The sequence below is a fragment of the Pseudomonas sp. 6D_7.1_Bac1 genome (genome assembly GCF_025465945.1).
Classification (GTDB): domain Bacteria; phylum Pseudomonadota; class Gammaproteobacteria; order Pseudomonadales; family Pseudomonadaceae; genus Aquipseudomonas.
On the sequence record NZ_JANLNW010000035.1, the window covers coordinates 1 to 113,129 of the forward strand.

107 protein-coding genes, 1 other RNA gene and 2 pseudogenes (1 of these 110 running past the window's edge) are annotated in these 113,129 nt (G+C 60.1%); 37 read left to right on the forward strand and 73 right to left on the reverse strand.

All coding sequences use genetic code 11. From position 1 onward, the window contains the following. The 5 genes from NTD87_RS09295 to NTD87_RS09315 all read right to left on the reverse strand — a co-directional run. Positions 1-1,015, reverse strand: a 1,015-nt coding sequence (locus NTD87_RS09295) for a putative 2-aminoethylphosphonate ABC transporter substrate-binding protein (RefSeq protein ID WP_262113435.1), incomplete at its 3' end; no start/stop codon positions are given. A gap of 62 nt (positions 1,016-1,077) precedes the next feature. Next, on the reverse strand, positions 1,078-2,802 hold the full coding sequence (locus NTD87_RS09300) for a putative 2-aminoethylphosphonate ABC transporter permease subunit (protein ID WP_262113436.1): 1,725 nt from the start codon (positions 2,800-2,802) through the stop codon (positions 1,078-1,080). Further along, positions 2,802-3,878 (reverse strand): putative 2-aminoethylphosphonate ABC transporter ATP-binding protein, encoded by a 1,077-nt coding sequence (locus tag NTD87_RS09305; RefSeq protein ID WP_262113437.1) that lies wholly within the window; start codon positions 3,876-3,878, stop codon positions 2,802-2,804. The genes NTD87_RS09300 and NTD87_RS09305 overlap by 1 nt, the downstream gene beginning before the upstream one ends. A gap of 222 nt (positions 3,879-4,100) precedes the next feature. Continuing rightward, a complete protein-coding gene (locus tag NTD87_RS09310; RefSeq protein ID WP_262113439.1) occupies positions 4,101-4,964 on the reverse strand; it encodes a LysR family transcriptional regulator in 864 nt (287 codons plus the stop codon). Between the two features lie 284 nt (positions 4,965-5,248). After that, positions 5,249-7,534 carry a heavy metal translocating P-type ATPase gene (locus tag NTD87_RS09315; protein WP_262113441.1) on the reverse strand — a complete coding sequence of 762 codons (2,286 nt, stop codon included), beginning with the start codon at positions 7,532-7,534 and terminating at the stop codon, positions 5,249-5,251. A gap of 85 nt (positions 7,535-7,619) precedes the next feature. On the opposite strand from NTD87_RS09315, the gene cadR reads away from it, so the two are divergent. Next, positions 7,620-8,069: a Cd(II)/Pb(II)-responsive transcriptional regulator gene (gene cadR, locus NTD87_RS09320; protein ID WP_262113443.1), complete on the forward strand. Its 450-nt coding sequence runs from the start codon at positions 7,620-7,622 to the stop codon at positions 8,067-8,069. Here cadR and NTD87_RS09325 read toward each other — a convergent pair. The 6 genes from NTD87_RS09325 to NTD87_RS09350 form a co-directional block, all read right to left on the reverse strand. Beyond that, positions 8,066-9,247 carry an MFS transporter gene (locus NTD87_RS09325; RefSeq protein ID WP_262113445.1) on the reverse strand — a complete coding sequence of 394 codons (1,182 nt, stop codon included), beginning with the start codon at positions 9,245-9,247 and terminating at the stop codon, positions 8,066-8,068. The genes cadR and NTD87_RS09325 overlap by 4 nt on opposite strands. Before the next feature lie 50 nt (positions 9,248-9,297). Further along, positions 9,298-9,894 (reverse strand): undecaprenyl-diphosphatase, encoded by a 597-nt coding sequence (locus NTD87_RS09330; RefSeq protein ID WP_262113447.1) that lies wholly within the window; start codon positions 9,892-9,894, stop codon positions 9,298-9,300. Between the two features lie 188 nt (positions 9,895-10,082). Then, the gene (locus NTD87_RS09335) at positions 10,083-10,286 is read right to left on the reverse strand and encodes a co-regulatory protein PtrA N-terminal domain-containing protein (RefSeq protein WP_019694124.1); all 204 of its coding nucleotides are present in this window, start codon (positions 10,284-10,286) and stop codon (positions 10,083-10,085) included. 189 nt (positions 10,287-10,475) lie between these two features. Further along, positions 10,476-11,447, reverse strand: coding sequence for a thymidylate synthase (locus NTD87_RS09340; protein ID WP_262113448.1), 972 nt, complete (start codon positions 11,445-11,447; stop codon positions 10,476-10,478). A gap of 63 nt (positions 11,448-11,510) precedes the next feature. Continuing rightward, entirely contained in the window at positions 11,511-12,326 is an 816-nt protein-coding gene (gene lgt / locus NTD87_RS09345) for a prolipoprotein diacylglyceryl transferase (RefSeq protein WP_262113449.1), read from the reverse strand. A 96-nt stretch (positions 12,327-12,422) separates the two neighbouring features. After that, the gene (locus NTD87_RS09350) at positions 12,423-13,205 is read right to left on the reverse strand and encodes a sulfite exporter TauE/SafE family protein (RefSeq protein WP_262113452.1); all 783 of its coding nucleotides are present in this window, start codon (positions 13,203-13,205) and stop codon (positions 12,423-12,425) included. A 123-nt stretch (positions 13,206-13,328) separates the two neighbouring features. Here NTD87_RS09350 and NTD87_RS09355 point away from each other — a divergent pair, with 123 nt between their 5' ends. Further along, positions 13,329-14,075, forward strand: coding sequence for an NRDE family protein (locus tag NTD87_RS09355; protein WP_262113454.1), 747 nt, complete (start codon positions 13,329-13,331; stop codon positions 14,073-14,075). A 128-nt stretch (positions 14,076-14,203) separates the two neighbouring features. Here NTD87_RS09355 and ptsP read toward each other — a convergent pair whose 3' ends face one another. Next, complete coding sequence (gene ptsP, locus NTD87_RS09360) at positions 14,204-16,483, reverse strand: phosphoenolpyruvate--protein phosphotransferase (protein WP_262113457.1); 2,280 nt, start codon at positions 16,481-16,483, stop codon at positions 14,204-14,206. 22 nt (positions 16,484-16,505) lie between these two features. Continuing rightward, entirely contained in the window at positions 16,506-16,985 is a 480-nt protein-coding gene (locus tag NTD87_RS09365) for an RNA pyrophosphohydrolase (RefSeq protein WP_008064982.1), read from the reverse strand. 143 nt (positions 16,986-17,128) lie between these two features. Here NTD87_RS09365 and NTD87_RS09370 point away from each other — a divergent pair, with 143 nt between their 5' ends. Next, a complete protein-coding gene (locus NTD87_RS09370; RefSeq protein ID WP_262113458.1) occupies positions 17,129-17,785 on the forward strand; it encodes an HAD family hydrolase in 657 nt (218 codons plus the stop codon). Between the two features lie 122 nt (positions 17,786-17,907). Here the strand turns inward: NTD87_RS09370 and NTD87_RS09375 are convergent, their stop codons facing one another. Next, the gene (locus NTD87_RS09375) at positions 17,908-18,333 is read right to left on the reverse strand and encodes a DUF2269 domain-containing protein (protein ID WP_262113459.1); all 426 of its coding nucleotides are present in this window, start codon (positions 18,331-18,333) and stop codon (positions 17,908-17,910) included. 39 nt (positions 18,334-18,372) lie between these two features. Beyond that, on the reverse strand, positions 18,373-19,887 hold the full coding sequence (gene ilvA, locus NTD87_RS09380; RefSeq protein WP_262113460.1) for a threonine ammonia-lyase, biosynthetic: 1,515 nt from the start codon (positions 19,885-19,887) through the stop codon (positions 18,373-18,375). A 339-nt stretch (positions 19,888-20,226) separates the two neighbouring features. Between ilvA and rpiA the strand changes: the two genes are divergently transcribed. After that, positions 20,227-20,901, forward strand: coding sequence for a ribose-5-phosphate isomerase RpiA (rpiA, locus tag NTD87_RS09385; protein WP_216743980.1), 675 nt, complete (start codon positions 20,227-20,229; stop codon positions 20,899-20,901). 103 nt (positions 20,902-21,004) lie between these two features. On the opposite strand, the gene NTD87_RS09390 is transcribed toward rpiA, so the two are convergent. Together NTD87_RS09390 and NTD87_RS09395 are read right to left on the reverse strand one after the other, a co-directional pair. Next, a complete protein-coding gene (locus NTD87_RS09390) occupies positions 21,005-21,670 on the reverse strand; it encodes a fumarylacetoacetate hydrolase family protein (protein WP_262113463.1) in 666 nt (221 codons plus the stop codon). A 31-nt stretch (positions 21,671-21,701) separates the two neighbouring features. Beyond that, positions 21,702-23,096: an FAD-binding oxidoreductase gene (locus NTD87_RS09395; protein ID WP_262113464.1), complete on the reverse strand. Its 1,395-nt coding sequence runs from the start codon at positions 23,094-23,096 to the stop codon at positions 21,702-21,704. A 204-nt stretch (positions 23,097-23,300) separates the two neighbouring features. On the opposite strand from NTD87_RS09395, the gene serA reads away from it, so the two are divergent. Then, entirely contained in the window at positions 23,301-24,530 is a 1,230-nt protein-coding gene (gene serA / locus NTD87_RS09400) for a phosphoglycerate dehydrogenase (protein ID WP_262113465.1), read from the forward strand. Between the two features lie 61 nt (positions 24,531-24,591). Here serA and NTD87_RS09405 read toward each other — a convergent pair whose 3' ends face one another. After that, entirely contained in the window at positions 24,592-25,029 is a 438-nt protein-coding gene (locus NTD87_RS09405) for a DUF4399 domain-containing protein (RefSeq protein WP_262113466.1), read from the reverse strand. Positions 25,030-25,161: 132 nt separating this feature from the next. On the opposite strand from NTD87_RS09405, the gene NTD87_RS09410 reads away from it, so the two are divergent. After that, positions 25,162-25,830 (forward strand): transporter substrate-binding domain-containing protein, encoded by a 669-nt coding sequence (locus NTD87_RS09410; RefSeq protein WP_262113467.1) that lies wholly within the window; start codon positions 25,162-25,164, stop codon positions 25,828-25,830. Positions 25,831-25,935: 105 nt separating this feature from the next. Here the strand turns inward: NTD87_RS09410 and NTD87_RS09415 are convergent, their stop codons facing one another. Both NTD87_RS09415 and NTD87_RS09420 read right to left on the reverse strand, forming a co-directional pair. Next, positions 25,936-26,439, reverse strand: a complete 504-nt coding sequence (locus NTD87_RS09415; RefSeq protein ID WP_262113468.1) for a DUF523 domain-containing protein — start codon at positions 26,437-26,439, stop codon at positions 25,936-25,938. A 2-nt stretch (positions 26,440-26,441) separates the two neighbouring features. Next, the gene (locus tag NTD87_RS09420; protein ID WP_262113469.1) at positions 26,442-27,074 is read right to left on the reverse strand and encodes a 2OG-Fe(II) oxygenase; all 633 of its coding nucleotides are present in this window, start codon (positions 27,072-27,074) and stop codon (positions 26,442-26,444) included. A gap of 108 nt (positions 27,075-27,182) precedes the next feature. On the opposite strand from NTD87_RS09420, the gene NTD87_RS09425 reads away from it, so the two are divergent. Next, positions 27,183-27,935 carry a DUF2059 domain-containing protein gene (locus NTD87_RS09425; protein ID WP_262113470.1) on the forward strand — a complete coding sequence of 251 codons (753 nt, stop codon included), beginning with the start codon at positions 27,183-27,185 and terminating at the stop codon, positions 27,933-27,935. 132 nt (positions 27,936-28,067) lie between these two features. On the opposite strand, the gene NTD87_RS09430 is transcribed toward NTD87_RS09425, so the two are convergent. Further along, positions 28,068-29,021: an alpha/beta hydrolase gene (locus NTD87_RS09430; protein ID WP_262113471.1), complete on the reverse strand. Its 954-nt coding sequence runs from the start codon at positions 29,019-29,021 to the stop codon at positions 28,068-28,070. Between the two features lie 109 nt (positions 29,022-29,130). Here NTD87_RS09430 and NTD87_RS09435 point away from each other — a divergent pair, with 109 nt between their 5' ends. Further along, positions 29,131-29,715, forward strand: coding sequence for a DUF6436 domain-containing protein (locus NTD87_RS09435; RefSeq protein WP_262113472.1), 585 nt, complete (start codon positions 29,131-29,133; stop codon positions 29,713-29,715). A gap of 102 nt (positions 29,716-29,817) precedes the next feature. After that, the gene (locus NTD87_RS09440) at positions 29,818-32,229 is read left to right on the forward strand and encodes a penicillin acylase family protein (protein WP_262113473.1); all 2,412 of its coding nucleotides are present in this window, start codon (positions 29,818-29,820) and stop codon (positions 32,227-32,229) included. 118 nt (positions 32,230-32,347) lie between these two features. Here NTD87_RS09440 and NTD87_RS09445 read toward each other — a convergent pair whose 3' ends face one another. After that, positions 32,348-33,313, reverse strand: coding sequence for a GlxA family transcriptional regulator (locus NTD87_RS09445; RefSeq protein WP_262113474.1), 966 nt, complete (start codon positions 33,311-33,313; stop codon positions 32,348-32,350). Positions 33,314-33,592: 279 nt separating this feature from the next. Here NTD87_RS09445 and NTD87_RS09450 point away from each other — a divergent pair, with 279 nt between their 5' ends. Then, positions 33,593-34,234, forward strand: a complete 642-nt coding sequence (locus tag NTD87_RS09450; protein ID WP_262113476.1) for an HD domain-containing protein — start codon at positions 33,593-33,595, stop codon at positions 34,232-34,234. Between the two features lie 123 nt (positions 34,235-34,357). Here the strand turns inward: NTD87_RS09450 and NTD87_RS09455 are convergent, their stop codons facing one another. The 8 genes and pseudogenes from NTD87_RS09455 to NTD87_RS09490 all read right to left on the reverse strand — a co-directional run. Further along, the gene (locus NTD87_RS09455; RefSeq protein ID WP_262113477.1) at positions 34,358-35,248 is read right to left on the reverse strand and encodes an ABC transporter permease subunit; all 891 of its coding nucleotides are present in this window, start codon (positions 35,246-35,248) and stop codon (positions 34,358-34,360) included. Then, positions 35,245-36,126, reverse strand: a complete 882-nt coding sequence (locus NTD87_RS09460) for an ABC transporter permease subunit (protein ID WP_262113622.1) — start codon at positions 36,124-36,126, stop codon at positions 35,245-35,247. The genes NTD87_RS09455 and NTD87_RS09460 overlap by 4 nt, the downstream gene beginning before the upstream one ends. A 35-nt stretch (positions 36,127-36,161) precedes the next feature. After that, complete coding sequence (locus tag NTD87_RS09465; protein WP_262113478.1) at positions 36,162-37,304, reverse strand: ABC transporter ATP-binding protein; 1,143 nt, start codon at positions 37,302-37,304, stop codon at positions 36,162-36,164. A 71-nt stretch (positions 37,305-37,375) separates the two neighbouring features. After that, a complete protein-coding gene (locus tag NTD87_RS09470) occupies positions 37,376-38,470 on the reverse strand; it encodes a polyamine ABC transporter substrate-binding protein (protein ID WP_315975296.1) in 1,095 nt (364 codons plus the stop codon). A 187-nt stretch (positions 38,471-38,657) separates the two neighbouring features. Further along, complete coding sequence (locus NTD87_RS09475) at positions 38,658-39,767, reverse strand: polyamine ABC transporter substrate-binding protein (RefSeq protein WP_262113479.1); 1,110 nt, start codon at positions 39,765-39,767, stop codon at positions 38,658-38,660. Positions 39,768-39,951: 184 nt separating this feature from the next. Then, on the reverse strand, positions 39,952-41,316 hold the full coding sequence (locus NTD87_RS09480; protein WP_262113480.1) for an aspartate aminotransferase family protein: 1,365 nt from the start codon (positions 41,314-41,316) through the stop codon (positions 39,952-39,954). A gap of 53 nt (positions 41,317-41,369) precedes the next feature. Further along, positions 41,370-42,728: a glutamine synthetase family protein gene (locus tag NTD87_RS09485; RefSeq protein ID WP_262113481.1), complete on the reverse strand. Its 1,359-nt coding sequence runs from the start codon at positions 42,726-42,728 to the stop codon at positions 41,370-41,372. A 74-nt stretch (positions 42,729-42,802) separates the two neighbouring features. Next, positions 42,803-43,117 (reverse strand): annotated as a pseudogene (locus tag NTD87_RS09490) (gamma-glutamyl-gamma-aminobutyrate hydrolase family protein); the annotation flags it as partial. Positions 43,118-43,395: 278 nt separating this feature from the next. Here NTD87_RS09490 and NTD87_RS09495 point away from each other — a divergent pair. Beyond that, entirely contained in the window at positions 43,396-44,772 is a 1,377-nt protein-coding gene (locus NTD87_RS09495; protein ID WP_071552890.1) for a glutamine synthetase family protein, read from the forward strand. Between the two features lie 230 nt (positions 44,773-45,002). Continuing rightward, positions 45,003-45,641, forward strand: coding sequence for a TetR/AcrR family transcriptional regulator (locus tag NTD87_RS09500; RefSeq protein ID WP_262113482.1), 639 nt, complete (start codon positions 45,003-45,005; stop codon positions 45,639-45,641). A 202-nt stretch (positions 45,642-45,843) separates the two neighbouring features. On the opposite strand, the gene NTD87_RS09505 is transcribed toward NTD87_RS09500, so the two are convergent. From NTD87_RS09505 to argE, 10 genes are all read right to left on the reverse strand, one after another. After that, on the reverse strand, positions 45,844-46,059 hold the full coding sequence (locus tag NTD87_RS09505) for a molybdopterin-binding protein (RefSeq protein WP_003213899.1): 216 nt from the start codon (positions 46,057-46,059) through the stop codon (positions 45,844-45,846). 33 nt (positions 46,060-46,092) lie between these two features. Next, entirely contained in the window at positions 46,093-46,899 is an 807-nt protein-coding gene (ssuB, locus tag NTD87_RS09510) for an aliphatic sulfonates ABC transporter ATP-binding protein (RefSeq protein ID WP_262113484.1), read from the reverse strand. Beyond that, positions 46,896-47,684: an aliphatic sulfonate ABC transporter permease SsuC gene (gene ssuC / locus NTD87_RS09515; RefSeq protein WP_262113487.1), complete on the reverse strand. Its 789-nt coding sequence runs from the start codon at positions 47,682-47,684 to the stop codon at positions 46,896-46,898. Before ssuC ends, ssuB begins: the two co-directional genes overlap by 4 nt. An 8-nt stretch (positions 47,685-47,692) precedes the next feature. Further along, on the reverse strand, positions 47,693-48,841 hold the full coding sequence (gene ssuD / locus NTD87_RS09520; protein ID WP_262113488.1) for an FMNH2-dependent alkanesulfonate monooxygenase: 1,149 nt from the start codon (positions 48,839-48,841) through the stop codon (positions 47,693-47,695). Positions 48,842-48,866: 25 nt separating this feature from the next. Continuing rightward, complete coding sequence (locus NTD87_RS09525; RefSeq protein ID WP_262113489.1) at positions 48,867-49,835, reverse strand: sulfonate ABC transporter substrate-binding protein; 969 nt, start codon at positions 49,833-49,835, stop codon at positions 48,867-48,869. A gap of 76 nt (positions 49,836-49,911) precedes the next feature. Continuing rightward, entirely contained in the window at positions 49,912-50,505 is a 594-nt protein-coding gene (gene ssuE, locus NTD87_RS09530; RefSeq protein WP_262113491.1) for an NADPH-dependent FMN reductase, read from the reverse strand. 351 nt (positions 50,506-50,856) lie between these two features. After that, positions 50,857-51,495, reverse strand: coding sequence for a peroxiredoxin (locus tag NTD87_RS09535; protein ID WP_262113493.1), 639 nt, complete (start codon positions 51,493-51,495; stop codon positions 50,857-50,859). 290 nt (positions 51,496-51,785) lie between these two features. Beyond that, the gene (locus tag NTD87_RS09540; RefSeq protein WP_262113495.1) at positions 51,786-53,174 is read right to left on the reverse strand and encodes an OprD family porin; all 1,389 of its coding nucleotides are present in this window, start codon (positions 53,172-53,174) and stop codon (positions 51,786-51,788) included. A 546-nt stretch (positions 53,175-53,720) separates the two neighbouring features. Next, positions 53,721-55,019 carry an amino-acid N-acetyltransferase gene (argA, locus tag NTD87_RS09545; RefSeq protein WP_262113497.1) on the reverse strand — a complete coding sequence of 433 codons (1,299 nt, stop codon included), beginning with the start codon at positions 55,017-55,019 and terminating at the stop codon, positions 53,721-53,723. A 133-nt stretch (positions 55,020-55,152) separates the two neighbouring features. Then, the gene (gene argE, locus NTD87_RS09550; protein WP_262113500.1) at positions 55,153-56,301 is read right to left on the reverse strand and encodes an acetylornithine deacetylase; all 1,149 of its coding nucleotides are present in this window, start codon (positions 56,299-56,301) and stop codon (positions 55,153-55,155) included. A gap of 157 nt (positions 56,302-56,458) precedes the next feature. Here argE and NTD87_RS09555 point away from each other — a divergent pair, with 157 nt between their 5' ends. Continuing rightward, positions 56,459-57,826 carry an inorganic triphosphatase gene (locus NTD87_RS09555; protein WP_262113502.1) on the forward strand — a complete coding sequence of 456 codons (1,368 nt, stop codon included), beginning with the start codon at positions 56,459-56,461 and terminating at the stop codon, positions 57,824-57,826. Positions 57,827-57,952: 126 nt separating this feature from the next. Here the strand turns inward: NTD87_RS09555 and NTD87_RS09560 are convergent, their stop codons facing one another. Beyond that, positions 57,953-58,426 carry an Lrp/AsnC family transcriptional regulator gene (locus NTD87_RS09560; RefSeq protein WP_123426265.1) on the reverse strand — a complete coding sequence of 158 codons (474 nt, stop codon included), beginning with the start codon at positions 58,424-58,426 and terminating at the stop codon, positions 57,953-57,955. Between the two features lie 125 nt (positions 58,427-58,551). On the opposite strand from NTD87_RS09560, the gene NTD87_RS09565 reads away from it, so the two are divergent. The 5 genes from NTD87_RS09565 to NTD87_RS09585 all read left to right on the forward strand — a co-directional run bounded on the left by NTD87_RS09565 (position 58,552) and on the right by NTD87_RS09585 (position 62,657). Next, positions 58,552-58,890 carry a hypothetical protein gene (locus NTD87_RS09565; protein ID WP_262113505.1) on the forward strand — a complete coding sequence of 113 codons (339 nt, stop codon included), beginning with the start codon at positions 58,552-58,554 and terminating at the stop codon, positions 58,888-58,890. A gap of 140 nt (positions 58,891-59,030) precedes the next feature. Beyond that, a complete protein-coding gene (locus NTD87_RS09570) occupies positions 59,031-60,812 on the forward strand; it encodes a GspE/PulE family protein (RefSeq protein ID WP_262113506.1) in 1,782 nt (593 codons plus the stop codon). A gap of 70 nt (positions 60,813-60,882) precedes the next feature. After that, the gene (locus NTD87_RS09575; RefSeq protein WP_262113507.1) at positions 60,883-61,803 is read left to right on the forward strand and encodes an SPFH domain-containing protein; all 921 of its coding nucleotides are present in this window, start codon (positions 60,883-60,885) and stop codon (positions 61,801-61,803) included. A gap of 10 nt (positions 61,804-61,813) precedes the next feature. Beyond that, positions 61,814-62,263: an NfeD family protein gene (locus tag NTD87_RS09580; protein ID WP_262113508.1), complete on the forward strand. Its 450-nt coding sequence runs from the start codon at positions 61,814-61,816 to the stop codon at positions 62,261-62,263. 67 nt (positions 62,264-62,330) lie between these two features. Next, on the forward strand, positions 62,331-62,657 hold the full coding sequence (locus tag NTD87_RS09585) for a DUF2388 domain-containing protein (RefSeq protein WP_262113509.1): 327 nt from the start codon (positions 62,331-62,333) through the stop codon (positions 62,655-62,657). Between the two features lie 162 nt (positions 62,658-62,819). Here NTD87_RS09585 and gcvP read toward each other — a convergent pair whose 3' ends face one another. Next, positions 62,820-65,693, reverse strand: a complete 2,874-nt coding sequence (gene gcvP, locus NTD87_RS09590; RefSeq protein WP_262113511.1) for an aminomethyl-transferring glycine dehydrogenase — start codon at positions 65,691-65,693, stop codon at positions 62,820-62,822. A gap of 154 nt (positions 65,694-65,847) precedes the next feature. On the opposite strand from gcvP, the gene NTD87_RS09595 reads away from it, so the two are divergent. Then, positions 65,848-66,990, forward strand: a complete 1,143-nt coding sequence (locus NTD87_RS09595) for a DegT/DnrJ/EryC1/StrS family aminotransferase (protein WP_262113513.1) — start codon at positions 65,848-65,850, stop codon at positions 66,988-66,990. A 55-nt stretch (positions 66,991-67,045) separates the two neighbouring features. Here NTD87_RS09595 and gcvH read toward each other — a convergent pair whose 3' ends face one another. The 9 genes and pseudogenes from gcvH to NTD87_RS09635 all read right to left on the reverse strand — a co-directional run bounded on the left by gcvH (position 67,046) and on the right by NTD87_RS09635 (position 76,119). Beyond that, a complete protein-coding gene (gcvH, locus tag NTD87_RS09600; protein ID WP_262113514.1) occupies positions 67,046-67,429 on the reverse strand; it encodes a glycine cleavage system protein GcvH in 384 nt (127 codons plus the stop codon). A 52-nt stretch (positions 67,430-67,481) separates the two neighbouring features. Beyond that, complete coding sequence (gcvT, locus tag NTD87_RS09605) at positions 67,482-68,564, reverse strand: glycine cleavage system aminomethyltransferase GcvT (RefSeq protein ID WP_262113516.1); 1,083 nt, start codon at positions 68,562-68,564, stop codon at positions 67,482-67,484. Between the two features lie 155 nt (positions 68,565-68,719). Beyond that, positions 68,720-70,336 (reverse strand): ABC transporter permease, encoded by a 1,617-nt coding sequence (locus NTD87_RS09610; RefSeq protein ID WP_262113518.1) that lies wholly within the window; start codon positions 70,334-70,336, stop codon positions 68,720-68,722. A gap of 146 nt (positions 70,337-70,482) precedes the next feature. Then, positions 70,483-71,484 carry an extracellular solute-binding protein gene (locus NTD87_RS09615; RefSeq protein ID WP_262113519.1) on the reverse strand — a complete coding sequence of 334 codons (1,002 nt, stop codon included), beginning with the start codon at positions 71,482-71,484 and terminating at the stop codon, positions 70,483-70,485. 221 nt (positions 71,485-71,705) lie between these two features. Continuing rightward, entirely contained in the window at positions 71,706-72,923 is a 1,218-nt protein-coding gene (locus NTD87_RS09620) for a 2-octaprenyl-3-methyl-6-methoxy-1,4-benzoquinol hydroxylase (RefSeq protein ID WP_262113624.1), read from the reverse strand. A gap of 9 nt (positions 72,924-72,932) precedes the next feature. Beyond that, positions 72,933-73,010, reverse strand: a pseudogene (locus NTD87_RS28045) (tetrameric acyl-CoA thioesterase); the annotation flags it as partial. 4 nt (positions 73,011-73,014) lie between these two features. Next, positions 73,015-74,202, reverse strand: coding sequence for a 2-octaprenyl-6-methoxyphenyl hydroxylase (ubiH, locus tag NTD87_RS09625; protein WP_262113520.1), 1,188 nt, complete (start codon positions 74,200-74,202; stop codon positions 73,015-73,017). After that, positions 74,199-75,533, reverse strand: coding sequence for a Xaa-Pro aminopeptidase (pepP, locus tag NTD87_RS09630; RefSeq protein WP_262113521.1), 1,335 nt, complete (start codon positions 75,531-75,533; stop codon positions 74,199-74,201). The genes ubiH and pepP overlap by 4 nt, the downstream gene beginning before the upstream one ends. Before the next feature lie 28 nt (positions 75,534-75,561). After that, entirely contained in the window at positions 75,562-76,119 is a 558-nt protein-coding gene (locus NTD87_RS09635) for a YecA family protein (protein ID WP_123426251.1), read from the reverse strand. Positions 76,120-76,247: 128 nt separating this feature from the next. Between NTD87_RS09635 and NTD87_RS09640 the strand changes: the two genes are divergently transcribed. The 4 genes from NTD87_RS09640 (at position 76,248) to NTD87_RS09655 (ending at position 77,674) form a co-directional block, all read left to right on the forward strand. Next, positions 76,248-76,457: a TIGR02449 family protein gene (locus tag NTD87_RS09640; protein WP_169991256.1), complete on the forward strand. Its 210-nt coding sequence runs from the start codon at positions 76,248-76,250 to the stop codon at positions 76,455-76,457. Further along, a complete protein-coding gene (locus NTD87_RS09645; RefSeq protein ID WP_019694181.1) occupies positions 76,454-76,771 on the forward strand; it encodes a cell division protein ZapA in 318 nt (105 codons plus the stop codon). Before NTD87_RS09640 ends, NTD87_RS09645 begins: the two co-directional genes overlap by 4 nt. A gap of 30 nt (positions 76,772-76,801) precedes the next feature. After that, positions 76,802-76,980, forward strand: a non-coding RNA gene (ssrS, locus tag NTD87_RS09650) — 6S RNA. Positions 76,981-77,068: 88 nt separating this feature from the next. Next, the gene (locus NTD87_RS09655) at positions 77,069-77,674 is read left to right on the forward strand and encodes a 5-formyltetrahydrofolate cyclo-ligase (protein WP_262113626.1); all 606 of its coding nucleotides are present in this window, start codon (positions 77,069-77,071) and stop codon (positions 77,672-77,674) included. Between the two features lie 42 nt (positions 77,675-77,716). Here NTD87_RS09655 and NTD87_RS09660 read toward each other — a convergent pair whose 3' ends face one another. Further along, positions 77,717-77,878 (reverse strand): hypothetical protein, encoded by a 162-nt coding sequence (locus NTD87_RS09660; RefSeq protein ID WP_262113525.1) that lies wholly within the window; start codon positions 77,876-77,878, stop codon positions 77,717-77,719. Between the two features lie 198 nt (positions 77,879-78,076). Between NTD87_RS09660 and NTD87_RS09665 the strand changes: the two genes are divergently transcribed. Next, entirely contained in the window at positions 78,077-78,529 is a 453-nt protein-coding gene (locus tag NTD87_RS09665; protein WP_262113527.1) for an EVE domain-containing protein, read from the forward strand. 141 nt (positions 78,530-78,670) lie between these two features. On the opposite strand, the gene NTD87_RS09670 is transcribed toward NTD87_RS09665, so the two are convergent. Then, positions 78,671-79,078 carry a flagellar basal body-associated protein FliL gene (locus tag NTD87_RS09670; protein WP_262113528.1) on the reverse strand — a complete coding sequence of 136 codons (408 nt, stop codon included), beginning with the start codon at positions 79,076-79,078 and terminating at the stop codon, positions 78,671-78,673. A gap of 151 nt (positions 79,079-79,229) precedes the next feature. On the opposite strand from NTD87_RS09670, the gene NTD87_RS09675 reads away from it, so the two are divergent. From NTD87_RS09675 to glpT, 3 genes are all read left to right on the forward strand, one after another. Further along, positions 79,230-80,207, forward strand: a complete 978-nt coding sequence (locus NTD87_RS09675) for an NADPH:quinone oxidoreductase family protein (protein WP_262113531.1) — start codon at positions 79,230-79,232, stop codon at positions 80,205-80,207. A gap of 51 nt (positions 80,208-80,258) precedes the next feature. Beyond that, positions 80,259-80,873 carry a flagellar basal body-associated protein FliL gene (locus NTD87_RS09680; RefSeq protein WP_262113534.1) on the forward strand — a complete coding sequence of 205 codons (615 nt, stop codon included), beginning with the start codon at positions 80,259-80,261 and terminating at the stop codon, positions 80,871-80,873. Between the two features lie 225 nt (positions 80,874-81,098). Then, the gene (gene glpT, locus NTD87_RS09685; RefSeq protein WP_054594577.1) at positions 81,099-82,448 is read left to right on the forward strand and encodes a glycerol-3-phosphate transporter; all 1,350 of its coding nucleotides are present in this window, start codon (positions 81,099-81,101) and stop codon (positions 82,446-82,448) included. On the opposite strand, the gene NTD87_RS09690 is transcribed toward glpT, so the two are convergent. Continuing rightward, entirely contained in the window at positions 82,445-83,083 is a 639-nt protein-coding gene (locus tag NTD87_RS09690) for a gamma-glutamylcyclotransferase (protein WP_262113535.1), read from the reverse strand. The two genes, glpT and NTD87_RS09690, sit on opposite strands and share 4 nt — an antisense overlap. A 342-nt stretch (positions 83,084-83,425) precedes the next feature. On the opposite strand from NTD87_RS09690, the gene NTD87_RS09695 reads away from it, so the two are divergent. Continuing rightward, positions 83,426-83,905 carry a sn-glycerol-3-phosphate transporter gene (locus NTD87_RS09695; RefSeq protein WP_262113536.1) on the forward strand — a complete coding sequence of 160 codons (480 nt, stop codon included), beginning with the start codon at positions 83,426-83,428 and terminating at the stop codon, positions 83,903-83,905. Here the strand turns inward: NTD87_RS09695 and NTD87_RS09700 are convergent. The 4 genes from NTD87_RS09700 to trxA all read right to left on the reverse strand — a co-directional run bounded on the left by NTD87_RS09700 (position 83,902) and on the right by trxA (position 88,325). Then, on the reverse strand, positions 83,902-84,879 hold the full coding sequence (locus tag NTD87_RS09700) for a CDP-6-deoxy-delta-3,4-glucoseen reductase (protein WP_262113537.1): 978 nt from the start codon (positions 84,877-84,879) through the stop codon (positions 83,902-83,904). The genes NTD87_RS09695 and NTD87_RS09700 overlap by 4 nt on opposite strands. Then, positions 84,879-86,345 carry a 4-hydroxy-3-polyprenylbenzoate decarboxylase gene (gene ubiD, locus NTD87_RS09705; RefSeq protein WP_123426241.1) on the reverse strand — a complete coding sequence of 489 codons (1,467 nt, stop codon included), beginning with the start codon at positions 86,343-86,345 and terminating at the stop codon, positions 84,879-84,881. Before ubiD ends, NTD87_RS09700 begins: the two co-directional genes overlap by 1 nt. 141 nt (positions 86,346-86,486) lie before the next feature. Further along, a complete protein-coding gene (gene rho / locus NTD87_RS09710) occupies positions 86,487-87,746 on the reverse strand; it encodes a transcription termination factor Rho (RefSeq protein ID WP_019694195.1) in 1,260 nt (419 codons plus the stop codon). Between the two features lie 249 nt (positions 87,747-87,995). Beyond that, on the reverse strand, positions 87,996-88,325 hold the full coding sequence (gene trxA / locus NTD87_RS09715; protein ID WP_262113538.1) for a thioredoxin TrxA: 330 nt from the start codon (positions 88,323-88,325) through the stop codon (positions 87,996-87,998). A 188-nt stretch (positions 88,326-88,513) separates the two neighbouring features. On the opposite strand from trxA, the gene ppx reads away from it, so the two are divergent. Next, positions 88,514-90,016, forward strand: a complete 1,503-nt coding sequence (gene ppx / locus NTD87_RS09720) for an exopolyphosphatase (protein ID WP_262113540.1) — start codon at positions 88,514-88,516, stop codon at positions 90,014-90,016. A 61-nt stretch (positions 90,017-90,077) separates the two neighbouring features. On the opposite strand, the gene ppk1 is transcribed toward ppx, so the two are convergent. Continuing rightward, positions 90,078-92,300 (reverse strand): polyphosphate kinase 1, encoded by a 2,223-nt coding sequence (gene ppk1, locus NTD87_RS09725; RefSeq protein ID WP_262113541.1) that lies wholly within the window; start codon positions 92,298-92,300, stop codon positions 90,078-90,080. 18 nt (positions 92,301-92,318) lie between these two features. Then, positions 92,319-93,332 carry a porphobilinogen synthase gene (gene hemB, locus NTD87_RS09730; RefSeq protein ID WP_262113543.1) on the reverse strand — a complete coding sequence of 338 codons (1,014 nt, stop codon included), beginning with the start codon at positions 93,330-93,332 and terminating at the stop codon, positions 92,319-92,321. A 207-nt stretch (positions 93,333-93,539) separates the two neighbouring features. Between hemB and NTD87_RS09735 the strand changes: the two genes are divergently transcribed. Then, the gene (locus NTD87_RS09735) at positions 93,540-94,172 is read left to right on the forward strand and encodes a DedA family protein (protein WP_262113544.1); all 633 of its coding nucleotides are present in this window, start codon (positions 93,540-93,542) and stop codon (positions 94,170-94,172) included. On the opposite strand, the gene NTD87_RS09740 is transcribed toward NTD87_RS09735, so the two are convergent. Beyond that, positions 94,153-95,388 carry a sterol desaturase family protein gene (locus NTD87_RS09740; RefSeq protein ID WP_262113546.1) on the reverse strand — a complete coding sequence of 412 codons (1,236 nt, stop codon included), beginning with the start codon at positions 95,386-95,388 and terminating at the stop codon, positions 94,153-94,155. The two genes, NTD87_RS09735 and NTD87_RS09740, sit on opposite strands and share 20 nt — an antisense overlap. A 114-nt stretch (positions 95,389-95,502) precedes the next feature. Here NTD87_RS09740 and elbB point away from each other — a divergent pair, with 114 nt between their 5' ends. After that, positions 95,503-96,171: an isoprenoid biosynthesis glyoxalase ElbB gene (gene elbB, locus NTD87_RS09745; protein ID WP_262113548.1), complete on the forward strand. Its 669-nt coding sequence runs from the start codon at positions 95,503-95,505 to the stop codon at positions 96,169-96,171. A 117-nt stretch (positions 96,172-96,288) separates the two neighbouring features. Here elbB and NTD87_RS09750 read toward each other — a convergent pair whose 3' ends face one another. Together NTD87_RS09750 and NTD87_RS09755 are read right to left on the reverse strand one after the other, a co-directional pair. Continuing rightward, positions 96,289-96,747: a YaiI/YqxD family protein gene (locus NTD87_RS09750; protein ID WP_262113549.1), complete on the reverse strand. Its 459-nt coding sequence runs from the start codon at positions 96,745-96,747 to the stop codon at positions 96,289-96,291. A 107-nt stretch (positions 96,748-96,854) separates the two neighbouring features. Then, entirely contained in the window at positions 96,855-98,753 is a 1,899-nt protein-coding gene (locus NTD87_RS09755) for a cytochrome c/FTR1 family iron permease (RefSeq protein WP_262113550.1), read from the reverse strand. A gap of 309 nt (positions 98,754-99,062) precedes the next feature. Between NTD87_RS09755 and NTD87_RS09760 the strand changes: the two genes are divergently transcribed. The 4 genes from NTD87_RS09760 to NTD87_RS09775 are packed head-to-tail and all read left to right on the forward strand — an operon-like array spanning position 99,063 to position 102,213. Then, positions 99,063-100,460, forward strand: coding sequence for a COG3014 family protein (locus tag NTD87_RS09760; RefSeq protein WP_262113552.1), 1,398 nt, complete (start codon positions 99,063-99,065; stop codon positions 100,458-100,460). 13 nt (positions 100,461-100,473) lie between these two features. Further along, positions 100,474-100,845 carry a YcfL family protein gene (locus NTD87_RS09765; RefSeq protein WP_054594595.1) on the forward strand — a complete coding sequence of 124 codons (372 nt, stop codon included), beginning with the start codon at positions 100,474-100,476 and terminating at the stop codon, positions 100,843-100,845. 33 nt (positions 100,846-100,878) lie between these two features. Then, entirely contained in the window at positions 100,879-101,466 is a 588-nt protein-coding gene (gene lpoB, locus NTD87_RS09770; protein ID WP_071552841.1) for a penicillin-binding protein activator LpoB, read from the forward strand. 3 nt (positions 101,467-101,469) lie between these two features. Beyond that, complete coding sequence (locus NTD87_RS09775) at positions 101,470-102,213, forward strand: penicillin-binding protein activator LpoB (RefSeq protein ID WP_262113553.1); 744 nt, start codon at positions 101,470-101,472, stop codon at positions 102,211-102,213. A gap of 64 nt (positions 102,214-102,277) precedes the next feature. Here the strand turns inward: NTD87_RS09775 and NTD87_RS09780 are convergent, their stop codons facing one another. Beyond that, positions 102,278-102,910 (reverse strand): LysE family transporter, encoded by a 633-nt coding sequence (locus tag NTD87_RS09780; RefSeq protein WP_262113554.1) that lies wholly within the window; start codon positions 102,908-102,910, stop codon positions 102,278-102,280. Between the two features lie 190 nt (positions 102,911-103,100). After that, positions 103,101-105,011, reverse strand: a complete 1,911-nt coding sequence (locus tag NTD87_RS09785) for an ATP-binding cassette domain-containing protein (protein WP_262113555.1) — start codon at positions 105,009-105,011, stop codon at positions 103,101-103,103. 50 nt (positions 105,012-105,061) lie between these two features. Between NTD87_RS09785 and NTD87_RS09790 the strand changes: the two genes are divergently transcribed. Further along, positions 105,062-105,526: a TIGR02444 family protein gene (locus tag NTD87_RS09790; RefSeq protein WP_262113556.1), complete on the forward strand. Its 465-nt coding sequence runs from the start codon at positions 105,062-105,064 to the stop codon at positions 105,524-105,526. Here the strand turns inward: NTD87_RS09790 and NTD87_RS09795 are convergent. Next, positions 105,523-106,521, reverse strand: a complete 999-nt coding sequence (locus tag NTD87_RS09795; RefSeq protein WP_262113557.1) for an AlgP family protein — start codon at positions 106,519-106,521, stop codon at positions 105,523-105,525. The genes NTD87_RS09790 and NTD87_RS09795 overlap by 4 nt on opposite strands. Positions 106,522-106,713: 192 nt before the next feature. Between NTD87_RS09795 and NTD87_RS09800 the strand changes: the two genes are divergently transcribed. Further along, entirely contained in the window at positions 106,714-107,379 is a 666-nt protein-coding gene (locus NTD87_RS09800) for an FKBP-type peptidyl-prolyl cis-trans isomerase (RefSeq protein ID WP_262113558.1), read from the forward strand. A 69-nt stretch (positions 107,380-107,448) separates the two neighbouring features. Here NTD87_RS09800 and rsd read toward each other — a convergent pair whose 3' ends face one another. From rsd to NTD87_RS09835, 7 genes are all read right to left on the reverse strand, one after another. After that, positions 107,449-107,907 (reverse strand): sigma D regulator, encoded by a 459-nt coding sequence (gene rsd, locus NTD87_RS09805; protein WP_262113559.1) that lies wholly within the window; start codon positions 107,905-107,907, stop codon positions 107,449-107,451. A gap of 175 nt (positions 107,908-108,082) precedes the next feature. Beyond that, positions 108,083-108,634 carry a disulfide bond formation protein B gene (locus NTD87_RS09810; RefSeq protein WP_262113561.1) on the reverse strand — a complete coding sequence of 184 codons (552 nt, stop codon included), beginning with the start codon at positions 108,632-108,634 and terminating at the stop codon, positions 108,083-108,085. A 231-nt stretch (positions 108,635-108,865) separates the two neighbouring features. Beyond that, positions 108,866-110,104, reverse strand: a complete 1,239-nt coding sequence (locus NTD87_RS09815; RefSeq protein ID WP_262113563.1) for a heme biosynthesis protein HemY — start codon at positions 110,102-110,104, stop codon at positions 108,866-108,868. After that, complete coding sequence (locus tag NTD87_RS09820) at positions 110,101-111,237, reverse strand: uroporphyrinogen-III C-methyltransferase (protein ID WP_262113565.1); 1,137 nt, start codon at positions 111,235-111,237, stop codon at positions 110,101-110,103. Before NTD87_RS09820 ends, NTD87_RS09815 begins: the two co-directional genes overlap by 4 nt. Positions 111,238-111,253: 16 nt before the next feature. Beyond that, complete coding sequence (locus NTD87_RS09825) at positions 111,254-112,018, reverse strand: uroporphyrinogen-III synthase (protein WP_262113567.1); 765 nt, start codon at positions 112,016-112,018, stop codon at positions 111,254-111,256. Continuing rightward, positions 112,015-112,956: a hydroxymethylbilane synthase gene (hemC, locus tag NTD87_RS09830; RefSeq protein WP_262113569.1), complete on the reverse strand. Its 942-nt coding sequence runs from the start codon at positions 112,954-112,956 to the stop codon at positions 112,015-112,017. The genes NTD87_RS09825 and hemC overlap by 4 nt, the downstream gene beginning before the upstream one ends. 138 nt (positions 112,957-113,094) lie before the next feature. Then, positions 113,095-113,129: the final stretch of a LytR/AlgR family response regulator transcription factor gene (locus NTD87_RS09835; protein ID WP_262113571.1), read on the reverse strand. 712 nt of this gene lie beyond the right edge of the window; only the last 35 of its 747 coding nucleotides appear in the window; its start codon lies off the right edge, out of view; the stop codon is at positions 113,095-113,097.

Consider the following 113,129-nt stretch of genomic DNA (forward strand, 5'->3'; position numbering starts at 1 on the left):
CTACCTTCTCGGACTTGCCGTCATAACGCTTGCGCCATTCGGTGAGGATCTCGTCGCGGTTTTTCGAGGCCCAGGCGAAGTCGTTCTTGATCAGGCGTTGCTCGTAGTCGGCCGGCAGCTCGGTTTGCGGCTTGGCGATGCCAGGCTGGGCGAGTACCGCGAAGTTTTCCTTGTACAGCTCCATGGCCGCCGGGCTTGCGGAGAAGTCGGCGAGTTTCTTCGCAGCGTCTTCATGTGGCGTGCCCTTGATCACGGCGGTGGCTTCGATTTCCCAGCCCAGGCCTTCTTTCGGCAGGATGATGTCCAGCGGCGCGCCCTGGCGCTTCAACTGCACGGCCGGGTATTCGAAGGAGATGCCGATCGGGAATTCGCCGGAAGCGGCCAGCTTGCACGGCTTGGAACCGGAGTGAACGTACTGGCCGATGTTCTGGTGCAGCGCGTCCATGTACTGCCAGCCCTGCTTCTCGCCGAAGGTTTGCAACCAGGCGCTGACATCAAGGAAGCCTGTGCCGGACGAGGCCGGGTTCGGCATGACGATTTTGCCTTTGTATTCAGGCTTGGTCAGGTCCTGCCAGCTCACCGGTTTGGTCAGGCCTTGTTTCTCGGCTTCGACAGTGTTGAAGCAAATAGTCGCGGCCCAAACGTCCATGCCAACCCAGGCTGGCGGGTTGGCGGCATCGCGGTAGTTGCTGCCGATCTTGCCGAGGTCTTTCGGCGCATAGCTTTGCAGCATGCCTTGCTGGTCGAGGATCGCCAGGCTGGATGCGGCCAGGCCCCAGACTGCATCAGCCTGAGGGCGGGCTTTTTCGGCCAGCAGTTTGGCGGTGATGATCCCGGTGGAATCACGCACCCACTTGATCTCGACGTCCGGGTTGGCCTTTTCGAACGCCACTTTGTAGGACGTCAGTTGCTCGGCTTCGAGGGCGGTGTACACGGTCAGTTCGGTTTTCGCAGCAAAGGCGTTCATGCTGAAAGCAGTGAGGACAGCAGCGGCAAGAGCCAAGGGCTTGAACATGGTGCGGTTCCTTTTAAGTGCGGATCAGAGTGCTGTTTGTGGGGGTGAGTGTGTGAGCGGGATCAGTTGCCAGGCGCGGTTTGCCGCCAGGCCTGGGAGCGGCGCAGCAACCCGCGCGAAGCCCAGGCCAGCAGCAGGGAAACGCCCGCCGAGGTGAACAGAATCAGGGTCGACATGGCGGCCGCGCCGCCGACGTTGCCGGCGTCGTCCATGTTCAGTACCGCCACCGCCGCGAGGATGGTGTCGGGGCTGTAGAGGAAGATCGCCGCCGACACCGTGGTCATCGCCGAGACGAACAGGTAGCGCACGATATCCAGCAGCGCCGGCAGGCAAATCGGTACCGTGACGCGCAGGTAGTGGCGGTACAGCGGCGCCTTGAGCGACAGCGCGGCGGCTTCGAACTCGGCGTCGAGTTGACGCAGCGCGGTAGTGGCGGTCATTTGCGCGGTGGTCAAATAGTGAGCAATGGTGCAGACCACCAGCAAGGTCATGGTTCCGTAGAACACGTGCAACGGGTTGCCGGTCAGGTTGAAGAAGAACACGTAGCCCAGGCCCAGCACCAACCCCGGGACCGCCATCGGCACGAAGCTGAGCATGCGTAGTGCCAGGTTCAAGCCGCGCTGGCCACGGGTTTTCTCCATCAGATAGGCGCCGGTGAAAATCAAACCGCTACCGATCAACACCGTGCACAAGGCCATCTTCACGCTGTTGCCGTAGGCCAGCCAGCCACCACCGGCGGTGTCGCCGAACTGATAGTGATTCAGCGACAGCGACAGGTTGTACGGCCAGAACTTCACCAGCGACGAGTACACCGCCATGCCGAACACCAGCAGCAGCGCGGCACAGATCAGCAATACGATGCTCAGGTAGCAACCGTCCCGCAGCCGCGACGGTGCCGGTTGGAAGACTTGTGCCCGACCGCTCATGGAGTCGCCATGACGACGGCGCAACCAGGCGTCGACACCGAAGCTGAACAGTGCCGGCAGCAGCAGAACCATGCCGATCAGTGCGCCGCGACCGAATTGCTGCTGGCCGACCACGGCCTTGTAGGCTTCTAGCGCCAGCACTTGATAGTCGCCACCGACCACCACCGGCACACCGAAATCGGTGATGGTCAGGGTGAACACCAGGCAGAACGCGGCGAACACTGCTTGCCGGGTCGCCGGCCAGGTGATGCTGCGAAAGGCCTTGGCCGGACTGGCGCCCATGCTCGACGCCGCATCGAACAAACGCGCATCCGCCAGGGACAACGCCGAGAGCAGGATCATCAAGGCGTGGGGAAAGGTGTAAATCACTTCACCGAGGACAATGCCCCAGAAGCCGTAAATGTTGTCCGACAGCATCCCGCGCAACATGCCCTGGTTACCGAACAGGTAGACCAACGCAATGCCCGGCAGCATCGACGGCGCCATCAACGGCAGCAGCGACATGCCACGCCAGATGGCCTTGCCGGGAATCAGTGTGCGTTGCAGCGCGTAGGCAAACAGATAAGCCAGCGGTACGACGATGGCCGCGACGCTGAGGGAAACTTTCAGGCTATTGCCCAGCAACCAGTGGAAGTTGTCGCTGGTCAGCAGTTCCCGGGCGGCAACTAATCCACCGCCCTGCCCGGCGTCGCTGCTGAAGCCGCGCCAGAAGATCGCCAGCAGCGGCATCAATACCGCGACGCTGAGCAGGCACAACAGCAACACCTTGCCGCCGACCACAAACACCCGGTCGCCAATCTCGGCACGGGATGTCCGCCGAACCTGCTTGTGCGGTATCGGCAGCGCGATCTGCGTGCTCATCAGGCAAACACCTGCAAGCTGCGCGGTGGCAAGGCGACCATGATGTCCTGCGCGCCAAGGCGCGGCATGGCTTCAGGCGCCAGCTCAGCGAGCAGCGCATGACCCGGCAGTTGGTTGAGCTCGAAGCTCATCCGGCAGCGATTGCCCAAGAAGGTGATTTCACGAACCTTGGCCGGGAACAGATTTTCCTCATGCACCGGTGGGTTGACGTTGATCGCCTCCGGGCGGCAGAAGAGTCGGCCCGAAGCGGCTTTGCCGGAGTTGTCGGCCAGCCGCACATTCATCCCGCCGACCTGCGCATGGCTGTCGCTGTTGCGCTGGAACGGCAGCCAGTTGCCCTGCCCGACGAACTCGGCGACGAACGGCGTGGCCGGTCGGTTGTAGATTTCCTGGGGCGTGGCGTACTGCTCGACCTTGCCGTTGTTCATCACGGCGATACGGTCGGCCATCAGCATGGCCTCGTCCTGGTTGTGAGTAACCATCAAGGTGGTGATGCCGAGGTTGCGCTGCAATTGGCGCAACTCGGTACACAGATGCTCGCGAACCCGGGCGTCGAGGGCCGACATCGGCTCATCCAGCAGCAGCAACGACGGTGCCGGCGCCAAAGCCCGGGCCAGCGCCACGCGCTGTTGCTGACCGCCGGACAATTGACCGGGGTATTTCTTTTCGCTGCCGATCAGGCCCACCAGTTCGAGCATTTGCGCCACGCGCTTGCGCACTTCATCGCGGCCACTGCCGGCCAGGCCGTAGGCAATGTTGGCTTCGACGGTGAGGTTGGGGAACAGCGCGTAGGACTGGAACAGAATGCCGTAGTCCCGAGCCTGTGGTGCCAGCAAGGAAACATCCCGATCACCGAGGTACAACTCGCCACGGTCCTGGCGCTCGAGGCCGGCGATGCAACGCAGCAAGGTGGTTTTGCCGCAGCCGGAAGGCCCGAGCAGGCACACCAGTTCGCCAGCAGCGACATCCAGCGAAACGTTATCCAGCGCAGTGAAGGCGCCGAAGCGTTTCTCGATACCGCGCACCTTCATCGGCGCACCTGGAAAGACCTGGGCAGTTGCGTTCGGGTTGTTCATGGACGGACCTCATCAAGCAGATGAAGGTCATCCTAGGTTTGTAATGCGTCCGTCATGTGGCAGTGAGGCAAAAACGGCCGATAGTGGTATTCGGGGATTTGGGTTCAAGTCATGCGTAGCGTGAACTGGCGCCATCGCGAGCAGGCTCGCTCCCACAGTTGACCGCATTCCCCTGTGGGAGCGAGCCTGCTCGCGATGAGGCCCATGCAGGCAATGGAGATCTCAGGCTGGAGCCATTTCCTGCGCCAACCCAAGAAACGCTGCCGGCAGGCGTGCACCTTTGCGCTCTTTGAGGCAGTAGAGGTATTCGGGGATCTGCGGGGCGTTTTCCAGGGTCAGTACCCGCAATTGCGGGTCATGGGGCACTTCCTGGCGGGCGATGATGCTGATGCCGATGTTGCGCAGCACCGCTTCACGGATCGACTCACGGCTGCCGATCTCCAGCAGCGGGCCGAAATCCACTCCGGCACTCGCCAACAACTCTTCAGTCAGGCGACGAGTGGTCGAACCGGGTTCACGCATCAGCAAGGTATGCCCGACCAGCGCACTCAGCGGCACATGATCATGCACCGCCAGCGGATGGTTGCGGTGCACCGCAAGCACCAGCGGGTCGCTGCCCAGCACGCGGCGAATCAACCGCGAGTCTTCAAGCAACTGCGATGACGCGGCGATGTCGACCCGGTATTCCTCAAGGGATTCGAGCACCTGCTGGGAGTTGCCGATTTCTACCGACACCTCCACGTGCGGCAAGCGCTCGCGAAAAGTCTTCACCAGGTCGAGGATGTAATACGGCGCGGTGGCGGCGATGCGCAATGCGCCCTGGACCTGACCGCTGTTGCGCAGGAAGAACTCGATATCGGCCTCCTGCTGCAACAACGTTTTGACCATCGGCAGCAACCGTGCGCCGTCCTCGCTGACCGTCAGCCGACGCCCGCCGCGATAGAACAGTTCAACCGAGTACTGGCTTTCCAGATGACGAATCTGAGTCGTCACTGTGGGTTGGCTCAGGCCGAGCTTTTTCGCCGCCAGGGTGATGCTCCCCAAACGCGCGACCATGTAAAAAGCCTTCAGCTCGGCACTCAGCACTTAGGGGGCGCTCTCAATTAGTTTCCTCATCGCGTTGTCGCCTTAAAGCGGGCCAGGCAAGGCGCAGGCCGCTGGTAATGGTTGTTCCCTTTCCAAGGCCTGCAACGCAGCCTGGCCCGCTTTAAGGCACAACCCGAAGGGCCGGGCCTGCTGTTGTGCAGGGCTGCGTTGCTCGAAGCTTATTTGGAATGACCAAACCACGCTACTCGCGCCTTGCCCTGCACAACAGCAGACCCGGCGCGGTGTGGAAACTAATTGAGAACACCCCCTAACCCTCGCATCGATTATTTGCGCAACAGGCGCAGACCGTTGAACACCACCAGCAGGGCCACGCCCATGTCGGCAAATACCGCCATCCACATGGTGGCGAGACCCACGAAGGTTACCCCAAGAAAGATCGCCTTGATGATCAATGCCAACGCGATATTTTGCGTGAGGATATTCGAGGTCTGCCGCGACAAGCGGATAAACGCTGGTATTTTGCGAAGATCGTCGTCCATCAGGGCGACATCGGCGGTTTCAATCGCGGTATCGGTGCCGGCGGCGGCCATGGCGAAACCGATCTGCGCACGGGCCAGCGCCGGCGCATCGTTGATGCCATCGCCCACCATGCCGACCCGATGACCTTGGGCGTACAAGGTTTCGATGGCTTTGAGCTTGTCGGTCGGCAGCAGGTCGCCTTGCGCCTGATCGATGCCCACCTGGGCGGCAATCGCCCGAGCGGTATGCGGGTTGTCGCCGGTCAGCATCAAGGTCTTGATGCCCAGCTCATGCAGCTGCTGGATGGCCTCACGGCTGGACGCCTTGACCGTATCGGCCACCGCGAACAGCGCCAGGGGGCCAGAACTATCAAGCAACAGCACCACGGTCTTGCCCTGCTCTTCGAGGGCAAACAGTTTTTCTTCCAGGGCTGGCGAGCACAGGCCCAGCTCTTCCACCAAGCGATGGTTACCCAGGTGGTAAACCTGACCATTGATCTCACCGCGCACACCACGGCCGGCCAGCGCTTCGAAGTTATCCACAGCGAGCAGCGTCAGCTGTTTATCCACAGCCGCGTTGGCGATGGCCAGTGAGACCGGGTGATCCGAACGCCCGGCGAGGCTCGCAGCCAGAACTTGTGCGGTGCTTTCAACCGTTGGCTCCAAAGACAGGTAGTCGGTCTGCACCGGTTTGCCATGGGTGATGGTGCCGGTCTTGTCCAGCGCCAGGTAATCCAGCTTGTGCCCGCCCTCCAGGTACACACCGCCCTTGATCAGAATACCTTTGCGCGCCGCAGCCGCCAGGCCGCTGACGATGGTCACCGGGGTGGAAATCACCAGTGCGCAGGGGCACGCCACCACCAGCAGCACCAGTGCGCGGTAGATCCAGTCGAACCAGGCCGCGCCCATGAACAGTGGCGGGATGAGTGCCACGGCCAAGGCGAAGATAAACACCACCGGCGTGTAGATTTTCGAGAAGCGGTCGACGAAGCGTTGGGTCGGCGCCCGCGCGCCCTGGGCGGCTTCCACGGCATGAATGATCCGCGCCAGGGTCGAGTTGTTGGCGGCGGCGGTCACTTTGAATTCCAGGGAACCGGCCTGGTTGATGGTCCCGGCGAAGACTTTGTCGCCGACGGTTTTCTCGACGGGCAGGCTTTCACCGGTGATCGGCGCCTGGTCGATGGTCGAGCTGCCGGACAGCACTTCGCCATCCAGGCCTACACGCTCACCGGGACGAACCCGCACTCGCGCACCCAACTCGATGCTTTTAACGTCCTGCTCGAGCCAGCTGCCGTCGGCCTGCTGCACGGTAGCTTGCTCGGGAGTCATCTGCATCAGACCGCTGATGGCATGGCGCGCGCGGTCCAGGGATTTGGCTTCGATCAACTCGGCCACGGTAAACAGGAACATCACCATCGCCGCTTCCGGCCATTGGCCGATCAGCACAGCACCGGTCACCGCGATGCTCATCAGCGCGTTGATGTTCAGGTTGAGGTTCTTCAGGGCGATCCAGCCCTTTTTGTAGGTGCCCAAACCACCGCTGAGGATCGAAATCAACGCAACGATGGCCACCACCCAGGTCGGCGCGGCGTTGGTGAAGTGAATCACTTCGGCCGCCAAGGCACCGATACCCGACAGCGCCAATGGCCACCAGGGTTTTTTCACCGGTGCCGGACTGGCTTGCGCATCCGCGCCCTGCTCAATGGGTTCGGCCAACATGCCGATGGACTTGATGGCGTCGATGATCGGCGCGGTGCTCGGCAGGTCGTGGGTCACGCCCAGTACGCGGTTGATCAGGTTGAATTCCAGTTGCTGCACACCCGTAAGCTTGCCCAGTTTGTTCTGGATCAGCGTCTGCTCGGTCGGGCAGTCCATGGCGTCGATGCGGAAACGGCTCAGGCGCGCGCCGTCGGTCGGCGTTTCACTGAGCTTGATCACTGAAGGTGCTGCGGCGCTGGAACAGCAAGCGCCGCCGTGACTGGCGTGATCATGCTTGTGAACCGGCTTAAGCTTTGGCTCGTGGCTGTGATCGTGATCGTGATCGTGATCGTGATCAGCGTGGGGTTTGTGGGTGTGCAGGGAATCGCTCATAAGGTCGCGTCCGAAAAGGTGCCTGTTGCCAAGTGAACACCCTGTAGCCACTATAGGGTCAAGCAGCCAAACGGAGATGATTGAAATGAAGATCGGTGAATTGGCGAAACTGACCGACTGCCAGGTCGAAACCATCCGTTATTACGAGCGCGAAGGTCTGTTGCCGGAACCTGCCCGCAGTGAAGGCAATTACCGCTTGTACACCCAGGCCCACACCGAACGCCTGACCTTTATCCGCAACTGCCGTACGCTGGACATGACCCTCGAAGAAATCCGCAGCCTGCTCGGCCTGCGCGACAGCCCGCAGGATCAATGCGAAAGCGTCAACGCGCTGATCGACGAGCACATCCGCCACGTCAAAGCGCGAATCGACGGTTTGCTGGCCTTGCAGACACAGTTGCTGGAGTTGCGCCAGAGCTGCAGCGAGCGGCCGGATATCGAACAGTGCGGGATTTTGCAGCAGCTGGAAGTCAGCGGTGGCGTGGTGGCGAGCGAAGCCGAGCATTCCCATGTCGGCAGAAGCCACGGGCATTAAGCGGTCCGGCGCAGCACAAGCAAGAGCATGGCGAAACCGGCCAGCACCGCTCCCGTCAAAAACGTACTTTGCGCCCCAACGGTTTGCCACAGCCAACCGGCGAGAACACTGGCGAGCAGCAGGCAAACGCCGCTGATCAGATTGAAGATGCCGAACGCCGTGCCTTTCAGTTCGTTGGGGGCGGTGTCGGCGATCAGTGTGGCGAGGATGCCTTGGCTAAACCCCATGTGCAGACCCCACAAGGCCACCCCCAAGAGCATCGTCAGGGTCGAACGGGATTGAGCGAGCACCAGATCTGCGAGCACCAGCAGCCCCATGCCAAGACAAAGCAGTTTGGGCCGGCTGATGCGATCGGAGAGCCGGCCGGCCGGGTAAGCAGACACTGCATAAAACACCGACATGACCACCATCACCAGCGGCACCCAAGTGGTCGACAAACCCATCTGCTGCGCCCGCAACACCAGAAACGCCTCGCTGAAACGTGCCAGCGTAAACACGCCTCCGATGACGACCACCCACCAATACCCGGACGAGAAGTCGTGAAGGACTCGCCAATGAATGGGTGATCGAAACGTGTGTTTGCCGGTGGCGCGTTCAGGCTCTTCGACCCCCATGACAATCAGCGCGACCGCGATGGCCGCCGGGATCACGGCGAACCACAACACCTGCTGGATATCGGCGAGCCAGAGCATCAGCACAATGGCCAGCGCAGGACCGACAAAGGCGCCGACGGTGTCCATCGACTGGCGCAAACCGAAACAGGCACCGCGAATCTCCAGCGGCGCGATATCCGCCACCAGGGCATCGCGCGGCGCGCCACGAATGCCCTTGCCGATTCGGTCCAGAAAGCGCGCGGTGAACACTACCTCCACCGAATGAGCCAGCGGGAACAGCGGCTTGGACAACGCGGCCATACCGTATCCAAGTAGCAGCAAGCCTTTGCGCCGACCGATAAAGTCGCTGATGGCACCGGAGAAGACTTTGACCAGCATCGCCGTCGCCTCGGCGATGCCCTCGATGACGCCGACGGTCAGCGCGCTCGCGCCCAGCGTCGTGACCAGAAACACCGGCAGCAGGCTGTGCACCAGCTCAGACGAAACATCCATGAACAGGCTGACAAAGCCCAAGGCCCAAATGGTCCGCGGAATACCAAGCGCTTCCGTTTTGGCCTTTTTCACGTGTTTATCCTGTAGTGCTCCAGGGCCCCATCAAGGGCTGCGACCAGCCCCTATGGCTGAATATTGCGCCGAGCGAGTGCTGGCAATACTCGCAGGTACACACGCTCAAGAACGTCGAGCAACTGCTCACCCAGTTGCCTGCAGCCCAACACTTCCCGCACCAGCCAGGCGCTGGCCAGCGAAACCAGCAACGACCCGGCAATATCGAATGGAAAGTGCACGCCCACGTAGACACGCGCCCAGCCAACCAATGCCCCCAGCAGCAGAACCAGCCAACCCAGCTTGCGCAGCGATGCCAGTATCAAGCCAAAGGCCAGCGAGAACATCACCGTGGCGTGGTCACTGGGGAACGATGACTCGGCGGCATGCTCCAGGAAGTTTTGCCCCAAGCCCAACATGAACGGACGAGGGTGGAACCAAAGGCTGCTGATCAGCAGGTTGCAGCCCAGCGCAAAAACGATACTCAGCGTCGCGGTGACCGCCACCGCCCGCTGCTGGCGTGTCCCTCGCAGCCACAAGCCCGCCAGCAAAAGCGGTACGCCGTAGATCAGCCACTGCGCGAGAAACATCGCCAAAAACCGCATTGGCGCCGAGGCATCCGCGCTGGCGTTGATCGCCAGGAACAGGCTGCGATTGAGTTCTTCCACAAAGAGACGCCATTCAGATCATCAGAAAACACCACGCCGCGATAACGCGGTGAGCGGTACACATCATAGTAGTTGCAATCGCCCGGACAGTCGGAGCACTCCGCAATCCGGGCTTCAGGCGTTTGACACCTGTTTACTACAAGTCCTGCGGCCACACGGCACGTCAGCGACCCGGTTGAAGCACGCCGTCAATTCGAGCGTTCGACAGTGTCAGACTGCGCTTTCTGACTGCTCGCTACGGCCTGTGCATGTTCAGACTGCTGATAGTGAACCATCGCCACATCGCGGGCGGCGTCCATTCGGGCCTGGACCTTATCGCCACCACCTTCGGCCATCGCAGCCACAGAAGCGCACATCAGGGAAACGACCAAAAAAGCTTTCAGGGATTTCATCAGGGACTCTCCAGTTAGTTGGGTTCTGCCAGCACATTTGCTTGCTGACTGGAGCTCATCCTATAGGGCGCTATTTATCGGCCCTTTCCCCGGGAGATGAATTTTCTGACATGTAGACTTTTAGATTCGCTCTGCTGCGTAAGAGCTGGCGATTGATCGTTCCCACGCGCGTGGGAACGATCTTCAGGGCTAGACCGCCATTGGTGCGGTCATGGGGGCGTGGTGTTCGTAACCTTCCAGCGAGAAGTCGCTCGGTTCGATCTGTTCCAGCCACTCCGGCTGATAGACACCGGTCTTGGCAAACTCCGGCACACGCTCGGAAATCACCAGTTTGGGCATCGGGAACGGCTCGCGCTTGAGCTGTTCGTTGAGCATGTCCAAGTGGTTTTCGTAAACGTGGGCGTCACCGATGAAATAGGTGAACCAGCGCGGCGTGTAACCGGTCAGGCGACCGATCAGGCTCAACAGCGCGGCACCTTCGGTGAGGTTGAACGGCGTGCCCAGCCCCAGGTCGTTGGAGCGGATGTAGAGCGTCAGGGAAATCTCTTTGGTCTCGACATTCGGGTGGAACTGATACAGCAGGTGGCACGGCGGCAAGGCCATTTCATCGAGCTGGGCGACGTTCCAGCCGTGGAACAGGATGCGGCGGCTACCCGGGTCCTTGATGATGGTGTCGACGCACTGGCGAATCTGGTCGATCGCCTTGTACAGCACCACATAGGCCTGGCCGTCTTCTTCACCTTCGGCGATCTGACGATAACCCTGGCTCAGCGTCTGCTCGATGGCGGCCTGGTTGCTGACCGGGATCTGCTTGTACGCCGGCCATTTGCGCCATTGCACGCCGTAGATCTCGCCCAGGTCGTCGTCGCCCTGACGAAACGGGTTGGCCAGCCACTGGGCGTTTTCGTTGGCATTCTGGTCCCAGACCTTGCAGCCCAACGCACGGAACTCAGCCGCGTTGTTCACGCCCCGCAGGAAGCCGACCATTTCGCCGATGGCCGATTTGAAGGCCATCTTGCGGGTGGTGATCGCCGGAAAACCTTCTTTCAGGTCATAGCGCAGCATCGCGCCGGGAAAGCTGATGGTGTTCACGCCGGTGCGGTTGGCCTGCTTGGTCCCATTCTTGATGACGTGGGCGACCAGATCGAGATATTGCTTCATGAGTTACCTGTGTCCTTGAACGCAGGGTCGTGACCCTGTGTTCCGAATGTAGAGCGCGGCGCCTTAAGACGCCGGAGTAGCGGGCGCTGCCGGGGCGCGGTTGTACGCCAGCCAGAGCAGGAACAGCCCACCGATGATCATCGGGATGCACAGAATCTGCCCCATGGTCACCCAGCCGAACGCCAGGTAGCCCAGCTGCGCATCCGGCACGCGCACCAGTTCGACGACAAAACGGAAGATCCCGTAGAACAGCGCGAACATCCCGGAAACCGCCATGGTTGGCCGCGGCTTGCGCGAGAACAGCCAAAGAATGACGAACAAGGCCACGCCTTCGAGGGCGAACTGGTACAGCTGCGACGGGTGGCGCGGCAACTGCGCCGGGTCACTGAACGGCGGGAAGATCATCGCCCATGGCAGGTCGGTCGGTTTGCCCCACAACTCGGCGTTGATGAAGTTACCGATACGCCCGGCACCCAGGCCGATCGGTACCATCGGTGCGACGAAGTCCATCAGTTGGAAGAACGACTTGCCGTTCTTTTTGCCGAACCACAGGGCCGCCAGCATCACGCCGATAAACCCGCCGTGGAACGACATGCCACCCTTCCACACTTCAAAAATCAGCGTCGGGTTGGCGATGTAGGCGCTCAGATCGTAAAACAGCACATAACCCAATCGGCCGCCGACTATCACACCCATCGACATCCAGAAGATCATGTCGGAGAGCTTCTCCTTGGTCCAGGTCGGGTCGAAGCGGTTCAACCGACGCGACGCCAGCATCCAGGCGCCGCCGATGCCGATCAGGTACATCAGGCCGTACCAGTGGATTTTCAGCGGGCCGATGGCCAGGGCCACCGGGTCAATCTGCGGGTAAGGCAGCATTGCGACTCCTCGTTAGAGTTGAAACCTAAAATTCCTGGCGCGACCGTGCCACGCCGGGATTAAGCCAGGATTGCGTCATGGCTCGCAGCAAATGGCTCAGAGCAGAAAGCTCAAACCCACGCAAAACAGCAACGCGGCAAACAGTCTTTTCAGCAAACGCGGCGATAGCTTGTGGGCCAGTCGCGCACCGATGCGGGCAAAGACCATGCTGGTCAGGGCGATGCCCAGCAGCGCCGGTAAATAAATGAACCCGAGACTATGAGCCGGAAGACGTGGATCGTGCCAGCCCAGAATCATGAAACTTAATGCACTGACGAGCGCAATCGGCAGACCGCAGGCCGAAGACGTGGCCACTGCTTGCTGCATCGGCACACTGCGCCAGGTCAGAAACGGCACCGTCAACGAGCCTCCGCCGACCCCGAAAATCGCCGACGCCCAACCGATCACACTGCCGGCCAGGGTCAGACCGAATTTGCCGGGCACCGTTCGGCTGGCCTTGGGTTTGACCTCCAGCGCCAGCTGCACGGCAACGATCAACGCGAACACGCCAATGATCTTCTGCAAGTTCGGCCCCGATATGGCTTCGGCAGTCAGTGCGCCAAAACCCGCGCCGATCAGAATGCCAAGGGTCATCCAGACAAAGATCGGCCAGCGCACCGCGCCCTTGCGCTGATGTTCGCGCACCGCATTGACCGAGGTGAAGATGATCGTCGCCAACGACGTACCGACGGCCAAGTGAGTCAGCACCGAGGCATCAAAGCCCTGCAAGGTGAAACTGAACACCAGCACCGGAACAATGATGATCCCGCCACCCACCCCAAACAACCCGGCCAGCACACCTGCGCAGGCGCCCAGCGCCAGATAGAGCGGAAATTCCATGGCTGCATCCCAAAATAAGTGCGGCATGGTAACGGATGCACGGCCTCAAGCTCCACTGGATGGCGATGGATACCCGCCGGTTCTGTGCGTAGAGTGAGCAAAAAAGCAACGAGTGATCACCCCATGTGCTTGATCGTCTTCGCCTGGCGGCCGGGTCACGCCCAACCGCTGATCGTCGCGGCTAACCGTGACGAGTTCTACGCACGCCCCAGCCTGCCGCTGGCGCAATGGCCCGAAGCGCCGCAGGTATACGCCGGGCGCGACCTGGAGGCCGGGGGCACCTGGCTGGGTATCGGCGCCGACGGGCGCTTCGCTGCACTGACCAACATCCGCAACCCGCACCAGCTGCCGGCACGCAAATCGCGAGGCGAGCTGGTGGCGCGCTTTCTCACTGGCGACTTGCCGATTGCTGAGTATTTGGCCGACGTCGTCGACCGATCAGCGGAATATGCCGGGTTTAACCTGCTGGTCGGCAATCATCATGAACTGTGGCACTACAACGCGCGGGAGCCTGGGCCAGTCAAACTGCAACCAGGGATCCATGGGCTGTCGAATGCCGGGCTTGATACGCCGTGGCCGAAGGTGCTCAAGGCCAAGGCGGCGTTGAGTGAAGTACTGGCTGATCCGCAGCCACAGGCTTTGCTGGCCCTTTTAGGCGACCCGCAAACGGCACCGTTCGCCGATTTGCCGGATACCGGCGTTGGGCTGGCGACCGAGAGTTTGCTGTCGAGCGTGTTTATTGCCAGCCCCACGTATGGCACGCGAGCGAGTACGGCGCTGATTGTTCAGGCGGACGGGACGCGGCTGATGGTCGAAAGAAGTTTCGGGCCGTATGGCGGGCATCTTGGGGAAGTGGAAATCAGGGATTAGGCGGCGTCGGCACTGACGCCATCGCGAGCAGGCTCGCTCCCACATTTGGACTTCGGTGTTCACAAATTGTGTGTTCACAGTAGATCCAGTGTGGGAGCGAGCCTGCTCGCGATGAGGCCGTCAGCGTTTTAGAGGGGCTTGATCGCCGCCGGATTGATCATCCGCGCCAACCCAAGGTTCTTCAGCGCCAGTTGCAGCGAGCTGTGGATCACTTGCGGGTTGTCGATGGTCATCAGCTCGGCGAGCAGATCCCTGGCCCAGCTGAGGTTGACCTGGCGCAGCATCCACTTCACTTTCGGCAAGTTGGTGGCGTTCATCGACAGGCTGTCGAAACCCATCGCCATCAACAGCACCGCTGCCGCCGGGTCACCGGCCATCTCGCCACAGATACTCACCGGCTTGCCTTCGGCATGCGCGTCGCGCACCACGTTCTGCAAGGCTTGCAGGACTGCCGGGTGCAGGTAGTCGTAGAGATCGGCAACCCGTGGGTTGTTACGGTCCACGGCCAGCAGGTACTGGGTCAGGTCGTTGGAGCCGACCGACAGGAAGTCCACCTGCCGTGCCAGTTCCTTGGTCTGGTACACCGCTGCCGGAATCTCGATCATCACGCCAACCGGGGGCATCGGCACGTCGGTGCCTTCGTCGCGCACTTCACCCCAGGCGCGGTGAATCAGGTGCAGGGCTTCTTCCAGCTCATGGATGCCGGAGATCATCGGCAGCAGAATGCGCAGGTTGTTCAGGCCTTCGCTGGCCTTGAGCATCGCACGGGTCTGCACCAGGAAGATTTCCGGGTGGTCGAGGGTCACGCGGATCCCGCGCCAGCCGAGGAACGGGTTGTCTTCCTTAATCGGGAAGTACGACAGTGACTTGTCGCCGCCGATGTCCAGGCTGCGCATGGTCACCGGTTGCGGATGGAAGGCCGCCAGTTGCTCGCGATAAATCGCCAGCTGCTCCTTTTCGCTCGGGAAGCGCTGATTGATCATGAACGGCACTTCGGTGCGGTACAGACCCACGCCTTCGGCACCGCGCTTCTGCGCCCGCGCCACGTCCGCCAGCAGGCCGGTGTTGACCCACAGCGGCATGCGGTGACCGTCCAGGGTCACGCACGGCAAATCGCGCAGTGCATCCAGCCCCAGCGCCAGTTGCTTCTCTTCCTCGACCACGTCGGCGAACTGCTTGCACAGCACGTCGCTCGGGTTGGTGTAGACCTCGCCGTGGTAGCCGTCGACGATCATCTGGATGCCGTCGACCTTGGAATACGGCAGGTCGACCAGGCCCATCACCGTCGGGATGCCCATGGCTCGCGCCAGGATCGCCACGTGGGAGTTGCCGGAACCGAGTACCGACACCAGACCCACCAGCTTGCCTTCCGGCACCTCGCCGAGCATCGCCGGCGTCAGTTCTTCGCTGATCAGAATGGTGTTGTCGGGGTAGACCAGCGTCTGCTGACGTTCTTCCTGCAAGTAAGCCAGCAGGCGTCGGCCGAGGTCTTTGACGTCCGAGGCGCGCTCACGCAGGTAGGCGTCGTCCATCAATTCGAAACGGTTGACGTGATCGGTGACCACCTGACGCAATGCGCCCTGGGCCCACTGGCCGGTCTTGATCACGGTGGTCACTTCGCTGCCCAGCGAAGCGTCGTCGAGCATCATCAGGTAGACGTCGAACAGCGCCCGTTCTTCTGGCCGCAGTTGCGTAGCGAGCTTGGCGGACAGCGCGCGCATGTCGGCGCGTACACCTTCGATGGCCGTCTTGAACAGCCCCAGCTCAGCGTCGATGTCGGTGATGGTCTTGTCAGGCACCACGTCCAGATCGGCTGGCGGCAGCATGACCACCGCCGTACCGACCGCCGCACCAGGCGAACCGGGTACGCCGACGAACTTGGCTTCCTGAATGCCTTTGCCCTGGCGCCCCAGACCACGGATCGAGCCGGTGGCCTCGGCGTGGGCGATAACGCCCGCGAGCTGGGCACTCATGGTCACCAGGAAGGCTTCTTCACCTTCGTCGAACTGGCGGCGTTCTTTTTGCTGAATGACCAATACGCCGACGACGCGGCGGTGGTGAATGATCGGGGCACCGAGGAACGAGGCATACCGCTCTTCACCGGTTTCGGCGAAGTAGCGATAGCGCGGGTGATCCGCGGCGTTTTCGAGGTTAAGGGGTTCTTCACGCGTGCCGACCAGGCCGACCAGACCTTCGTTGGGCGCCATGCTGACCTTGCCGATCGAGCGCTTGTTCAAGCCCTCGGTGGCCATCAGCACGAAGCGGTTGGTCTCGGGGTCCAGCAGGTAGACCGAGCAGACCTGGCTGCCCATGGCCTCTTTGACGCGCAATACAATAATCCCCAACGCCGCCTTGAGATCCTTGGCGGAGTTAACTTCCTGGACGATCTTGCGCAGCGTATTGAGCATGGCTCGGGGTCGAACTCCGTCGTCAGTCGCGCGCTAAAAGGCGCGGGGCAAGCTCTTTGAGAGCGCGGCGATAAACCTCGCGCTTGAATGTCACCACCTGGCCCAACGGATACCAATAACTGACCCAGCGCCAGCCATCGAACTCCGGTTTACCGGTCAAATCCATCCGCACCCGCTGCTCGTTAGAGACCAGGCGCAGGAGAAACCACTTCTGTTTCTGGCCGATGCACAGCGGTTGGCTGTGCGTTCTGACCAGGCGTTGCGGCAAACGATAGCGCAACCAGCCCCGGGTACAGGCGAGAATTTCAACATCTTCGCGCTCCAGCCCCACTTCTTCGTTCAACTCGCGGTACAAGGCGTCTTCCGGCGTCTCTTGCGGGTTGATACCCCCTTGAGGAAACTGCCAGGCATCTTGATTGATACGGCGAGCCCATAGCACCTGGCCGGCATCATTCGTGAGAATGATCCCGACATTGGGGCGGAAACCATCGGGGTCGATCACGGCAACAACCTCGCAAACGCATGTCGCCGCATTGTTCCACAAAGGTTGTGAAGGCGGCAACGAAGCTTCCTACGTTATGTGCACTCTTGTGAAAAGACCGTATTCTGGACGCCTTTTTACAGACTTTTCAGCGAGTAACTGCAATGCGTCTGGCTTTATTCGACTTGGACAACACACTTTTGGGCGGCGACAGTGATCACGCGTGGGGCGATTACCTGTGCGAACGCGGTTTCCTCGACGCCGTCGCCTACAAAACGCGCAACGATGAGTTCTATCAGGACTACCTGGCCGGCAAGCTGGACAACGCCGCGTACCTGAACTTTTGCCTGGAAGTTCTCGGTCGTACCGAGATGGCCGTGCTGGACGAATGGCATCGCGACTACATGCGCGACTGTATCGAACCGATCGTGCTGCCCAAGGGTCTCGAGTTGCTGGCCAAGCACCGGGCGGCCGGCGACAAACTGGTGATCATCACCGCCACCAACCGCTTCGTCACCGGGCCGATTGCCAAGCGTCTGGGCGTTGAAACCCTGATTGCCACTGAATGCGAAATGATTGACGGCCGCTACACCGGACGCAGCACCGACGTGCCGTGCTTCCGTGAAGGCAAGGTGACGCGCTTGAATCGTTGGCTGGAAGAGACCGGGATGTCGCTTGAAGACAGCTATTTCTATAGCGATTCGATGAACGATCTGGCGCTGCTGGAGGAAGTCGCAAACCCGGTGGCCGTGGACCCGGACCCGAATTTGCGGGCCGAGGCACAGAAGCGTGGCTGGCCGGTAATCACTCTGCGCGACTGAAATCGCTTTCGCGAGCAGGCTCGCTCCCACAGTGGATCTGCTGTGAACACACAATTTGTGAACACCAAAGATCAAATGTGGGAGCGAGCCTGCTCGCGATGGGATCGACTCGGTCCAACGCCTTAAACAGGCTTCGCGCCCATCAACCCGGCAATCGCGATAAAGCAGACAAAACTGAACAGCGCCAAGGCGAACGTGAACTTGCCGTTGCCTCCCGGTGCAGTACGCAGCCTGTTAAGCCGCACCAGCAACCAGAACATAGCCAGAGCGCCAACGGTGTAGATCACGCTGGATGCCAGCAGCCAGGTCTGCCCCAGCGGCCAGCCCACCAGGTGCACCATCCACCATCCCGTGAACGGCATGCTCAGCAACGCCAGGCCCATCACCAGCCAGACAAACGCCCAGGGCCGTTGCAGGGTGCGGGTGTGTGCCGTCGCGTCACCGTTGCGGCGCGTGCGCCAGACCCAGATCGCCAGACCCAGCGCACCGACCAGCAACAGTACCGTCGCCAGGACATGAGCCACTTTCAGGGTGGTTAACGTTTCCATGGTTCGAATCCCTTATGACCTGCCCATCAGCGTAGACGCTCAGCCGAGGAACAGCTGATACGCCGGGTTGTCGCTCTCATCCCAATACGGGTAACCGATTTCTGCCAGCGCCGCCGGCACCAGATGGCGCTCTTCGTGCGGCACTTGCAGACCGGCAACCACCCGACCATCGGCCGCGCCGTGGTTGCGGTAGTGGAACATCGAGATATTCCAGCGCCCGCCGAGCTTGTTGAGGAAGTTGAACAGTGCGCCCGGACGTTCCGGGAACTCGAAGCGCAACACCACTTCATCGACGACATGTGCCGCGCGGCCGCCGACCATGTGGCGAATGTGCAACTTGGCCAGTTCGTTGTCGGTCAGGTCGAGCACCGGGAAACCTTGCTCGGTCAGACTGGCGACCAGTGCGCTGCGTGGATCGTTTTCCGGGTGCGTCTGTACGCCAACGAAGATGTGCGCTTCGCTGCCGGTGTTGTAGCGGTAGTTGAATTCGGTGATCTGGCGCTTGCCAACGGCTTCGCAGAACGCCTTGAAGCTGCCAGGCTTCTCGGGGATGGTCACGGCGATGATCGCTTCACGGCCTTCACCCAACTCGGCACGCTCGGCGACGTGGCGCAGGCGGTCGAAGTTGACGTTGGCGCCGGAGTCGATAGCCACCAGGGTCTGTCCGGTCACGCCGTACAGCTCGACGTACTTCTTGATCCCGGCCACGCCCAGGGCGCCGGCAGGTTCAGTGATCGAGCGAGTATCGTCGTAGATATCCTTGATCGCCGCACAGATCTCGTCGGTACTGACGGTGATCACTTCATCAACGTAGTCTTTGCAGATGTCGAAGGTGTGCTTGCCGATCTGCGCCACCGCCACGCCATCGGCAAAGATGCCCACGGTCGGTAGCACCACGCGTTCGCCGGCCGCCATGGCCGCTTGCAGGCAGTTGGAGTCGTCCGGCTCGACGCCGATGATCTTGATCTCGGGCCGCAGGTACTTCACGTACGCCGCAATCCCGGCGATCAGGCCGCCACCGCCCACCGGGACGAAAATCGCATCAAGCGGGCCTGGGTGCTGGCGCAGAATCTCCATCGCCACGGTGCCCTGCCCGGCAATGGTGTGCGGATCATCGTAAGGGTGGATGTAGACGTAATCCTTTTCGTCGACCAGTTTCAGCGAGTAGGCCAGGGCTTCCGGGAAAGAATCCCCGTGCAGCACCACTTTGCCGCCGCGCGAACGCACGCCTTCGACCTTGATCTCAGGGGTGGTCTTGGGCATGACGATGGTCGCTTTCACGCCCAACACCTTGGCCGCGAGCGCCAGCCCCTGTGCGTGGTTACCCGCCGAGGCGGTGACCACGCCACGGGCGCGCTCTTCATCGCTCAATTGGGTCAGCTTGTTGTAAGCGCCGCGAATCTTGAACGAGAACACCGGCTGCAAGTCTTCGCGCTTGAGCCAAATCGTGTTGCCCAGCCGCTCGGAGAGCTGGCGAGCAGTCTGCAACGGGGTTTCTACGGCAACGTCATAAACGCGCGAGGTGAGGATCTTTTTGACGTACTGTTCGAGCATCGGAAAGCATCACTGAGCGGGTTGGGCAGGGCCAAGGAGTCTAACCCGGCTTTTGGCCGGGCGACCACACGAATCCAGAGGTATTACAGCGATTTTGTGGCGAGGGAGCTTGCTCCCGCTCGGCTGCGCAGCAGTCGTAGAATCTGAGTCCCAGGTTCTTCAGGTTCAACTATTCAGCCTTGTTGCGACCGCTTCGCGCTCGAGCGGGAGCAAGCTCCCTCGCCACAGAAGCCTCCTCGCATGCCATACATACTCATTGGCCAAACGGGCAATGACCTTCCCCGCCCCGGCGCCTATAATGCGGGCCTTTCGTTCCCCTCGCCCGCTTCCGGAGCCCGCATGACCCAGGATCAACTCAAACAGGCAGTGGCCCAGGCCGCCGTCGACTTCATCCTTCCAAAACTCGACGACAAGAGCATCGTCGGGGTCGGCACCGGTTCCACCGCCAACTGCTTCATCGACGCACTGGCCCTGCACAAGGGGGCCTTCGACGGCGCGGTTGCCAGCTCCGAAGCCACCGCCGCGCGCCTCAAGGGCCACGGGATTCCGGTGTATGAGCTCAACACCGTCAGCGACCTGGAGTTCTACGTCGACGGCGCCGATGAAAGCGACGAGCACCTGAACCTGATCAAGGGCGGTGGCGCCGCCCTGACCCGCGAGAAAATCGTTGCGGCCGTAGCCAAGACCTTCATCTGCATCGCCGACGCCAGCAAACTGGTGCCGGTTCTGGGTGCTTTCCCGCTGCCGGTCGAAGTGATCCCGATGGCCCGCAGCCACGTGGCCCGCGAGCTGGTGAAACTGGGCGGCGACCCGGTGTACCGTGAAGGCGTGTTGACCGACAACGGCAACATCATCCTCGACGTGTTCAACATGCAGATCACCAACCCGGTTGAACTCGAGACCCAAATCAACGCCATCGTCGGTGTGGTCACCAACGGCCTGTTCGCCGCCCGTCCGGCAGATGTACTGCTGTTGGGCACGAGCGAAGGCGTAAAAACCCTGCGCGCCAAGTAAGCAACGCTAGGCCCTGTGGCGAGGGAGCTTGCTCCCGGCGGCTGGATTGGGAGTGCTCCGCACTCCAGCGGGAGCAAGCTCCCTCGCCACAGGCGGTTTCAGATCAGCGAACGCTACTGTTGAAGCTGCCGGCGCCCGGCAGTTCCAGCACCAGTTCATCACCCACGTTCAGCGGACCGACGCCGACCGGGGTGCCGGTCATGATCACGTCGCCGGCTTGCAGCGAGAAGCAGCCCGCCATGTGCTGGATCATCGGCACGATCGGGTTGAGCATCGCGCTGCTGTTACCGTCCTGGCGAACTTCACCGTTGATGGTCAGGCGGATACCGATATCGGTCAGGTCCGGGAAGGTGCTGCCGACCACGAACGGTGCCAGCACGCAGGCGCCGTCGAACGACTTGGCGATTTCCCATGGCAGACCTTTGGACTTGAGCTCGGCCTGCTTGTCGCGCAAGGTCAGGTCCAGCCCCGGTGCAAATCCGGAGATCGCATCCAGCACTTCTTCGCGGCTCGGTTTGGTCGACAACGGCTTGCCGATCAACACGGCGATTTCCGCTTCATAGTGCACCGAACCACGCTCGGTCGGAATCGCAAAACCACCTTCCAGCGCTACCACGCAACTGCCCGGCTTGATGAACAACAGCGGCTCGGTTGGCACCGGGTTATCCAGTTCCTTGGCGTGTTCGGCGTAGTTACGCCCGATGCACACCACTTTCCCGACCGGGAAATGAATACGCGTACCGTCGACATACTGGTGCTGATAGCTCATTTACCGACTCCTGCCTTATTGATTCGCTGCTTCAAACAGCGAAGATCTTGCCCGGGTTCATGATGCCGTTCGGGTCGAACACCGCTTTGACCGCTTTCATGTACTCGATCTCAACCGGGGAACGGCTGTAGGTCAAGTAATCACGCTTGGTCATGCCCACGCCATGCTCGGCGGAGATCGAACCGTTGTACTTCTCGACGGTTTCAAACACCCACTTGTTGACGGTCGCGCACTTGGCGAAGAACTCGTCCTTGCTGAGGTTGTCCGGCTTGAGGATGTTCAGGTGCAGGTTGCCGTCGCCGATGTGGCCGAACCAGACGATTTCGAAATCCGGGTAGTGTTCACCGACGATCGCGTCGATTTCCTTCAGGAATGCCGGGACTTTCGACACAGTGACCGAAATGTCGTTCTTGTACGGCGTCCAGTGGGAAATGGTCTCGGAGATGTATTCGCGCAGTTTCCAGAGGTTTTGCAGCTGCGATTCGCTCTGGCTCATCACGCCATCGAGCACCCAGCCTTCTTCGACGCAGTGTTCAAAGGTTTCCAGGGCGTGGTTGGCCACTTCCTCGGTGGTCGCTTCGAATTCCAGCAGCGCGTAGAACGGGCAATCGGATTCAAACGGCGCCGGCACATCACCGCGCGCCAGGACTTTGGCCAGGGCCTTGTCGGAGAAGAATTCGAACGCCGTCAGGTCGAGCTTGTTCTGGAAGGCGTGCAGCACCGGCATGATCGAATCGAAGTCGGCAGTGCCGAGGACCATCGCGGTGAGGTTTTTCGGGGCGCGATCCAGGCGCATGGTCGCTTCGACCACAAAACCCAGGGTGCCTTCGGCGCCGATGAACAGCTGACGGAGGTCGTAGCCGGTGGCGTTCTTGATCAGGTCGCGGTTCAGCTCCAGCAGGTCGCCCTTGCCGGTCACGACTTTCATGCCAGCGACCCAGTTACGGGTCATGCCGTAGCGAATCACCTTGATCCCGCCGGCATTGGTGCCGATATTGCCGCCAATCTGGCTGGAGCCAGCAGAAGCGAAGTCCACCGGGTAGTACAGGCCGTGTTCTTCGGCGCGATTTTGCAGTTGTTCAGTGACCACGCCTGGCTGGCAGACGGCGGTGCGGTCGGTCAGGTTCACGTCGAGGATCTGGTTCATATAGTCGAAGGAAACAACCACTTCGCCATTGGCCGCCACGGCAGCAGCGGACAGCCCGGTGCGTCCGCCGGACGGCACCAGCGCAATCTTGTGCTCATTCGCCCAACGGACGATGGCCTGGACCTGCTCGGTGGTCTTGGGGAACACGATGGCCGTCGGGGCCGGGGCGAAATGCTTGGTCCAATCCTTACCGTAGGCATTCAGGGAGTCGGCATCGGTCAGCACCTTGCCAGGCTCAACCAGGGTCTTCAGCTCTTCAATCAGGGCGGGATTGGTCATCGACAGAACTCTCGAACAATTCATGGTCATCCTGAGTACGCTTCACGTCGCAGGAATGAGTGTTTTCGGGGTGCATATGCTAGCATACCGCCCCCGCAGGATAGTGCCCAAAGGCTGTTCTGCGGCGACGGCTTTCCTGCCGTCCGGGTCAGCGTCTGCTGGCTACTTCCCTGCCATTTTTCTCCGGGACACAGGTTTACGCAGATGAGCAAGACTTCTCTCGATAAGAGCAAGATCAAGTTCCTTCTTCTCGAAGGCGTCCACCAATCGGCTGTCGACGTCCTCAAGGCGGCGGGCTACACCAGCATCGAGTACCTCACGGGTTCTCTGCCGGAAGCCCAGCTGAAGGAAAAGATCGCTGATGCTCACTTCATCGGCATTCGCTCCCGTACTCAACTGACCGAAGAAATCTTCGATCACGCGAAGAAACTGGTGGCTGTTGGCTGTTTCTGCATCGGCACCAACCAGGTCGACCTCAATGCTGCGCGTGAACGCGGCATCGCGGTGTTCAACGCACCGTACTCCAACACCCGTTCGGTGGCCGAACTGGTGCTGGCCGAAGCGATCCTGTTGCTGCGCGGCATCCCTGAGAAAAACGCTTCCTGCCACCGTGGTGGCTGGATCAAAAGCGCGGCCAACTCCTTCGAAATCCGCGGCAAGAAGTTGGGTATCGTCGGTTACGGCTCGATCGGTACACAACTGTCGGTCTTGGCTGAAGGCCTGGGCATGCAGGTGTACTTCTACGACACCGTGACCAAGCTGCCACTGGGTAACGCCACCCAGGTCGGCAACCTGCACGAGCTGCTGGGCATGTCCGACATCGTGACCCTGCACGTACCGGAAACCGCTGCCACCCAGTGGATGATCGGCGAGAAAGAAATCCGCGCCATCAAGAAGGGCGGGATCCTGATCAACGCCGCTCGTGGCACCGTGGTCGAGCTGGACGCCCTGGCGGACGCGATCAAGGACCAGCACCTGATCGGCGCGGCCATCGACGTATTCCCGGTGGAGCCTCGCTCCAACGATGAAGAGTTCGCAAGCCCGCTGCGTGGCCTGGACAACGTGATCCTGACCCCGCACATCGGTGGTTCCACCGCTGAAGCGCAAGCCAACATCGGTCTGGAAGTGGCTGAGAAGCTGGTCAAGTACAGTGACAACGGTACGTCGGTGTCTTCGGTCAACTTCCCTGAAGTGGCCCTGCCGGCTCACCCTGGCAAGCACCGCTTGCTGCACATCCACGAGAACATCCCGGGTGTGATGAGCGAGATCAACAAGGTCTTCGCCGAAAACGGTATCAACATTTCCGGTCAGTTCCTGCAGACCAACGAGAAAGTCGGCTACGTCGTGATCGACGTCGACGCCGAGTACTCGGACCTGGCGCAAGAGAAGCTGCAACACATCAACGGCACCATTCGTTGCCGCGTGTTGTTCTAACGCTCAAGCGTCAATACAAAGGGAGACCCTCGGGTCTCCCTTTTTCATGCCTGGAAACTACTTACTTCACGGTCACGGTGATCTTTTTCGACATGATCGGCGGGTCGAACGGCACGTGGTTCTTGTCGCCCAGTTCCAGTTGCAAGGTGTGCTTGCCCGGCGTCAGGGTCACGTCGGTTTCGGTCTGGGCCTTGCCGAAATGCAGGTGGTTGGCGTCCGCCGGGATCGGCATGTTCTCGGCCGGCAATTTGCCAACGTCGATCAGCAAGTGGTGGTGCCCGGTATGTGCGGTCTGATCGCCGGCCGGCGCCAGGGCAATGTTTTCAACCGCGAATCTGACCTTGAAGGTTTTATCCACGGTCGCACCGTCCGCCGGGGAAACGATATACACCTTCGCACCCTCAGGGGCCTTGGTACGGGGGATGTCCGCGGCGCCCGCCAACATTGAAGCGCTGAGCATCAGACCGGCGAGAACTGCACGTGACATAAAGGTTTTCATTCTTTTCTCCAGTTTTGGACTTAATCTTTACGGTTGTGACAACTTCGTCGCAATTCGTTGTCGAAGCACCTCAACACCCTGGTAAAGCGCACCGAAACAGCGCGTCGCACATAATGAATTCAAGGAGTGACCATGCGCTTTCTGCCTGGCCTGATACTGTTGCTGCCCCTTGTGAGCCCTTTTGCTCACGCTGAACTGATCGACGATGTAAACGACCGTGGCGAACTGCGCATTGCACTTGAAGCCAACACTCCACCGTTCAATTTCAAGGAAGACGGCAAGCTCACAGGCTTCGAAGTCGAACTGGGCCAACTGCTGGCCAACGAGCTGGATGTGCGCGCCGACTTCGTCGTCACCGATGCAACCGATCTGCTGCCGGGGGTCGAGAGCGGCAAGTACGACGTCGCCATCAACCACATAGCACTGACCCCGGAGCTCAAGGATCGTTTCGACTTCAGCGAGCCTTATAGTTATTCAAGCGCACAATTGATCGTTCGCCAGGAAGAACAACGCCCGCTCGGCACTTTGCTGGCGCTCAAAGACGTGGCAAACAAACAGATCGACGCGGCCATCAGCGATCGCTTGCCGATCCCCTACGCCAGCCGCGACAGTCGTCTACCGGTGAATGAAGGCGCCAAGGTCGGGCCGACCTTGAGCCTGGCGATTCCGTTTCAGAAAGGTAACCCGGCATTCCAGGCCAGCCTGGACCGGGCACTGCAACGGATCAAGGCGGACGGCCGGCTGATGGCGCTGTCGGAGAAATGGTTCGGCATGGATGCGAGCCAGCCGCCAAAACCGTAATCCAATGGAGATCAATGTGGGAGCGAGCCTACTCGCGATAGCGGCCTGACCGTCAACATCATTGTTGAATGTGATGACCTCATCGCGAGCAGGCTCGCTCCCACATTAGTTATGTGAAGACTGTTGGATAAGCTCAGCCAACGCGACCGCGGCCTCAGCCAACTCCAGCTCGCTGAACACCTGCACTCCATTACGGGTCAACAAGGCAGCGGTGACGCCCTCGCCGCTGACTTTGACCCCGCTGAAGGTCCCGTCATAGGTCAACAGATTGCCGCAAGACGGGCTGTTGGCTTTGAGCACGGCGATGCGGATGGCGTGTTTTTGCACCAGTTCCAATGCCTGATAGGCCCCCGAGAGAAACTCGGTGCTGACGTCCTCGCCCTCCGTCGTCATGACCCGCGCAGTACCGTCGAGAACCTGAACGCCTTGCCCGCCAGGGATCTCGGCCGCTGCCCGTGGCGTTGGCAAACCGCCGGCGACTTCCGGGCACAAAGGGATCACCCGACCTTCGGCGATCCACTGTTCCAGCTGATTGAACGGCCCACTGGCGCCGCCGTCGTATCGCACGCGGTGACCCAACAGACAGCGACTCACCAGAATTTTCTGCATGATCAGAACGGCTCGTTGCCGCGCCGGCGAAACCAGCCCGTCAAGGACAGGCGCTCGCGGGTCGCGGGCAGGACTTCATGAGGTACTTCGCTCGACAGGAACACCACCAGGCAACCGCCGGTGGGCACCACATCGTGTGGGGCGCCCTCCTCCAGGTACATCCGCAACTGGCCGCCATGCTCGGGCAGCCACGCGTCGTTGAGGTAGATCACCGCTGAAACCATGCGCCGGTCGTCGTCACGAAAGCGGTCGACGTGCTTGAGGTAGAACGCGCCCGGCGGGTACAGCGCGAAATGGCTTTCAAAATCCTCAAGCCCGAGAAACAGGCTACGGTTCATCGCCTCGCGCAGGCTGTCCATCAACCCCAGATAGCTGTCGCAGGTGTCGACTTGCCCGGGCTCGAGCCACTGAATATGGTCGCCGCGGATACCTTCGCGAATCTCCGAAAAAGGTCCGCGCCCCACCGCCGCCGGCGCCAACTCGCCCTCAGCCGCACGTTTACGACACTCAGCCGCCAGTTCCAGGGTCAGCGCCTGGGGCAGGAAAATGTTTTGCTGCGACCAGCCGCGTGCAGCCAGGTCGTCGACGATACGTAACAGCAGCGGGTGATCAGAGGGTATTTGCATGGCGCGCATAGTATTCCTGCGCCAGGAAATCCGACAGAGCCACCTAGCGGGCTGATACGAATTCTCGACAAGACGTAACCCCACACGGAGAATAGTCGCCTGCTGACAGGAGTCCTTATGCGCCGTTTGCTTTTTTCACTGTTGATGCTCTGCACTTTGCCCACTTGGGCAGACGGCCACGACCAGTTGTACAAGGTCGCCGGTTGGCCAGACCAACGCGCGCATTTTAACGATGCCCTCACGGCCGCCCAGCAGCGCTACCAAGGCAGCCTGCCACCCGCAGTGTTCCAGGCCCTGGTCAATAACAGCAATCAACGCTTTGCCCCGCAGGCCATGGACCGTCGGGCCGAAGCGCAACTGCGCAAAAATCTCGCCGATCCAAAACCGGCGCTGGCGTTTTTCCAGTCACCCCTGGGGCGCAAAATCATTGCCGCCGAGCTGCTGGCAACCCGCCGCGACCAGTTGGCAAAAAACGCAAAAGGCCTGCCGAAAGTCGAAGCCAGCGATACCCGTCAGTTGATTATTGGTCATTTGGCCCAGGCACTGCCGGCGCGCGAAGCGGGGGCTGAAGTCAGCCTGGCGATTGCCGGTGTGGCAGCCGACAGCCTGAGTCAGATGATCCCCGGCCTGCTCGGCGGCGGTCAGGCCCAAGGTATGCTGAACGGTCAGCGCCAGCGCTTGATGGAACAGATCGGCTCCGACCTGAACAACACGCTGCTGTACGTCTATCGCGACCTGTCGGATGACGAATTGGAGGAGTTCGCCACGTTCGCCGAGTCAGCTGAAGGCAAGGCTTACTATCGGGCGGCATTGGCGGCGATTCGTGCGGGACTGGCGGTGGGGCAAAGTACGTCGAGCCTCAGTCAGTAAGCTTCGGCGTCTGGAAGATCGCCATCGCGAGCAAGCTCGCTCCCACACTGAATCTGCTTCGTACACAAAACCTGTGCTCACCATAGATCTAATGTGGGAGCGAGCCTGCTCGCGATGGCGTCATAACGGTCGCTAGAGATTTCTCCCCTTGATCCGCTTGGTCAAAAACCCGAAATACTCCTGGCGCAATGCCTGGGTTTCATTCGCCAGATGATGGCGGGCTTCGGGCAGCGTCAACACCTGCGGCCGGTCGAACTTGCCCCCCAGCATCTCAAGGTTGTGCTCCCAATCCACCGTCATGTCCGCCTGCCCCTGGATGATCAGTGGCCGACGACTGCTGCGTGGAGCCGCTTCGATTCGCTTGATCCACCGCGCCAGCGCCCCGACCCAGACCGTCGGCAAGCGCAGCGGCTGTAACGGATCGGCTTGCAGGAATGGCAAGAACGCCGGGTCGTTGGTGTTCTCGCTGAAGCGCCGGGCAATGCCTTTGACGAAAGGCCTCATCAGGTAATAACTGAAGTGTGACCAGCCCCAGGAGCGCGGCCGAACCAGCGGCGCAAGCAACACCACCTGCCCTTGCGCCGGGCTGTCTGCACCGTCGTTCAGCACATGGTCGATCACAATCGCACCGCCCGTACTCTGCCCGCACAAATGCCACGGTTGCGGCAGGTCCAAAGAGCGTGCCTCGGCGAACAAGCCTTGCAGAGCCGCCTGATACTCGGCGAAATCCTGGATGCTGGCGCGCTCGCCGCTGGACAGCCCATGCCCCGGCAAATCACAGGCAATCACCACGAACCCTTGATCCAGCGCCCAGTCGATCACATGCCGGTAAAGGCCCATGTGATCGTAGAAGCCGTGGAACACGAACATCGTCGCCACCGCCCGTTGCGGCCACCAGATCTGGCTGACCAACTGATAGCCATCGACCTGGAAACTGCCGAGCCCGCGTTTGACCGGCACACGGCGCAGGGGGAAATCCAGCCCATAAAAATGCTGGTACGCCTGGGCCTCCTCCGACAACGGCTGTGCCTCGGCCAAGGGCCGCAGGCTAGCACGCAGGTGTTCGGGATTGAAGGTGGCAGGCATGACGAACTTCCAGGAAAAGCGCGGAGCGCAAAACAGACTTTATGGGTCTGCGATATTCATCTGTCGCGGCAAGCATGGCAAGCTACGCGACCTTCAAGGATGCTTGCGTATGCACCCGCCCTACCGCACGACACTGCTTGCCAGTCTGCTCGCCCTTGTGTGCGCCGGCGTGCTGTGGGTCGCTTATGACTGGTTTCAGGGGCGCTACTTGCGAGCGTTCAGCTCACACACGGCGGTGTTTTCCGGCGATCCGCTGAGCCTTCCCGCCAATCTGGCAGGCCCCGGTGCGATTCGCGTCGTGCATTTCTGGGACCCGGCCTGCCCGTGCAACGTCGGCAATCAACAGCATCTGGCCGAACTGCTTGAGCATTATGTGCCGCAAGGCGTCGAGTTTTACGCGGTACAGAAGCCCGGCAGTCACGGCCAGTTACCCAGCACCTTGAGTCGCCTGAAAACCCTCGACGCCCTGCCAGGCGCCGAGCAGATCCCCGCAAGCCCGGCGGTAGCGATCTGGGACCGCAGCGGCAAACTGGCGTATTTCGGGCCGTACAGCGAAGGCCTGACCTGCAACTCGAGCAACAGCTTTATCGAACCGATCCTGCAAGCCCTGAGCGAAGACCGCCCCGTGAATGCCACGCATACCCTCGCGGTGGGCTGCTACTGTCCTTGGGCGACGACCAACGAAACACGTTAGGGCATTCCGGACTTTTCAAGGAAGGTGATGCCCGGCGCGCAAGGTCTGTGCTAAATGTTGACGGCCCCGGCTGGCGGCAACCCTAAAGAACAAGGAGTCACCATGAAACGCGTCCTGACCCTACTGGCCCTGCTACTTGTTGTCCTCGCGGCAGGCGCTGGCTGGTACGTGTACAGCAAGCAGCCGACACGTCAGGGGCTGGTTGAGTTGCAGCGCCTGCAAGGCTCGGTGACCGTGCGTTACGACGAGCGCGGCGTGCCGCATATTCGCGCCGAGAACGAAACCGACCTCTATCGCGCCCTCGGTTACGTGCACGCCCAGGACCGGCTGTTCCAGATGGAAATCATGCGGCGCCTGTCCCGTGGCGAGCTGGCCGAAGTCCTCGGGCCGAAACTGATCGATACCGACAAACTGTTCCGCAGCCTGCGCATTCGCGAGCGCGCCGAAAGCTATGTGGCCGCACTCGACCGCCAGTCCCCGGCGTGGAAGGCTCTGCAAGCCTATCTGGACGGGATCAATCAGTATCAGGACAGCCACGCCGCGCCGATGGAGTTCGACGTACTGGGCATCCATAAGCGCGCGTTCACCGCTGAAGACAGCGTCAGCGTCGCCGGTTACATGGCCTACAGCTTTGCCGCAGCGTTTCGCACCGAACCGTTGCTGACCTATGTCCGCGATCAGCTGGGCAGCGACTTCCTGAATATCTTCGACCTCGACTGGCAGCCCAAAGGCGTGCTGGCCAAGCGTCAGTCCGGCAAGGCTCCAACGCTCTCCGCCACTGACTGGAAGGACCTCAACGCCATCGCCCGACTGAGTGAGCAAGCACTGGCCGATAACGGCCTGCCGCAATTCGAAGGCAGCAACGCCTGGGTGATTTCCGGTACTCGCACCCAAAGCGGCAAGCCGCTGCTGGCCGGTGACCCGCACATTCGCTTTTCGACGCCGTCGGTGTGGTACGAAGCGCAACTGTCGGCGCCGGGTTTCGAGCTCTACGGACACCATCAGGCATTGGTGCCTTTTGCCTTCCTCGGTCACAACCTGGACTTCGGTTGGAGCCTGACCATGTTCCAGAACGACGACCTCGACCTGATCGCGGAGAAGGTCAACCCGGACAATGCCAACCAGGTCTGGTATCACGGCAAGTGGGTCGACATGGTCAACACCGAGCAGCAGATTGCCGTGAAAGGCCAGGCACCCGTCACGTTAGTGCTGCGTCAGTCGCCCCACGGCCCGATCATCAACGACGTGATCGGCACCATCGCCGGCAAGACGCCGATCGCCATGTGGTGGGCGTTCCTCGAAACCCAGAACCCGATCCTCGAAGGCTTCTACCAGCTCAACCGTGCCGACACCCTGGACAAGGCCCGTGCGGCGGCGGCGAAGGTTCATGCGCCGGGGCTGAATATCGTCTGGGCCAACGCCAAGGGTGACATTGGCTGGTGGGCGGCGGCACAACTGCCCAAGCGCCCGGCCGGGGTCAAGCCGGAGTTCATTCTCGACGGCAGCACCAGTCAGGCCGACAAGGAGGGCTTCTACCCGTTCAGCGCCAACCCGCAGGAAGAAAACCCGGCACGCGGTTACATCGTCTCGGCCAACTTCCAGCCGGTTTCGCCAACGGGCATGGAAATCCCTGGCTATTACAACCTGCCGGATCGCGGTCAGCAGCTCAACCGTCAGCTCAGCGACAAGAACGTGAAGTGGGACATCGACGCCAGCGAAAAACTGCAACTGGGCACCACCACCGGCTACGGCCCTCGCCTGCTGGCGCCGCTGTTGCCGGTACTGCGTGAGGTGGTCGGCGACCCGCAAGAGCTGAAACTGGTGGAGCAACTGGCCCAGTGGAAAGGCGATTACCCGCTGGAATCCACCAGTGCCACGCTGTTCAACCAGTTCGTGTTCAACCTGACCGACGAGGTGTTTCACGACAAGCTCGGCGACAACTTTTTCGAGACACTGCTCTTGACCCGAGTGATCGATGCCGCGTTGCCACGGCTGGCCGCCTCCCCCGATTCACCGTGGTGGGACAACCATCATACGCTCGGCAAGGAAACCCGCGCCGACGTCGTCAAAGCCGCGTGGCAGGCCAGCCTCGCCCACCTGAAAACCACCCTGGGCTCTGACCCGTCGCAATGGCAATGGGGCAAGGCCCACACCCTGACCCACGGCCATCCGTTGGGCATGCAAAAACCGCTGGATCGAATCTTCAACGTCGGCCCGTTCGACGCCCCCGGCAGCCACGAAGTGCCGAACAACCTCTCGGCCAAGATCGGCCCGGCGCCCTGGCCTGTGACCTACGGCCCTTCTACCCGGCGGATCATCGACTTCGCCGACCCGGCCCACGGCCTGACCATCAACCCGGTCGGCCAAAGCGGCGTGCCGTTCGATTCACACTACGATGACCAGGCTGAGGCCTACATCGAAGGCGTCTACCATCAGGCGCATTTCAACGAGGAAGAAGTGACGGCCAACACCCGCAGCACGTTGAAGCTGTTGCCGGCGCGGGTGGCGCAATAAACATCAAAAGACGATGAGTTTATTGATACTCGCTGCGGGCGCTTGAGGCGCATGACACCTTGAAAGGCTGACACCAGCCCCTGTGGCGAGGGGGCTTGCTCCCTCGCCACAATACCGCTCAAACCATCGCCGAGAAATTCAGCCGAAACTGCTGCGGCGTCACGCCAAGCCGGCGGTTGAACACGCTGCGCATGTGCTGGGCATCGCGAAAACCGCATTGGTACGCGACGGTCTTGAGCGGTGCCCGCGAGCTTTCCAGCATCACCCGGGCGGCATCCACCCGCGCCTGCTCAACGAACTCGGCCGGGGTGACTCCGGCTTCCCGGGCAAACACCCGCGAGAAATTGCGCGCGCTCATGTTGGCCGCCGTGGCCAGGTCGGCTATGCCCAGGTTCCCGGTCAAATTGGCCAACACGTAGTGCTGAACCCTCGCCACCGGCGACGTCGCTTCGGCGTGCGGTGTCAGAAACGGGCTGAACTGCGATTGCCCGCCGGAACGCTGGGTGAACACCACCAGCCGCTTGGCCACACTCAATGCGACTTGCGGGCCGTGATCCTTGGCCAGCAAGTACAACGACAGATCAATCCCCGCCGTGACGCCCGCCGAGGTGAAGAGCTCCGCGTCCTCGACATAGAGCCGATCGGCTTCGACCCGGGTCGACGGACACAACGCCGCCAACGCGGCGGCATCACTCCAGTGCGTGGTCACCGTACGCCCTTCGAGCAGCCCGGCGCGGGCCAGCATGAAGGCGCCGTTGCAGATCGAACCGAAGCGCTGTGAACGCGCGCTCGCCTCACGTAACCAGCCATGGAACGGCGCACCGAAATCCTCGAACGGCAACCTCGGCCCTCCGGCCACCAACAGCAGATCGTAAGGCTCCAAAGCCTCGCTGAAATGCCGATGAGCGTGCAGCGCCAAACCGTTCGAGCACGGCATCACGCCGTGCTCGAGCCCGATGACGTGCAACTGATAGTGATGCTCCGGCGCGAGGAACCGGTTGGCCTCGGAAAACACATCCATGGGACCCGTGACGTCCAGCGACTGGACGCCAGAGAACACCACGATGGCAACGGATTTACTCATGGGACGAAACGCCTTCAATGGCATTGATATGAATGTCAGCCATCACAAGATCCGTAGCAGCTGCCGAACGCAGCCTCGCAAGCTCGACAGCTGCTACAGGGCTGCGACCGTTCGGAAATCTGACTCACACCCTAGCCAATCCACAACCAATAAGCGAACTGGCATGAAGTACACGCTGATTGGCCGGGATCGCAGCCTCGTGTCGATTGTTCGCGCTCATCTGCCAGAACAGACTGGACTCATCAGCGCCGCCACGGCGTTTCCCATGAGGTAACTACCATGAGCAGCATCATCGCCGGCATCAAAATCCCCGACAGCGCCCTCGCCCGGGCCACCACTGAGTACATCCGCGACATCGAATCCGACCTGCTTTACCACCACTCGCGCCGGGTGTTTCTGTTCGGTGCCTTGAGCGGTGAACGCCAACAACTGGCCTACGATCCGGAACTGCTATACGTCGGCGCGATGTTCCATGACCTGGGCCTGGTGGACGGTTATCGCAGCGATGACGAACGCTTCGAGGTCGATGGCGCCAACGCGGCCGCAGCCTTTCTCAAACCGTACGGCTTGAGCGATGACGACATCGAACAGGTCTGGTTGTCGATTGCTTTGCACACGACGCCGGGCGTGCCCAAGCATTTGCGGCCGACCGTGGCGCTGGTCACCGCCGGTGTGGAAATGGACGTGCTGGGCATGGACTATGCGGCGTTCCCAACCGAGCAGCGTGAAGCGGTGGTGCACGCGCATCCACGGGGTGAGGGTTTCAAGGAGTGCATCATCTGCGCCTTTGCCGACGGCCTGCGCCATCGTCCGCAAACCACCTTCGGCAACGTGAAGACCGATGTGCTGGTGGATCAGGAACCGGGGTTCAAACCGATGAATTTCGTCGAGGTAATTCGCAAATCTCCTTGGGTGGCATGAAAACCTGTGGGAGCGAGCCTGCTCGCGAAAGCGATATGTCAGTCGACATCTGCGTCGACTGACATGGCCCCTTCGCGAGCAGGCTCGCTCCCACATTTGATCCGGATTAACCCGGCATCGGGTTTAAGCCGCTTCTGGCGCCTGTGCCCGGCGTACGTCCGGTTGTTTCCAGGAGTCCGCAGCGCCCTCTTCAATGGCTTGCTGGATCGCACGTTTGCGACTTTCTTCAGCACGGCGGCTGAAGAACCAGACCATGAAGGTGACGATCGACACCGCCAGCAGAATCAGGCTGGCCACGGCGTTGATCTCGGGCTTCACGCCCAGGCGCACGGCCGAGAACACTTCCATCGGCAAGGTTGTGGAACCCGGTCCGGACACGAAGCTCGCCAGCACCAGGTCATCCAGCGACAGGGCGAACGACATCATGCCGCCCGCGGCCAGCGACGGCGCGATCATCGGGATGGTGATCAGGAAGAACACCTTCCACGGCCGTGCACCGAGGTCCATGGCGGCCTCTTCGATGGACAGGTCAAGCTCACGCAAGCGCGCCGACACCACCACCGCCACATAGGCGGCGCAGAACGTGGTGTGAGCGATCCAGATCGTCACCAGACCGCGTTCCTGCGGCCAGCCGATCATCTGCGCCATGGCCACGAACAGCAGCAACAGCGACAGACCGGTGATCACTTCCGGCATCACCAGCGGCGCGGTGACCAGGCCGCCGAACAGCGTGCGGCCCTTGAAGCGGGTGACGCGGGTCAGTACGAAGGCCGCCAAAGTCCCCAACGCTACCGCGGCAACCGCGGTGTAGCAGGCGATTTCCAGCGAGCGCACCACCGAGCCCATCAGTTGGGTGTTGTCCAGCAGGCCGACGTACCACTTGATCGACCAGCCGCCCCAGACCGTCACCAGTTTCGAGGCGTTGAACGAGTAGATCACCAGGATCAGCATCGGCAGGTAGATGAACAACAGGCCGAGCACCAGCATCAGGCTGGAGAAACGGAAGCGTTTCATTCTTTACCCTCCATTTCCTTGGCCTGACTGCGGTTGAACAGGATGATCGGCACAATCAGGATCGCCAGCATCACCACCGCCAGAGCAGACGCCACCGGCCAGTCACGGTTGTTGAAGAACTCTTGCCAGAGCACTTTACCGATCATCAGAGTTTCCGGGCCGCCGAGCAGTTCCGGGATCACGAACTCACCCACCACCGGGATGAACACCAGCATGCAGCCGGCGATGATGCCGTTTTTCGACAACGGAACGGTGATTTTCCAGAAGCTGTTGAAGGTGCTCGAACCCAGGTCAGACGCGGCTTCCAGCAAACTGTTGTCGTGCTTCACCAGGTTGGCGTACAACGGCAGGATCATGAACGGCAGGTACGAATAGACCACGCCGATATAAACCGCCAGATTGGTGTTGAGGATCTGCAGCGGCTCGTTGATCCAGCCCATCGACATCAAGAAGCCGTTGAGCAGACCGTTGTTGCTGAGGATGCCCATCCACGCATACACGCGGATCAGGATCGCCGTCCAGGTCGGCATCATGATCAGCAGCACCAGCACGGTCTGTATCTCTTTGCGCGCACTGGCGATGGCGTAGGCCATCGGGTAGCCGATCAGCAAACAGAGAAGGGTGCTGAAAAGCGCCATCTTCAGCGAACCGAGGTAGGCGGCGATATACAACTCGTCGTCGCCCAGCATGGTGTAGTTGCCCAGATTCAGCAGCAACTGGATCTTCTGATCGACGAAGCTGTAGATCTGGGTGTACGGCGGAATGGCTACGTCGGCTTCGGCGAAGCTGATCTTCAGGACGATGAAGAACGGCAGCATGAAGAACATGAACAGCCAGATGAACGGTACCCCGATGACCAGATGACGGCCACCGGGAATTATTCGACTGAGTTGGCGCTGGAGTTTTCGCAGGTTCATGAGCGCAGTACCACGCCGCTGTCGTCTTCCCACCAGACGTAAACCTGATCGCCCCAGGTTGGGCGCTGCCCACGACGTTCGGCGTTGGCCACGAACGACTGCACGATCTTGCCGCTCGGCAACTCCACGTAGAACACCGAGTGGCCGCCCAGGTAGGCGATGTCGTGCACCTTGCCGCTCGACCAGTTGTGTTCGCAGGTCGGCATTTCTGCAGTCACCAGCAGTTTTTCCGGACGAATCGCGTAGGTCACCGACTTGTCTTGCACCGAGGTGCTGATGCCGTGGCCAACGTAGATGTTGCGGTCCAGGTCCTTGCAGGTAATCAGCGCATGACCCTCGGCATCGTCCACCACTTCACCGTCGAAGATGTTGACGTTGCCGATGAACTCACACACCAGCCGGCTGGTCGGGGTTTCGTAGATGTCGATCGGGCTGCCGATCTGGGCAATCCAGCCCAGGTGCATGATCGCGATGCGTTCGGCCATGGTCATGGCCTCTTCCTGGTCGTGGGTCACCATGACGCAGGTCACGCCGACGCGCTCGATGATTTCCACCAGTTCGAGCTGCATCTGCGAACGCAGTTTCTTGTCCAGCGCGCCCATCGGCTCGTCGAGCAGCAGCAGCTTCGGCTTCTTGGCCAACGAGCGAGCCAGCGCAACACGCTGACGCTGACCGCCAGAGAGCTGATGCGGCTTGCGCTTGGCGTACTGGCTCATCTGTACCAGCTTGAGCATTTCGGCCACGCGGGCGTCGACTTCAGCCGTCGGAATCTTGTCCTGCTTCAGGCCGAAGGCGATGTTCTGCGCCACGGTCATGTGCGGGAACAAGGCGTAGGACTGGAACATCATGTTGATCGGCCGCTCGTACGGCGGCATCTCGGTGATGTCCACGCCGTCGAGGAAAATGCGCCCCTCCGTGGGCCGTTCGAAACCTGCGAGCATACGCAGCAAGGTCGATTTGCCCGATCCCGAACCGCCGAGCAAGGCGAAGATCTCGCCTTTCTTGATTTCCAGGGACACATCGTCCACGGCAATCGTCTCGTCGAACTTCTTCGTGACCCGGTCGATTTTGACCAGCACCTGTTTAGGTGTCTGGTCGCCCTCGAGGGCTTTCTTATAGGCGCCGGAGGCAACTGCCATTTACGAAACTCCCAACAAAATTTGCAGATCGCCCAATACAGGCGAACCTTGGATAGTTTGAGCCTTTGTCACTATTTACCCGACTTGACCTTGGTCCAGCTGCGGGTCATCAACCGTTGAATCGTTGGCGGCAGCTCGATCGACACGTAGGCCTTTTCGAGCACCGCTTGCGGTGGATACACCGATTCGTCGGTACGAATCGACTGCTCCATCAGCTTGTCCGAGCCGGGGTTCGGGTTGGCATAGCCAACAGCGTCACTCACTTGAGCGATCACGTCTGGCTTGAGCACATAGTTGATGAAAGCATGGGCCTGTTTGACGTTGGCGGAGTCCTTGGGGATCGCCAACATGTCGAACCACAACGCGCCGCCCTCTTTGGGAATCGCGTAGGCAACCTTCACGCCTTTGCCGGCCTCGGCAGCACGGGCCTTGGCCTGGAAGATGTCCCCGGAGAACCCGACCGCGACGCAGATATTGCCGTTGGCCAGGTCCGAGATGTACTTGGATGAGTGGAAGTAGGTCACGTAAGGCCGTACCGCCAGCAACTTGGCTTCAGCCTTTTTGTAGTCTTCCGGGTTCGTGCTGTTGGCGTTCAGGCCCATGTAGTTGAGGACGGTCGGCAGCATCTCGTCGGCCGAATCGAGGAAGGCCACGCCACAACTGCTGAGCTTCTTGATGTTCTCGGGCTCGAACAGCACGGCCCAGGAATCGATCTTGTCGACGCCCAACACCGCCTTGACCTTGTCGACGTTGTAACCAATGCCGTTGGTGCCCCACAGGTAAGGTACGGCGTACTGATTGCCCGGATCGTTCATTTCCAGGCGTTTGAGCAGCGCCGGGTCAAGGTTGGAGTAGTTCGGCAGCTGCGACTTGTCGAGCTTCTGGAACGCCCCGGCCTTGATTTGCTTGCCCAGGAAGTGGTTGGACGGCACGACTACGTCATAACCGGTGCGCCCGGCCAGCAACTTGCCTTCCAGGGTTTCATTGGAGTCGAACACGTCGTACACCGGCTTGATGCCAGTGGCTTTTTCGAAATCTGCCAGGGTGGTCTGCCCGATGTAATCCGACCAGTTATAAATATGCACGGTGGACGCAGCTTGAACACTGACGGCAAGCGTCAGGCCGGCACCGACCAGCATGGCTTTGCGAAACAAAGAAATAGGCAAGTGAAGGTCCTCTAAAATAGTTGGGCCCAAGTTGCCCAGCGTTACATGACAGCCATGGCTGCCTGGCAACAAAACCGGCGCGCAACTTACCCTCGATAAACCTTTCCAGCAAAACTTTCTGTCATTTAATTATTCCTGCAACCGCCGCCAGAGCGGCGACGGCTACAGGTGATTGCCTCAAACCGGCTTATTTACCGGATTTGATCTTGGTCCAGCTGCGGGTCAGCTCACGCTGGGTAGCGGCTGGCAAATCAGCGATTGCGTAGAGCTTGGCCTGCACCTCTGCCGACGGATAAATGCCTGGATCCGAGGTGATTTCCTTGTTCACGTACTGAGTGGCTTCGGCATTACCGTTAGGGTAACGCACGCTGTTGGTGATATCGGCCATCACTTTCGGCTGCAACAGGTAGTTCATGAACTTGTAGGCACCCTCGACGTTTTCCGCATCTTTAGGGATAGCGACCATGTCGTAGAAGCTGCCGGCGCCTTCTTTTGGAATGGCGTAGCTGATCTTCACCTTGTCACCGGCTTCGGCGGCACGGGATTTGGCCTGCTGGATGTCACCCGAATAGCCAACGGCTACGCAGATGTCGCCGTTGGCCAGGTCGGAGATGTACTTGGACGAGTGGAAGTAAGTGACCGAAGGACGAATCTTCAGGAACAGGTCTTCGGCTTTCTTGATGTCTTCTTTTTTCTGGCTGTCGGTTGGCAGACCCAGGTAATGCAGGGCGACCGGCAGCATTTCGGTAGGCGAATCGAGGAAGCTCACGCCGCAGCCCTTGAGCTTGGCCAGGTTCTCTGGCTTGAGCACGACATCCCAGGAATCGATTTTGTCGACGCCCAGCGCGGCCTTGACCTTCTCGGCGTTGTAACCGATACCGATCGAGCCCCACATGTAAGGGAAGGCATGACTGTTGCCCGGGTCGCTGACAGAAACCGCTTTGAGCAGCGACTTGTTCAGGTTGCCGTAGTTGGACAGCTTGGACTTGTCCAGCTCCTGGTAAACGCCAGCCTTGATCTGCTTGGCCAGGAAGTTGTTGGACGGCACAACCACGTCATAACCGGACTTGCCGGCCAGCAACTTGGCCTCGAGGGTTTCGTTACTGTCGAACACATCGTAGACGACCTTGATCCCGGACTCTTTTTCAAAGTTCGCGATGGTGTCCGGTGCGATGTAGTCGGACCAGTTGTAAACGTGCAGGACTTTATCGTCGGCCTGGGCTGCCCCAGCCATCACGCCCATCAGGGACAAGGCGAGCAGGGTCTTGCCAGTTTTCTTCAAACCTAATGCCTTCATGCGTAACGCTCCAATTATTCTTTTTAAGCACATTTTTTTGTTAACCAAGATCCAGCGGCCGATTCCTTGGCAACTCAAACAGCGGATAGTCTGGCAAGTTACAAGGCAGGCTTTCAAGGAAAGACCCGTCCTTTGTGCGCCCTGAGCGAAGTGCCAGCCACGGACCTCGCTCAGAGCCTAGCACTTAGCTTTGCAGCGCACTCAGAGTCAGGTCCAGGCACTTGCGCGCCTTGGTGACCAGTTCGTCGATCTCGGCTTCGGTGATCACCAGCGGCGGAGCAATGATCATGGTGTCGCCGACGGCGCGCATGATCAGCCCATTGTCGAAGCAGAACTGCCGGCAGATCATGCCAACACCCTTGCCGACGTAACGCGCCCGTGTCGCCTTGTCCTGAACCAGCTCGATGGCCCCCAACAGACCTACCCCACGAACTTCACCCACCAGCGGGTGATCGTTCAGTTCCCGTAGACGCTTTTGCAAATAAGGTGCCGTTTCTGCACGAACGCGCTCGACAATTTTTTCGTCGCGCAGAATACGGATGTTTTCCAGTGCCACCGCAGCGGCGACCGGATGTCCGGAATAAGTAAAACCGTGGTTGAAGTCGCCACCTTCGTTCAGCACCTCGACCACTTCGTCACGCACGATCAGGCCGCCCATCGGGATGTAGCCAGACGTCAGGCCCTTGGCGATGGTCATCATGTCCGGCTTGAGGTCGTAGAAATCGCTACCGAACCACTCGCCGGTACGGCCGAAACCACAGATCACCTCGTCCGCGACGAACAGAATGTCGTACTTGGCGAGGATTTCCTTGATACGCGGCCAGTAGCTGGCTGGCGGAATGATCACGCCGCCCGCGCCCTGGATCGGCTCGGCAATAAAGGCACCGACGTTGTCGACGCCGAGTTCGAGAATCTTCTCTTCCAGCTGATTGGCCGCCCAGACGCCGAACTCTTCCAGGGTCATGTCGCCACCTTCACCGAACCAGTAAGGCTGGGCGATGTGGACAATGCCCGGGATCGGCAAGTCGCCCTGTTCGTGCATGTAGGTCATGCCGCCCAGGCTGGCGCCGGCCACGGTCGAACCGTGGTAGCCGTTTTTACGGCTGATGATGACTTTCTTCTTCGGCTGGCCTTTGATCGCCCAGTAGTGGCGAACCATGCGCAACATGGTGTCGTTGCCTTCAGAGCCGGAACCGGTGAAGAACACGTGGTTCATGCCTTCTGGCGCGACGTCGGCGATGGCCTTGGCCAGTTTCAGTACCGGCGGGTGAGCGGTCTGGAAGAACAGGTTGTAATACGGCAGTTCGCGCATCTGTTTGCTGGCGGCATCGGCCAGTTCATCGCGACCGTAACCGATGGCCACGCACCACAGACCGGCCATGCCGTCGAGGATCTTGTTGCCTTCGCTGTCCCAGAGATAAACGCCCTTGGCGTTGGTGATGATCCGCGGGCCTTTCTCTTTCAGCTGTTTGAAGTCGCTGAAAGGGGCCAGGTGGTGATCATTGCTCAGGGTTTGCCATTCACGGGTTTGCGGGTTCTTGCTGGTCATAAAGCTCTCCTGGTTGGGTGAGAGTGCGGCTTTTGAAGGCCGCACCCGGCGCATCAGACGGCGAACAACAGGAACTCCCGCTCCCACGAACTGATCACGCGCTTGAAGTTTTCATGCTCGGCCCGCTTGACCGCGACGTAGCCAGTGATGAATTTTTTGCCCAGATACTTCTCGATAGTGGCGCTGTGCTCCATGCGTTCCAGTGCGTCTTCGATGGTCAGCGGCAGACGCAGGTTGCGTCGTTCGTAACCCCGTCCGACCACGGGTGCGCTTGGGGCGATGCCTTCCACCATGCCGATGTAACCGCAGAGCAGGCTCGCGGCAATCGCCAGGTAAGGGTTGGCATCGGCGCCCGGCAGGCGGTTTTCCACCCGACGGTTTTGCGGGCCTGCGTCTGGTACTCGCAGGCCGACAGTGCGGTTCTCTTCGCCCCACTCCACGTTCACCGGTGCCGAGGTATCCGGCAGGAAGCGGCGGAACGAGTTGACGTTCGGTGCGAACAGCGGCAACAACTCGGGGATGAACTTCTGCAAGCCACCGATGTGGTGCAGGAACAGCTCGCTCATGGTCCCGTCTTCATTAGAGAAGACGTTTTTGCCGGTTTCGATGTCGATGATGCTCTGGTGCAAGTGCATTGCACTGCCCGGCTCGCCGGTCATCGGTTTGGCCATGAAGGTCGCGGCCACGTTGTGCTTGAGCGCCGCTTCGCGCATGGTGCGCTTGAACACCAGAATCTGGTCGGCCAGGGACAGCGCGTCACCGTGACGGAAGTTGATTTCCATCTGCGCCGTGCCGTCTTCATGGATCAGCGTGTCCAGATCCAGCTCTTGCAGTTCGCACCAGTCGTAGACGTCTTCAAACAGCGGGTCGAATTCGTTGGCGGCTTCAATAGAGAACGACTGACGACCGGTTTCCGGGCGACCGGAGCGGCCAATCGGCGGCTGCAACGGGAAGTCCGGGTCTTCGCAACGCTTGGTCAGGTAGAACTCCATCTCCGGCGCCACGATCGGCTGCCAGCCCTTGTCGGAATAGAGCTTCAGGACTTTCTTGAGCACGTTGCGCGGCGACAGCTCGATCGGGTTGCCCTGCTTGTCGTAGGTGTCGTGAATCACTTGTGCGGTCGGTTCGATGGCCCACGGCACGAGGAATACCGCGTTCGAGTCCGGGCGGCAGATCATGTCGATGTCGGCCGGGTCGAGCAGCTCGTAATAGATGTCGTCTTCGACATAGTCGCCCGTCACTGTTTGCAACAGCACACTCTCGGGCAGGCGCATGCCTTTTTCGGCAATGAACTTGTTGGTCGGCGAAATCTTGCCACGGGTGATCCCGGTCAGATCGCCAATCATGCATTCGACTTCTGTGATCTTGTGGTCTTTCAACCAATCGGTGAGCTGGTCGAGGTTGTTACTCATAAATGCCTCTGGGCTGAGTGTCCTGATGTCTTTAAAAGTCAGGCGTTGTTTGACGCATCCGCGTCGCGTTGTATTGCCCGCTTGCCGACACGAATCAACGGTAGGGTGGTGGCGTCGCGTGCAGGATCATGAGCAGTTCCCGCCGAACTGGCAGGACCGCTATAGTGAAAAGGTTCTACAGTGGAAGATGAGCCGGTAAACAGGATGCCATCCAGACCGTCAATAATATCGGTCGGATCAAGCCACTCCGCCAGGGACGGAAGGATCAACGGCAGGCCCTTGGCAGCGGTGGCCACTGCGCGGACGTACTTATCGCCAGTGATGTGATAAGCATGCAAACCGATCTGCCTGGAGCAGACGGCGACGCCGATTAACGGCAGGCGAGACATGAAGCACCCCGGTATTATTGCTGTTATGGGTTTGATTCGAGCTTAGCGTTGTTCATTTTTTTACACAACACCCCCGTAAAAAATACAACACGCCCCGCTCAAGCCTGCGGTCGTCAAAGACCTCGAAGGCATAAAAACGCCCCAAAGCGCCTCAAAAATGCCCTTCGAGCGCTTTTTTAGGGCAAAAACGGCCTCGCTTGACTTCGGCATGCCGTTCGGGTTGACTGGAATCTGAAAAGATCAATGATTGATATTTTTAACAACAAAGGTGTTGCATCATGTCGGTACCCCCGCGTGCCGTTCAGCTTAACGAAGCGAACGCGTTCCTTAAGGAACATCCTGAGGTTCTGTACGTTGACCTTCTGATTGCGGATATGAATGGTGTGGTGCGCGGCAAGCGCATCGAACGCACCAGCCTCCACAAGGTTTACGAGAAAGGCATCAACCTGCCGGCCTCTCTATTTGCTCTGGATATCAATGGCTCGACGGTGGAAAGCACCGGCCTGGGTCTGGATATCGGTGATGCTGACCGAATCTGCTATCCAATCCCCGATACCCTGTGCAATGAACCCTGGCAGAAGCGCCCGACCGCGCAACTGCTGATGACCATGCACGAACTTGAAGGTGAACCTTTCTTCGCCGACCCACGCGAAGTCCTGCGTCAAGTCGTGACCAAGTTCGATGAACTGGGTCTGACCATCTGCGCCGCATTCGAGCTTGAGTTCTACCTGATCGACCAGGAGAACGTGAATGGCCGGCCACAACCTCCGCGCTCGCCGATCTCCGGCAAACGTCCGCACTCGACTCAGGTGTACCTGATCGACGACCTCGACGAATACGTCGACTGCCTCCAGGACATCCTGGAAGGTGCGAAAGAGCAAGGCATCCCTGCCGACGCGATCGTCAAGGAAAGTGCTCCGGCGCAGTTCGAAGTGAACCTGCACCACGTTGCCGACCCGATCAAGGCCTGCGATTACGCGGTACTGCTCAAACGTCTGATCAAAAACATTGCCTACGACCATGAGATGGACACCACCTTCATGGCCAAGCCTTACCCGGGCCAGGCAGGTAACGGTCTGCACGTCCATATCTCGATCCTTGATAAAGACGGCAAGAACATTTTTGCCAGTGAGGATCCCGAGCAGAACGCCGCACTGCGTCACGCGATCGGCGGTGTGCTCGAGACCCTACCGGCGCAGATGGCGTTCCTCTGCCCGAACGTTAACTCGTACCGTCGTTTCGGCGCACAGTTCTACGTACCGAACTCGCCGTGCTGGGGCCTGGACAACCGTACCGTGGCGATTCGCGTACCGACAGGCTCTTCCGATGCCGTCCGTATCGAACACCGCGTTGCCGGCGCCGACGCCAACCCGTACCTGCTGATGGCTTCGGTATTGGCAGGCGTGCACCACGGCCTGGTCAACAAGATCGAACCTGGCGCACCGGTTGAAGGCAACAGCTACGAGCAGAACGAGCAGAGCCTGCCGAACAACCTGCGTGATGCACTGCGCGAGCTGGACGACAGCGAAGTCATGGCCAAGTACATCGATCCGAAATACATCGATATCTTTGTCGCCTGTAAAGAGAGCGAGCTGGAGGAGTTCGAACACTCCATCTCCGACCTCGAGTACAACTGGTACCTGCACACCGTGTAAGCGGCTGTAGCAAAAAAACAACGCCGCAGGCCTCATCGCCTGCGGCGTTTTTTTTATGGCCGCCTTCGGCGGATCGCGAGCAGGCTCGCTCCCACACTGGATAAGTGTTGAACACAAATGTTGTGTACACAGAAGATCCCCCTGTGGGAGCGAGCCTGCTCGCGAAGGCGGCCGAGAAGACAACACACAACTCGCCTCGTACAATGCCCGCTGCCCTGCAGGAGACTTCAATGACGCGCCCCGCCCCCCTTCGCAAACCCCGCGCACGCAGCCAGGCCCGGATCGACTCGATACTCGACGCCGCCCGTACGCTGCTGGCTGCCGAGGGCGTGGCCAGCCTGTCGATCTACAGCGTGGCCGAACGCGCCGAGATCCCGCCGTCATCGGTCTACCATTTCTTCGCCAGCGTCCCGGCCTTGCTTGAGGCCCTGACCGCCGACGTCCACAGTGCTTTTCGTGCCTGCCTGCAAGCGCCGATCGAAGTCGGCTCGCTGAGTGGCTGGCGTGATCTGTCGCGACTGGTCGAGCAACGCATGCTCGCCATCTACAGTGAAGACGCCGCCGCCCGCCAACTGATCCTTGCTCAGCACGGCCTGACCGAAGTGACCCAGGCCGACCGTCAGCACGACATCGAGCTCGGCGACCTGATGCACAAACTCTTCGATCAACATTTCGAACTGCCGGCACTGCCCAAGGACGTCGATGTGTTTGCCCTGGCCATGGAACTGGGCGACCGCGTCTATGCGCGTTCGGTGCAACAACACGGGCAGATCACCCCGCGCATGGCCGAGGAAGGCATGCGGGTGTTCGATGCTTATCTGGGACTGTATCTGCCGCCGTATCTACCCAAGCGCGCTATTCCAGCCTGAGTTCTTTGTTGGTTTCTCCGGCCTCATCGCGAGCAGGCTCGCTCCCACATTAGATCTCCAGTGAACACAGATTTTGTGTACAGCAGAAATCCCCTGTGGGAGCGAGCCTGCTCGCGATGGCCGCACCACTGATTCCATGACAGGCACACATGGAACAACCCCGAAGGGCTCAAGCCGTCCGGGGCTGTGTGTGACACATCGATCACAACTTGGCGATCGATACCTCGGTGGATTTCACGAAGGCGATCACTTCGCTGCCGATCACCAGTTCCAGCTCTTTGACCGAGCGCGTGGTGATGACCGAGGTAACGATGCCGGACGCTGTCTGAACATCGATTTCCGAGAGCACGTCGCCTTCGACGATTTCCTTGATGGTGCCTTTGAACTGGTTGCGAACGTTGATGGCTTTGATCGTCATGATGGTGATTCCTGTTGTTGGGAGAACGTTGAATCAGTGAGCCCAGCGCAATTGCGTGGGCAAGGGTGAAACGGGTTCGGGTTCCGGCGGTGCGCCCGGCAGTGACAGCACGCGGTTGAGGACTTCGGTTTCCAATGCCGCCAGTCGATGCGAACCGCGCACCCGAGGGCGCGGCAGTTCAACGTGCAGGTCAAGGCCGATTTCGCCTTCTTCGATCAGCAACACCCGGTCGGCAATCGCCACCGCTTCGCTGACGTCGTGGGTCACCAGCAATACGGTAAAACCGTGCTGTTGCCAGAGGCGTTCGATCAGTTGCTGCATTTCAATCCGGGTCAGCGCATCCAGTGCGCCCAGCGGCTCATCGAGCAACAGCAAACGCGGCTGATGGATCAGCGCCCGTGCCAGTGCCACTCGCTGCTTCTGCCCACCGGACAATGCCGCCGGCCATTCATCGGCGCGATCCGCCAGGCCCACCGCTTCCAATGCGTTCAACGCCTGCTGGCGCCAATGGCCCTTGAGCCCGAGGCCAACGTTGTCGATGACCTTTTTCCACGGTAGCAATCGCGCTTCCTGGAACATCAGCCGCGTATCTTCCCGCGCCTCGCTGAGCGGGGCGGAACCGGCCAACAGTTCGCCGTCCGTTGGCGAGTCGAGGCCGGCGAGCAAGCGCAGCAGGGTACTTTTGCCGCAGCCGCTGCGCCCTACCACCGCCACGAACTGACCGGCCGGAATGTGCAGATCGATCTCGCGCAGCACCTGCCGCGCACCAAAGGTTTTTTGCAGTTTGCGCACCGCCAGCGGAATCCCGCGCAGCAGGCGTGGAGGTTGTTGAGCCGTCATGCTGCACCGCCCTTGGTCACTTGATAGGCCGGATGCCAGCGCAACCAGACCCGCTCCAGACCACGGGCCGCGAGGTCGGCCAATTTGCCGAGCACCGCATACAAAACAATCGCCAGCACCACCACGTCGGTCTGCAAGAACTCTCGGGCATTCATTGCCAGGTAGCCGATGCCGGAGCTGGCAGAGATGGTTTCAGCGACGATCAGGGTCAGCCACATGAAGCCCAGGGCAAAGCGCACGCCCACCAGAATCGAAGGCAGTGCGCCCGGCAAAATCACCTGACGGAACAGGCTGAAACCGGACAAGCCGTAACTGCGCGCCATCTCCACCAAGGCCGGGTCGACATTGCGGATGCCGTGGTAAGTGTTGAGGTAGATCGGGAACAACGTGCCCAGCGCCACCAGAAAAATCTTCGCCGACTCATCGATGCCGAACCACAGGATCACCAGTGGAATCAGCGCCAGGTGCGGCACGTTGCGGATCATCTGCACGGAACTGTCGAGCAGGCGTTCGCCCCATGTCGACAGACCGGTGATAAAGCCCAGTGCCAGACCGATGCCGCCGCCAATCACAAAACCAATGCCGGCGCGCCAACCGCTAATGGCCAGGTGTTTCCAGATTTCGCCGCTGCGCACCAGGCTAACGCCCGCCTCGATCACCGCACTGGGCGCGGGCAGAATCCGCGTCGACAACCAGCCCGACGACACCGACAACTGCCACACCACCAGCAACAGCACCGGCAAGGCCCAAGGTGCGAGGCTGTGGATAAGCTTTTCCCTTTTCATCGCGCGCCTCAGCTCTGGGACGCGGCTTTGGGAAGAATGTCGTTGGCGACCATCTCGCCAAACGGGCTGACGTAACCGGCGCTTTTCGGCAACTCCGGGCGCTCGATGTCGAGGTGCGGGAACAGCAGCTCCGCGACCCGATACGACTCTTCCAGATGCGGGTAGCCGGAGAAGATAAAAGTGTCGATGCCCAGGTCCGCGTATTCCTTGACCCGCGCCGCCACGGTCGGACCGTCGCCGACCAGCGCCGTACCGGCACCGCCACGCACCAGACCGACGCCGGCCCAGAGGTTCGGGCTGACTTCGAGGTTGTCGCGACTGCCGCCGTGCAGCGCGGCCATGCGCTGCTGGCCGACCGAGTCGAAGCGCGCCAACGAGGCCTGAGCGCGGGCAATGGTTTCGTCGTCCAGATGGGAGATCAATCGGTCCGCCGCTTGCCAGGCTTGCGCGTTGGTTTCACGGACGATCACATGCAAACGAATACCGAAGCGCACGGTACGTCCAAGCTTCGCGGCTTTGGCCCGCACTTGTTCGATCTTCTCGGCGACGGCGGCCGGCGGCTCACCCCAGGTCAGGACCATTTCGACCTGTTCGGCGGCGAGATCCTGAGCGGCTTCCGAAGAGCCACCGAAGTACAGCGGCGGACGCGGTTGCTGAATCGGCGGGTAGAGCAATTTCGCGCCCTTCACGCTGATGTGCCGACCCTCGTAATCGACCGTCTCGCCTTCAAGCACCCGACGCCAGATCCGGGTGAACTCCACCGAGGCCTGATAGCGTTCTTCGTGACTGAGGAACAATCCATCGCCGGCCAATTCTTCCGGATCGCCACCGGTCACCAGGTTGAACAGCGCACGCCCACCGGACAATCGATCCAGGGTGGCCGCCTGACGCGCGGCCACCGTCGGGGAAATGATCCCGGGGCGCAACGCGACCAGAAACTTCAAACGCTGGGTCACCGGAATCAGCGACGCGGCTACCAGCCACGAGTCTTCGCAGGAGCGGCCAGTGGGAATCAGGACCCCGCCGAACCCCAGACGATCCGCCGCTTGGGCGACCTGCTGCAAATAACCGTGATCAACGGCGCGGGCGCCTTCGGCAGTGCCAAGGTAATGGCCGTCGCCGTGAGTAGGCAGGAACCAGAAAATGTTGAGGCTCATGGAGTGGTCTCCTAAGGAAATCGAATTACGGCGCAGTGGCAACGGCTGCCGGTGGCGTCCAGATCACGTCTTTGATGCTCAAGGGTTTGGGGATCAACTTGAGCTGGTAGAAGCTGTCGGCGATTTTCTGCTGGGCCGCTATCACTGGCGGCGTGAGGAACTGTGCGCCGTAGCCTTGGCGTTTCACCACGCTCAAGGTGATGTCTGCCGGTAAACCGAGCAGCGGTGAAACTTGTCTGGTCACATCGATAGGGTTGGCTTTGGACCACTCGCCGATGGCGCGAATTTCTTCCACCAAGGTTTTGATCACGGCCGGATGTTTTTCGGCGTAAGGCTTGGTCGCCAGGTAGAACTGATGGTTGTCGACGATGCCGCTGCCATCACGCAGGGTGCGTGCTTGCAGTTGCTGTTCGGCGGCGGCCTGGTAAGGGTCCCAGATCACCCAGGCATCGACGCTGCCACGTTCGAACGCCGCGCGGGCATCGGCTGGCGGCAGGAATACGGTTTGAATGTCGGTGTACTTGAGGCCGGCGTCTTCAAGGGCGCGCACCAGCAGGTAGTGCACGTTGGAACCTTTGTTGAGGACGACTTTCTTGCCCTTGAGGTCCTGCACCGATTTGATCGCCGAATCCTTGGGCACCAGGATCGCTTCGCTGTGGGGCGCGGGCGGTTCGTAGGCGACGTAGAGCAGATCGGCACCGGCGGCCTGAGCGAAGACCGGCGGGGTTTCGCCGGTCACGCCGAAATCGATCGAGCCGACGTTCAGTCCTTCGAGCAGCTGTGGGCCACCGGGGAACTCAGTCCATTGCACGTCGACGCCTTGGGCGGCAAGACGCTTTTCCAACGAACCGTTGGCTTTGAGCAGCACCAGGGTGCCGTACTTTTGATAGCCGATTCGCAAGGTCTCGGCCGCTTGAGCTTGAACAATAACGCCGAAGGACACAGCCGCAGCAAACAGAGCGACCAGACCACGACGCAAAATGACAGGGCGCATGGCGCTCTCCTTTGCTTCGAGATTTGAGTTGCACCTGCTCGCCCGTTAGCGGACCAGTAAGGTGGGAATTACTTGATCAAATGCTCCAGCGAGCACTCAACAAACGATCATTCAACAGGTTCGGGTCCAGCGGCTTGGGCCGGCGGGCCATGGCACTGAAGAACTGCTCCAGTGCTTCGTTCAAACGTTGCTCCAGCGGTGGCGCCAACTGCGCCTGGGCACTGCCTTCGCCGTAAGCGATCTGGCTGTCTTCGGCGAAGATCCCATGGAGTATTTCCTGGGCCTTCAACGCCGACAGCACCGGCTTGAGCGCGTAATCCACAGCCAGCATGTGGGCGATGCTGCCGCCAGTGGCCATGGGCAATACAACCTTGTGGCTCAGGCCGCGTTCGGGCAGCAGGTCCAGCACGGTTTTCAGCGCGCCGGAAAACGACGCCTTGTAGACCGGCGTGGCGATCAACACGCCATCGGCGTTTTCAATCTGTTGCAGCAGGTCGATGACCTTCGGGCTGTCGAAGCGTGCGTGCAGCAAATCTTCGGCCGGGAAGTCCCGTACCTGGTAACTCACCACTTCTACGCCTTGTTGCTGCAACCAGCGTCGGGAGCGATCCAGCAGCACCCCGGAGCGGGAGCGTTGGCTGGGACTTCCTCCTAGTGAAACGACCAGCATGCGGCAATTCCTTAAACGTTCCTGGCGATTCGCAGTGCGCGATCTCGCGACGATGAGCAGACCTTAACAGCTGATTTATATATCCTTAAATCATATTTGTTCATTTGTTTATTCTATAAATGCATATACGTGAAGGCTTTTTCCTGACGAAAAAAAGGCCGTCGAAACGGCCTGAACTCCCCTGCTTTGTGGATACCTTTGAAGCTGTTGCGTCTGGCAGACCGCTATCGCGAGCAGGCTCGCTCCCACAGAGTTTTGTGTCTGGCTCAAAATCTGTGGTCAGGCCAAATCCACTGTGGGAGCGAGCCTGCCCGCGATAGCGATTTAAGCCACACCAAAAATATCAATGGCTCACTTGTTGGGCTGTGGCGTCAGCCGCAGGTACGGTTTCACCGCGCGGTAGCCTTTGGGGAATCGCTTGTTGATTTCGTCTTCATCCTTGAGCGACGGCACGATCACCACTTCATCACCGTCCTGCCAGTTGGCCGGGGTGGCCACTTTGTAGTGGTCGGTGAGTTGCAGCGAGTCGATCACCCGCAGGATCTCGTGGAAATTGCGACCGGTGCTGGCCGGATACGTGATGGTCAGGCGAACCTTCTTGTTCGGATCGATCACGAACAGCGAACGCACGGTCAGGGTGTCGTTGGCGTTCGGATGAATCAAATCATAGAGGTCGGAGACCTTGCGGTCGGCGTCAGCGAGGATCGGGAAGTTGACGACGGTGTTCTGGGTTTCGTTGATGTCTTCGATCCACTTGTGGTGCGAGTCCACCGGGTCGACCGACAGCGCGATGGCCTTGACGCCGCGCTTGGCGAATTCATCCTTGAGCTTGGCGGTAAACCCCAGCTCCGTGGTGCACACCGGTGTGAAGTCCGCCGGATGGGAAAACAGCACGCCCCAGCTATCGCCCAGCCACTCATGAAAACGGATGATGCCGGCGCTGGAATCCTGTTCGAAATCGGGGGCAATGTCGCCCAGTCTGAGGCTCATGGTGCTGCTCCTGGTGAGTGCGTGATGAGCCTACTGTGCCTAGTGTCGTGAATTATTAAAAAGAATATATATCGATTTATTTAGATCTAAAAAGAATATTAAAGATCTGTTCACTGGACGCAAACACGAGCGAAGACCACTCTTGGAACCAAGGTTCGAGAAGGCCTTGAGTTGCTGTAAAGAGGGAAGTGAAGGAGGGTCTGCGGGGGTGGGCCCGACTTGAAACACAAAAGCCCCGCCAGGCTTGCGCCGGGCGGGGCTTTTTTAAACAGGCTTACAAGCGCCTGGTATTACAACAGCGGGATCGAGTAGCTGACGATCACACGGTTTTCGTCCTGGTCGCGCTGACCTGGAATGTCGTTGCGCCACATAGCGTTTTTCCACGCCACGCCCAGGTTCTTCAGTGGGCCTTGTGGAACCACGTAAGCCAGGGTCAGGTCACGTTCCCACTCGCTGGTGCCGTAGCCGCCAGTCAGAGTCTGAGTGCTGCCGACTTTGCCAGCGGTGTCGATGTTGCTGCCACGCAGGTAGATGATGCCAGCGGTCAGGCCTGGAACACCCACGTTGGCGAAGTCGTAAGCGTAGCGAGCTTGCCAGGTACGTTCACCGGCGCGGGCGAACTTCTGGATCTGCATGTCGGTGATGGTGCTGTTGGACGAACCGTCACCCTGGTTCAGCCAAGGGAAATCACTCTGGCCGTTGCTGTACTGGTAACCGCCACCGAAGGTGTGACCTGCAACGGTGTACAGAGCCAGGTAGCTGTACAGGTTGTTGTCGACCTTGCCTTTGGTAGTGTTAGCCAGAGGACTGTTGTCCGGGTAGTAGCCGGTGGTGAAGTAGTTCTTGTCGCTACCGTTCGCACCGTCGTCGCGGCTGCGGTAGTAACGCAGGTCACTTTTCAACACGCCAGGACCGATGGACCAGTTGTGCACCAGGCCCAGGAAGTTCTGCTTGTAGAAATCTTTCAGGTTGCCGTAGTAGTACGAGGCCGTCAGATCCTTGGTGATCTTGTAGTCAGCACCACCGTAGTAGAACTTGTTGGAGAACTTGCCCGCGTCGTAGTTGGAACCACCGTTGGCACCGGCGAGGGACAGGCCTTCGTCGTTGCTGGAGTTACGCCCTTTGGCCTCGTTGACCTCACCGGCAGTCAGGGTCAGGTCCTTGATCTCGTTCGAGACCAGCTCGCCGCCTGTGAAGGTTTGCGCCAGCATACGACCGTCGTTGTACTTGATGACCGGGTTGCTAGGCTGCAGGGTGCCGATTTTCAGCACGCTCTGCGAAACCTTGACCTTGCCGGTCAAGCCCAGGCTGGCGAAATCGTTGACGGCTTCGTTGCCCTGGCTCGGGAACACGGTGCCGCCGGAGAGGGTACCGGTAGGGTTACCGTGTTTCTCCGGGCTGGAATCCAGTTTCACGCCGTACTGACCAATGGCATCAACACCGAAGCCAACTGTACCTTCGGTGAAACCCGAGGTGAAGTTGAGCTGGAAGCCCTGACCAGTCTCTTCCATCTTGCTAGGGGCTTTTGCAGCTTTGGTATCCGAATCGCGGTTATCGGTGTTGATGTAGAAAGTACGCAGACCCAAGGTCGCCTTACTGTCTTCGATGAAACCGGCGGCGCTTGCCTGCTGCGCCAAAACCCCTACGGCCACAGCCAGGGCCAAGGTGGACTTATTCATGTTTCGCTCCTCTACGTTTCTAATTTTTTGTGCACCTTGGTCCAAGGTCTGGCGCCCCGGTTCCCACAGATGCGCGATTAGCGCAAGACCGTGATTGATAAGTCAATCGTAAGCAGTCGTGTCTACGACCTTGGTCTAATCGCAGTGTTTGGTCCGTTCAGGTTAATGACTTCCTCATAAACCCGAAAAGAACTGTTTCGTAATTTTTCATACCATTATGGAATATAGCTCAGCACGCCTCAACCAAGCCGCATGCTGGGGTATCGGCCTATGAGCTAATTCCTAAATGGTATTTACAGACGCTTTTTTAGCTCCATTCGTGCTTACGTACTCTTCATACGTCAATCACGATCAAATAAGCGACGCCATCATGGCGAAACGTACATCTTCCCGTCAAATTGTTACAGTTTGTATATCGTAGTAGATATTTTGCCGCCCGTCGGCTGAACACCACAACGGGCAGCAAAACGACAGCACTGATCGGCGCACGCTCCTGTAAAAGCCTGCACTCTGTCAGTGCCCGGGGCGAAGTCTAGATTCATCAGGTTACAGAGTCTTTTCGAAGATCTTCGAATTACGCTGATAGTTGTACAGCGAGGCTCGCGCCGATGGCAGGCGCTCGACACTGCTGGGCACAAAGCCGCGTTCACGGAACCAGTGCGCAGTGCGGGTGGTGAGGACGAACAGGGTGTTGAGCCCTTGAGCACGCGCCCGGGTTTCAATCCGTTCCAGCAGCTCATCACCACGGCCGCCATGCCGGTACTCCGGATTCACCGCCAGACAGGCCAGTTCCCCGGCATCCGAGTCGGCAATCTGATACAACGCCGCGCAGGCGATGATCATGCCTTCGCGCTCGACCACGCTGAACTGCTCGATTTCGCGCTCCAGCACCTCGCGGGAACGACGCACCAGAATCCCCTGCTCTTCCAGCGGGCTGATCAAGTCCAGCAAACCGCCGACGTCTTCAATAGCCGCTTCGCGCACCAATTCGAATTGTTCCTGGGCTACCAGCGTGCCGCCACCGTCACGGGTGAAGAGTTCGGTCAGCAGCGCGCCGTCTTCGGCATAACTGACAATATGGCTGCGGCCGACACCACCACGGCAAGCTTCGGCTGCAGCATCCAGCAGTTCCGCCTGATAGTTGCCGCCCAGACGCTGCAAGTGCGCGGGCACCTGCTGCGGACGCAGTTCACGCACCAGACGGCCGTTCTCGTCAATCAGCCCCAGATCTGCGCCGAACAGCAACAGCTTGTCGGCACCCAGCTCAATGGCAGCACGGGTGGCGACGTCTTCGCAGGCCAGGTTGAAGATTTCCCCGGTCGGCGAGTAGCCCAGCGGCGAGAGCAGCACGATGGAACGCTCGTCCAGCAGGCGGTTGATACCCTTGCGGTCGACCCGACGCACTTCGCCTGTGTGGTGATAGTCGACACCTTCGAGCACACCGATCGGCCGTGCGGTCACCAGGTTGCCGCCGGCCACCCGCAGACGCGAGCCCTGCATCGGCGAGGACGCCATGTCCATCGACAAGCGTGCCTCGATGGCAATGCGCAGTTGACCCACCGCGTCGATCACGCACTCCAGGGTCGCGGCATCGGTGATGCGCATCCCGTGGTGGTAATGCGGGGTCAGGCCGCGCGCGGCAAGGCGGGTTTCAATCTGCGGACGCGAACCGTGAACCAATACCAGCCGCACACCCAGGCTGTGTAACAGCACCAGGTCGTGGACGATATTGCCGAAGTTCGGGTGCTCGACGCCGTCGCCGGGCAGCATGACGACGAAGGTGCAATCGCGGTGAGCATTGATGTAAGGGGAAGCGTGACGAAGCCAATTAACGTATTCGGGCATAACACCTGCGCCTGTAATAAATAGCAGCCGAAAATAGGACGAAGCAAAACGCACAGCGGGCTGATGGTTATCGTCGGAACAGGCTTGGCGACACGCGCGCTCTCCTCATGAATACGGGTTCAATGCCCCGGGATTAAGCCGGGGTCAGGCAGTAATGTTCGATCAGTTGACGCAAGAGCTGCACAGTAGGCTGCAAACGTGACATTTCAAGGTATTCCCCCGGTTGGTGGGCGCAGGCGATATCGCCAGGGCCAAGCACCAGCGTCTCGCAGCCAAGACGCTGAAGATAAGGCGCTTCGGTGCCGAACGCTACTGCTTCGGCGAGGTGGCCGGTGAGTTTTTCAGCAACCCGCACCAGCTCCGAGTCCGCCGCCTGCTCGAACGGTGGCACTTCGGGAAACAGCGGAGCGTAGTCAATTTTCACCTGATGGAGCTCGGCGACCGGTTCAAGTTTCTGCCGGATCGCCGCGCGCAACGCGTTCGGGTCCATACCCGGCAAGGGCCGCAGGTCGAACTCCAGCGAGCACTGGCCGCAGATCCGGTTCGGGTTATCACCACCATGGATGCAGCCGAAATTCAGTGTCGGTTGCGGCACGCTGAACTGCGGATTGCGAAACTCGCGCTGCCATTGCAGACGCAAGCCGCGTAACTCGCCCATCGCATCGTGCATGGCTTCCAGCGCGCTGTGGCCCAGGCTCGGGTCGGACGAATGGCCGCTCTGGCCGAGAATGTCGATGCGCTCCATCATCACGCCTTTGTGCAGGCGGATCGGCTTGAGCCCCGTCGGCTCACCGATCACCGCCGCCCTGCCCAGTGGCCGACCAGCGGCGGCCAACGCCCGGGCGCCAGACATGGAGCTTTCTTCATCGCAGGTGGCGAGAATCAGCAGCGGTTGCTTGAAGGGTTTATCCAGTAGCGGCAGCACGGCTTCGATGGCCAGCGCGAAGAAGCCCTTCATGTCGCAACTGCCGAGGCCGACCCAGCGGCCGTCGACTTCGGTCAGTTTCAGCGGATCGGTCTGCCACAGGGCGCCGTCGAACGGCACCGTGTCGCTGTGCCCGGCCAGTACCAGGCCACCGGGGCCAGAGCCGAAGCTGGCGAGCAGGTTGAATTTACCGGGGCTGACCTGCTGGATATCGCAGGAAAAACCCAGATCGCCGAGCCAGGTCGCCAGCAGGTCAATGACCGCGCGATTGGATTGATCGAGGTTCGGTTGGGTACAGCTGACGGACGGTGCGGCGATCAGCGCAGCGAACTGTTCTTTCATGGACGGCAAAGGCATCGCTGACTCCCAACTCCCGAATTGAAGTCCATCATAGAACCATCTGGCGACAGGAATAAACCGTCGCGGCGCGTAGGTTTAGTGAGTGCTGTACACTGCACGGCCTTGGCAGCCACACATTCCCCCGGCTGCGCTCCCGATCCTGGATTTTCCGGCCATGCAGAAAGAAACCGAAATCAAACTCCGCGTCAGCCGCGAAACCCTCGCCGCCCTGCGCGAGCACCCGTTACTGAAAAAACGCAACAAAAGTGGCTGGGAACGCCGTGAATTGATGAACCAGTACTTCGACACGCCAGAGCGTGACCTGGCCCGCGCCAAGGTTGCCCTGCGCCTGCGCCGCGATGGCGAAGAAGTGATTCAAACCCTCAAGACCCGTGGCCACAGCGTTGCCGGTCTGTCCGAGCGTCATGAATACGACTGGAACCTGCCCAAAGCCAAGCTCGACGTGAAGAAACTCGACGGCGAATGCTGGCCCGAAGAGCTGGCCGAGCTGGACAAGAAAACCCTGAAGGCGATTTTCACCACCGACTTCGTACGCGAGCGCGCCGAAATCGCCTGGGGCCGTGGCAAGACCAAAGTGGTCATCGAAGCCGCGCTGGACCTGGGCCACGTGATTGCCGGCAAGCAGAAAGAAGAAATCTGCGAGCTGGAACTGGAGCTGCGCGAAGGCGAGCCTGCGGCATTGCTGGAACTGGCCGCCGAGCTGGCCGCGACCCTCGCACTGATGCCGTGCGACATCAGCAAGGCCGAGCGCGGCTACCGCCTGTTCGACGCCAACAGCTATTCGTTGAGCCTGCCGGCGCCGGTAGTGACCTTTGAGCTGCCGCTGGACGACGCTTTCGCCGCGCTGAGCTGGCACTTGCTTGGCAGCAGCCAGCGTCTGGCCGAGCAATATCGCTTCAACGGCCACTGGCGTTTGCTGCAGGACTGGGTCGAAAACCTGGCTGAATTGCGCGCGTTGATCGGCAGCCTCGGTCAAGCCGCTCCGCGTCAATCGACTCACGACTTGCGCGTGGCGCTGGACGCCTTGCTGGAAGACTGGCGCCCGCTGGTTCAAGCCGGCCAGGACGACGAAGACGTGCGCAAAGCCGCGCCGGAACAGTTCCTCGAAGAACTGGAAGACCCGCGCTGGGGCCTGTTCTCCCTGAACACCTCGCGCTGGTTGCTGGCCCGCACCTGGGCTGCCGATCGCAACGTCCGCGGTAATCGCCAGGGCGCTGCGCAACTGGGCAACTGGTTGCCGCGTCTGCTGGGTGAAGAAGCTACATCCCTGCAATTGCAGCGTTATCAGCAACAGCCGGAAGACCTGGCCGAGCAACTGCCGCGTATCGAACGCATCCAGGCCTGGCTGCACCATGCCCGCAACGTGCTGGACATCCCGGAAATGGATCGCCTGTACGGTGAATTGAACAAACTCGCGCAACTGGCCAACGAACCGATCACCGACGAAGCGCTGGATGCACGCAAGCAGCAGGCGATCGCGGTGTATCAGAACCGCGCGTGGAAGATGTTGCTGCGTATGTAACACCGCCATCGCGAGCAAGCTCGCTCCCACATATGATCTATGGCGTTCACAAATAGTGTGTTCACAGAAGATCCAGTGTGGGAGCGAGCCTGCTCGCGATGAGGCCCGCACATTCACCGCAAGACTCTACCCCCGCAACACCGGCAAACTCGTCGTGGACTTGATTTCCGACAAAGCCACGATCGAGTTGACCTCCTGAATCCCCGGTACCATCGACAGCTTCTCGAAGAAGAAGCGCTCATAGGCTTCGATGTCCGCCGTGACGATCCGCAGCAAGAAATCCACCGCGCCCATCAGCACATAACACTCCAGCACCTCCGGAAAACCGCGAATCGCCTCGGTGAATTCGGTGAAGTTCGAACGCCCGTGAGCGTTGAGTTTGATCTCGGCGAAGATCTGCGTGTTGAGGCCGATTTTCTTGCGATCGAGCAAGGTCACTTGCCCGCGAATAACGCCCTCCTCCTTCATCCGCTGAATGCGCCGCCAGCACGGCGACTGTGATAACCCGACCTGCTCGGCAATCTGCGCACTGGACAGCGAGGCGTCCTCTTGCAGCAACGCCAGAATTCGTCGGTCGTACGCGTCAAGTTCGCTATGCATAGAAAAACCTGTAAATACACAACTTAAGAATTGATCAATTCGAATTAACGCCAATCTACCTCATCATAGATAAGAAATACCCCGCACCGAATGTAAAAATTTCTCCAATGATTTGGAGACCGACCATGCCCCCGCTCGAAGCCGTCCGCAACACGCCAACCCGCGCCGATGTGTGGAACGTCAGCAATGCCCACTGCCGCGTGCACTACCAACTGCTGGCCGAGGCCGAACCGGACGTGTTGTGCCGGGCGCTGAACCTGTTTGCGTTACAGTTTCTGGTCCCGCAGCAGGTCAATGTGCTGCGCCGGGACGACCTGCTGTCGATCGATATCGTCATGGACGGATTGAGCTGGCACCGTGCCCAGGTGATCGCGGAAAAATTACGTAACCTGATCAGCGTGTGCTCGGTGGAGCTGCAAGCGGCTGATTCGCAATGGGTTCAAGCTGCGCAGGCAACCGGCTGAAGCACCCCTGCAAAACCTCGCAACGATGAATCAGGCGACGGTCGAACGGTCGGCCTTTGTGGGGACTATTCTTGGCATCTGTGGTTAGAGACACCCCGTCTAAACCGCTCGCTGCAGGATAGTTTCCATAAGGAGCCCGGATGCCCGTTCAACTCGCCACTCAGGATCGCTGGCTGGATCTCAATGACCTGCTACGTGAACTGGTCGCCCAGGGCTTCATCAGCCAGGACTCGGCCGAGCACGCGCTGACGACCCGCCGCAATGCCAGCAACAGCCAGTTGCACCCGCTGGAATTTCTGGCCAGCCAACACCTCGACGACCTCAGCCGCCCCGGCAAACGCCTGGATCTGGAAAGCCTGACCCTGTGGCTCTCGCAGCAGGCCGGTCAGCCTTATTTGCGCATCGACCCGCTGAAAATAAATGTCGCGCAAATTACCCCGCTGATGTCTTACGCCTTTGCCCAGCGCCACAAGATTCTCGCGGTATCGATCGACCGCGACGCCGTCACCGTGGCCAGTGCGCAGCCTTATGTGCGGAGCTGGGAAGCAGACCTGACTCACGTTCTACAACTGCCAATCAAACGTGTGGTGGCCAACCCGGCGGACATCCAGCGCTTCAGTGTGGAGTTCTTCCGCCTGGCCAAATCGGTCAGCGGCGCGACCAACGCCGATCAGCACATGAACACCCTGGGCAACTTTGAACAGCTGCTCAACCTCGGCGCCAGCGACCAGGAGCCGGACGCCAACGACGCACATATCGTCAACATCGTTGACTGGCTGTTCCAGTACGCCTTCCAGCAGCGCGCCAGTGATATCCACATCGAACCGAGGCGCGAGCAAGGCACGGTGCGTTTTCGCATCGACGGTGTGTTGCACAACGTCTATCAATTTCCACCGCAGGTGACCATGGCGATTGTCAGTCGCCTGAAAAGCCTGGGGCGGATGAACGTCGCGGAAAAACGTAAACCCCAGGACGGCCGGGTCAAGACCAAGACCCCGGACGGCGGTGAAGTGGAGTTGCGGCTGTCGACGCTACCCACCGCGTTCGGGGAGAAAATGGTCATGCGGATCTTCGACCCGGAAGTGCTGCTCAAGGACTTCGACCAGCTTGGATTTTGCGCAGAGGACCTGCGCCGCTGGCAGGACATGACCCGCCAGCCCAACGGCATCATTCTGGTCACCGGCCCGACCGGTTCGGGCAAGACCACCACGCTCTACACCACACTGAAAAAGCTCGCGACGCCAGAGGTCAACCTCTGCACCATCGAAGACCCGATCGAGATGGTCGAGCCGGCGTTCAATCAGATGCAGGTCCAGCACAACATCGACCTGACCTTTGCCAGCGGCGTGCGCGCACTGATGCGACAAGACCCGGACATCATCATGATCGGCGAGATCCGCGACCTCGAAACCGCCGAAATGGCCATTCAGGCAGCGCTCACCGGGCACCTGGTGCTGTCGACCCTGCACACCAACGACGCGCCAAGCGCCATCAGCCGCTTACTGGAACTCGGCGTGCCGCATTACCTGATCAAAGCCACCTTGCTGGGGGTCATGGCACAACGTCTGGTCCGCACCCTGTGCCCACATTGCAAGGCGCCGCTGACCCTGGGCGAAGACGACTGGCAAACCTTGACCCGCCCCTGGCAAGCACCGCTGCCGAGTAACGCCCAGAGTGCCATTGGCTGCCTGGAATGCCGCGACACCGGTTATCGCGGACGCGCCGGGGTCTACGAAATCATGCAACTGACTGACAGCATCAAAGCCCTGATCAACCCCGACACCGACCTGCTCGCCGTACGCCGTCAGGCATTCAAGGAAGGCATGCGCAGCCTGCGGCTGTCGGGGGCACAAAAAGTGGCGACGGGGCTGACAACTATCGAAGAGGTGCTGCGGGTGACGCCGCAGAGTGAGCAGAAGTAATCGGTGCCCGGCAAGAGTTCACGCCGCTACACTCAAGCCTGCACCTTCATTGACTGAACAGGGATTTTCCATGCAAATCGGTAGCGTACTTTTACTTTTCCTCGGCCTTGTCGTCGCCATTCTGTTCATGGGTTTCAAGGTCGTGCCTCAGGGTTACCAGTGGACGGTCGAGCGTTTTGGCCGGTACACCGACACCCTCAAGCCTGGCCTGAATATCATCATCCCGGTGATGGACCGCATCGGGCGCAAGATCAACGTGATGGAAAACGTGCTGGATATTCCGCCGCAGGAGGTCATCACCGCCGACAACGCCACGGTGCAGATCGATGCCGTGTGCTTCTTTCAGGTGGTCAACACGGCTCAGGCGGCTTACGAGGTGAACAACCTTGAGCACGCCATTCGCAACCTGCTGCAAACCAACATCCGCACGGTGCTGGGCTCGATGGAACTGGACGCGATGCTCAGCCAGCGCGACGCCATCAATGAAAAACTGCTGCGCACCGTCGATGAAGCCACCGCGCCGTGGGGCATCAAGATTACCCGGATCGAGATCAAGGACATCAGCCCGCCAGCCGACCTGATGGCGGCAATGTCCGGGCAAATGAAAGCCGAGCGGATCAAACGCGCGCAAATCCTCGAAGCCGAAGGCCTGCGAGCCTCGGCGATTCTCACCGCCGAGGGCAAGAAGCAGGCGCAGATTCTCGAAGCTGAAGGTAGCCGTCAGGCAGCGTTCCTGGAATCCGAAGCCCGCGAACGCCAGGCCGAAGCGGAGGCCCGTGCAACCAAGGTCGTGTCCGAGGCAATTGCCAGCGGCAACGTGCAGGCGGTGAACTACTTCGTCGCGCAGAAATACATCGACGCCCTGGGCAAGCTCGCCTCGGCCAACAACAGCAAAGTGATCCTGATGCCGCTCGAAGCCAGCCAGGTGATCGGCGCTGTCGGCGGTATCGGCGAGATCGTCAAGGCTACGTTCGATAGCAAGAAGGCTTGAGGCGCGACCTATGTGGGCATTCCTGCAACATTTATCGTTCTGGGACTGGCTGGCGCTGGGTACGATCCTGTTGATTCTCGAGATATTCGGCGCTGGCGGTTATCTATTGTGGGTCGGCCTCGCCGCGGCGGCGGTGGGCGTGCTGACGTTCCTGATTCCAGGTTTGCTGTGGGAGTTGCAGTTCCTGCTGTTCGGCTTGCTGTCGATCCTCACCGCCCTGTACTGGTGGCGACGCCAGCGCAGCGCGATGCGGGCCAGCGACCAGCCGAACCTCAACCTGCGCGGGCAGGAACTGATCGGCAAGGTCTTTGTGGTGCATCAGGCGATTGTAAATGGCCGCGGCAAAATCAAGGTCGCCGACGGCGTCTGGATGGCCAGGGGACCTGACGCTCCTGCGGGCTCCAGGGTTCGCGTCACGGGGCTGGACGGGGTGGTTATCCTGGTTGAGCACGCCGATTGAACGCTATGGAACTCGTTTGGGGTATTGGCAATCCAACCTGCCAGAAATCCCACTGGAGTCACCCGCAATGCGTTTTAAACTTGCTGCCGCTACCCTTGCCTTGCTTTCCCTGTCTGTAGGTTCAGCAATGGCCCATGATCATGATGGCATCTTGCGAGAAGTTATTTCCTCAGGTGCGACCACCGCGTCCACCTACCTGACCTCCAGGGATCACAAGCTGGTCGTTGCCGCCCAGGACGACGCCAGCAGTTTCGTAGCCAGTGACGGCAATATTCGTGGTCCGTACCTGGAATCTGCAATGCAGAAAGTTCGTGCGGACAACCCAGGTTTGAAGGCTACTGACATGGAACTGGCCAACGCGATCCTGGCCAAGAACGCGGTCGCCCCGGAATAATTTTGTTGTTGTAAAAATGCGATCCATTGTGGGAGCGAGCTTGCTCCGGGCGGCGATCCGACGATGACGGTGTAACAGTCAGCAAAAATGTTGAATGTTATGACCCCATCGCGAGCAGGCTCGCTCCCACATTTGATTTGCGCCTCATCAAACCCGTGCATGTCAGCGGTATTCATCCACCGGCACGCAGGCACAAAACAGGTTGCGATCCCCGTAAACGTTGTCCACGCGGTTCACCGTCGGCCAGTATTTATGCAGCCTGGTGTGCGCGTCAGGGGTGACCGCTTGCTCGATGCTGTAGGGCCGATCCCAGACGCCGATAATGTCCGCCAGGGTATGGGGCGAGCGCTTCAGCGGATTGTCTTCGGGAGACCAGTTGCCATTCTGCACTTCTGAAATTTCCGCACGGATGCTCAGCATCGCGTTGATAAAGCGATCCAGCTCAGCCTTGGACTCGCTTTCGGTGGGCTCGACCATCAACGTTCCCGGCACTGGGAAAGACATGGTCGGCGCATGGAAGCCGTAATCCATCAGCCGCTTGGCAACGTCTTCTTCGCTGATGCCGGTCAGTGCCTTGAGCGGCCGCAAGTCGAGGATGCATTCGTGGGCCACCCGCTCGTTGCGCCCGGTGTAGAGCACCGGGAAGGCACCGGACAAATGCTTCGCCAGGTAGTTGGCCGAGAGAATTGCCACCTCGCTGGCATCGGCCAGTTGCGGCCCCATCATCGCGATATACATCCAGCTGATCGGCAAAATGCTCGCACTGCCCCAAGGCGCCGCGCTGACCGCACTATTCTGCGGATCAGGTCCCTCGATCGGCACCACCGGGTGATTGGCCACGAACGGTGCCAAATGCGCGCGCACACCAATCGGCCCCATCCCCGGCCCGCCTCCGCCATGGGGAATGCAGAAGGTCTTGTGCAGGTTCATGTGCGAAACATCAGCGCCGATATCCGCCGGGCGAGCAAGCCCGACCTGCGCATTGAGGTTGGCGCCGTCCATGTACACCTGGCCACCGTGACTGTGGATAACTTCGCAGATTTCGCTGATGCCCTCTTCGTACACCCCATGGGTCGAAGGGTACGTGGCCATCAGGCAGGAAAGCTTGTCGCCGGCAGCGGTCGCCTTGGCTTTCAGGTCATCGAGGTCGACGTTACCGGCATCGTCGCAGTCGACGATCACCACCCGCATCCCGGCCATCTGCGCCGACGCCGGGTTGGTACCGTGGGCTGACGCGGGAATCAGACAGATGTCGCGCGCACCTTGCTGACGGCTTTCATGGTATTTGCGGATCGCCAGCAACCCGGCGTATTCACCTTGGGCGCCGGAGTTGGGCTGCATGCAGATCGCATCAAAACCGGTGATCGCGCAGAGCCAGCGCTCCAGTTCGCTGATCATCAGCGAGTAGCCCACCGCCTGCTCTTTCGGCGCAAAGGGGTGCAGGTTGGCGAATGCCGGCCAGGTGATCGGGATCATCTCGCTGCTGGCGTTGAGTTTCATGGTGCAGGAACCCAGCGGGATCATCGACTGGTTAAGCGCCAGGTCCTTGTTTTCCAGTTGCTTGAGGTAGCGCAACATCTCGGTTTCGCTGTGGTGGGCGTTGAACACCGGGTGGCGCAAATACGGTGTGGCCCGCAACAAGCCGTCGGGAATGCCGGAGTTCAGTACTTCGCCATCCAGCTCGGCCACATCAAGCCCATGATCGGTGCCCAGGAACACATCGAACAGCTTCGCCACGGTGCGTTCATCGCAGCTTTCGTCGAGACTCAAACCCAACTGCCCACGCCCGAGAATCCGCAGGTTGATCTGCGCCGCACTGGCGCTTTCGATGATTGCGGTCTGACTGCCGCCGACCTCCAGGGTCAAGGTGTCGAAAAAGTGCTTGTTGAGCCGGGTAATGCCGTTGCGCTCAAGCCCGGCAGCGAGGATGCAGGTCAGACGGTGTACCCGTTGAGCAATCCGCTTGAGCCCCTGCGGGCCGTGGTAGACCGCGTAAAAGCTGGCAATGTTCGCCAGCAGGACCTGGGCCGTGCAGATATTCGAATTGGCCTTCTCGCGGCGGATGTGTTGCTCGCGGGTTTGCAGGGCCATGCGCAGCGCGACGTTGCCGCGAGCATCTTTCGATACGCCGATGATCCGCCCGGGAATCGCCCGCTTGTATTCATCGCGGCTGGCAAAAAACGCCGCGTGAGGGCCGCCATACCCCATCGGTACGCCAAAACGCTGGGACGATCCAAACACCACATCAGCGCCCTGCTCACCCGGTGGCGTCAGCAGCAACAGACTCAGCAGATCCGCCGCAACACAGGCCAGCGCCTGCTGCGCATGCAAGTGGTCGATCAACGGGCGCAGATTGCGGATTTCACCGTGGGTATCGGGATACTGCAGCAGTGCGCCAAACACCTGATGCTGTTTCAAGTTATCCACAGCGTCGACGATCAGCTCGATACCAAACCCTTCGGCGCGGGTCTGCACCACGGAAATGGTCTGTGGATGGCAGTGTTCGTCGACGAAGAACAGATTGCTTTTCGACTTGGCGACGCGCTTGGCCAGTGCCATGGCTTCGGCCGCCGCCGTGGCTTCGTCGAGCAACGAGGCGTTGGCCAGTTCCAGGCCCGTGAGGTCGATGGTCAGTTGCTGGAAATTGAGCAATGCTTCGAGCCGACCCTGGGCAATCTCTGGCTGATACGGGGTGTAAGCGGTGTACCAGCCGGGATTTTCCAGCACGTTGCGCAAGATCACCGCAGGCGTCAGAGTGCCGTGGTAACCCATGCCGATCAGGCTGGTAAAGACCTGGTTCTGTTCGGCATAGCCTCGCAGCTTCGCCAGCGCGGCTTCTTCATCGAGCGCTGGCGGCAAGTCCAGTTCGCGGTTGAGGCGGATTCCCGGCGGCACCGTCTGCTCGATCAGCTCGACACGGCTGCCGAGCCCGAGGCTGTCGAGCATCGCCTGCTGCTCGGCGATATCCGGCCCCAAGTGCCGCCGCAGGAAGGCATTCGGGTCTCGTAACTGGCTCAAGGATGGCAACTGGGACATGACGGGCTCTCTCTTGAATGGCGCTCAACGTCGATGCAACACGATCAAAGCAGCATAGCTTCCCCTGCGCGGACGGCATGGCGTCTTTGCGCAATCAGGCTCATCATGTGCGGCGCATATAACTACCGTCAGCCAATCGGGTGCACTGATTCTCATGAGCCAACTGCCTTTTCTACCGTTTTCCAAACCTACTATCGATGAAGCCACAATTGCCGCTGTCGGCGATGTCTTGCGCTCCGGCTGGATCACCAGCGGACCCAAGGTCCAGGCGTTCGAAGCCCAGCTCTCGGAGTTTTTTGGCGGTCGCCCGGTGCGCACGTTCAACTCCGGGACCTGCACCATGGAGATTGCCCTGCGCATCGCCGGAATCGGTGCCGGTGACGAAGTCATCACCACGCCGATCTCCTGGGTCGCCACGGCCAACGTGATTCTCGAAGTCGGCGCCACCCCGGTGTTTGCCGACATCGACCCGATCACTCGCAACATCGATCTGGACCAACTCGAAGCGGCCATTACCCCGCGTACCAAGGCAATCATCCCGGTGTACCTCGCCGGTTTGCCGGTGGACATGAGCCGCCTGTATGCAATCGCGAAGAAACATGGTCTGCGCATTGTCGAAGACGCCGCCCAGGCGCTGGGTTCAAGCTGGAACGACCTGCGCATCGGCGCTACGGGCGACTTCGTGTCGTTCAGCTTCCAGGCGAACAAGAACGTCACGTCCTCGGAAGGTGGCTGCCTGGTACTGAACAATGCCGAAGAAGTGCGGCTGGCCGAGAAGTATCGCCTGCAAGGCGTAACCCGCACTGGTTTCGACGGCCTGGACGTCGATGTGCTGGGTGGCAAATTCAACATGACCGACGTCGCGGCCGCCATTGGCCTGGGCCAATTCGCGCACATTGACGCCATCACCGCTCACCGCCGCGAACTGGCCAAGCATTACTTCGCCTGTTTCGGCAGCGATTTCGAGGCCAAATACGGTGCGCAGCTGCCACCGGCGGACTTCACCAACAGCAACTGGCACCTGTTCCAACTGGTGTTGCCAGAGCGCAAGGACGGCAAACCGGCCCGCGCGACGTTCATGGAGCAAATGCAGGAACTGGGCGTCGGCATCGGCTACCACTACCCGCCGATCCACCTGCTGAGCCTTTACCGCGAACGCGGTTTCAAGGAAGGCATGTTCCCGGTGTCCGAGCGTGTCGGTCGCCTGATCGTTTCGCTGCCGATGTTCTCGGCCATGAGCAAAAGCGACGTAGAACGTTCAGTTGCTGCGGTGAAGACCGTGCTGCAAAACGCGTAAATCGCGCCCACAAAAAAGCCTCGATCACTCGAGGCTTTTTCGTTTCTGACAGCAATTACTCGCCGATGGCGTTCTTGTAGCCAGTAGGGTCGAGCAACTTGTCCAGTTCAGAGGTATCACTTGGCTCAAGCTTGAAGAACCAGCTGTCATATGGCGCGCTGTTGACCAGTTCCGGGCTGTTGGCCAATTCTTCGTTAACGGCAATGACCTTACCGGAGACCGGCGAGTAGATGTCCGAAGCGGCCTTGACCGACTCGACTACGCCCGCCGCATCGCCGGCAGCGAACACCTTGCCGATTTCCGGCAGCTCGACGAACACTACATCACCCAAGGCTTCCTGAGCATGGTCTGAAATACCGACTTTTACGCCGCCATCTTCATCCAGACGGGCCCATTCGTGACTTTCGGCAAAACGCAGGTCGACAGGGATTTCGCTCATGTTCTGTGTCCTCAAGAAGAAATGTCAGCGGTTGATTGCCCGCCAGAAAAAGTTAGATCAAGGCTTTGCCATGGCGCACAAAGGTCGGTTTGACCACCCGAACCGGGTACCACTTGCCACGAATTTCCACTTCTGCCCGGTCGGCGGTCGCTATCGGCACCCGCGCCAGGGCGATCGATTTGCTAAGCGTAGGAGAGAAACTACCACTGGTGATCTCCCCTTCGCCAACATCAGCGATGCGAACCACCTGATGGGCGCGTAAAACACCACGCTCTTCGAGCACCAGACCGACCAGCTTGTGCTTCACGCCAGCGGCCCGTTCAGCCTCCAGCGCCGCCCGGCCGATAAACTGACGAGCGGCCGGTTCCCAGGCAATACTCCAGGCCATATTGGAAGCCAGCGGTGAGACATCCTGATGAATGTCCTGACCGTAGAGGTTCATTCCAGCCTCAAGACGCAGCGTGTCGCGGGCGCCGAGGCCAATCGGCGAGATCCCCGCTCCGACCAGATCGTTGAAGAACCCTGGCGCCTGATCGGCCGGCAGGACAATCTCCAGGCCGTCTTCGCCGGTGTAACCGGTCCGGGCGATGAACCAGTCACCGTCACAGTGCCCTTCGAAGGGTTTGAGATGCTGGATCAGCGTGCCGCGGGACTGGGTCACCAGTTCGGCGATCTTTTGCCGCGCCTGCGGACCTTGAATCGCCAGCATCGCCAGCTCGGTGCGCTCGTGCAGTTGCACCTGATAGTCGCCGAGCCGGGCCTGCATCCAGGCCATGTCCTGATCGCGGGTGGCAGCGTTCACCACCAGTCGATAACCGTCCTCAAGTCGATAGACAATCATGTCGTCGACGATACCGCCACACTCATTGAGCATGGTGCTGTACAAGGCACGACCGACGCTGTGCAGACGTTCGACATCATTGGCCAGCAAATGCTGGAGCCAGGCCTTGGCCTGAGGGCCACTGGCATCGATTACGGTCATATGGGATACATCGAAAACCCCACAGTCGCGGCGCACCTGATGGTGTTCCTCGACCTGAGAGCCGTAATGCAGTGGCATATCCCAACCGCCAAAATCGACCATCTTCGCACCGAGTGCGAGGTGAAGGTCATACAGAGGCGTACGCTGTCCCATGGGTTTCTCCTTCCGGGCGTGGCGAAGGTACGGACAGGCGCTGTAGGGTTGAAAGCCTTTAAATAGAAGGCTTCCAGCCAATTTCAGCAACCCGGTCTGAAGGACGATCCGCACCGAATGCCGCGCATTGTAGCCGCAAGGTGTAGGACTGGCACCTAGCCGTTTCGATGTGCCGAACGTCGGATCAACCCGACGACCGGTAACAGGCCCACCAGAATCAGCGTCAGCGCCGGCAATGATGCCCGCGCCCACTCGCCTTCGCTGGTCATTTCGAAGATTCGCACCGCCAGCGTGTCCCAGCCAAACGGGCGCATCAGCAAGGTTGCGGGCATTTCCTTGAGTACATCGACGAACACTAATAGCGCCGCGCTCAAGGTGCCGGGCAGCAACAGCGGCAGATACACCTTGAAAAACAGTCGTGGCCCACTGACCCCCAAACTGCGTGCAGCTTCCGGCAGCGTCGGGCGGATCCGCGCCAGGCTGTTTTCCAACGGCCCGTAGGCCACCGCGATAAAGCGCACCAGATACGCCAGCAACAGTGCCGACAGGCTGCCCAGCAGCAACGGTTTACCGGCACCGCCAAGCCAGCCCGACAACGGCACCACCCATTCACGGTCCAGGTAACTGAACGCCAGCATGATCGATACCGCCAGCACCGAACCGGGCAAGGCATAGCCAATGTTGGCCAGACTGACCCCGGAGCGTATCGCCCGGGTCGGTGCCAGGCGCCGGGCGAATGCCAGCAACAGCGCGACGCTGACGGTGATCAGCGCGGCCATGGCGCCCAGGTACAGCGTGTGCATGATCAGCCCGGTATAACGCTCATCCAGGTCAAAACGCCCACGCTGCCAGAACCACGCCAGCAGTTGCAGCAATGGAATGACGAATGCGCAGGCAAACACCAGCCCGCACCAACTGCTGGCGGCCAGGGCCTTGAACCCGCGCAGCTGATAGAGCGCCTTGCCCCTGGGACGCTCGTTACTCGCCCGGCTGGCACCGCGAGCGCGGCGCTCGCCGTACAGCAACAACATCACCACCAGCAGCAACAGGCTGGCCAGCTGCGCAGCACTCGACAGGCTGAAAAAGCCGTACCAGGTTTTGTAGATCGCCGTGGTGAAGGTGTCGAAGTTGAACACCGACACCGCACCGAAATCCGCCAGCGTCTCCATCAACGCCAAAGCGACACCGGCACCAATCGCCGGCCGCGCCATCGGCAAGGCCACGTACCAGAATGCTTGCCACGGTGATTGGCCGAGTACTCTCGCAGCCTCCATCAGACCTTTGCCCTGGGCCAGAAACGCCGTGCGCGCCAGCAGGTAGACGTAGGGATAGAACACCAGCACCAACACCAGAATCACCCCACCGGTGGAGCGCACGCGCGGCAGCCGCAAACCGCTGCCGAACCATTCGCGCAGCAGGGTTTGCACAGGGCCCGCGAAATCCAGCAGCCCGACGAAAACGAACGCCAGCACATAGGCCGGGATCGCAAACGGCAGCATCAGCGCCCAATCCAGCCAACGTCGCCCGGGGAATTCGCAGAGGCTGGTCAGCCACGCAAGGCTCACCCCCAGCAGCGTGACGCCAACACCGACGCCAAGGATCAGTGTCAGGGTATTGCCCAGCAGACGCGGCATCTGGGTCTCCCACAGGTGCGACCAGATCTGCAGGTCGACGGTTTGCCACGACAGCAGCAAGACGCTCAGCGGCAGCAGCACCAGGGCGGCAACGACGAAAACCAGCGGATACCAACGGCGTTGGGCGGGATGGGCCAAGGAAAGTCTCTAAAAAGTGCGGGGGCGACGCAGTAATGCAGCCGGCCCCATTCTGTGGCGAGGGAGCTTGCTCCCTCGCCACAGGTTCAGTATTCGGCTTAACTGATCGGCATTAGGGCAAGCCCCCTCGCCACAATACCGGCGACTCAGTTCCAGCCGGCGCGGTCCATCAGGCGAATGGCTTCAGCCTGGCGCAGGCCAGCCACCTCTACCGGCAGAGTGTCCGGGATGAACGTGCCCCAGGCCTCGACTTCAGCGGACGGCTTCACGCTCGGGTTGGCCGGGAACTCCTGGTTAACGTCGGCGAAGATCTTTTGCGCTTCAGGCGTGGTCATCCACTCCACCAGGGCCTTGGCGGCTTCCGGGTGCGGGGCGTGTTTGGTCAGGCCAATGCCCGACAGGTTCACGTGCACGCCGCGGTCAGCCTGGTTCGGCCAGAACAGTTTGACCGGCAGATCCGGCTTCTGCTTGTGCAGACGACCGTAGTAGTAAGTGTTGACGATACCAACGTCGCATTGCCCGGCGCTGATCGCTTCCAGCACCGCGGTGTCGTCGGAGAACACGTCGGTCGCCAGGTTAGCGACCCAGCCCTTGATGATGGCTTCGGTTTTATCCGCGCCATGGGTTTCGATCATCGTGGCGGTCAACGACTGGTTGTAGACCTTCTTCGCGGTGCGCAGGCACAGGCGACCTTCCCACTTTTTGTCTGCCAGGGCTTCATAGGTGGTCATTTCCGAGGGTTTTACCCGCTCGGTGGAATAGGCCAACGTCCGTGCCCGCAGGCTCAGACCGGTCCAGGCGTGAGAAGCAGCGCGGTATTGCAGAGGAATGTTGGCGTCGATCACCTTGGAGGTGAACGGCTGCAGGATGCCCATTTGCTCGGCCTGCCAGAGGTTACCGGCATCGACAGTGAGCAGCAGGTCGGCAGTGGCGTTTTCGCCCTCAGCCTTGATGCGCTGCATCAGTGGCGCTTCCTTGTCGGTGATGAACTTCACCTTGACGCCGGTTTTTTGGGTGTAGGCATCGAAGACCGGTTTGATCAGCTCGTCGATACGCGAGGAGTAGACCACCACCTCGTCAGCGGCCTGGGCAGTAGTGCCGATCAGGGTCAGGGCGAGGGCTGTCAGTAGACGCTTCGGTGCCAACATGGGAGCGGTCTCTCGAAATCAAAAATGAGCCGAAATGATAAGGACTCACATTTAGCTTCTCAACCGATCCCTCTGTGGAGGAGTTACGAGATGTTGCACCCCCGAGGATTGATGGTGAACGTGCCGCCGCCATCGCGAGCAGGCTCGCTCCCACAAGGGAACGCATTCCAACTGTGGGAGCGAGCCTGCTCGCGATGAGGCCATCAGCCTCAACGAAGACATCAGGCCTTGGCCAACTCCGGCAAATCGCCGCTCAAGCCCAACGCCTGACGCACAAACAGCGCCTTGGCTTCGGGCATCTGGTCGACCATTTTCAATCCGGTATTACGCAACCAGCGCAGCGGCAAAGGGTCGGCCTGGAACAAACGCTCAAAGCCTTCCATTGCCGCCATCAACGCCAGGTTGTGGGGCATGCGTCGACGCTCGTAGCGGCTGAGGACTTTCACATCCGCCAGACGCTCACCACGGCTGGCCGCGTGCAATAGCACTTCGGCCAGAACCGCGGCATCAAGGAAGCCGAGGTTGACGCCCTGCCCGGCCAACGGGTGAATGGTGTGCGCGGCGTCGCCGATCAGCGCCAGGCCTTCGGCCACATAGCGCTTGGCGTGACGCTGACGCAACGGCACACAGAGACGTGGATCGGCGCTCAACACGCTGCCCAGGCGCCCTTCGAAGGCACGCTCCAGTTCACGGCAGAAGCCTTCGTCATCCAGCGCCATCAGGCGTTCGGCTTCAGCCGGAGTGGTCGACCAGACGATCGAGCACCAGTCTTGCTGGCCGTCACGTTCCAAGGGCAAAAACGCCAGCGGACCGTGGTCGGTAAAACGCTGCCAGGCCGTCATCCGGTGTGGCAGCGAACTGCGAACGCTGGTGACGATGGCGTGATGCAGGTAATCCCACTCGCGGGTCGCGACGCCGGTGAGGCGACGCACTGCCGAGTTGGCGCCGTCAGCTGCGATCACCAGCGGTGCACGCAGCGTGCGACCGTCGGCCAGGGTCAGCAGCCAGTCGTCGCCGGAGCGGCGCATCTGTTCCAGGCGCGCATTGGCCAGCAGGCCCAAATCGCAGTCGTGCAGACGATCGAGCAGTGCATCCTGCACCACTCGGTTCTCGACGATATGCCCGAGCGCCTCGGCGTGGACGCTGGCGGCGGAGAAATGAATCTGCCCGGTGCCGCTGCCATCCCAGACCTGCATGTCGGTATAAGCGCTGCTGCGACGGCTGATAACGCCCTCCCACACACCCAGACGCTCCAGAATCCGCTGACTGGCCGCCGACAAGGCGCTCACCCGCGGCTCGAACGTCGACTGCGTATCGAACGGTTTGACGCTCATGGGGCTGCCGTCGAGCAGCAGGACTTCCAGCCCGCTGTTCTGTAACGCCAGCGCCAACGCGCTCCCGACCATTCCGGCCCCGACAATCAGCAGATCTGCGCGCATTTCCATGCTTTAAGCCTGTCTCGCTTGCGGCTTGAGCCGCACGTAAAAAATTTTATCGACCCGCGCCACCAGGATGTCGACCTGCAAGCACTCAACCATCGGACCGTGTTCCCAACCCCATGGCTTGCCGGGCGAACCAGCGTTTGGCCGGCGGCAACAGATCGAGGCCCAGCAGGCCGATGTTGCGGCCCAGCGAAACCAGCGGTTGGGTGCTGCCGAACAAACGGGTGACCTGATCGGAGAAACCTACGGTGAGGTTCTGGTCCAGGCGCTGGCGTTCACGGTAAGCCTGCAAGGTGGCGAAGTCGCCCGGCGCGCTCTGGCTGGCGAGCAGCGCTTCAGCCAAGGCCTGAGCGTCCCGCAGCGACAGGTTAAAACCCTGGCCGGCAATCGGGTGCAGGCTGTGGGCCGCGTTGCCCAATACGGCCAGATGCGGACGCACTTGCTCTTCGGCTTCGATCAGCGACAACGGGTACAGATGCCGCGCCCCAACCTGCTTGAGGGTGCCTAGGCGATAGCCGAACACGCCCTGCAACTCGCTGAGGAAGCTGCGCTCGTCCAGCGCCGCCAGACGCTGCGCGTCCATGCCCAGGCGAGTCCAGACCAGCGCGCAGCGGTTTTCCGGCAGCGGCAGCAAGGCCATCGGACCGTCATCGGTGAAGCGCTCGAACGCCATGCCGTTGTGGTCTTCGCTCGGGGTGATGTTGGCGATCAACGCACTTTGGTTGTATGGACGCTTTTTGACGCCGATCCCCAGTTGCTCGCGCAAGCCCGAACGGCCGCCATCGGCCAGTACCGCAAGGTCGCATTCAAGGCTGGTTTCATCGTTGAGGGTCAGGCGGTAGCCGTCTTCCAACGGTTCCATGCGCGTGACTTCGGCCGGGCAGCGCCAACTGATCACGTCCTTGTCCAGGCCCTGCCAGAGGCATTGGCCCAGCCAGGCGTTTTCCACCACGTAACCCAGCGCCGGAACGCCCTCTTCCATGGCCGACAGCCGCGCGGTAGAGAAGCGCCCACGGTCGGAGACATGGATCTGTTTGATCGGCTCGGCGCGGCGGGAGATTTCCTGCCACAGGCCCAGCCGTTGATAAATTTGCCGAGCACCAAAGGACAGCGCTGAAGAGCGCGCGTCATAGCTTGGCTGGTAGGTGTGGCCGGGCGCGAACGGTTCGATCAGCACGATCTTCCAGCCACGAGCACGGGCCCCGGCTTGCAAGGCCAACGCCAGACTGGCGCCCACCAGACCGCCACCGATGATTGCCAGATTGACTCGGCTCATGCCGCTTGGGCCCGTGCAGCGGCCATCAAGGCCTCGATCTCGGCGACCGCTTTCGGCGCACCGTTGGTCAGGATTTCACAGCCCTGTCTGGTTACCACTACGTCATCCTCGATGCGCACGCCAATGCCGCGCCATTTCTTCGCCACGCTCAGGTTGTCCGGGGCGATGTAGATGCCCGGCTCGACGGTCAACGCCATGCCGACTTCCAGCACCCGCCATTCACCACCGACCTTGTACTCGCCGACGTCATGCACATCCATACCCAGCCAATGGCCAGCGCGGTGCATGTAAAACGCCTTGTAGGCTTCGCTGGCGATCAGCTCATTGACGTCGCCCTGCAACAAGCCGAGCTTCACCAGACCTGCGGTAATCACTTGAACCGTCGCCTCATGCGCCTGGTTCCAGTGTTTGTTGGGCGCGATCTGGGCAAACGCGGCTTCCTGCGACGCCAGCACCAACTCGTAGATCGCCTTCTGTTCCGGTGAATACTTGCCGTTGACCGGCCAGGTGCGGGTGATGTCGCTGGCGTAGCAATCGATCTCGCAACCGGCATCGATCAGCACCAGGTCGCCGTCCTTGAGCAGTGCGTCATTGCGCTGGTAATGCAGGATGCAGCTGTTGCGCCCAGCGGCGACGATCGAACCATAAGCCGGCATTTTCGCCCCGCCTTTGCGGAATTCATAATCGAGTTCGGCCTCCAGGCTGAACTCATGCAAGCCGGCACGGCTGGCCTGCATGGCGCGAATGTGGGCCTGCGCGGAAATCCGTGCGGCTTCGCGCATCACCTTCACTTCTGCCGCCGATTTATACAGGCGCATGTCGTGCAGCAGATGATCCAGCGCAACGAATTCGTTCGGCGGCTGGGCACCCAGGTGCGCCTTGGAGCGGATCACATTGATCCAGTCCATCAAGTGGCGGTCGAATTCGGGGTTGCTGCCCATGGCCGAATACACCCGGTCACGGCCTTCGATCAGGCCCGGCAGGATGTCGTCGATGTCGGTGATCGGAAACGCGTCGTCGGCACCGAAATCGCGGATCGCACCTTCCTGCCCGGCACGCAGGCCGTCCCACAGTTCGCGTTCGGCGTTGCGCTCACGGCAAAACAGAATGTATTCGCCATGCTCGCGACCGGGCATCAACACGATGACCGCCTGAGGTTCGGGGAAACCGCTGAGGTACTGAAAGTCACTGTCCTGACGGTACACGTGCTCGACGTCGCGATTGCGAATCGCCACGGCGGCGGCCGGCAGAATTGCGATGCTGTTGGGCTCCATCTGCGCCATCAACGCCTTGCGGCGACGGCTGTATTCCGATTTCGGGATATGAATCATGGGCAGATGGAAGTCCCTTACAAACGAATTAGTGCAGAGAAGGTTTGGCAGCAGCGGCTTGCGCCGGTTTTTTGGTCTCGGCGAACAGCAGCAATGGCGCGACGCGCAGGTATTCCATCACTTCCATGTAGTCGCCTTCGCCGTCTTCGGATTCTTCCAGGGCATCTTGCACCTGAGCGATGGCGGCGAGGTCTTGCAGCACTTCCTGGGCATCTTTGCTCAGTTCCAGGCCGCCCGCGTTCACGCCGAAGCCGTGGAGGAAGCCCTGGCACCATTGGCCCAGCGCAGCGGCACGCTCAGTGAGCGGCGCGTCGTCGGTCGGCAGCAACAGGACCACTGTGACGTCGTCGCCCGTCAACTCGCCCTTGACCATTTCTTGCAGGCCGATCAGCGCGTTGCGTACGTTATCGGCCGGTTCGGTTTCCAGCAGCTCGGCGACGTCAGCCAACCAGGTGTCGGCATCAAAGCCGACACCGGTGCAACTGCGGCCCAGCAGCACGCCGTGAAGCTCGGCAGGGGAGCAAGGATGGCCGCTGGAACTCAGCAGGGTGGCGAAGGCGTTATACGGGGAATTCTGAATGGTCATGGGCAGCTAGGCGCCAGACGGCGCTATGTCTAGAATGAAGGCCTTGTATCCTACATCGACAGACTCGCCAAGACTATTAAAGGCTGTCCGCCAGTTACCGCCCATCAGACAAATCCCGTGGAACACGTATGGAAGACACAGACTTGCAAGCGCTGATGGCCAGACTCGAGCTGCTGATTGCCCGAGTCGAGCAACTTAAGAGCCAAAATGGACTCCTATTAGCTCAGGAAAAGACCTGGCGCGAGGAACGCGCTCATCTCATTGAAAAAAACGAAATCGCCCGGCGTAAGGTCGAATCGATGATTTCGCGCCTCAAGGCCCTGGAGCAAGACTCATGAGTTCAAGCAATAGCGTTACCGTGCAGATCCTCGATAAAGAGTACTCGATCATTTGCCCCCAGGAAGAGCGCAGCAACCTGGTGAGCGCCGCCCGTTACCTGGACGGCAAAATGCGCGAGATCCGCAGCAGCGGCAAAGTCATCGGCGCCGATCGCATCGCCGTGATGGCCGCGCTGAACATCACCCACGATCTGCTGCACACCCGGGAACGCCCTGACGTACAGGCCAGTGGCTCGACTCGCGAGCAGGTGCGTGATCTGCTTGATCGCGTGGATCTGGTGCTCGCCACCGATCCGGATGTCAGCAAAGGCTGATTCCTGAGGGTGGTTGCGGTATACTCGCGCCACTCCCTGGGGTGCTTGCCAGTTGACGATGTCCCTGAGCCGATTCGCACTACCCTGGAGGTTGCACGTTGGGCTGGTGTGCATGTCCGCTAGACGGAAAGCCTTAAAGCCTACTGCATCTTCCACCTTGAACTTTCGGGTTCAAGGGCTAAGTCGACAGCGGTTCATCCGGGGAGCCTGATTCAAGCCGATGCCAGTTTTTTGCTGGCATCGGCTTTTTACGAAGGCGCCAATCTGGTGCCCTCGACACTCGAACAGCCCATGACGATGACCGAACCTGCGCCGCTTTCCCGCCCGCAACTTCGACGCATGCTGCGCAAGGCCCGTCGCGCACTGAGCAACAGTGAGCAACGCCAGGCCGCTCGCGGGCTGTACCGGCAATTGGCGCAACATCCACTGTTTCGCCGCGCAAAACATATTTCCCTGTACCTGCCCACCGACGGTGAAATCGACCCGCGCTTGCTGCTGCGCGCCGCTCAACGTCGGGGCAAGGCTACGTATCTGCCGGTGCTCAGCGCCTGGCCGCGAACCAAGATGGTCTTCCAGCGCATTCGCCCCGGCGAAAAGCTTCGACCCAACCGCTTTCGCATTCTCGAACCACGGGTCAACCAGGCCCGGCAACGCAATGTCTGGGCACTGGATCTGGTGTTGTTGCCGTTGGTCGGTTTTGACGAACACGGCGGACGCCTGGGGATGGGGGGTGGCTTCTATGATCGCAGCCTGGCCTATCTGGCGCGCCGCAAAAAATGGCGCAAGCCGACGCTGCTGGGCTTGGCCCATGAATGTCAAAAAGTCGAAAAACTGGCTCAAGCGAGCTGGGATGTGCCGTTGCAAGGAACGGTGACTGACAGGAAGTGGTATTTCGCAAGCTAGACTCAGACGCCACTGCCATCAGCGGCGTCGCTTGCAGCGGTTTTAGCGCTTGTGCGGTTTTAGATGTTGTTGCTGTTGCTGTTGCGCGACTTCGATCGGTGCATCGGTCTTGTTCGCCCACAGGCTTTGCGCATAACCCGTGGTTACGACACCCAAGCCAAATACAATAACCAAAACCCATAGTAAATCCGGTTTGCGTTTCATCGATTGCCCCCCTCAAGGCATGTCGCACACGATGACAGCAACGGTTGCCGAAATAGGCCGTGCTTGCCGCGTCTCGCTTAAAAGTCCGGCATTTTGCGGTAACGTGAAGCGACACGCAAACGCTGGCGTCAACCGACCGTCGGTTTGTCACAAGATTGCCGGACAACGTTCCCGGCCACCTCTTTCGGAGCAAAAAAGATGGCCTATTGGCTTATGAAATCCGAGCCCGACGAGCTCTCGATCAAAGACCTTGAGAAGCTCGGCGAAGCCCGCTGGGACGGCGTTCGAAACTACCAGGCACGCAACTTCCTGCGGGCCATGGCGGTCGGCGACGAGTTTTTCTTTTATCACTCCAGCTGCCCCGAGCCGGGCATCGCCGGGATCGGGCGGATCATTGAAGCAGCGTATCCGGACCCGACGGCGCTGGAGCCTGAGAGCCATTATTACGACCCTAAGGCCACGCCAGAGAAGAATGCCTGGAGCGCGATCAACGTCGCCCATGTCGAGACGTTCCCAAAAGTGTTAAAGCTGGACTACCTGAAGCAGCAAACAGCGTTGGCAGAGATGCCTCTGGTACAGAAAGGCTCGCGACTGTCGGTGATGCCGGTGACGGCCGAGCAGTGGGCAGCGGTATTTGCACTCAAACCCTAGAGTTGCGACGTCTTGGAGAATGCTATCGCGAGCAGGCTCGCTCCCACACTGAATAGGTGTCCGTCCACAATATTGTGAACGGCACTAACCCCTGTGGGAGCGAGCCTGCTCGCGATGAGGCCCGCCGGGACAACGGAAGGCTTATTGAATGATCAGGTTGTTGAACAATAAGTCTTCAACCACCGGTTTGCCGGTTTCGTCATTCATCACTTGCTGGGTCTGCTTCAAGGCTTCCTGACGCAGCTTTTCTTTGGCTTCGACGTTGTTCATGGTTTCAGTGGTTTGCTGGGCGAACAGCGCCACCAACTGATTGCGGATCAACGGCTCGTTGGCCTTCACGGCCTTGATGGCTTCGTCACCGGTTACCCGCAGTGCCACGTCAGCCTTGTAGACCTTGAGCTTCGGGGTGCCATCCAGCCCGTAGTTACCCACGAACGGTGGGGTCAGGCTGATATAGCTGACTTTCGGCGCCTCGCCTTCTTTGGCTTCTTCGGCCATCGCTGCCACAGGCAGAGACAGGGCCAGCATCAACATGATCAACACTTTCACAATTCGCTCCTTATCCGGTTTGCGGCCTAGCATAGCGACCCGCAGCCCAAGCACAAAGCTTATGGCTGACTATCAGGGTCGAGCATGCTCGTTGACCCGTTGACTCACACACCTACACTTATCGGCCATCACTCCCAAAGGAATAGCCCTGATGAAAGCCGTGCTGTGCAAAGCCTTCGGCCCTGCCGAATCGCTGGTGCTGGAAGAAGTCGCCAGTCCTGTCGCCAAGAAAAACGAAATCCTGCTGGACGTGCATGCGGCCGGGGTGAACTTCCCGGACACGCTGATCATCGAGGGCAAATACCAGTTCAAGCCACCCTTCCCGTTTTCGCCGGGCGGTGAAGCCGCCGGAGTGGTGAGCGCGGTGGGTGAAAAGGTCAGCCACCTCAAGGTCGGTGACCGGGTCATGGCGTTGACCGGTTGGGGCAGCTTTGCCGAGCAAGTCGCGGTGCCGGGTTACAACGTGCTGCCCATCCCACCCTCCATGGACTTCTACACCGCCGCCGCCTTCAGCATGACCTACGGCACCTCGATGCACGCCCTGAAACAACGCGGCAACCTGCAACCGGGGGAAACCCTGCTGGTGCTCGGCGCTTCTGGGGGTGTCGGTCTGGCCGCAGTGGAAATCGGCAAAGCCATGGGTGCCCGGGTCATCGCTGCCGCCAGCAGCGCCGAAAAACTCGCGGTGGCCAAGGCTGCCGGCGCCGATGAGCTGATCAACTACAGCGAAGCCAACCTCAAGGACGAAATCAAACGCCTGACTGACGGCAACGGTGCCGATGTGATCTACGACCCGGTCGGTGGCGACCTGTTCGACCAGGCCATTCGCGCCATTGCCTGGAACGGCCGCTTGCTGGTGGTCGGTTTCGCCAGCGGACGCATCCCGGAGCTGCCGGTGAACCTCGCCTTGCTCAAGGGCGCAGCCGTGGTCGGTGTGTTCTGGGGTTCCTTCGCCCAACGCCAGCCACAAGACAACGCCGCTAACTTCCGGCAACTGTTTGGCTGGTTCGCCGAAGGCAAGCTCAAGCCTCTGGTGTCGCAGGTTTACCCGCTGGCTAAGGCCGCCAACGCCATCAACGACCTGGGCCAGCGCAAGGCCGTTGGAAAGGTGGTGGTGCAGGTACGGTGAGCAAAACTCCCTGCTACGCTTCGAGTCTGTTTACCCATCACAGGACGGAGGATGAGCATGATGCTGCGCAAATTGTTATTGGGTCTGGCTGTCTTGCCTGCACTGGTGATTTCAACGCAAACACTGGCAAATCAGAGTGACAAGGCGGCCCAGGGTCTGCGAAATGTCACAGTACTGATCGTCCGGCACGCGGAAAAGCCCGATCAGGGCACCGGGCTAAGCCCTCGTGGCGAGCAGCGCGCCGAGGCTTATGCGCACTATTTCGACCCGCTGCAGCTGGGCGGCAAAAACCTGGTACCGCAACGACTGATCGCCACCAGCGACAGCAAGTCCAGCGCACGACCACGGCTGACCCTGACACCGCTGTCCCAGCGTCTGCACATTCCGATCGAACAACCCTATGCCGATGAAGAATTCGACAAACTGGTCAAATCGCTGAGCAAGAAGAACAAGGCCCCGGTCGTATTGATAGCCTGGCATCACGGGCATATCGACAAACTGATCGAAGCCTTCGGCGGCGACGGCCAAGCACTGACCGGACAGAAATCCTGGCCAGAGGACGTCTATGACTGGCTGATCGTGTTGCGCTTCGATGACCAGGGGCAAGTGGTCGAATCCCACAGCCAGAAGATCCAGGAACACCTGTTGCCCGGAGATGGCAGCTGATTATCGAGATCGCCCCTTCTCTGCGCCAGATCCATCCCGATCTGGTGCACAAAACGCCCCATGCTCCGCCCCCTCTCTTCTCTTCCACCTGAGCGACATGTTCATAAAAGAACATGCGTTCTCGTTCACTTCTCTCGATTTCCTGAACGACAAGCGGTGCTTTTTTCGGTAACGAAACTGTAACATTCGCATCCGCAGTCAAAACAAGAAATTTGGAGCTCTTGAATGTTTGCTTTCTTTCGTCCTGCCGCACATCAGGCTCCATTGCCTGAAGAACACGTAGACAGCACTTACCGGCGCTTGCGCTGGCAAATTTTCGCCGGGATTTTCTTTGGCTACGCGGGTTATTACCTGCTGCGCAAAAACTTCTCCCTGGCCATGCCGTACCTGATCGACGAAGGCTACACCCGTGGCCAACTGGGCCTGGCGATGTCGGCGATTGCGATCGCCTATGGTTTGTCGAAGTTTTTGATGGGCCTGGTGTCCGACCGCTCCAACCCACGTTACTTCCTGCCCTTCGGTTTGCTGGTCTCGGCCGGGGTCATGTTCATTTTCGGTTTCGCACCCTGGGCAACGTCCAGCGTGACCATGATGTTCATCCTGCTGTTCATCAACGGCTGGGCTCAGGGCATGGGTTGGCCGCCAAGTGGCCGGACCATGGTGCACTGGTGGTCGCAGAAAGAACGCGGTGGCGTGGTTTCGGTGTGGAACGTCGCGCATAACGTCGGCGGCGGTCTGATCGGCCCTTTGTTCCTGCTCGGCATGGGCCTGTTCAACGACTGGCACGCGGCGTTCTACGTCCCGGCAGCCGTGGCCTTGCTGGTGGCGGTATTCGCGTTCATGGTGATGCGCGACACTCCGCAATCGGTGGGCCTGCCGCCTATCGAGAAGTACAAGAACGATTACCCGGAAGGCTACGATGCTAGCCACGAAGACGAATTCAGCGCCAAGGAAATCTTCGTCAAATACGTGCTGCGCAACAAAATGCTCTGGTACATCGCCATGGCCAACGTCTTCGTCTACCTGCTGCGCTACGGCGTACTGGACTGGGCGCCGACCTACCTGAAGGAAGCCAAGCACTTTGACGTGGATAAAACCTCGTGGGCGTATTTCTTCTACGAGTGGGCCGGTATCCCGGGTACGCTGCTGTGCGGCTGGATGTCGGACAAGATCTTCCGTGGCAACCGTGGCCTGACCGGCATGGTATTCATGGCGCTGGTGACCGTGGCGACCCTGGTTTATTGGCTAAACCCGGCCGGCAACCCGACCATCGACATGATTGCGCTGTTTTCCATCGGCTTCCTGATCTATGGCCCTGTCATGCTGATCGGTCTGCAAGCGCTGGAACTGGCGCCGAAGAAAGCCGCCGGTACGGCTGCGGGCTTCACCGGTCTGTTCGGTTATCTGGGCGGTTCGGTCGCGGCCAGTGCAGCGATGGGCTACACCGTGGACCACTTCGGCTGGGATGGCGGTTTCGTATTGCTGGTCGGTGCCTGCCTGCTGGCGATGGCCTGCCTGGCACCAACCTTGTGGCACAAGCAAGTCGCCAGTCAGGGTCGTGAAGCACTCGCTTAAGCCTTACAGCGTTTGAGCCGCGCCTCCAGATTCCGGTCTGGCATGGCGTGGCTACGCAGGGCGTGTACGGTCTGCTCGACATAATCGCGAGTGGTGCCATAACGTCCGCAAGCGCTTTCGAACACCTGGCTCAGCACATGGTCCGGCAAGTTGCCGGCATAGCTGGGCAGGTGCCGCTCCAAAACAAACCCCAATGCCTGAACCTTGCTTCCGTCTTCCAGTCGGCAATTGAGCCAGTGTGGACGATAAGACGGCACCGGCATTTCGCGCTGCCAAAGAGCGTACAGCGATGCTTCCAATTGCTCCTCGGGTAACCGGTAGGCAAAGCCGCTGCACGAACCGCCCCGATCCAGGCCAAACACCAGTCCCGGCATTTCCGGCGTACCCCGGTGTTCGTGGGACCACAGGTACAAACCGCGATGGTAACCATGCACGCGTCCGCGCACCCGCTCGACCGCCGTACATTCCGGGCGCCAGATCAATGAACCGTAAGCGAATAACCAGACGGGCCCACCCTTGTGCCGGGCCATGGTGGCCTGCATCGAGCTGAGCAATTGTTCGTGAGTCAGCTGCGCGCCCAGATCGAGCCGCGGAGGGTAAGCCAGATTCAAACAAGCAGATTCAATGGCGGTCATGGCGAATGATGTTAGGCCTTACAAGTATTACAAGATGTAAGCAGGATTAACGTAATAGAACATATCGCAGTAAACGTAAAACGAAAAGTGCTAAAGGACGTATGACCCTTCTATATCAAGGGCTACACCCATGAAAGAGCCTGGTATATAGCTTAATGCACTTTTGGAAATACCCTAAATACCCGAATGAAATATGCATAAGCCTTACTTCCGTTCAGGGCCAACGGTCGCAAAGGAGATATTTCTGACGTATTCGTCTGATACCCTGCCGCCCCTTATTTGAATGCAGGCGTATAGCAGCCTCCACAGGCGCAAGCCGAATTGCCCAATAGAGGTCGCAAGATGAAAAACCTACGGATGTACGGTCTGCTGTTACTGGCGCTGGCCACCCCGGTGCTGGCAGTCGATAACTCGACTCAAAAAGACCAAGGTTCCTGGTACCTGCAAACCAGTCTCTACACCAAGCACTATTCGCCAGACCCCGACCACAACAACAATCAGGACCTGATTGGCCTTGAGCGCGATGAAGCGTCCGGCTGGTTGTTTGGTGCAGCGACTTTTCGTAACTCGTTCAGTCAACGTTCGTACTACGCCTACGCTGGCAAGCGCTACGAAAGTGCCAACTATCCGGTGTATATAAAGCTGACCGGTGGATTACTCCAGGGTTACAGCGGCGAGTACAAGGACAAGATTCCACTCAACCACTTCGGCGTAGCGCCCGTGATCATTCCATCACTGGGCGCTCATTACGGTCCGGTGGCCGCCGAGCTGGTTCTGCTCGGTTTCAACGCCGCGATGATCACCACCGGCGTGCGTTTCTAGCTTGCTTGCGGCCGGGGCGCGTAGGCGAAGACGTCCGCGCGCATCTGGTGTGCGTCCATCCCGGCGTTGACCAAGGCATCCAGGGTGCCGTAAACCATCGCCGGCGAACCGCTCGCATACACATGCAAGGATTTCAGATCGGGGAAATCCTCGCAAACCGCTTCGTGCAACATGCCGCAGCGCCCTTCCCAACCGCACAGATCGCTGACGACCTTGTGCAGGAACAGGTTGGGCAGCTTCAGCCATTCATCCCAATGCTCGATCTGATAGAAATCTTCCGGTCGCCGCACACCCCAGTACAAATGCACCGGATATTTGAATCCCTTGGACCGGCAATGCTCGATCAGACTGTGGATCTGCCCCATGCCGGTACCCGCGGCCATCAACACCAGCGGACAGTCAGGCAACTCGGCCAAATGCGTATCGCCGAATGGCATTTCGATGCGCACCATACGATTGCGCTGCAACTGCTCGATCAGGCTGAGCGCACTGGCTTCGCGCGCCAGCACATGCAATTCCAGGTCTCGCCCTGAATGCGGTGCCGAGGCCAGTGAGAAGGCGGATTTTTCACCATTCTCGCGCTCGATCAGCAGGTACTGTCCAGCGTGATAGCGCGGCGGCTTGCCAGCCGGTGCCCGCAGTCGAACCCGCCAGGTATCCCCGCCAACGTCTACGCATTCAGTGACCTGACACGACACACTGCGCACCGGCAATTCTCCCAGCGCAAGGACGCCATCCCACAATACGATGCAGTCTTCCAGCGGCTCTGCTATGCAAGTGTAGAACTCGCCGTGGTCGCGCACATCGCCTGACTGCTCGACCCGACCTTCGACCAGCAACGCACCACAGACGTGGCAGTTGCCATTACGGCAGCTTTGCGGGCACTCATAGCCCAGGCGCCGTGCCCCATCGAGAATCCGCTCGCCGGGCAGTATCTCAAGCACTGCTCCGGACGGCTGCAAAGTTACACGCATCAATCTATTCCTAACTGATTCCAGATGGCATCGATCCGGCGTGTCACCGCCTCATCCTTGACGATCACCCGGCCCCATTCACGGGTGGTTTCACCGGGCCATTTATGCGTGGCATCGAGCCCCATCTTCGACCCCAGGCCGGATATCGGCGAGGCGAAGTCGAGGTAGTCGATCGGCGTGTTATCGATCATCACCGTATCGCGCTTGGGGTCCATGCGCGTGGTGATGGCCCAGATCACGTCATTCCAGTCGCGGGCGTTGATATCGTCGTCAGTGACGATAACGAACTTGGTGTACATGAACTGTCGCAAAAACGACCAGACACCCAGCATTACCCGCTTGGCGTGGCCGGGATACTGCTTCTTCATGGTCACAATGGCCATGCGGTACGAACAGCCTTCAGGCGGCAGGTAGAAGTCGGTGATCTCCGGGAACTGCTTTTGCAGGATCGGTACGAACACTTCGTTCAGCGCCACGCCGAGAATCGCCGGCTCATCCGGCGGACGGCCGGTGTAGGTGCTGTGATAGATCGGCTTGATGCGATGGGTGATGCGCTCGACGGTGAACACCGGGAAGCTGTCGACTTCGTTGTAATAGCCGGTGTGGTCGCCGTAAGGACCTTCATCAGCCATTTCGCCCGGATGAATCACACCTTCAAGGATGATCTCGGCGGTGGCCGGCACTTGCAGGTCATTGCCACGGCACTTCACCAGTTCGGTGCGGTTACCGCGCAACAGGCCGGCAAAGGCGTACTCGGACAAGCTGTCCGGCACTGGCGTCACCGCGCCAAGAATAGTTGCAGGGTCGGCCCCCAGCGCCACGGACACCGGGAACGGCTGGCCCGGATGCTTCTCGCACCACTCGCGGTAGTCCAGCGCGCCGCCACGGTGGCTCAACCAGCGCATGATGACTTTGTTGCGGCCAATCACCTGCTGGCGATAGATGCCGAGGTTCTGGCGATCCTTGTTCGGGCCCTTGGTGACCGTCAGGCCCCAGGTAATCAGCGGGCCGACGTCACCAGGCCAGCAGGTTTGCACCGGCAGCATCGCCAGGTCGACGTCATCACCTTCGATGACCACTTCCTGGCAGATCGCATCTTTGACGACTTTCGGTGCCATGGCGATGATCTTGCGAAAGATCGGCAGCTTGGACCAGGCGTCTTTCAGCCCCTTTGGTGGCTCAGGCTCTTTGAGGAAGGCCAGCAGCTTGCCGATCTCGCGCAGCTCGCTGACGGCTTCGGCGCCCATGCCCAGGGCCACGCGCTCAGGCGTACCGAACAGGTTGCCGAGCACTGGAATGTCATAACCGGTCGGGTTTTCGAACAGCAGTGCAGGGCCCTTGGCCCGCAAGGTGCGATCGCAGACCTCGGTCATTTCCAGCACTGGGGACACCGGAACCTGGATGCGCTTGAGTTCGCCGCGCTGTTCCAGGCCACTGATAAAGTCGCGCAAGTCGCGATACTGCATGCATTAGCCTCGTTTTGGCCATGGCGTTCGGGGGCATGAGTTTAGCCCCGAACCCACCTGTTCAGAAGAGTGACCTGGCAAATCATCAAAGGTCAGATAGCAAAAAGCCGGGTTTCCCCGGCTTTTGCGGTCCTGCTCGACTTACTTGCGCTTCATCGACAGGAAGAACTCATCGTTGGTCTTGGTCTGTTTCAGCTTGTCGACCAGGAACTCGATGGCTGCGACTTCATCCATGGGATGCAGCAGCTTGCGCAGGATCCACATGCGCTGCAACTCGTCGTCGGCAGTCAGCAACTCTTCGCGGCGGGTGCCGGAGCGGTTGATGTTGATGGCCGGGAAGACGCGTTTTTCAGCGATCTTGCGATCCAGAGGCAGCTCCATGTTGCCGGTGCCTTTGAACTCTTCGTAGATCACTTCATCCATCTTCGAGCCGGTTTCAACCAGCGCGGTAGCGATGATGGTCAGCGAGCCGCCTTCTTCGATGTTCCGTGCTGCACCGAAGAAACGCTTTGGTTTCTCCAGGGCGTGGGCATCGACACCACCGGTGAGGACCTTGCCGGAGCTCGGGATCACGGTGTTGTAGGCACGCGCCAGACGGGTGATGGAGTCGAGCAGGATGACCACGTCTTTCTTGTGTTCAACCAGGCGCTTGGCCTTCTCGATCACCATCTCGGCAACCTGCACGTGGCGGGTTGGCGGCTCGTCGAACGTCGAGGCAACCACTTCGCCGCGCACGGTGCGCTGCATTTCGGTTACTTCTTCCGGACGCTCGTCGATCAGCAGCACGATCAGATGAACTTCAGGATTGTTACGAGCGATGTTGGCAGCGATGTTCTGCAGCATGATCGTCTTGCCCGCTTTTGGCGGAGCAACGATCAGACCGCGCTGGCCTTTACCGATCGGGGCGCACAGGTCGATGACACGACCGGTCAGGTCTTCGGTGGAACCGTTACCGGCTTCCATCTTCATGCGCACGGTCGGGAACAGCGGGGTCAGGTTCTCGAAGAGAATCTTGTTTTTCGCGTTCTCGGGACGATCGTAGTTGATCGTGTCGACCTTGAGCAGTGCGAAATAACGCTCGCCTTCCTTTGGAGGACGGATCTTGCCAACGATGGTGTCACCGGTGCGCAAGTTGAAGCGACGGATCTGGCTCGGCGAGACGTAGATATCGTCTGGGCCGGCAAGATAGGAGGCGTCAGCAGAGCGGAGGAAGCCGAAGCCGTCCTGGAGAATCTCCAGCACGCCATCACCGGAGATTTCCTCGCCGCTTTTCGCGTGCTTTTTCAGCAAGGAGAAAATCACGTCCTGCTTGCGCGAACGGGCCATATTTTCTATGCCCATCTGTTCGGCCAATTCGAGCAGTTCGGTAATCGGCTTTTGCTTGAGTTCAGTCAGATTCATATAGGAATGACGTAATCATTTATGGAGGGGGGGGAAATTAAGCTTTTGGCTTAATGAGGCCGCGCCGCAGAGAAGGCGACAGGATCGCGTACTTATTCGAAAAGGAGAGCGTCGGCGACGGCTTGCAGGGGGCGCTGGAGAAACCAGTGCGGGGCCGAATGTAACACCTGAGTTTCGGAGCGTCTAGCCCTGAATAACGAAAAGGCCCCGCTATTTGCGGGGCCTTTTGGGTGACACTTGCAACGACGCTTAGATGTTGGCGTCGAGGAAGGCAGCCAGTTGCGACTTCGACAGCGCGCCAACCTTGGTGGCTTCGACGTTGCCATTTTTGAACAACATCAGGGTCGGGATACCACGCACGCCGTGCTTGGCCGGGGTTTCCTGGTTTTCGTCGATGTTCAGCTTGGCAACGGTCAGCTTGCCTTTGTAGGTTTCAGCGATTTCGTCCAGAACCGGGGCGATCATTTTGCAAGGACCGCACCATTCAGCCCAGTAATCGACCAGCACAGGGCCGTCGGCTTTCAGTACTTCCTGCTCGAAGCTAGCGTCGGTGACGTGCTTGATAAGATCGCTGCTCATGGATGTCTCCGGGTTGTAAGCGAAAAAAAACGTTGCCCATCATAGCCGCCCTTCCCTCGTTCAGGAAGCCGCAGATGATTGAGTCTCGCTATGGCGGCCCATGACTTTGGGTATAGCTCAAGCTGCGCGTTGGCGTCAGCGGTTGATCGTGGCACGATGGTCGGGTTATCGACCGAGACCTCTAAACCATGCCTCAATCCCAAGCCAAGAATCTGTCCCTGATCGCCGCCATCGACCTGGGCTCGAACAGCTTTCATATGGTCGTGGCCAAGGCCTACCATAATGAAATCCGTATTCTCGAGCGGCTCGGCGAGAAGGTTCAGCTGGCGGCCGGGATCGACGAAGAGCGCCAACTCAGCGAAGAATCCATGCAGCGCGGGCTCGATTGCCTGAAGCGCTTTGCCCAACTGATCAACGGTATGCCCCCGGGCGCCGTGCGGATCGTGGGCACCAACGCCCTGCGCGAGGCACGCAACCGCGGCGAATTCATCCGCCGCGCCGAAGAAATCCTCGGCCACCCGGTGGAAGTCATTTCCGGTCGTGAAGAAGCACGCTTGATCTACCTTGGCGTCTCCCACACCCTCGCCGACACCCCGGGCAAGCGCCTGGTAGCCGACATCGGCGGCGGCAGTACCGAATTCATCATCGGCCAGCACTTCGAGCCGCTGCTGCGCGAAAGCCTGCAAATGGGTTGCGTGAGCTATACCCAGCGCTATTTCCGCGACGGCAAGATCACCCCGGCCCGCTACGCCCAGGCGTACACCGCAGCGCGCCTGGAGATCATGAGCATTGAACACGCCCTGCACCGCCTGACCTGGGATGAAGCCATCGGCTCCTCGGGCACCATCCGTGCCATCGGCCTGGCGCTGAAGGCGGGCGGCCACGGGGCTGGCGAGGTCAACGCCGAAGGCCTGTCCTGGCTCAAGCGCAAGCTGATCAAACTCGGCGACGTCGAAAAAATCGATTTCGAAGGCATCAAACCCGATCGCCGGGCGATTTTCCCGGCTGGCTTGGCGATTCTCGAAGCGATCTTCGACGCACTCGAATTGCAACGCATGGATCACTGTGAAGGCGCCCTGCGCGAAGGTGTGCTCTACGACCTGTTGGGCCGTCATCACCACGAAGACGTCCGCGAACGCACCCTCAGCTCGCTCATGGAGCGTTACCACGTCGACGTGGGGCAGGCCGACCGCGTCGAACGCAAGGCACTCCATGCTTTCGACCAGGTCGCCGCGGATTGGGATCTGGATGACGGCGTCTGGCGCGAACTATTGGGCTGGGCAGCCAAGGTCCACGAAGTCGGGCTGGACATCGCCCACTATCAGTTCCACAAGCACGGCGCCTACCTGATCGAACACTCCGACCTGGCCGGCTTTTCCCGTGAAGACCAGCTGATGCTGGCGCTACTGGTACGCGGCCACCGCCGCAACATTCCCAAGGACAAGTTTGCCGAGTTCGGCGATGAAGGCATCAAGCTGATTCGCCTGTGCGTGTTGCTGCGCTTTGCGATTCTGTTCCATCACATCCGCGGCACCCAAAAGATGCCGCAGGTCACGTTGCAGGCCAACGGCGACAGCCTGGATGTGTTGTTCCCGGAGAACTGGCTGGACGAGAACCAGCTGACCCAGGCCGACTTTGCGCTGGAAGCGGAGTGGCTGACCCGCGTCAATTTCGTGCTTAACGTTCGCTGAAAGCAAAAATGGCGATCCGCAAGGATCGCCATCGGCTACTGTTCCAATTCCACCGTCTGCGTTAACGGACGCTCAATATCGGGCTGCTCAGGCGCTCAAGCAGCGTCGCCTGTGCACTGCGCGGGTTCTGGTTGCCGGTCGGTGAGTTGCGGATGTAACGACCGTCCGACTGCAGGACCCAGCTGTGGGTGTTATCGGTGAGATAACTTTCCAGCTCTTTCTTGACCCGCAAAATCAGCTTCTTGCCTTCGACCGGAAAGCAGGTCTCGACGCGTTTATCGAGGTTGCGTTCCATCCAGTCGGCACTCGACAGGAACATCTGCTCTTCACCGCCGTTGAGGAAGTAGAAGACCCGCGTGTGTTCCAGGAAGCGGCCAATGATCGAGCGCACGTGGATGTTGTGCGAAACCCCGGCGATGCCTGGGCGCAAGCAGCACATGCCACGGATCACCAAATCGATACGTACCCCTGACTGACTGGCCTTGTACAGCGCGCGGATGACCTTCGGATCGGTCAGCGAGTTGAACTTGGCGATGATGTGCGCCGGTTTGCCGTCGAGGGCGAACTGGGTCTCCCGGGCAATCATGTCGAGCATGCCCTTCTTCAGGGTGAACGGCGCGTGCAACAGCTTCTTCATGCGCAGGGTTTTACCCATGCCGATCAACTGGCTGAACAGTTTGCCGACGTCTTCGCACAAGGCGTCGTCGGAGGTCAGCAGACTGTAGTCGGTGTACAGGCGGGCGTTGGCTGCGTGATAGTTACCGGTGCCCAAGTGGGCGTAACGGACAATCTCGCCAGCCTCACGGCGCAGAATCAGCATCATCTTGGCGTGGGTCTTGAAGCCGACCACACCGTAGATCACCACCGCGCCGGCCGCTTGCAGACGGCTGGCCAGTTGCAGGTTGGACTCTTCGTCGAACCGCGCGCGCAATTCGATCACCGCGGTGACTTCCTTGCCGTTACGCGCCGCATCAACCAGGGCATCGACGATTTCCGAGTTGGCGCCGCTGCGATAGAGAGTCTGACGGACCGCCAACACGTGAGGGTCCTTGGCCGCCTGGCGCAACAGGTCGACCACTGGGGTGAAGGACTCGAACGGGTGCAGCAGCAGAATGTCCTGCTTGCTGATCACGCTGAAAATGTTCTCGCTGTTCTGCAGCAATTTCGGGATCTGCGGGGTGAACGGCGTGTATTGCAGCTCAGGGTGACTGTCCAGACCGGTGATGCTGAACAGCCGCGTCAGGTTGACCGGACCGTTGACCTGATACAGCTCGCTCTCGCTCAGGTTGAACTGCTTGAGCAGGTAGTCGGACAGGTGTTTCGGGCAGGTATCCGCCACTTCCAGACGCACTGCGTCACCATAGCGACGAGAGAACAGCTCGCCACGCAGGGCGCGGGCCAGGTCTTCTACATCTTCAGTGTCGACCGCCAGGTCGGCGTTTCGGGTCAGACGGAACTGGTAGCAGCCCTTGACCTTCATGCCCTGGAACAGGTCATCGGCGTGAGCGTGAATCATCGACGACAGGAACACATAGTTGTCCCCCGTGCCGCCGACCTCTTCCGGTACCTTGATAACACGCGGCAGCAGGCGCGGCGCCGGGATGATGGCCAGACCGGAATCGCGACCGAAGGCGTCGATACCTTCGAGCTCGACGATAAAGTTCAGGCTCTTGTTCACCAGCAACGGGAACGGATGCGTCGGGTCGAGGCCGATCGGGGTGATGATCGGTGCGATTTCATCGCGGAAATAGCGGCGCACCCAGGTCTTGAGTTTGGTGGTCCAGTAGCGGCGACGAATGAAGCGGACCTGATGTTTCTCCAGTTCCGGCAACAGAATGTCGTTGAGGATCGCGTATTGGCGATCGACGTGACCGTGCACCAGATCGCTGATGCGCGCCAGCGCCTGGTGCGGTTGCAGACCATCGGCACCGGCCTGTTCACGGGCGAAGGTGATCTGCTTTTTAAGCCCAGCAACGCGAATCTCGAAGAACTCGTCCAGGTTGCTGGAGAAAATCAGCAGAAACTTCAGCCGTTCCAGCAAGGGATAGGACTCATCCAGCGCCTGCTCCAGCACGCGAATATTGAACTGCAGTTGCGACAGCTCGCGATGGATGTACAGGCTGCTGTCATCCAGACCTGGAATCGCGATCGCCGGTGCCGCCTGCGCAATTTCAGCCACCACCGCAGACGGGGCAGGCTCCAGCTCCGGCGGGGTATCGACGACGAGCTCGACCACGGGTTGAGCTTCTTTTACGGCAACGTCAGTGAGTCCTTCGGTATTCATCGAATGTTCCTGGGAGGGCTATTTTTGCTCTCGTAACAATTGAGCAGCACGTACGGCAAAGTAAGTCAGGATGCCATCAGCGCCAGCACGTTTAAAAGCGGTCAGGGATTCAAGAATAACCCCTTCGCTCAACCAGCCATTCTGGATCGCTGCCATGTGCATGGCGTATTCACCGCTAACCTGATAGACAAAGGTCGGCACTTTAAATTCTTCTTTGACGCGATAAAGGATATCCAGGTACGGCATGCCTGGCTTGACCATGACCATATCCGCGCCTTCTGACAAGTCGCTGGCCACTTCGTGCAACGCTTCGTTGCCGTTGGCCGGGTCCATTTGATAGGACGCCTTGTTCGCCTTGCCCAGGTTCAACGCCGAACCGACCGCATCGCGGAACGGGCCATAGTAGGCACTCGCGTACTTGGCCGAGTAAGCCATGATCCGCACATTGACGTGATCAGCCAGTTCCAGCGCTTCACGGATCGCCTGGATCCGGCCATCCATCATGTCCGACGGAGCAACCACCTGTGCACCGGCTGCGGCATGGGACAGGGCCTGCTTGACCAGCGCATCGACGGTGATGTCGTTCTGCACATAGCCTTCTTCATCCAGAATACCGTCCTGGCCGTGGGTAGTGAACGGGTCCAGTGCGACGTCGGTAATCACCCCCAGCTCCGGGAAGCGCGCACGCAGGGCGCGGGTGGCGCGCTGGGCGATACCCTCAGGGTTCCACGCCTCGGCAGCGTCGAGGGATTTGAGTTCGACTGGCGTTACCGGAAACAGCGCCACGGCCGGGATGCCCAGCTCGACCCACCGGGCCGCTTCTTCGAGCAACAGGTCGATGGTCAGACGTTCGACGCCTGGCATCGAGGCGACCGCTTCGCGCCGGTTTTCACCGTCCAGCACAAAGACCGGAAGAATCAGGTCATTGGTGGTCAGGACATTTTCACGGACCAGGCGACGCGAAAATTCATCACGACGGTTGCGACGCAGGCGGGTTGCAGGAAACAAACGATTGGCGGGGGTAAAGCTCACGACAGACTCCTGAGCCCGCGCTGGCGGGCGAGCGTGACAGTTATAAGCGGCCATTATGACCAACACATGACAGTTATGTGCACCCCTGTGACCCGTCGTCGCAACCATTGTCCTTGTAGGAAATGTTCACGTCGAGACACATTTCGACACTTTCCTGAATGTGCCTGAAGGGTTAGGCTGCGCGTTCATTTCGCCAGCACCCAGACAATGCTCCAACAATTTCTGCATGACTTTGGCTACTTTGCCCTTTTCCTCGGCACGTTTTTCGAAGGCGAAACCATTCTGGTACTCGCAGGCTTCCTCGCGTTCCGCGGATACATGGACATCAACCTGGTGGTGGTCGTGGCCTTCTTCGGCAGCTACGCCGGCGATCAGCTGTGGTACTTCCTGGGGCGCAAGCACGGCCGCAAACTGCTGGCGCGCAAACCACGCTGGCAACTGATGGGTGATCGGGCGCTGGAGCATATCCGCAAGCACCCGGACATCTGGGTACTGAGCTTTCGCTTCGTCTACGGCCTGCGAACGGTAATGCCCGTGGCCATCGGCCTGTCGGGTTATCCGCCGGGACGCTACCTGCTGCTTAACGGCATCGGCGCAGCGATCTGGGCCGCAGCCCTGGCCGCGGCGGCCTATCACTTCGGCGCGGTGCTCGAAGGCATGCTCGGCAGCGTCAAGAAGTACGAGCTGTGGGTCCTGGGCGCCCTGCTGGTGCTGGGCCTATGCCTGTGGCTGCGTCGGCGCTTCAAGAATGCCCGCCTGGCCAAGCAGATCTACGAAGATGAACAGGTCCAGCAGGCCGAAAAGATCAAGACCAGCGAACCTACGACGCCAGTCGAGTGAAGCGGTTTCGGCAACAGTAGAGACCGATGCCGCTGAGCAAGCTATAGCTGAGCAGGCTGGCCCAACCCACCGCGCTGGCCGGCCATAGCCCGACCAGCGGCGCCAGCCACACCAGCGGCAAGTTCAGCACCAGCCGCAGCAGCTCCAGCTTCAACGCCTGCGGACGATTCTCCAGGGCCACGCCCAGCACAAACAAACCCAGCGCCACCACCCCCCAGCCCAACACCAGGGCCGCGCTCGGCAAGCTTTGCTCAACATTCATCAGGTAACTGCCCAGGGCGATGTACACGCAAAACTGCAACGCGACATACAGTTGCTGTCGCCCGTCCAGCGGCACCTCGAATTTGCGGAACTGACTCAGCTCCGGTTTGCTCATCGGGTACTTCGCCGCCACGTCCGCCGGCCGCCAGCCGGTGCGCATGAGCCAGATCCGCAGCTTGTCCCACAGGCTCTCGGCACGTCGTGCATCCGCCCATAACTGCGCATAGAACTGCACGTTCGCCCACAACGGATTCCAGCTCGCCAAAGGCGTGGTCACACCAAAAATCACCGGCTCGTTGTCGTCCTCTTCCTGGAACGAACCAAACAGCCGGTCCCAGATAATGAACACCCCACCGTAGTTGCGATCCATGTAGAGCGCGTTCTGCGCATGATGAGCCCGATGGTTGGACGGCGTGACGAAGCACCACTCGAACCAGCCGAGCTTGGGAATATGTTTGGTGTGAACCCAGAATTGGTACAGCAGGTTCAGCGCCGCGACGGCGACGAACACCAGCAGCGGCACACCGAGCACCGCCATCGGCAAGTAGAAAATCCAGCCCAGCAGGAACCCGGTGCTGGTCTGGCGCAACGCCGTAGAGAGGTTGTAGTCCTCGCTTTGATGGTGCACCGAATGCGCCGCCCAGAGGATGTTGCGCTCATGGCCCATACGGTGCAGCCAGTAGTAGCAGAAGTCGTAGAGGACAAAGGCGAACACCCAGACCCAAACGCTCTCGGCCGACAACTCGAACAGCGCCAGATGCTTCAGGGCAAACGCGTACGTCACCAGACCCACACCTTTGGTCAACAGGCCTGTAGTGGTCGAAAGCACGCCCGTGCTGAGGCTGTTGATCGCATCTGCCAGGCGATAATTGCTCACCCCGCGCCAGCGGTCCGCCAGCAGCTCGACGGCAATCAATACAAAGAAAAACGGCACCGCATACAGAATGAAGTCCATGACGCGACCTGATCACAATTGTTACCAAAAGATTAGGTGTAGACGCGAAATAACCCTATGGCAACGAGTGACGAATTAGTGGACATTTAACGCCATGAATCTGGAGAAGAACCCATGAGCAAAAAAGTTGCAGTGATACTTTCCGGCTGTGGTGTCTATGACGGCGCCGAGATCCATGAAAGCGTGATTACCCTGCTACGCCTCGACCAACACGGCGTGCAGGTCCAGTGCTTCGCCCCTGATATCGCGCAATTGCATGTGATCAACCACCTGACGGGCGAAGAAATGCCCGAGTCGCGCAACGTGCTGGTGGAGTCGGCGCGCATTGCCCGCGGGCAAGTGAAGGACCTGCGCGAGGCCAACGCCGAAGACTTCGACGCGTTGATCGTGCCCGGCGGTTTTGGCGCGGCGAAGAACCTGTCCAACTTCGCCATCGAAGGCGCCGGTTGCGTTATTCAGGCTGAAGTCCTGGCGCTGGCCGAAGCCTTTGCCGAAGCCGGCAAACCGGTTGGCCTGATCTGCATCTCGCCAGCGTTGGCGGCGAAAATCTACGGCCCGGGCGTGACCTGCACCATCGGCAACGACGCCGACACTGCCGCTGCCATGACCAAAATGGGCGCTACCCATGCAGACTGCGCAGTCAGCGACATCATTGAGGACAAGGCACGCAAACTGGTGAGCACCCCGGCCTACATGCTCGCTCAATCCATCAGCGAAGCAGCCTCAGGGATCAACAAATTAGTGGATCGGGTTTTAGAGCTGACCCACGAAAACGACGCTTAACGCGGTCCAATTGTGGGAGCGAGCCTGCTCGCGATGGCGGTCTATCCATCGATATAAATGTTGAATGTGCTGGCCTCATCGCGAGCAGGCTCGCTCCCACAGTGATCAACGTCGTGTTCAAGTCTGTGAACGAGATAGCCGGGTGATGATCCGATCCAGCGCATTGGCGAATGCCTGTTTCTCGCGGTCGCCAAACGGCGCGGGGCCACCGCTCATCTGGCCCTGCTCGCGCAGATCGGTGAACAGGTTGCGCACCGCCAACCGGTCCCCCATGTTCTGCGCATCGAATTCCTTGCCCCGTGGATCCAGCGCCGCCACGCCCTTCTTCACCAAACGGTCGGCCAGCGGCACGTCGCTGCAAATCACCAACTCCCCTGGCACCGCGTGCTCCACCAGGTAATCGTCGGCCGCATCCGGGCCACTAGGCACCACGATCAACTTCACCAAGGCAAGGCCCGGTTTGATCTGCGGCTGACCGGCCACCATCACCACTTCGAACTGGCGCTTGAGGGCGAATTTCACCACCAGATCCTTCGCTGCCCGAGGGCAGGCGTCGGCATCGATCCAGACACGCATTGTGTTTTTCCCCTTTCAAAAACATCGCGAGCAGGCTCGCTCCCACGGGTTATACGCAATCCTGTGGGAGCGAGCCTGCTCGCGATTATGAGCGAAGCGAATGCAGTTTAAGAAACCTGCAAACGCCGCTTCTCGGCCATCCGACTGCGGCTGTACAGCACGATAATCGCCAGAATCGCCAAGGCCTGCGCACTCAGCGAATAGGCATCAGCGTGAATCCCCAACCAGTCGAAGTCAAAGAATGCTACCGGTCGAGTGCCGAAGATCCCGGCCTCCTGCAAGGCCTTGACGCCATGCCCGGCGAACACCACCGACAATGCGCAAAGCAAACCGGCGTTGATCCCGAAGAACAGCGCCAACGGCAATTTCGCCGAGCCACGCAGGATCACCCAGGCCAGACCGATCAACAGCACCAACGCCGTGGCGCCGCCCGCCAGTACCGCGTTATGCCCAGCCGGACCCGCTTGCAGCCACAGGGTCTCGTAAAACAGCACCACTTCGAACAGCTCGCGGTAGACCGAGAAAAACGCCAGCGCTGCAAAACCGAAACGCCCACCGCCGCTGACCAGGCTGCTCTTGATGTAATCCTGCCAGGCTGCTGCATGGCGACGGTCGTGCATCCACACCCCGAGCCAGAGCACCATGACACTGGCGAACAACGCGGTGCAGCCTTCGAGCAGCTCACGCTGGGCACCGCTGACATCGATCACATACGCCGCCAGCGCCCAGGTCGCCAGACCCGCCACCAGCGCCAGACCCCAGCCAATATTGACGCTGCGAATCGCCGACTGCTGACCGGTGTTACGCAAAAACGCCAGTACGGCGGCCAGCACCAAAATCGCTTCCAACCCTTCACGCAGCAAAATCAGCAGACCGGAGATATAGCTCAGCGACCAGCTCAGGCCATCACCGCCCAGCAGGTCCGCAGACGCCTTCAACTGGGCCTTGGCAAACGCCAGGCGCTGCTCGGCTTGCTCGATCGGCAGCCCGTCCTGTAACGACTGACGGTAAGCCATCAGGGATTTTTCAGTGTCTTTGCGCACTACCGCGTTGACGTTATCCAGCGAGCTTTCGACCAGCTCAAAGCCCTCCAGATACGCCGCCACCGACAGGTCATAGGCCTGATCGTGCTCGCCGGCACGGTAAGCGGCGATGCTCTTGTCGAGGGTCGCCGCGGTGTAATCGAGCAACTGCGCCGAACCGCGCTTGACTTGCGGCGGCTGGGCACGCTGGGCGCGGAAAGCAGCGGCTGCCTGAGGCCCTTCGGCCGCCAGCACTTCAGCCGGGGTCTGTCGGGCCAGGTCAGCAAGGTTGAAGTGCGTTTCGCTTTTCGCCGCAGCCGGATCGGCGCTGAACGCGGCGATATAGGTCGCCAGGTCCCAGCGCTGGCGGTCGTCGAGTTGATCGGCGAAGGCCGGCATGTCCGTGCCTTCGATGCCCTGCCCCAACGTGCTGTAGATCGCGTACAGGCTCAGGCGGTCCAGTCGCGTGGCATCGCGCAGATTGGCGGGTGGCGGCGTCAGACCGACACCTGCGGGACCGTCACCGGCACCGGCGTCGCCATGGCACACCGAGCAGTGCTGTGCATACAGCGGTGAGCCGCGTGTCGGGGCCGGGGTGATGATCGGCGCTTGGCTGACCTCATAGGCCACCGCCAGTTTCGCGCCCAATTGTCGTGCCTGTCGGGCCACCTCCGCACCGTCCTGACGCTGGGTCACCGAGTTGCGCAGATTGCTCACGCCCTGCTCAAGCTCCGCGCGTTCGGGTTTGGCCGGCAGTGCAGCGATCAGCCCCTGCAAGACACCGAGAAACTCCAGCTGCTCGCGGTATTCGCCGTCATCAATGACCTGGCCCGCCTCCACGGTCGCCGGATAATCGGCACCAATGTAATCGAGTAAATGCAGTGCCTGTGGAGCGCCTTCCACCGTGTCGGCCAGCAGGTTGAAACTGCACAGGGCAAACAAAGGGAAGACCAGCCAGGCCAGGAAACGGGACGGGGCAGTCATGAATGAATCTCAATTGATAATACGAAGTAACACATTGTTCACTCTCAATGCGTTCCGCTCAAGCTTTGTCGTCCACGGGTCGCGAATACGGACTCCTCGCACATGGTGGCACCCATGGAAAAAATGAAATTAAAAAGCCATTACATAGCCAGTACCCAAGTCTATAATGCCGCGCCCTCGTTATTACGATCGGGTATTTAAGCTCCTCTTTTTATGAGGAATTGGCATGGATAGCCACCTTCCCTGTCAATTGGTTCACCCAGCCCGACCAGCACGCTCGGCTGTTTAAACTCAGGGAAGAAGTACCCCATGGCATCCCGCGCCCTCACCTCGATCGCGCTCAGCGCAGTCACTTTGCTTGCCGGTTGTTCGGCCTTTCGCAGCTACGACACAGAACTGCAACAAACCAACCAGCAGTTGGCCAGCGGTAACGTCGACGCCGCACTGACGCTGCTGGAAAAGAACAACACAGGTGAAAACAAAGACCTGCTCTATTACTTCGAGAAAGGTGAACTGCTGCGCGCCAAGGGCGACCTGACCGGCAGCCAGACCGCGTGGAGAAGCGCGGACCAGGTCGTCGGTACCTGGGAAGAGTCGGTCAAGCTGGACACCGACAAGTACCTGGCCCAGTTCGGCAGCTTTCTGGTCAATGACAAGGTCCGCCGCTACGAAGGGTATGACTACGAAAAGGTCATGCTGACCACGCAAATGGCCCTGAATCTGCTGGCAGTGAACGATTTCGACGGTGCCCGTACCGAAATCAAGAAGACCCACGAACGTGAAGCGGTGATCGCCGAACTGCGGGACAAGGAATACCTCAAGCGCGAGGACGAGGCCGAGAAGCAAGGCGTCAAGACCCAATACAAGGACCTGCAGGGTTACCCGGTGGCGAGCCTCGACGCGCCTGACGTGGTTGGCCTGAAGAACAGCTATCAGAGTGCGTTCAGTCATTACCTGGCCGGTTTCGTCTACGAAGCCCTGGGTGAAAAAGACCTGGCCGCGCCGGGTTATCGCAAAGCCGCCGAACTGCGCCCCAACACTCCGTTGCTCGAACAAGCGCTGCTGAACCTGGACAAACCGGCCGGCAAGAACGATGAGAGCGACATCCTGATCGTCGTGCAAAGCGGCCTGGCACCGGCCCGCGACTCCATTCGCATTCCCTTGCCACTGCCGATCAGCAACAACGTGGTGATCACCCCACTGTCATTCCCGGTGATCAAGCCTGACACCTCGACCGTGACGTATGCGCAGATCGGTGTCGACGGCCAGCAACAGAACCTGACCCAGCTCAACAGCACCACCGCCATGTCCCGCCGCGCCCTGCGTGACGATATGCCCGGGATCATCCTGCGTACCACCGTACGGGCCGTGACTCGCGCCGTGGCACAAAAGAAGATCAACGAGACCAACCCTCTGGCCGGTCTGGCCGTAGGCATTACGGCAACGGTGATGGAAGGGGCGGATACCCGCACCTGGCGCACCCTGCCCGACAACACCCAGGTGGTGCGCCTGCGCCTGGCCAAAGGCGAGCATCAACTGAGCCTGCCGAACGCGCTGGGCGGTTCGCGAATCACGGTCAAGGTCGATCAGCGCTACCAGGTGATCAGCCTGCGTACGGTGGGTAATCAGGTGTTCGCCAGTGGCGTCGCCGCCCACGTGATCCCAAGTGCCACCCCGCAAGTCGTGGCCAGCGTCAAACAACCTTAAGCGGAGCTTCTCCATGCGTTTCAAACTGATTGCTGTCGCCGCCCTGGCTCTGCTGGCCGGCTGCGCCACCCCGCCGCCACCTGCGCCTGGCAGTGCCGCGAGCAAAGTCGTGGTGATGAACAAGTTCAACAACATCGCCATCGGCGCGATGCGGGTCGCCCGAGAAAACGGCTTCCTGACCGTCAAGGTTGCGCTGAACAACACCAGCCACACCAACATGACGATGTACTACCGCTTCGTCTGGCTGGGCGACGACGGCTTCCCGGTGGCCGATGAAGAAAGCTGGAAAACCCTGAACCTGTATGCCGCGCAGGCCACGTTCCTGCCAGCCATTGCGCCAGTGCCCAAGGCCACCGACTTCCGCCTTGAAGTCAAAACCCCTTAAGCCCCCCCTATTTCGTGACAGAGAGACACTCCCATGTTTGTACGCTTTTCGTTCCTCGCCGTGGTCGCCCTTCTGGCCAGCGGCTGCGCCAACAACTCGCCGGTTCTGGGCGGTAAAAACATCGGTTACGGCGACAGCAAGGCTGTTGAGCTGGTGACCAACGAGTTCGGTTCCACTGACCTGCAAATGATCGCGGAGTCCATGACCCGTTCTCTGGCCCAGTCCGGCATCTTGCAGGGCCGCCCGGTCGTGCAGGTCTATGACGTGAAGAACAAGACCAGCGAATACATCGATACTCGCGAAATCACCACCAGCATCAAGACTCAGCTGATGAAGTCCGGCACCGCCCGTTTTGCCAGCGACAACACCGCGATGCAGAGCCAGGTCGACCAGCTCAAGCTGCAAAACCAGAGCGGCCTGTACAAGAAAGGCACCGTGGCCAAGACCGGCAACATGGTCGCTGCCAAATACCGTCTTGAAGGTTCGATCAGCTCGATCGTCAAACGCAGCAGCGATTACAAGGACGTTTTCTACAAGTTCAGCCTGCAGTTGATCGACGTTGAAAGCGGCCTGGCCGAGTGGATGGACGAGAAAGAGATCCGCAAAACCACGGAGCGTTAAGCAATGCGTGCATGGATTGGCATCATGGCCCTGGCCTGTGCGTTTGGCGCGCAGGCGGCCCCGAAAATTGCGGTGACCGACCTCGCCTACCAAGAGCGGGTGGAACAGTACATCCACATCGTCTCGGCGCAGAGCAACATGCAGGCGAGCATGTACAACGCCAGTGGTTCGTCGAGCTACAACGAGATCGAGGCCAGCAACAGCTATATCGAGCAAGGCGAACTTCGCAAGTTCACCGGCGACATCAAGGGCGAGATTCTCAAGTCCGGGATGTTCCAGCTGGTGCAGGGCACGCCGCACACGGCCACGTCCAAGGAAGACGTCTACGACGTGATCAAGCGGATCAAGGCCGGTAACTACAAGGGCGCCGACTATGTGTTGTTCGGCACCCTGTCGGATATCGACTTCACCCGCGACATCACCTCGCTGGCCAACACCGACAGCTATTCGGCGATTCTCGGCCTGAGCCTGGTGGCAGACTTCAGTCTGATCAACACCCGGACGTTTGAAATCACTTCGGCGTTCACCGCCATGGGTGACGGCCAGGACACCAAACTGGTCAACAGCCAGGATGTCAAAGTCTCGCTGAACCGCCCACGGGTGGTGCGTGACGTGTCCAAGTCGCTGGGTGAGGACGTGGCCCGTCAGTTGGGCGAGCAACTCGGTCGCGACGCTCAGCAGCAGCCGGGGCAAGCGCCACTGCGCAATAACCTGCCGCAGGATACGGCGCCGGTTATTCTGCGCTGAGCAACCTGCGCGGGAACGAAAAAGGCGACCTCTTGAGGTCGCCTTTTTTTGTGCCTTACGGGTATTACACCGCGGCTCTACGGATGGTTGCCAGCAGCCCGGCGGCACCAATGAACAACCCGGCAAACGTGCGATTCATGCGGCGCTGCTGCTTGGGGGTGCGCAGCAAGCGCAGCACTTTGGACGCAAGGCCGGTGTAACCCGCCATCACGATCAGGTCGACGCAGATCATGGTCACGCCAAGGATCAGGTACTGCGCCACCAGCGGCGCGTGTGGGTCGATGAACTGCGGCAGCACCGCGAGCATGAACACCAGCGCCTTGGGGTTGCTGATATTGACCAAAAAGCCGCGAAACACCAGCGCCAGCGGTTTGCCGATAGGCCGAATGGCCGCGTCATCACTCATGTCACTGGGCAGTGCGCGCCATTGCTTGACCGCCAGATACACCAGGTACGCCACGCCAAACCATTTGATCGCGTAGAAAGCCGTGGCCGAGGTGGCGAGGATCGCGCCCACACCGGCAGCGACAATCGCAATCTGCATCGCCAGACCCAGTTGCAGACCCAGGGCGTTCCAGTAGCCGCGCCAGAAACCGTACTGCAAGCCGCAGGACATCGACGCAATGGCGCCGGCGCCCGGGGAAAGACTGATCACCCAGCAGGCGGCAAAAAACGCCAGCCATGTCTCAAGCACCATCGCACACCTCGACTCAGACTCGTTATAGACGTCTAAGCTAATGCGCTGGCCTGCGAATGACTACCGATTTTTTGCAGGAAAGCAGCCCCGCCGACCAGCGCTACCGGCACTTGGCTACTTTTCGAAGCCACCCGAAGGCAACACGTCGAACGCAGGATTTGCAGACCGAGCCACAACGGCTCGGCCTCCATCAGGACAGCGCCTCCAGCTCCGCCTGCATGCTTTCGAGCAGCTCCAGGGCTTCCATCCAGGTCTCTTCCAGCTCGGCTTCGCGAACTTTCAACCTGGCCTGTTCAGCCAGCAGATCACGCAGCTCATCCTTGCGGGCGGCTTCGTAGACGGCACTGTCGCCGAGGCTGGTTTCGATCTTCGCCAGCTTTTCGTGCAACTTGCCCAACTCGGCTTCGAGCTTGTCGGCTTCGCGCTTGTGCGGTGCCAGTTGCTGACGCAACGCAGCAGCAGCCTGACGCTGGGCTTTCTTGTCGGTCTTGTCCGGATTGACCGGCGAGTTGTTCACCGGCGCATTGCGCTGGCGATACTCGACCAGCCAACGGGCGTAGTCTTCCAGATCGCCGTCGAACTCTTCGACCTTGCCATCGGCCACCAGGAAGAAGTTATCCGTGGTGCTTTTAAGCAGGTGACGGTCGTGGGAGACCACCAGCACTGCGCCACTGAATTCTTGCAGGGCCATGGTCAGCGCCAGGCGCATTTCCAGGTCCAGGTGGTTGGTCGGTTCGTCGAGCAGCAACAGGTTCGGTCGGCCCCAGGCGATCAGCGCCAGCGCCAGGCGGGCCTTTTCGCCGCCGGAGAAGTTCAGCACCGGCTCGTCGATCCGCGCACCACGGAAGTCGAAACCACCGAGGAAATCGCGCAGGGTCTGCTCGCGCTCGGTCGGCGCCAGACGCTGCAAGTGCAGCAACGGACTGGCCTTGGAATCCAGCGAGTCCAGCTGATGCTGGGCAAAGTAGCCCACCACCGTGTTCTCGCCACGGGTCAGTCGACCCGACAACGGTTCGAGTTCACCGGCGAGGTTTTTGATCAGCGTCGATTTACCGGCACCGTTGGGGCCGAGTAAACCAATCCGCGCACCGGGGGTCAGTTGCAGCTTGACCTTCTCCAGCACGGCTCTCTCGCCGTAGCCCAATCGGGCGTCGGAGAGGTCGATCAACGGGCTGGAAATCTTCACCGACTCGCGGAAGACGAAGTCGAACGGCGAATCGACGTGGGCGGCGGACAATTCTTCCATCCGCTCCAGGGCCTTGATCCGGCTCTGGGCCTGACGAGCCTTGGTGGCCTGGGCCTTGAAGCGGGCGATGTAGCTTTCCATGTGCGCACGTTGCGCCTGTTGCTTCTCGTAGGCCTGTTGTTGCTGGGCCAGGCGTTCGGCTCGGGCACGTTCGAACGCCGAGTAGCCACCGCGATAGAGCGTAATCTTGCGCTGATCGACGTGAGCCACGTGATCGACCACGGCGTCGAGGAAATCTCGGTCGTGGGAAATCAGCAGCAAGGTGCCGGGGTAGCTCTTGAGCCACTCTTCCAGCCAGATAATGGCATCGAGGTCCAAGTGGTTGGTCGGTTCGTCGAGCAGCAACAGGTCCGACGGGCACATCAGCGCCTGCGCCAGGTTCAGGCGCATCCGCCAGCCACCGGAAAAGTCCGCGACCGGGCGATCCATCTGCTCGTTGGTGAACCCCAGACCTGCGAGCAGCTTGCGCGCCCGGGCATCGGCGGTGTAACCGTCGGCGCTGTCCAGCTCGGAGTGAAGGCGCGCCTGAGCGGCACCGTCATGGGCCGCCTCGGCTGCTGCGAGGTCGTGTTGCACCTGGCGCAGGCGCAGGTCACCATCGAGCACGTAGTCGACCGCCAGACGATCAAGCGTGTCGACCTCCTGGCGCATGTGGGCGATACGCCAATCGGCCGGCAGGAAGCAGTCGCCCGAGTCCGGGTGAAGCTCACCCCGCAACAAGGCGAACAGGCTGGATTTGCCGGCGCCGTTGGCACCGATCAGGCCGGCTTTGTGGCCGGCGTGCAGGGTCAGCTCGGCGTCTTCTAGCAGACGTTGCGGGCCACGCTGTAAAGTGAGGTTCTGAAGTCGAATCATAATGGCGGCGGAGTCTACCAGCTTCGCTCGCAACTGGCGCGAGTAGCACTATGTCCTCTGACCTGTGGAGCTTTTCCCTCACCCTCTACACCCGACCGGGTGTTGAAGACGCCTGCCTGAAGCTGCAAGCAGCCGGGGCCAACGTTTGCCTGCTGCTGTGCGCAGCCTGGCTCGGACAGCGCGGCGTGAGGTGCAATGCGCAACGCCTGCAACAACTCCAGCACCTGGCCGGGCCGTGGCATACGGAAGTCGTGCAACCGCTTCGACAACTGCGTACGCAGTGGAAGGCCGCTGCCCTCGACGACGAGGAACTGAACACGTTACGTGGGCAAATCAAGGCTCTGGAGCTGGAAGCGGAGCGGCAACTGTTGTTGCGTCTGGAGAATACGGCGCGAGCATGGCCGGAGGGTCAAGCCAAAGACTTGGCCGTTTGGCTGGAAGGATTGGCAGCGAGCGCCGCCAACCTGAACCGCGACGCGCTGCATCAGCTGCGCGTCGCGGTGACCGGCACTTAAGAAGCGCTGGTTGGGGTGCTGGTCGTGCTTGCGGCAGCTGCCGGTGCAGGCGAAGCGGCTGGAGCTGGCGAAGCAGCCGGTGCCGGCGTCGCAGGCTTGGCGGCCGCAGGTGCGGTTGCCGGTTTTGCAGCCGCGGGCTTGGCGACGGCAGGTTTAGCCGCGACTGGTTTTTTCACTGCTGGCCTGGCAGCAGGTTTCGCAGCAGCGGGTTTGGCCGCGCTGGAGGTCGCAGGTTTGGCTGCTGGCTTGACCGGTGCTTTGGCAACTGCGGGTTTGGCCACTGGCTTGGCGGCAGGTTTTGCAGCAACCGGTTTAGCGGCTGGCTTGGTAGCCGGCTTGGCCGCAGCGGTTTTCGCTGCTGGTTTGGCAGCAGGTTTTGCCGCGGCGGTTTTCGCGACTGCAGTTTTGGCTACGGGCTTGGCGGCAGCTGGTTTAGCAGCGGTCGATTTGGCAGCCGGTTTAGCGGCGCTGGCAGCAGCTGGTTTTTTCGCGGCAGGTTTAGCTGCTGCTTTCGCTGGAGCCTTGGCCGGCGCTTTGGCAGCGACCGGTTTGGCAGCTGGTTTTTTCGCGGCGACAGCGGTGGCTGGCTTGGCCGAACGCAGGGTCAGCGTTTTGCCGACAGCCTCTTTCACACGACCAATACCCTGGGCCAGTTTCAGGCTTTCCTGGGCATCGCGCTTGAGTTGCAAAATATAGCTGCGCGTCTCGGACTGACGATCCTTGAGCGCATCGAGCAGATCTTCAAGTTCTTGTACCGCATCTTTGGCCTTGGCTTGCGCCTTGGCTTTGCCGGCCGCCGCAGCGTCCTGCAATTTGGTGCGGGAATTGTGCAGTTTTTCCTGTGCTTTTCCGCGCTGCTTTTCCAGCTTGGCGAGCAGTTTTTCAGCATCAGCCAAGGCTTGGGAACAAGCGTTTTCCAAATGCTCGAGCAAGCTGCCCGACAGCTGATGGAGTAAGTGCAACGGAGTATTTACAGGCTTCTTATTGGCCGACATGGTTTACCTCCTGGCTGACGTGAGTGCGGCTCATACTAGACCTCTGCTGCTACTGCCGCTAGGGCATGTTGACAGTATCGAATGCTGTGCGTTGCACCAAATTGAAAATGTTCTGCACGCACATCAAAGCAGTTCACCGGTCACGGCATTCTCACTGGCATAATCCTGTGCATCTCAGGCTGGAGAGCGCCCATGTCGCGTTACCTTTTTTTACCCTTGTGCGTGTTTTTTTCGTTGGCTCATGCTGCGGAAAAAGCCACGGAAAATGACGCCCATGATCTCGCCTACAGCCTCGGTGCAAGTCTGGGCGAACGTCTTCGCCTGGAGGTTCCCGACCTGCAAATCCAGGCATTGGTGGAAGGTTTGCAGCAGGCGTATCAAGGCAAGCCACTGGCGCTGAAAGATCAGCAGATCGAGCAGATCCTGGCCGAGCACGAAGCGCAAGTTGCCGAGCAGCCCGCCATACCGCAAAGCGAAGTTGCCCTGGACAAGGAACAACGCTTTCTGACGGCTGAAAAGGCAAAGCCCGGGGTTCGCGAACTGGCGGATGGCATCCTGCTGACCGAGCTGGTCGCGGGTAACGGCGCCAAGGCCGGCCCCAATGGCAAGGTGCAGGTTCGCTACATTGGCAGACTCCCCGACGGCACCGTGTTCGATCAGAACAGTCAGGCGCAATGGTTCAGCCTCGACAGCGTGATCAGTGGCTGGCGCAGCGCACTGCAACAGATGCCAGTGGGTGCGAAATGGCGCCTGGTGATTCCATCCGCGCAAGCCTACGGTGCCGATGGCGCGGGGGACCTGATCGCGCCCTTCACACCTCTGGTTTTTGAAATCGAATTACTCGGCGCTACTGGCTGAGCAATCGCCCAAACGAAAAACGGCGCGCAGCGCGCACCGTTTCAGGGATCTTTTACTACAAGGGGGAACTCAGGCTTGAACCGGAGCCTCTTGTTTGTGAGCGGTGTGAAGCACCTCGATCAAGCAATCTTCCAATTCGAAGCGCTCATGCAGCAAGCCACCCAGCTCTTTGAATTTCTCCGCGACGCACTTGCCTTCATCGCAGAGATCGTTGAAAGCCAGTAGCTTCTCGGTGATCACGTCGATGCGCGGGTAAATGGTTTCGGCCAATTCAAGCCCGCGCGTGTCACCGAACGCCTTGGCTTCGCCCGTCAGTTGTTCGTAGATTTCGAAATGGCCGGCAGAGACGTAATCGACCAGGACACCACAGAACTCCTGCAACGGCTTGCGGTTTTCGCCTAGGGCCTCAGGCTTGGCGCCGAGAGCATCATAGGCTCGAACCAGTTCGTGACGCTCCTGCAACCAACGATCGATCAGCAGATGCACTCCACCCCAGCGTTCCTGAGCATTCTGACAACTTTCGAGCATGGTGATCTCTCTTCCCTTATGGGTAATGCCGCCCGCACTCGCCGCATGACTTGAAGATCAAGATTTGGCCAGGCAGAGCACCATTGAGCAACAATTCCAATGATACGTGCGGGCCAGATTATGCCCGCACGCCAACAGCTTCAAGGTACGCAGGAGATAAAGTTCATACAAGTGTTTAATCACCCACCCTGCCCCGGTGCGACGACTCGCCGCCGGGCGGTCGCTGATAGGCGTACCAGGCAAGCTGCACGATCTGATAAGCCCCGAGAATTGTCACCGCGACAAAAAACAACAGACTCCACTCGGGGATGCTCAGGTCGAACAGCGTCCAGGAAATTTCCGCGCAGTCTGCGGTTCCGTTGAATAGCCGTTTCACAACATACAACCAGGGCATGTTTGCAAACAGACCTTCCAGGCCGTGAGAGCACCCCGACACCTGTTGAGCCGGATCGCTTTGCAGTACCACATGGCGCCACGCCGTCACCATTCCCGCCAGGCTGCTGAACAGGCTCAGTAGCCAATACAGTAAACAGCCCAGGCGCCTGGGCCCGTGCAGCGCGGCAATCACGCAGACGCTCGTGAACAGCGCCAGAAAAAATCGCTGCAACAGGCACAGCCCGCACGGCTTGAGCCCGATTGCGTACTCCAGATAGTACGAAGCGCCCAAGGCCAGGGCACCCGCGATGAAAGCCATGAAAAACAAGGAGCGTGTGCTGGCCAAAGACATGGCTTATCCGTAACAGAAGAGACAGGCAGTTACGGTAGAGGAAAGCCCTCTGGCCTTTCAAGGCAAGGCAGCGTGGAGACTTCGCCACAGGTGTAGGGAATTCCCGACAGAAGAGACAGGACCAAATGCAGTTTCTTGTAAGAAACCGCCTACACCCAGCAGGACAGGGAAGCGTTTCGCAATAGGCAAACGGCCGGATCGTCTGCCTGGGCGACCCGGCCGTCGTGCACCTTACGCCCGCGCAGGCACTGGCAAAGGCGAGGCCAGCAGGCGCTTGTCCAGCAGGCCCAGGCCTTCCTGGAAGAGTTGATTACTACGCTCGGTATCACCCAGCTGAGCCAGCAGGCGTGCGAGCTCGGCACAGGCCTCGGGGTTACGCTGAGCACGCAGGCTGCTTTCCAGATAGTCCCGCGCCTTGCCCCACAGGCTGCTTTGCAAACACAACCGCCCCAGCGTCAGCAGCAAGCTTGGGTCCCCGGGATGGTCCTTCAACCAACCCTCGGCCGTTTGCAGTTGCCGCGCCGGGTCGCTGCCACGCAGCAAGCCATACAGCCGCGCCAGATGGCTGTCATATTTACGCTTGAGCGCCCCACGCAGAACGTCCTCGGCCTCGACCTCCGCACCCAATTGTCGCAACTGTTCGGCATAGGCCAGCACCAGCTGCGGCTCTTGGCGTTGAGCGGATGTCAGTTGTTGCCAGGCACGATTGAGCGCCTGCAAACCAACGGCGCCGTCTTCCTCCCGGCGAGCGGCCAATGTGAGGTTTTCACCCCAGGCCCGACGTTCCAGCTCCGCCAGCTCGCTGGTCGGCAAAACCTTGTCCTTGCGCAATTCAGGCAACAGGCGAATGACCGCCGACCAGTCGCCGCGCTGCGCAAGCAAACGTTGCAACTGACGCAAGACCTGAACGCTGTGAGGATGGCGTTCGTGCATGGCCTGAAGGGTTGTCAGCGCACCGTCGGTATCACCACGGTCAGTCTGTAACTGCGCGTGACTCAAGGCAATCGCCAACTCGGCCTGAGGCTGACGCTCCAGCGCACGCTCCAGCAGGCTGTCACTTTCGTCATAGTGGCCCTGCTCGTTCGCCGCTCGTGCCGCCCCCAGGTAATAGAGCAACGGCTGGCGTTCGGCTTCAGCGGCGCGAGACAAGTGACGCTGAGCGCTGGCCCAACGACCTTCAGCGAGGTCCAACTGACCGTGCTCGATCGCCACTTGCACACGACGACTGCGGTTGCGGTTCGACCATGGGTTGACCACACCACTGGAGGTGGTCACCAGCTCGATCAGCATCTTGATCCCCCACAGCACCAGCCAGATCACCGCCACCAGTGCCAGGGTCGCCCACAGGCTCGACTCGTAGCGGAAGGTCTTGTAGGCGATCAGTACGTAACCCGAGTGCTGGGCGATGGCCAACCCGAGCGCCCCGGCGGCGGCAATGACCAAAAAAACAATCACATAAAGTCGCTTCATGGGCTGGTCCCCGGCGTAGTGCTCGCGGCAGACTTGGCGGCAGGCTTCACCGAATCCTCGGCACTGACGTTACGCCGCTCCAGGTAAGCCTGCACCGTGCTCAGGGTGGTTGCCAGGTCAGGCGTGATGACCGTTACCGGTTGTTTACTCAACTCGGCAACCTGTTCGAGCATCACTTTGCTTTGCGGATTGTCCTGATTGAAGCTGCCCTTGAGCACATCCCGCGCCTCGGCCAGCGCTTGGGTATAGACCGGCGCCTGGCCGTTGAGCGCAGCCCATTGCGCTTGTTCAAGCGCCAGGCCCAGAGCCAGGCGGACCTGAGTCAGGCTTTGCCCTGCGAGCAATGGGCGGATGTTTTTATCGGCGTTGAAATCGATACGAATGTAGCGCGAGACCTGATCCCACCATTGCGCCCAGCGACTGGCGCCATCGCCGTCGGAGGTCAGGCTCGATAGCGAATCGCGCTCATGAAACTCGGGGGCCAGCTCGCTGAGTTCGACCACTTGATCACGCAGGGCCCCCAGCTGCAGGAACAACCCGGTACGGTCTGGTTGCTCGGTACTGCGTAGCGCTGCAAGACTTTTTGCAATTTGCTCGCGGGCAGCGAAAGAGCCCGGGTCATTTTGCTCCCGGAGGATTTCATCAGCACCTTGCACCAGCGCCTGAGCGCTGCTGATGTCCTGCAAGGCAGACAGACGCAAACTGGCCAGACGCAGCAAGTGTTCGGCTTCGGCCAAACGCCAATCCTTGCGGCTGGCGCCCAGAACGGTTTCCAGACGCTGACTCAAGCGCTGCTGATCGCCCTGCAACTGGGTCACCAGGCGTCGCCGGTCTTCCAGCTCATCGGCAGGCGGTAATTGCTCAAGCCGTGCCGTCAGACGCTGCTCATTGAGCTTGAGACTTTGCGCCTGATCGTTCAGGGCCTGTAACTGCCCCAGTTGTTGCTGGTTGTTGGCTTGCAGACTACGCACCTGCCAGATCCCCCAACCGCCAGCGGCAACACCCGCGGTCCCCAGCAACAACGCCAGGATAGCCAGCCCGTTGCCACGGCGCGGCTCAGGGCTCTTCACAGTTTCAACCGGCGCATCGGGCGCAGGCTGGACGCCATCTTTTGGCAAGGCTGTTTCGCTCACGTATCCATCCTTTGCATTAGAGAACGGGCCGGGTTTCCCGCAACACCGTTAGCAAAGCCGAGGCACTGGCGCCACGGCAATCCACAACTGTTTGGGCGCCTGCGGCCAGCGCCATCTCGGCTACCCGAGGGCTTGGAACAAACAATGGCAACCGCGCCAACTCAGGCCAGGCACTGCCCGCCAATTGGCGCAGGTGCTCAAAACCCTGTCCACTGCTGACCACCAGGCCGTTCAAGCGTTCCGATTCAATCCGCTCAGGCAGTGCCCCCTCGGCATACTGCGGTAAGCCGCGACGGTACAATTCCAGGTAATCGACACTAGCACCTTGCTCGCGTAAACGCTCTGCGAGCAGTTCACGCCCACCCTCGCCGCGCATGATCAACACACGAGCGTCAGGTCGTGCGATAGCCTCGCGCATTTGCGGTAGTTCAAGCAATGCTTCGCTGTCATCGCCCTCATGGGGGCAGCTCACCTCGAGGCCATAATCCGTCAGGATCTGCGCTGTCGCCGCGCCTACCGTGAACCAGCTCTGGATCGGTGGCTGCGGCCAATACCGGCCGACCAGATCCAGCCCGATCCGCGCGGCCGGCTTGCTCACTACTATCACTGCGCAATAGTGGTCCAGCGCCAGAATCATCGCCTGCTGTGTATCAGAAATTGGCAGCGGTTGAATATCCAGCAACGGCAGGCTGCTGCTGAACACTCCGGCCTCAGCCAGAACGGTCGACAGTGCCGCCGACTCATCGCTTGGGCGCGTCAGCAGCAAGCGCCAACCCGTCACTCCGGATCGGCCTCGCCGTAGACCGCGCGCAGAATCTCGTCGGCACCCTGCGCCAACAAGTCTTCAGCCACCTGAACACCCAGCGCCGCGGCCGCGCTTTGCGGACCACGAACCTCGGCAGTCAGCAGCAGGCCACCCTTCGGATCACCCACCAGGCCACGCAGCCAGATTTGCTCGCCTTCGAGCACCGCATAGCAAGCAATCGGCACCTGACAGCCGCCATTCAAATGCTTGTTGAGCGCACGCTCGGCGGTGACCCGCGTGGCAGTGTCCTGGTGATGCAGAGGAGCAAGCAGTGCGTGAATTCCAGTGTCAGCGCTACGGCATTCGATACCGACCGCACCCTGACCACCCGCGGGAAGACTGTCTTCGACACTGATCGAAGAGCGGATGCGGTCTTCGAAGCCCAGGCGAATCAGACCGGCTGCCGCGAGGATGATCGCGTCGTACTCACCCGCATCGAGCTTGGCCAGGCGCGTGTTGACGTTGCCGCGCAGAAAGCGGATTTGCAGGTCCGGGCGACGGGTCAGCAGTTGTGCCTGGCGACGCAGGCTGGAAGTACCGACCACGCTGCCCTGAGGCAGTTCGTCGAGGCTGGCATAGGTATTGGAAACAAAGGCATCGCGCGGGTCTTCACGCTCGCAGATGCAAAACAGACCCAGGCCTTCAGGGAAGTCCATCGGTACGTCTTTCATCGAGTGCACGGCAATGTCGGCTTCGTTTTCGAGCAGCGCGGTTTCCAGCTCTTTGACGAACAGGCCCTTGCCACCGATTTTCGACAGCGGCGAGTCGAGCAGCTTGTCACCGCGACTGACCATAGGCACCAGTGTCACGACCAGCCCCGGGTGGGCTTGTACCAGACGAGCTTTGACGTATTCGGCCTGCCACAAGGCCAAGGCACTTTTGCGGGTAGCGATGCGGATTTCGCGAGGGGACATGGATCAATCCGTACTGAATAGATACAGCGGATAATAACAGCTCAGCCAAATCCGCTTTGACTTGTATCAGAAACAGCGTGGCCTCCCTGGCCTCACCTGTCCAGCAAAGGAGAGTGAAATCCGCGTGCGAACAGCGGGCTAAAGCTGTTGCATCATCTTGCGCACACCTGCGA

Coding starts and splice junctions, on each gene's coding strand:
- NTD87_RS09300 (WP_262113436.1), bottom strand. CDS start 2,802: ATGAGCACGCAGATCGCGCTGCCGATACCGCACAAGCAGGTTCGGCGG.
- NTD87_RS09305 (WP_262113437.1), bottom strand. CDS start 3,878: ATGAACAACCCGAACGCAACTGCCCAGGTCTTTCCAGGTGCGCCGATG.
- NTD87_RS09315 (WP_262113441.1), bottom strand. CDS start 7,534: ATGAGCGATTCCCTGCACACCCACAAACCCCACGCTGATCACGATCAC.
- cadR (WP_262113443.1), top strand. CDS start 7,620: ATGAAGATCGGTGAATTGGCGAAACTGACCGACTGCCAGGTCGAAACC.
- NTD87_RS09335 (WP_019694124.1), bottom strand. CDS start 10,286: ATGAAATCCCTGAAAGCTTTTTTGGTCGTTTCCCTGATGTGCGCTTCT.
- NTD87_RS09340 (WP_262113448.1), bottom strand. CDS start 11,447: ATGAAGCAATATCTCGATCTGGTCGCCCACGTCATCAAGAATGGGACC.
- lgt (WP_262113449.1), bottom strand. CDS start 12,326: ATGCTGCCTTACCCGCAGATTGACCCGGTGGCCCTGGCCATCGGCCCG.
- NTD87_RS09350 (WP_262113452.1), bottom strand. CDS start 13,205: ATGGAATTTCCGCTCTATCTGGCGCTGGGCGCCTGCGCAGGTGTGCTG.
- NTD87_RS09355 (WP_262113454.1), top strand. CDS start 13,329: ATGTGCTTGATCGTCTTCGCCTGGCGGCCGGGTCACGCCCAACCGCTG.
- ptsP (WP_262113457.1), bottom strand. CDS start 16,483: ATGCTCAATACGCTGCGCAAGATCGTCCAGGAAGTTAACTCCGCCAAG.
- NTD87_RS09370 (WP_262113458.1), top strand. CDS start 17,129: ATGCGTCTGGCTTTATTCGACTTGGACAACACACTTTTGGGCGGCGAC.
- NTD87_RS09375 (WP_262113459.1), bottom strand. CDS start 18,333: ATGGAAACGTTAACCACCCTGAAAGTGGCTCATGTCCTGGCGACGGTA.
- ilvA (WP_262113460.1), bottom strand. CDS start 19,887: ATGCTCGAACAGTACGTCAAAAAGATCCTCACCTCGCGCGTTTATGAC.
- rpiA (WP_216743980.1), top strand. CDS start 20,227: ATGACCCAGGATCAACTCAAACAGGCAGTGGCCCAGGCCGCCGTCGAC.
- NTD87_RS09390 (WP_262113463.1), bottom strand. CDS start 21,670: ATGAGCTATCAGCACCAGTATGTCGACGGTACGCGTATTCATTTCCCG.
- NTD87_RS09395 (WP_262113464.1), bottom strand. CDS start 23,096: ATGACCAATCCCGCCCTGATTGAAGAGCTGAAGACCCTGGTTGAGCCT.
- serA (WP_262113465.1), top strand. CDS start 23,301: ATGAGCAAGACTTCTCTCGATAAGAGCAAGATCAAGTTCCTTCTTCTC.
- NTD87_RS09405 (WP_262113466.1), bottom strand. CDS start 25,029: ATGAAAACCTTTATGTCACGTGCAGTTCTCGCCGGTCTGATGCTCAGC.
- NTD87_RS09410 (WP_262113467.1), top strand. CDS start 25,162: ATGCGCTTTCTGCCTGGCCTGATACTGTTGCTGCCCCTTGTGAGCCCT.
- NTD87_RS09415 (WP_262113468.1), bottom strand. CDS start 26,439: ATGCAGAAAATTCTGGTGAGTCGCTGTCTGTTGGGTCACCGCGTGCGA.
- NTD87_RS09420 (WP_262113469.1), bottom strand. CDS start 27,074: ATGCGCGCCATGCAAATACCCTCTGATCACCCGCTGCTGTTACGTATC.
- NTD87_RS09425 (WP_262113470.1), top strand. CDS start 27,183: ATGCGCCGTTTGCTTTTTTCACTGTTGATGCTCTGCACTTTGCCCACT.
- NTD87_RS09430 (WP_262113471.1), bottom strand. CDS start 29,021: ATGCCTGCCACCTTCAATCCCGAACACCTGCGTGCTAGCCTGCGGCCC.
- NTD87_RS09435 (WP_262113472.1), top strand. CDS start 29,131: ATGCACCCGCCCTACCGCACGACACTGCTTGCCAGTCTGCTCGCCCTT.
- NTD87_RS09440 (WP_262113473.1), top strand. CDS start 29,818: ATGAAACGCGTCCTGACCCTACTGGCCCTGCTACTTGTTGTCCTCGCG.
- NTD87_RS09445 (WP_262113474.1), bottom strand. CDS start 33,313: ATGAGTAAATCCGTTGCCATCGTGGTGTTCTCTGGCGTCCAGTCGCTG.
- NTD87_RS09450 (WP_262113476.1), top strand. CDS start 33,593: ATGAGCAGCATCATCGCCGGCATCAAAATCCCCGACAGCGCCCTCGCC.
- NTD87_RS09455 (WP_262113477.1), bottom strand. CDS start 35,248: ATGAAACGCTTCCGTTTCTCCAGCCTGATGCTGGTGCTCGGCCTGTTG.
- NTD87_RS09465 (WP_262113478.1), bottom strand. CDS start 37,304: ATGGCAGTTGCCTCCGGCGCCTATAAGAAAGCCCTCGAGGGCGACCAG.
- NTD87_RS09475 (WP_262113479.1), bottom strand. CDS start 39,767: ATGAAGGCATTAGGTTTGAAGAAAACTGGCAAGACCCTGCTCGCCTTG.
- NTD87_RS09480 (WP_262113480.1), bottom strand. CDS start 41,316: ATGACCAGCAAGAACCCGCAAACCCGTGAATGGCAAACCCTGAGCAAT.
- NTD87_RS09485 (WP_262113481.1), bottom strand. CDS start 42,728: ATGAGTAACAACCTCGACCAGCTCACCGATTGGTTGAAAGACCACAAG.
- NTD87_RS09495 (WP_071552890.1), top strand. CDS start 43,396: ATGTCGGTACCCCCGCGTGCCGTTCAGCTTAACGAAGCGAACGCGTTC.
- NTD87_RS09500 (WP_262113482.1), top strand. CDS start 45,003: ATGACGCGCCCCGCCCCCCTTCGCAAACCCCGCGCACGCAGCCAGGCC.
- NTD87_RS09505 (WP_003213899.1), bottom strand. CDS start 46,059: ATGACGATCAAAGCCATCAACGTTCGCAACCAGTTCAAAGGCACCATC.
- ssuB (WP_262113484.1), bottom strand. CDS start 46,899: ATGACGGCTCAACAACCTCCACGCCTGCTGCGCGGGATTCCGCTGGCG.
- ssuC (WP_262113487.1), bottom strand. CDS start 47,684: ATGAAAAGGGAAAAGCTTATCCACAGCCTCGCACCTTGGGCCTTGCCG.
- ssuD (WP_262113488.1), bottom strand. CDS start 48,841: ATGAGCCTCAACATTTTCTGGTTCCTGCCTACTCACGGCGACGGCCAT.
- NTD87_RS09525 (WP_262113489.1), bottom strand. CDS start 49,835: ATGCGCCCTGTCATTTTGCGTCGTGGTCTGGTCGCTCTGTTTGCTGCG.
- ssuE (WP_262113491.1), bottom strand. CDS start 50,505: ATGCTGGTCGTTTCACTAGGAGGAAGTCCCAGCCAACGCTCCCGCTCC.
- NTD87_RS09535 (WP_262113493.1), bottom strand. CDS start 51,495: ATGAGCCTCAGACTGGGCGACATTGCCCCCGATTTCGAACAGGATTCC.
- NTD87_RS09540 (WP_262113495.1), bottom strand. CDS start 53,174: ATGAATAAGTCCACCTTGGCCCTGGCTGTGGCCGTAGGGGTTTTGGCG.
- argA (WP_262113497.1), bottom strand. CDS start 55,019: ATGCCCGAATACGTTAATTGGCTTCGTCACGCTTCCCCTTACATCAAT.
- argE (WP_262113500.1), bottom strand. CDS start 56,301: ATGCCTTTGCCGTCCATGAAAGAACAGTTCGCTGCGCTGATCGCCGCA.
- NTD87_RS09555 (WP_262113502.1), top strand. CDS start 56,459: ATGCAGAAAGAAACCGAAATCAAACTCCGCGTCAGCCGCGAAACCCTC.
- NTD87_RS09560 (WP_123426265.1), bottom strand. CDS start 58,426: ATGCATAGCGAACTTGACGCGTACGACCGACGAATTCTGGCGTTGCTG.
- NTD87_RS09565 (WP_262113505.1), top strand. CDS start 58,552: ATGCCCCCGCTCGAAGCCGTCCGCAACACGCCAACCCGCGCCGATGTG.
- NTD87_RS09570 (WP_262113506.1), top strand. CDS start 59,031: ATGCCCGTTCAACTCGCCACTCAGGATCGCTGGCTGGATCTCAATGAC.
- NTD87_RS09575 (WP_262113507.1), top strand. CDS start 60,883: ATGCAAATCGGTAGCGTACTTTTACTTTTCCTCGGCCTTGTCGTCGCC.
- NTD87_RS09580 (WP_262113508.1), top strand. CDS start 61,814: ATGTGGGCATTCCTGCAACATTTATCGTTCTGGGACTGGCTGGCGCTG.
- NTD87_RS09585 (WP_262113509.1), top strand. CDS start 62,331: ATGCGTTTTAAACTTGCTGCCGCTACCCTTGCCTTGCTTTCCCTGTCT.
- gcvP (WP_262113511.1), bottom strand. CDS start 65,693: ATGTCCCAGTTGCCATCCTTGAGCCAGTTACGAGACCCGAATGCCTTC.
- NTD87_RS09595 (WP_262113513.1), top strand. CDS start 65,848: ATGAGCCAACTGCCTTTTCTACCGTTTTCCAAACCTACTATCGATGAA.
- gcvH (WP_262113514.1), bottom strand. CDS start 67,429: ATGAGCGAAATCCCTGTCGACCTGCGTTTTGCCGAAAGTCACGAATGG.
- gcvT (WP_262113516.1), bottom strand. CDS start 68,564: ATGGGACAGCGTACGCCTCTGTATGACCTTCACCTCGCACTCGGTGCG.
- NTD87_RS09615 (WP_262113519.1), bottom strand. CDS start 71,484: ATGTTGGCACCGAAGCGTCTACTGACAGCCCTCGCCCTGACCCTGATC.
- NTD87_RS09620 (WP_262113624.1), bottom strand. CDS start 72,923: ATGCGCGCAGATCTGCTGATTGTCGGGGCCGGAATGGTCGGGAGCGCG.
- ubiH (WP_262113520.1), bottom strand. CDS start 74,202: ATGAGCCGAGTCAATCTGGCAATCATCGGTGGCGGTCTGGTGGGCGCC.
- pepP (WP_262113521.1), bottom strand. CDS start 75,533: ATGATTCATATCCCGAAATCGGAATACAGCCGTCGCCGCAAGGCGTTG.
- NTD87_RS09635 (WP_123426251.1), bottom strand. CDS start 76,119: ATGACCATTCAGAATTCCCCGTATAACGCCTTCGCCACCCTGCTGAGT.
- NTD87_RS09640 (WP_169991256.1), top strand. CDS start 76,248: ATGGAAGACACAGACTTGCAAGCGCTGATGGCCAGACTCGAGCTGCTG.
- NTD87_RS09645 (WP_019694181.1), top strand. CDS start 76,454: ATGAGTTCAAGCAATAGCGTTACCGTGCAGATCCTCGATAAAGAGTAC.
- NTD87_RS09655 (WP_262113626.1), top strand. CDS start 77,069: ATGACCGAACCTGCGCCGCTTTCCCGCCCGCAACTTCGACGCATGCTG.
- NTD87_RS09660 (WP_262113525.1), bottom strand. CDS start 77,878: ATGAAACGCAAACCGGATTTACTATGGGTTTTGGTTATTGTATTTGGC.
- NTD87_RS09665 (WP_262113527.1), top strand. CDS start 78,077: ATGGCCTATTGGCTTATGAAATCCGAGCCCGACGAGCTCTCGATCAAA.
- NTD87_RS09675 (WP_262113531.1), top strand. CDS start 79,230: ATGAAAGCCGTGCTGTGCAAAGCCTTCGGCCCTGCCGAATCGCTGGTG.
- NTD87_RS09680 (WP_262113534.1), top strand. CDS start 80,259: ATGAGCATGATGCTGCGCAAATTGTTATTGGGTCTGGCTGTCTTGCCT.
- glpT (WP_054594577.1), top strand. CDS start 81,099: ATGTTTGCTTTCTTTCGTCCTGCCGCACATCAGGCTCCATTGCCTGAA.
- NTD87_RS09690 (WP_262113535.1), bottom strand. CDS start 83,083: ATGACCGCCATTGAATCTGCTTGTTTGAATCTGGCTTACCCTCCGCGG.
- NTD87_RS09695 (WP_262113536.1), top strand. CDS start 83,426: ATGAAAAACCTACGGATGTACGGTCTGCTGTTACTGGCGCTGGCCACC.
- NTD87_RS09700 (WP_262113537.1), bottom strand. CDS start 84,879: ATGCGTGTAACTTTGCAGCCGTCCGGAGCAGTGCTTGAGATACTGCCC.
- ubiD (WP_123426241.1), bottom strand. CDS start 86,345: ATGCAGTATCGCGACTTGCGCGACTTTATCAGTGGCCTGGAACAGCGC.
- rho (WP_019694195.1), bottom strand. CDS start 87,746: ATGAATCTGACTGAACTCAAGCAAAAGCCGATTACCGAACTGCTCGAA.
- trxA (WP_262113538.1), bottom strand. CDS start 88,325: ATGAGCAGCGATCTTATCAAGCACGTCACCGACGCTAGCTTCGAGCAG.
- ppx (WP_262113540.1), top strand. CDS start 88,514: ATGCCTCAATCCCAAGCCAAGAATCTGTCCCTGATCGCCGCCATCGAC.
- ppk1 (WP_262113541.1), bottom strand. CDS start 92,300: ATGAATACCGAAGGACTCACTGACGTTGCCGTAAAAGAAGCTCAACCC.
- NTD87_RS09735 (WP_262113544.1), top strand. CDS start 93,540: ATGCTCCAACAATTTCTGCATGACTTTGGCTACTTTGCCCTTTTCCTC.
- NTD87_RS09740 (WP_262113546.1), bottom strand. CDS start 95,388: ATGGACTTCATTCTGTATGCGGTGCCGTTTTTCTTTGTATTGATTGCC.
- elbB (WP_262113548.1), top strand. CDS start 95,503: ATGAGCAAAAAAGTTGCAGTGATACTTTCCGGCTGTGGTGTCTATGAC.
- NTD87_RS09750 (WP_262113549.1), bottom strand. CDS start 96,747: ATGCGTGTCTGGATCGATGCCGACGCCTGCCCTCGGGCAGCGAAGGAT.
- NTD87_RS09755 (WP_262113550.1), bottom strand. CDS start 98,753: ATGACTGCCCCGTCCCGTTTCCTGGCCTGGCTGGTCTTCCCTTTGTTT.
- NTD87_RS09760 (WP_262113552.1), top strand. CDS start 99,063: ATGGCATCCCGCGCCCTCACCTCGATCGCGCTCAGCGCAGTCACTTTG.
- NTD87_RS09765 (WP_054594595.1), top strand. CDS start 100,474: ATGCGTTTCAAACTGATTGCTGTCGCCGCCCTGGCTCTGCTGGCCGGC.
- lpoB (WP_071552841.1), top strand. CDS start 100,879: ATGTTTGTACGCTTTTCGTTCCTCGCCGTGGTCGCCCTTCTGGCCAGC.
- NTD87_RS09775 (WP_262113553.1), top strand. CDS start 101,470: ATGCGTGCATGGATTGGCATCATGGCCCTGGCCTGTGCGTTTGGCGCG.
- NTD87_RS09780 (WP_262113554.1), bottom strand. CDS start 102,910: ATGGTGCTTGAGACATGGCTGGCGTTTTTTGCCGCCTGCTGGGTGATC.
- NTD87_RS09785 (WP_262113555.1), bottom strand. CDS start 105,011: ATGATTCGACTTCAGAACCTCACTTTACAGCGTGGCCCGCAACGTCTG.
- NTD87_RS09790 (WP_262113556.1), top strand. CDS start 105,062: ATGTCCTCTGACCTGTGGAGCTTTTCCCTCACCCTCTACACCCGACCG.
- NTD87_RS09795 (WP_262113557.1), bottom strand. CDS start 106,521: ATGTCGGCCAATAAGAAGCCTGTAAATACTCCGTTGCACTTACTCCAT.
- NTD87_RS09800 (WP_262113558.1), top strand. CDS start 106,714: ATGTCGCGTTACCTTTTTTTACCCTTGTGCGTGTTTTTTTCGTTGGCT.
- rsd (WP_262113559.1), bottom strand. CDS start 107,907: ATGCTCGAAAGTTGTCAGAATGCTCAGGAACGCTGGGGTGGAGTGCAT.
- NTD87_RS09810 (WP_262113561.1), bottom strand. CDS start 108,634: ATGTCTTTGGCCAGCACACGCTCCTTGTTTTTCATGGCTTTCATCGCG.
- NTD87_RS09815 (WP_262113563.1), bottom strand. CDS start 110,104: ATGAAGCGACTTTATGTGATTGTTTTTTTGGTCATTGCCGCCGCCGGG.
- hemC (WP_262113569.1), bottom strand. CDS start 112,956: ATGTCCCCTCGCGAAATCCGCATCGCTACCCGCAAAAGTGCCTTGGCC.